The following is a 114,498-nucleotide window of genomic DNA, read 5'->3' on the forward strand; positions in this document are numbered from 1 at the left end:
GTGGGCCCGCGGCGCCCCTCAGTCACCCAGGCCGCGGGCCGCCAGGGCGTCGCCCGTCGTGCGGGCGTGGCCGACCATGCGAACGGCCGCCGGGACGACGACGGCGCGCGGGTCACGGTCCAGCCCGCGGGCGCGGGCGGCGTCGCGCGCCTCGCCCATGACCTGGACCAGTACGGGGACGGTCCGCAGGAACAGCCCGACGGCGAGCACGACCGTCTCGGGAGGCAGTCCGACGTGCCGCAGCGGACGCGCGGCGCGCGCGACGACCGCGAGGAGGTCGTCGGCCCGGGTTGTGGCCGTCACGAGGGCCCCGGCCAGCACGAGCGTGAGGAGGTCGAGCGCGACCTCGGCGCCCAGCGCCGGTCCGCGCACCCACGTCTGGTAGCCACCGAGCACGGCCGCGGTCAGGAGCACGTGCAGCAGCCCACGCGTCGCACGATGCCACGGCACGCGCGCCACCGCTGTCACGAGGACCACGAGACCGAGACCCGCGGCCGCCACCGCCGGACCCGCCGGCAGGACGACGGCGACGCCCGTCACCGCGAGCAGCAGGAGCTTGACCGATGCGGGCAGGCGGTGGACGACGCTGGAGCCGGGATGGTGCAGCCCCAGGGGCCCCGCCCACGGAGCGCGCAGCGGGCGGCCGCGCGTCACGACGCCCCTGCGGCGCCGGGCCTGGCGCCGTGGACGGGAACGGTGGGCGGCGTGGCACCCATGAGCGTGCGGTAGTGCCCGAGGGCCGGTCCGGGGACGTCGTCGGCGACGACCCGGCCGGCGTCGACGACCAGCACCCGGTCCGCCCGCTCCGCCGCCTCGAGGTCGTGCGTCACGGCGACCACCTGCTGGGGGAGCGACGCCAGCAACGCGTCCACGTGCGTGCGCCAGCGCAGGTCGAGCAGCGTCGTGGGCTCGTCGCACACGAGCACGGTCGGCTCCGTCGCGAGGACCGCCGCCAGCGCGAGCAGCTGGCGCTGCCCGCCGGACAGCGCGTGCACGGAGACGTGCGCGCGGTCCGCCAGGCCGTACCGGGACAGCACCTCGAGGGCACGCACCTCGCGCTCGCGGGCGTCCGGCACCGCGCGCCGCAGGGACAGCGCGACGTCCTCGACGGGTGTCGGCATCACGATCTGCGCGTCGGGGTCGGTGAACACGAAGCCGACGTGGCGCCGCACCGCCGCACCGTCGGCGACGGTGTCGAGGCCGTCGACGCGCACGCGCCCCGCCGACGGCAGGACGAGCCCGTTGAGCAGGCGCGCGAGCGTCGACTTGCCGGACCCGTTGGCACCGACGACGGCGACGTGCCGTTCGGTCAGCCGCAGCGACACCGGGCCGAGGAGCCGCACGACGCGGTCGGGGCCGCCGGCCGGGTCGGGGGACCAGGCGGTGACCTCGGCGGCGTCGAGCTCGATCACGGCGGTCAGCGCCGGTCGCGGCGCAGGTCGGGGAACGCGCGGAGCACGGCGAGCGTGACCCCGGCCGCGAGCAGGTTCTTCACGACGTCGCCGGGCCAGTAGACGACGTCGATCGCGAGCGCCTCGCGGGCCGTGACGCCCAGGCGCGCCATGAGCCCGAGGACGCCCGCGGGGTGCGTCACGAGGAACGACGAGCCGAGCCCCGCCGCGACGAGCAGCGGGTAGCGCCACACCGGACGCGCCCGCAGCGCGAGACCGCCGAGCCACCCCGCGGCGGCCGCCGCGAGCGGGAACGCGAGCAGGTAGCCGACGGACGGCTTGCCGAGCACGCCGAGGCCGCCGGTCATCTCGGCGAAGACCGGGACGCCCGCGAGACCGACGACCAGGTACAGCGCGATCGCGAGGAACCCGCGGCGCGCCCCGAGCACGAGGCCCGCGACGACGACGCCGAACGTCTGCAGCGTGATCGGCACGCCGGACCCGGTCGGGATCGCCGGGACCAGTGCGCACGCGGCGACGAACGCCGCGAACGTCGCGACGAGCGCGACGTCCGTGCTGGTGCGCCGCGCGACCCGGGGAGCCGGCGGATGAGCGAGGAGGCCCGGCACCGCCGTGCCGGGTGCTGAGGTGTCCGTCCGGGTGGGGCTGTCGTCCGCGGGACTGGTGGGCATGCGGTGGCTCCCGGTGAGGATGAGGTGGAGGTCGGACGCCCGACCGCTCGCCACGCTAGCGGCTGGGTACGATGGTCGGCGTTTGTGCCGGGGGCCAGAACCCACCCGGTCTTCTCGTAGGAAACCGAGGAACACCCCTGTGATCACCGCTTCGGGCGTGGAGCTGCGCGTCGGCGCCCGCGTCCTGCTGGAACCGACGACCTTCCGGATCGCCTCCGGCGACCGCATCGGTCTCGTCGGCCGCAACGGTGCGGGCAAGACCACCCTGACCAAGACCCTGGCCGGGGAGACCCAGCCGACCGGCGGGACGATCTCGCGCAGCGGCGACGTGGGCTACCTGCCCCAGGACCCGAGCGCGGGCGACCTCACGCAGCTCGCGATGGACCGGGTGCTGGGCGCCCGCGGCCTCGACGCCGTCCTGGCGTCGATGCGCGAGACCGAGGTCGCCATGGCGTCGGCGGACGACGCGACGCGCGACAAGGCGATGGACCGCTACACGCGGCTCGAGGCGCGGTTCACCGCCGCCGGCGGGTACGCGGCCGAGAGCGAGGCGCACCGCATCACGGCAGCGCTCGGGCTCGACGACCGCGTCCTCGGGCAGAACCTCGGCACGCTGTCCGGTGGTCAGCGCCGCCGGGTCGAGCTCGCGCGCATCCTGTTCTCGGGAGCGGACACGCTGCTGCTCGACGAGCCGACCAACCACCTCGACGCCGACTCCATCGTGTGGCTGCGCGAGTACCTCAAGAGCTACCCGGGCGGGTTCGTCGTCATCAGCCACGACGTCGAGCTGCTGCGCGCGACCGTCAACAAGGTGTTCTACCTCGACGCGAACCGCTCGCAGCTCGACCTGTACAACCTGGGCTGGGACGCGTACATCCTGCAGCGCGAGACGGACGAGAAGCGCCGGCGCCGCGAGCGGGCCAACGCCGAGAAGAAGGCCGCGACGCTCATGGCGCAGGCCGACAAGATGCGCGCCAAGGCCACCAAGGCGGTCGCCGCGCAGAACATGGCCCGCCGTGCCGAGCGCATGCTGTCGGGCCTCGACGCGGTCCGCGCGTCGGACAAGGTGGCCCGGCTCCGGTTCCCCGACCCGGCACCGTGCGGGCGCACCCCCCTGACGGCGGAGGGGCTGTCGAAGTCGTACGGCTCGCAGGAGGTCTTCACGGACGTCTCGCTCGCGATCGACCGGGGGAGCAAGGTCGTCGTCCTGGGCCTCAACGGTGCCGGCAAGACGACGCTGCTGCGCATGCTCGGCGGTCTGCAGGAGCCCGACACCGGTGAGGTCAAGCCGGGTCACGGCCTCAAGCTCGGGTACTACGCGCAGGAGCACGAGACGCTCGACCTGGGCCGCACCGTCCTGGAGAACCTGCGCACCGCGGCACCCGACCTCACCGACACCCAGGTGCGGTCCGTCCTGGGCTCGTTCCTGTTCTCGGGGGACGACGCCGACAAGCCGGCGCGCGTGCTCTCGGGCGGTGAGAAGACCCGCCTTGCCCTGGCGACGCTCGTCGTGTCGAGCGCCAACGTGCTGCTGCTCGACGAGCCGACGAACAACCTCGACCCGGCCTCGCGCGAGGAGATCCTCGCCGCGCTGCGCGGCTACCAGGGCGCCGTCGTGCTCGTCAGCCACGACGAGGGCGCGGTCGCGGCCCTCGAGCCCGAGCGGGTCCTGCTGCTGCCGGACGGCGACGAGGACCTGTGGAGCGCCGACTACCTGGACCTCATCGCGCTGGCCTGAGCGGTGACGTCGCGCGCCTCGTGCGCGGCGATCTCGGCGTCCTCGTCGAGCTCGTCGCGCCCGCGCGCGCGGCGCGGCCGTGGCGGCCGCAGCGTGTCCGGCCCGTCGCCCACCCTGACCACGGACGTCCACTCGCGCCGCGCGGCCACGCCGAAGGCCGCGAGGGCACCGAGGGCGAAGACCCACCACTGGAACGCGTACGACAGGTGCGAGCCGGGGTCGGTGCTCGGGGCGGCCAGCGCGCCGAGCGGCTCGGCGGCGGCCGGCTGCTCGCGCACGAGCGCGCCGTAGGCCGCGTAGGGCTCGCCCTCGACGCCGCCCGCGGTGAGCACCTGGGCGGGCGCGATGGCCTGCACCTGCCGGGCCGGGGCGTCACGGCTGCTCGTGGCCTCGCCCGGGCGCAGCCGGACGGTGACCGTCACGTCGCCGCGCGGCGGCGCCGGCACGTCGACGTCGACGGACCCGTCCGCACCCGTGGGCACCCAGCCGCGGTCGACGACGAGCACACGTCCCGCGGCGACCGGGTCGCCGGCGTCGCGCGGCGCGGCGTCCGTCACCAGCAACGGCACGAGGGCGTGGTAGGCGGGGGTGCCGTCGACGGGCCGGTTGCGCAGCAGCACGGTCGCGTCGTCGAGGTACCGGCCGCTGACCTCGACCGAGCGCCACGCGTCGGTGTCGGGCAGCACGGCGTCGGGATCCGGGACGACGTCCGCGAGGTCGACGGGCGCCGCCGCGTAGTTCGCCTCGACGACGGCGATGGCGGCGTCGCGGTCGACGTGCCGCTGCCACTGCCACCGCCCGAGGAAGGTGCACGTCACCGCGACGACGACGGCCACGAGCACCAGCCCGACGGCCTGCCGCCGGGCCGCGGCGCGCAGGTCGGCGGCCGCGGGTCCTGCGGTGCTCACGGCTCGGCCCGGACCAGCTCGTCGACCCGGACCACGTCGCGCAGGAAGTCACGCACGCGCAGGTACTCCGACAGGTGCTCACGGTGCGCGTCGCACGCGAGCCAGACCTTGCGCCGCTCGGGGGTGTGCAGCTTCGGGTTGTTCCACAGGACGCCCCAGCCGGGGACGGCCCGGCAGCTGCGGGCGCTGCAGACGAGCTCGCCCACGGTGTCGGGGGTCGCGTCCGGGCCCGGGGTCGCGGCGGTCACCGGCCGTCCTCCAGCCCGTCGTGACGCGGGGCGGGGCCGATCTCGCGCGCCTCGAAGAACACGTCGGACGTGTCGCGCCGCTCGCGGCCGGCGTTGGCCAGCAGCACCGCGACGTAGGGCAGCACGGCGGCGGCGGTGATGAGCGTGAGCGACACGGCCACCGGGACGTGCGACCACAGCAGGCCCGCCGCGACGAAGCACACGACACGCACGCCCATCTGCCACAGGTAGCGGTGCTGACGGCGCGCGAGATCGTCTGCCAGGGGCTCGGGGGCCGACGTGATGCGGTGCACCTCCGGCTCGGCCCGCGCGGCGCGACGACGTGTGCTCACTCCCCGATGGTAGGCGCCGTGCGGGGCGGGGGCTGCTCGACGTGGTCGGACCCACACTTTGTGGGCCTCCCACAACGGGGGCGCCGCAACTCAGGACGGCGGGCACCCCGGTGCGACGCCCGGCCGTCGGCTAGCGTCGTGTCCCGTGCCTGCGACGACACCCGAGACCACGCCCGCCGACCCGACCGCCCGCGCCCCCCGGAGCGTGCTGGTGACCGGTGCCAACCGCGGCATCGGTCGTGCCATCGCGGAGCGCTTCGTCGCCGCGGGCGACCGCGTCGCCACGATCGTCCGGTCCGGCGGCGCCCCCGACGGCGTCCTCGAGGTCATCGGCGACGTGCGCGACACCGCCTCCGTCGACGCCGCGTTCACCCAGGTCGAGGCCGCGCACGGGCCGGTCGAGGTGCTGGTCGCGAACGCGGGCGTCACGCGCGACGGCCTGCTCATGCGCATGACGGACGAGGACTTCGCCGACGTCGTCGACGTGAACCTCACGGGTGCCTTCCGCGTGGTGCGGCGCGCGAGCAAGGGGATGATCCGGCTGCGACGCGGCCGCATCGTCCTCATCTCCTCCGTCGTCGGCATGTACGGCTCGCCCGGGCAGGTCAACTACGCGTCGTCCAAGGCGGCCCTGGTCGGCATGGCCCGCTCGGTGACGCGCGAGCTCGGTGGTCGTGGCATCACCGCGAACGTGGTCGCTCCCGGCTTCATCGACACCGACATGACCAAGGCTCTGCCCGAGGACCGGCAGCAGGCCTACCTCGGCTCCATCCCCGCCGGCCGCTTCGGTCACGCGGACGAGGTGGCCGCCGCCGTGCAGTTCCTCGCCTCCGACGGCGCCGCCTACGTCAGCGGCGCCGTGCTGCCCGTCGACGGCGGCCTCGGCATGGGGCACTGACCCACCCACCCCCCGCGCCGGCGCCCCGCGCCCGGCCCACCCGACCGAGAGGCACCTGGACCATGGCACTGCTCGAGGGCAAGACCCTGCTCGTCACCGGCGTCCTGACGGACAGCTCGATCGCGTTCCACGTCGCACGCCTGGCGCAGGAGCAGGGCGCGACCGTCGTGCTGACGTCCTTCGGACGTCAGCTGCGCCTCACGCAGGCGATCGCGCGGCGCCTGCCGCACGCGGCACCCGTCGTCGAGCTCGACGTCACGTCGGAGGACGACCTGGCGGCGCTCGCCGACCGCGTCCGTGAGCACACGGACCACCTCGACGGGGTCGTCCACTCCATCGGGTTCGCGCCGCAGTCCGTCATGGGGGGCAACTTCCTGGCGGGGCAGTGGGAGGACGTCGCGACCGCCGTCCACGTCAGCGCGTACTCGCTCAAGGCGCTCGCGGTGGCGTCCCAGCCGCTGCTCACGCGCGGCTCGAGCCTCGTCGGCCTCACGTTCGACGCACGCTACGCGTGGCCCGTCTACGACTGGATGGGCGTCGCGAAGGCGGCGTTCGAGTCCACCGCGCGGTATCTCGCGCGCGACCTCGGGCCGCAGGGGATCCGCGTCAACCTGGTCTCGGCCGGCCCGATCCGCACCACGGCGGCCAAGTCGATCCCCGGCTTCGAGGCCATGGAGGGCGGGTGGCCGGACCGCGCGCCGCTCGGGTGGGACGTGAGCGACCCCGAGCCGACGGCGCGCGCCGTCGCGGCCCTGCTGTCCGACTGGTTCCCCGCGACGACGGGCGAGATCGTCCACGTCGACGGCGGCGTGCACGCGATGGGTCTGTGACGCCCGTCGCGGCACGCGGGCGCGGCGCCCCGCCGGCGGACGTCGCGTTCGTCACGTCCGCCGGGGCCGTCGGGTGTACCTCGGCGGCGGTGCCGGGTGGCACCCTGGTGCGGTGACCCTGCACCGCCTCGTCCTCCTGCGGCACGCGAAGGCCGAGCCGGCCGGCGTGGTCGTCGACCACGAGCGCCCGCTCGCGCTGGTGGGCCGCCGACAGGCCTCGGCCGTCGGCGCCGCGCTCGCCGCAGCCGGTCTGGCACCCACGCACGTGCTCTGCTCCTCGGCGCTGCGCACGCGTCAGACGTGGGAGATCGCGCGGACGGCCCTCGTCGCCGCGGGCGCGACGGCCCCGGTCGTGTCCGTGACCGACGACCTGTACGACGCGTCGACGGGCGACCTCGCCGCGATCCTGCAGTCGCTGCCCGAGGAGGCCTCCACGGTCCTGGTCGTGGGGCACGAGCCGACGATGTCGCAGGCAGCCGGCGCGCTGGCGGGGGACGCGTCCGACGAGGCCGTGCTCGCGCGCGTGCGAGGCGGGGTGCCGACGGCGGCCTGGACCGTGCTGGAGGGCGACGGTGCCTGGGACCTCGTCGCTCCGGGCGCCCTGCGGCTCGTCCGCCTCGAGGTCCCGGCCTGAGGTCCCGCGGCCGGGCGACCGCCCGGCCGCAGCGCCGCCGAGCGGGCTGTGACGGTCAGTCGGCGAAGGGTGCGAGCGCCAGCACGGCGTCGAGCCGCCCCGCCACCGCGACGTCCGCGGCCTGCGCGACGACCGGCTTGGCGTTGAACGCGATCCCGGTGTCCGCCGCGGCGAGCATATCGAGGTCGTTGGCGCCGTCGCCGATCGCGACCGTCCGGCTCATGGGCAGCCCGAGCTCGAGCGCCCAGGCCGTGAGCGTGGCAGCCTTCGCGGCGCGGTCCACGACCGGGCCGTCGACACGCCCCGTCAGGTGCCCGTCGCGGACCTCCAGCCGGTTGGCGTGCACGCGCGTGATGCCGAGCCGCGCGGCCAGCGGGCGGGCGACCTCGACGAAGCCGCCGGACACCAGCCCCACGGGCCAGCCGCGGCCCTGCAGCTCGGCGACGAGCTCGACGGCACCGGGGGTCAGCTCCACCTCCGCGAGCACGTCCTCGAACACCGAGACGGGCAGGCCCGCGAGCGTCGCGACGCGCTCGCGCAGCGACTGCGCGAAGTCGATCTCGCCGCGCATCGCGCGCTCGGTGATCTGCGCGACGAGGGGGCGCGAGCCGGCGTGCCCCGCGAGCATCTCGACGACCTCGCCCGTGATGAGCGTCGAGTCGACGTCCATGACGACGAGCCGGGCAGCGGCCGTACGGGTGTCCACGCCCGCAGGCTAGCGGGCGTGGACGCGGGTCACGGCCGGTGTCCGCATGGCGTCCGGGCGCCACGGGACCGCCTCGCCCTGGCCGGACTGCGGCGTCCCGCCGTCAGTCGGTGATGATCGTGCCCTTCGGCACGACCGTGATGCCGCTGTCCGTCACGGTGAACCCGCGTGCACGGTCGTGATCGTGGTCCAGGCCGATACGGGCGCGCTCGGGGACGATGACGTTCTTGTCGAGGATCGCGTGGTGGATCTGCGCGTAGCGCTCGACCTGCACGCCGTCCATGAGCACGGAGTCCGTCACCTGCGCCCACGAGTGCAGCCGGATGCCCGGGGACAGGATCGACCCGGAGACGGTCGCGCCCGACACGACGACGCCCGGGGACACGATGGAGTCGGCCGCGTGTCCCAGGCGCCCGGCACCGGCGTGGACGAACTTGGCCGGCGGCAGGCCGGTGTACCCGGTGTGCAGGGGCCAGTCGTCGTTGTACAGGTTGAACACGGGCTCGATCGAGATCAGGTCCTGGTTCGCGTCGAAGTACGAGTCGAGCGTCCCCACGTCGCGCCAGTAGTCGCGGTCGCGGTCGGTGGATCCGGGCACGTCGTTGCGGATGAAGTCGTACACCCCCGCGGTGCCCCGCTCGACGAACCACGGCACGATGTCGCCGCCCATGTCGTGCCGGGAGTTGACGTCCTCGGCGTCGACGGTCACCGCCTTGACCAGCGCGTCGGCGTTCGCGACGTAGTTGCCCATCGACGCGAGGATCTCGAAGGGGGACCCCGGCACGGGCGTCGGGTCCGTCGGCTTCTCGCGGAACGCCGCGATGCGTGTCGGGTCGCCCGGCACGGTCTCGATGACACCGAACTGGTCGGCCATGTCGATCGGCTGCCGGATGCCGGCCACCGTCAGCTCGGCGCCCGACTCGATGTGCGAGTCCACCATCTGGGAGAAGTCCATGCGGTACACGTGGTCGGCGCCGACCACGACGACGATGTCGGGCCGCTCGTCGTCGATGATGTTGAGGCACTGGTAGATCGCGTCCGCGCTGCCCAGGTACCAGTGCTTGCCGACACGCTGCTGCGCGGGCACGGCCGCCACGTAGTTGCCCAGCAGCGCCGACATGCGCCACGTCTTCGACACGTGGCGGTCCAGCGAGTGGGACTTGTACTGGGTCAGCACGATCACGTGCAGGTAGTGCGAGTTGATGACGTTCGACAGGGCGAAGTCGACGAGCCGGTAGATGCCGCCGAAGGGCACGGCAGGCTTCGCACGGTGCGCGGTGAGCGGCATGAGGCGCTTGCCCTCCCCTCCGGCGAGGACGATGGCGAGGACACGCGGCGCTGGCATGGATCCAACCTAGGCCCGCGCAGGGCTCTCAGCGAGGCGCACGCGCGTCCGGGCGCTAGCGTGTCGCCAGACGACCGGCGGTGGGCCGGTCACGACTGGAGGTACCGGTGCGCGTCGACCTGCTGACCCGCGAGTACCCGCCGCACGTGTACGGCGGCGCGGGCGTCCACGTCGCCGGCCTGACGGCCGTGCTGCGCGAGCTCATCGACGTGCGCGTGCACAGCTTCGACGAGCCGGTCGCGGAGCCGGGCACCCACGGCTACGCCGTCCCCGGCGGCCTGAGCGGGGCCAACGCCGCGCTCGCCACCATGGGCGTCGACCTCGCCATCGTCGACGGCATCGGGCGCGACACGGCCGACGGCGGCACCGACCTCGTGCACTCGCACACGTGGTACGCGAACCTCGCGGGCCACCTCGCGTCGCTCCTGTACGGCGTGCCGCACGTGCTCACCGCGCACAGCCTGGAGCCGCTGCGCCCGTGGAAGGCCGAGCAGCTCGGCGGCGGGTACGCGCTGTCGTCGTGGGTCGAGCGCACGGCGTACGAGGCGGCCGACGCCGTCATCGCGGTCAGCGGCGGCATGCGCGCCGACATCCTGCGGTCCTACCCGGCCGTGGACCCCGCGAAGGTGCACGTCGTGCACAACGGCATCGACCTCGACGGCTGGCAGCGGCCCACGTCGCAGGAGGGCACGGCCCGGGCGCGTGCCGTCGTGCAGGAGCTCGGCATCGACCCCGACCGGCCGTCCGTGGTGTTCGTCGGCCGGATCACGCGGCAGAAGGGTCTGCCCTACCTGCTGCGCGCCGTCGAGGCGCTCCCCACCGACGTGCAGGTCGTGCTGTGCGCCGGTGCCCCGGACACCCCGGAGATCCTCGCGGAGGTGAACGCGCTGGTGGCGGACCTGCGCACGCGCCGCTCGGGCGTCGTGTGGATCGACCGCATGCTGCCGCGCGCCGAGCTCGTCGCGGTGCTCGCGCACGGCACCGTCTTCGCGTGCCCGTCCGTCTACGAGCCGCTCGGCATCGTCAACCTCGAGGCCATGGCCGTCGGCCTGCCCGTGGTCGGTACGGCGACGGGCGGCATCCCCGAGGTCGTCGACGACGGCGTCACGGGCGTGCTCGTGCCGATCGACCAGGTGCAGGACGGCACCGGCACGCCCGTCGACCCGGACGCGTTCGTCGCCGACCTGGGGGCGGCGCTCGCGGACGCCGTCAGCGACACCGAGCGCGCCGCGCGGTGGGGAGCGGCAGCGCGGCGGCGCGTCGAGGACCACTTCTCGTGGCACGCGATCGGCGAGCGCACGCTCGAGGTGTACCGGGGGGTCCTGGACCGGTGACGAGGACCTGAGGACCGGTGCCCCGGCGCCGGTCGTCAGGCGCGCGTCAGGTAGGTGGCGGCCGCCGCCATGGCGCGACGGGCCACGCGGTCGACCTCGCGCAGCGCGGTCGACCGCTGGTCGGCCTGCCACGTGTTGACGGCCCCGCCGTCGTCCTGCGTGGCCAGCGCGACGATCCCGCGCAGGCGCGCCGCGCTCGAGAGCACCCGCAGCCGCTGCGCGTCGACGCCCCGGGGGAGGCGACGCTCGGGCAGGGCGCCGTCGCGGACGTCGGAGATCGCGTCGGCCGCGTCGGGGCGCCACCGCTCGACCCCGAGCGACACCAGGGCCTCGGTCGCGGTCAGCAGCCCACGGCGCAGGTCGCGCTCGGCGTCCTCGAGCGTGCCGACCTGCGCCCACACGGCCGTGCGCCAGTCCGGGACGGTCACGGCGCGCCACGTCACCAGGTGTCCGGGCTCGAGCTGCGACCCGAACTGCTCGACGTGCGGGACGGCGGCGACCGTCCGGGTGCCGGCGCGCAGCAGCACGCACTCGCCGGCGAGGACGGCGTCGTGCGACACCGCAGCGGGCGCCGCGACCGGCTCACCGGGGACCGGCAGGACGGCCGCGACCTCGTCGACGGGCGCGCCCAGCCACGTCAGCCAGTCACGCAGCGTCGAGGCCTCACCCTCGGTGTCGACCGTGTGCGGCTCGTCGTCGGCCTGCACGGCGGCGACGGCGCGCTCGCGCTCGCCGGGCGCCGTGAGCCACAGCGCGAGCAGGACGGACCGGGGCAGGTCGAGTGCGGCAGCCACGGCACCACGGTAGGCGCTGGCGTCGTACGGTCCCGCACGCGGTGCGTCAGCCGATCGCGTGGACCGGCGCGTCGAGCGGTGCCCCGGAGCCGTCGCGACGCTCGTCGACGGGCGGCAGGTCGACCGGCTGACCGCCCGAACCCGTGGCGCGCGCCGGCGCGGGCCCGACGTGGGCGAGGATCAGCGCGTCCTCGCCCTTGAGGAACCGGTGGGAGCGCACGCCACCCGTCGCGCGCCCCTTGCCGGGGTAGGCGGCGAACGGTGTGACCTTCACCGAGCCGGTCTGCGTGCCGGGGAGGGCCGCCGACGACCCGGAGACCGTCACGACGACGGCGTCCTCGTCCGGCCGCACGACCCCGAAGCCCACGACCTGCGCGCCGGCGGCCAGCTTGATCCCCGTCATGCCGCCGGCCGCGCGCCCCTGCGGGCGCACCTGCGAGCCCGGGAAGTGCAGCAACGACGCGTCGGAGGACACCAGGACGAGCTCGTCGTCGTCGCCGGCGAGGGCGGCACCCACGACCGCGTCACCGTCCTTGAGGCTGATCGCCTCCCACGCGTCGCGGTTGTTCGGTACGTCACCCGGCGCGACACGCTTGACGACGCCCTGAGCGGTCGCGAGCGCCAGCGGGGGGGCGTCGTCGCCCAGCGGGACGAGCGCGACGACGCGTTCGTCCTTCTCGAGCGTCACCGCCTCGCCGACCGGCAGCCCGCCCGACAGCGACGGCGGCCCGTCGGTCGGCGGCAGCGCGGGCAGCTCGAGGACCGACAGCCGCACGACGCGGCCGCTCGTCGTCAGCGCACCGATGTCCGCGCGGGCGGTCGTGGCCACCGCGGAGGCGACCACGTCGTGCCGGCTGCGCGTGGACCCGTCGCCGCGCACGGGCTCCACGTCCTCGCCGGTGCGCGCGACCAGGCCCGTGGCCGACAGCAGCGCCCAGCACGGCGTGTCGGGGATCTCCAGCGGCGCGGCGCTGCGGGACGACGTCGGTGCGCCCGCGGAACCCGCGAGGCTCGCGCCGCCCGCGTGCTCGAGCAGGACCGTGCGCCGCGGCGTGCCGTACGTCGCGGCGACCTCCGCCATCTCGTCGGACGTGACCGTGCGCAGCAGGGCGTCGTCACCGAGGATCGCCTGCAGCCGCGCGATCTCGTCGATGAGCTCGTCGCGCTCGCGCTCCAGCTCGATGCGTGAGAACCGGGTCAGACGCCGCAGCCGCAGCTCGAGGATGTACTCGGCCTGCGGCTCGGAGAGGTCGAAGACCGTGCGCAGGCGCGTGCGCGCGGCGTCGGCGTCGTCCGACGCCCGGATGACCTGGATGACCTCGTCGATGTCGACGATCGCGATGAGCAGGCCCTCGACGAGGTGCAGCCGCTCCTGCCGCTTCGTGAGCCGGTAGGACGTGCGACGGCGCACGACCTCGAGCCGGTGCTCGACCCACACGCGCAGCAGCTCGACCAGGCCCAGCGTGCGCGGCTGCCCGTCGACGAGGGCGACGTTGTTGATGGAGAACGAGTCCTCCAGCGGCGTGTACCGGTACAGGTCCTCGAGGACCCGTTCGGGGTTGAACCCCGTCTTGACCTCGATCACCAGCCGCAGGCCGTGCGAGCGGTCCGTCAGGTCCACGGCGTCGGCGATCCCGGAGAGCTTCTTGGACTGCACGCCCTCCTTGATCTTCTCGATGACCTTCTCCGGGCCCACCGTGTACGGCAGCTCGGTGATGACGATGCCCTTGCGCTTGGGCGTGACGTTCTCGATCCTCGCGGTCGCCCGGGTGCGGAAGGCGCCGCGGCCCGTCCGGTACGCGTCGCGCACGCCGTCGAGGCCGACGATCTTGCCGCCCGTGGGCAGGTCCGGGCCCGGGACGAACCGCATGAGGTCCTCGAGCGTGGCACCCGGGTGCTTCACGAGGTGGCGGGCGGCCGCGACGACCTCGACGAGGTTGTGCGGCGCCATGTTGGTCGCCATACCCACCGCGATGCCGGTCGCGCCGTTGACCAGGAGGTTCGGGATCGCCGCCGGGAGCACCGCCGGCTGCTTGAGCTTGTTGTCGTAGTTGGGGACGAAGTCGACGACGTCCTCGTCGAGGCCGTGCGTCATCGCGACCGCCGCGGGCGCCATGCGCGCCTCGGTGTAGCGGGACGCAGCCGGCCCGTCGTCGAGCGAGCCGAAGTTGCCGTGCCCGTCGACCAGGGGCAGCCGCAGCGAGAACGGCTGCGCCAGGCGCACCATCGCGTCGTAGATCGCCGAGTCGCCGTGCGGGTGGAGCTTGCCCATGACCTCCCCGACGACGCGCGCCGACTTCACGTACGGTCGCTCGGGGCGCAGGCCCATGTCGGCCATCTGGTAGATGATCCGCCGCTGCACGGGCTTGAGACCGTCGCGCGCGTCCGGCAGGGCGCGCGAGTAGATGACGGAGTACGCGTACTCGAGGAACGACCCCTCCATCTCCGTCGTCACGTCGACGTCGACGATCCGCTCGACGAGGTCCTCGGGCGGCAGGTCGGGGCTCGCGGGGCGACGCGCCATGGGGTGGTGTGCTCCTCGGGTGCAACGGTGTCTCGGGGCGTGCGGAGGGCGGTGGGGCCGCGCGGGGACCATTGTCGCCGCCCGCCGGGCCTCGTCGGTGCAGCCGCGCCGCTAGCCTGGCGGCATGGCCGACGTCGTCCCCGGAGACGGGCATCCCGGTCCGGTGCCTGCACCGGCACCCGCCGCCGCACCCTACCCGGCGGGCTGGGAGGCGGACGTCGTGCTCACGGACGGCTCCACCACGCGCCTGCGACCCATCCGGCGCGACGACGCCGACGCGCTGCAGGCCTTCCACGTCGCGCAGTCCGAGCGGTCGACGTACCTGCGGTTCTTCGCGTCGCTCGAGCGGCTGCCCGAGCGCGACCTGGAGCGGCTCGTCACCGTCGACCACATGTCGCGCGTCGCGCTCGTGGCCGTCAGCAGCTCGCCGGACGCAGGCGAGGACGAGCGCATCATCGGCGTCGCGCGCTACGACCTGGTCGAGCCCGAGACCGCCGAGGTGGCGTTCAACATCTCCGACGCTCACCAGGGCAAGGGCCTGGCCTCGGTGCTGCTCGAGCACCTCGCCGCGGCGGCGCGCGAGCGCGGCGTGCGGCGGTTCGTCGCCGAGGTGCTCCCGCAGAACGGGCGCATGCTCGCGGTGTTCAAGGAGGCCGGCTACGTGGTGCGCCAGCGCACCGAGGACGGAGTCGTGCAGGTCCGCTTCGACATCGACCCCACGGACCGGTCGCTCGCGGTCGCGGCCGACCGCGAGCACCGTGCCGAGGCGCGCTCGATGCGGGCGCTGCTGACCGCGCGTTCGGTCGTCGTCGTCGGGCCCGGCACCGGGAGCGGCCCGGGCCGGACCCTGCCGGCACGCCAGGCGGCGCGCGTCCTCGAGGGCCTCGTACCCGAGGCGCGCACCGGACGGGTCGTGGTGCACGCGGTCGGCGTCGGCGACGGTGCCGGGCTCGACGCGAACGGCGTGTCGCACCACCTGCGCATCGACGACGTGCCCGGGCCCGTCGAGCTCGCGGTCGTCGCGCTGCCGGCCCAGCTCGTGCCCGACGCCGCGCGCCGGCTCGGCGCGCTCGGTGCGCGTGGTCTCGTGGTCGTCTCCGGTGGCTTCGCGGAGGCCGGTCCCGAGGGGCTCGCCCGTCAGCGGCTGCTGCTGGGCGTCGCGCACGGCGCCGGCATGCGGGTCGTCGGCCCGTCGTCGTTCGGGCTGCTCGCGACCCACGACGGCACCACGCTCGACGCGTCCCTCGCGGCGCGTCCGCCCCGCCCGGGACGTGTCGGTCTGTTCTGCCAGTCGGCCCCGCTCGCGGTCACGCTGCTCGCGGCCGTCGAGCGCCGCGGGCTCGGGCTCGCGCAGCTCGTCTCCGCCGGGCACCGCGCCGACGTGTCGGGCAACGACCTCATGCAGTTCTGGGGCGAGGACGACGACACGGACGTCGTCGCCCTCTACCTCGAGTCCATCGGCAACCCCCGCAAGTTCTCGCGCGTGGCCCGCCGGCTCGCGGCGCACAAGCCGGTCGTCGTGCTCACCGCGGGCCGCTCCGGGCACGTCGTGCCGCCCGGCCACGCCGTGCGGCCCACCCAGGCGCCGCGCCGCACGCTCGAGGAGGTGCTGCGGCGCTCGGGCGTCATCCGCGTCGAGAACGTGCACCAGATGCTCGACGTCGTCCAGGTGCTCGCCCACCAGGCCCTGCCGACGGGTCGGCGCACGGCCGTGCTCGCCAGCTCGACCGGGGTCGCCGCACTGGTCGCCGAGGCGGCCGCCGCGGCGGGTCTGGTCGTCACCGGGTGCGTCGAGCTGCTCGCGGAGGACGCGGGCGCCGACGAGGTGCGTGCCGCCGTCGACCGCGTGTACGCCGACCCCGGCGTCGACGTCGTCGTCGTGGTGCGGATCCCCACGCTCGGCGTGCAGGACACCGTCCTGCCGGGCGAGGTCGCGCGGGCCGCCGCGCGCACGGGGCGCACCACCGTCGCGTGCCTGGACGACCTGCACGGCGTGACGGCCTCGCTCACGGCGGCGGACCCGGACGGGCGCGAGCGCACGGTCCCCGCCTACGCGGCGCCGGAGGACGCGGCGCTCGCGCTGGGGCTCGCCGCGCGCTACGCCGCCTGGCGCGCGACCGACCGCGGCCGGCCGGTGCATCCCGAGGGGGTCGACACGCGCGCCGCCGGGTCCCTCGTGGCGCGACTGCTGTCCACGTCCGGCGCGACCGACCGCGCCCCGCTGCCGCTCGACCCCGCGCAGGCCGCCGAGCTGCTGGCGGCGGCGGGCATCCACCTGTGGCCCTCCGTCCGCGTCCACGACGCGCAGGACGCGGTCCGGGCGGCCGACGCGCTCGGCTGGCCCGTGGCCGTCAAGACGACCGTGCCCGCGCTGCGGCACCGCGCCGACCTCGGCGGCGTGCGCCTCGACGTCGCGGACGAGACCGAGCTGCGCGCCGACGTCGCGGGGATCCTCGCGCTCGCGGCCGAGCACGACCCCGGCCCGGGCGTGCCGCCGCTCGAGGTGCAGGCGATGGCGCCGCACGGCGTCGCGTGCGTCGTGCGGGCCGTGGAGGACCCGCTGTTCGGCCCGGTCATCAGCGTCGGGCTCGCGGGCGACGCCTCCGACCTCCTGGGCGACGTCGCGTACGGCGTCCCGCCGCTCACCGACGTCGACGTCGCCGAGCTCGTGCGCACGCCCCGCGCGGCGCCCCGGATGTTCGGCTACCGCGGGCTGCCGGCGCTCGACGTGGCCGCGCTCGAGGACCTCGTGGCGCGCGTGTCCGTCCTCGCCGACGCGCTGCCCGACCTGCGCTCGCTCGAGCTCAACCCCGTCGTGGTATCCCCGCAGGGGCTGGCCGTGCTGGGTGCGTACGGGTCCGTGGCGCCGGCCGACCGGGCCGACGCGGCCCGTCGGCTCGCTCGGCCGTGACGCCGTCCGGGTGGCGCGCGTGGCGCGGCCCCCGCGCGCGGCACCACGACCCGGTCGCGGGATGGGAAGATGGGCGCGTGCCTGCCCTCTCCACCCCGCTGCGTGACGACCTGCGCCGTGCCGGGTACTACCCGGACCTCGTGGGCGAGGTCCTCGAGGTCGCCCTGGCCGGCGAGGACGCGGTCGCCCACCTGGTCCATCCCGAGACGACGTTCGACGGCGCCGAGGTGCGCCGCCACGTGACCGTGCTCGCGCTGACCGCGACCCGGTTCGTCGTCGCCCACGTCGACGACCACCCGGCCGACTCCGAGCACCCGTCCGCCAGCGCCCAGGCCACGACGGAGGCCGTCCCGCTGCGCGAGCTGCGCTCGGTCGCGTTCACGCACGTCGTCAACGACCCGCAGGACCACCGCGCCGGTGACGGCGCGTCGGAGCTCACGCTGGCGATCGGCTGGGGCGCCGTCTCGCGCGTGGACCTCGAGCCGGCCACGTGCGGCGACCCGCAGTGCGACGCGGACCACGGCATGTCGGGGTCGATCACGCCCGACGACGTGGTCGTGCGCGTCAGCGCCGCGGCCGAGGGCCGCGAGGCCGTGCTGGCGGCGGTCAGGTTCGGCCGCACCCTGTCGGCGGCGACGTCGCAGCGGTGAGCACGCCCACGACCCGTGACCGGGCGGCATGGTCCAGCGCGGACCCCGACGCGCTCGTGGTGCCCCGCGCGGGCGCGCCGTCGCTGAGCCACGTCCTGCCGGCTGCCGCGGCGGCGCTCGACGTCGACCTGGACGGGGGAGCGGACGCCCGTGCGCTCCTGGGGCTGCCGGCGGCGCGCCGCGTGTGCGTGGTCCTCGTCGACGGGCTCGGCCACCTCAACCTCGCCGAGCGGGGCGGTCACGCGCCGTTCCTGCGCTCGCTGCTCGCGTCGTCGCAGCCGCTGCTCAGCACGTTCCCCTCGACGACCGCGACCGCGGTGGCCGCCTTCGGGACGGGCCGCGGTCCCGGTGCCACGGGCATGCTCGGCTACACGGTCCGGGTGCCGGCGACCGGACTGCTCGGCAACCTCGTCTCGTGGACGGACATGCCGCCGCCCGAGGAGTGGCAGCCGCACCCCACGGTCTTCGAGCGGCTGGTCGCCGACGGCGTCCGGGTGACGAGCGTCGGGCCGGCGCGGTTCGACGGCTCGGGGCTCACGGGAGCGGCCCTGCGGGGCGCCGCGTACGCGCCCGCCGAGTCCCTGGGCCATCGCGTGGACGCGGTCGTGCGGGCCCTGCGCGAGCCGGGCCTGACCTACCTGTACTGGCACGACGTGGACAAGACCGGGCACCACCACGGCTGGGGCTCGTGGCAGTGGGGCGAGGCGCTCAGCGAGCTCGACTCGGAGCTCGGGCGCCTGGCGCGCTCGCTGCCGCGCGACACGCTGCTCGTCGTCACCGCGGACCACGGCATGGTCGACGTCGACCCGGCCCGCCGCCGCGACGTCGGCACCGACCCCGTGCTGGGCGCCCAGGTCGCGACCACCGGCGGCGAGCCGCGCGCGCTGCACCTGCACGTCGAGCCGGGCGCGGACCCGCAGGTCGTCGCGGCGCGGTGGCGCGGCGAGCTGGGCGACGACGCGGTCGTGCGCACGCGCGACGAGGCGGTCGACGAGGGCTGGTTCGGGCCCGTCGAGCCGCGCGTGCTGCCCGTGGTGGGAGACGTGGTGGTGGCGATGACGGGGGCCGCGACCGTCGTGGACTCGCGCACGCAGACGCCCGCGTCGATCGCGCTGCGCGGCGTGCACGGGTCGCTCACGGCCCGCGAGATGCTCGTACCGCTGCTGGTGCTCGCATGAGCGCCCGAGCGGTGCGCGGGAGGGTCTGAGCGCGTGGCCGAGCTGGTGTTCTTCTCCGGGACCATGGACTGCGGCAAGTCGACGCTCGCGCTGCAGATGCACCACAACCACGCCGCGCGCGGCCGCGACGGCGTGCTGTTCACGCGGCAGGACCGCGCGGGCAACGCGGTCATCTCCTCCCGGCTCGGGCTGCAGCGGCGCGCCGACGAGGTCGACGACACGACGGACTTCTGGGCGGAGGTCGTCACGCGCCGCACGCGCGGGCGCCCCGTCGACTACCTGGTGGCGGACGAGGCGCAGTTCTACACCGCGGCCCAGGTCGAGCAGCTCGCGCGCGTGGTCGACGAGCTGTCGGCCGACGTCTTCGCGTTCGGCATCACGACGGACTTCCGGGCCCGGCTGTTCCCCGGGTCGGCGCGCCTCGTGGAGCTGGCCGACCGCGTCGAGGTGCTCCAGGTGCGAGCCCTGTGCTGGTGCGGCTCGCGCGCGACCCACAACGCGCGCACGGTCGACGGCATCATGGTCGTCGAGGGCGACCAGGTCGTCGTGGGTGACGTCGCCGCGACGGCCGGGGAGGCCGCCTACGAGGTGCTGTGCCGCCGCCACCACGTGCGCCGCATGACCGCCCGCGTCGCCCGGGCCACGGGGCCGTCGGCCCAGACCCTGCTGTTCGACGACGGGGACGACGCACCGTCCGGCGGTGCCGCGCGCTGACCGCGCGTCACTCGGGCTTGGCGCCGAAGACGATCTCGTCCCAGCTCGGGACCTTCGCGCGCGCCCGTCGCGGCCGGCGCTCGGCCGGTGCCGGGCGGGCGTCGTCCTCCGGCGCGGCGCCGCGCTCCCCGTCGTCGGGCGCCGCGGGCGACGTCCCGGCGCCCGCGGGCGTCGTGGTCGCACGCTCCGGGCGGGCCGGAGGGTGCGCACGCTCGGCACGCTTCGACCCGGCCGCGCGCTCGCCGCGCGGCGGCGTCAGCACGACGGCCTCGCGCGCGGGGTCGGCGTCCACCGGGTGCGCGCCCGGTGCGCTCGCCTCGTCGACGGGCGTGCCGGCGTCCGTGCCGGCGCTGCCGCCCGGCGCGAAGTCGAAGGCGTGCTGCGGCCCGAACCCCTCGAACTCCTCGTCGTCGCCCTCGAGGTCGAGCGGCTGGCGCACGCCGCGACGTGTCCGCAGCTCGTCCAGCAGGGCGTGCGTCGGCTCCGGCGCGTCGGCAGCCGCGTCCGCGAGGGCGTCGACCGCCTCGAGGTCGAAGACGACGTCGCGCACCGCGGCCAGGTGCCGGCGGGACACGGGCTCGTCGAGCTCGGTCTCCGAGAGCCAGCGCGCCTCGTCCTCGTCGGCGACGACCGTGCGGCGCACGGGGTCGTAGTTCCACCGTGCCAGGGACGGCTCGTCGCCGACGACGAACCGCGCCAGCACCGTCCAGGGGCCTGCGCCCTCACGCGCGGCGTCCCACGCCAGGGACCCGACGTCCACGCCGCGCGCGGCCAGCCGGTCGGTCACGAGCTCACCGAGCAGCGGCGCCCCCGAGTCACGCCCGACGCGGGTGCCGCGCGCCTGCTCGGCGATGTACTCGCGCTCGGCCAGGACCGGACCCTCGTAGCGGCGGACCGCCTCGACGGGGACGCCCGCGGCGTCGGCGACCTCCTGCGCGGTGGCACCGGCGCGGATCCGCGACTGGATCTCGCGCGGGCTCAGCGCGCTCGCCTGCTCCGCGCGCAGCTGCTCCAGCTGCGGACGGTCACGGCGCACGGCGGCCCGCAGCGGGTCGTCGATACGCAGGCGGAAGCGCTGCCCGTCGGGCGCGACGACGACGAGGTGCTCCCCGTCCTCGTGCAGACCGACCAGCTCCAGCTCACCCATACGACCTCCCGCGGCTCCACCGGCGAGCCTGCCACCTCTCGGGCCGGAACGCGCGCACCTGCGTCGGTGCGCCGCCGCACGGGACCGGTCCGACCCGGGGTCGGGGCGGCGTCCGGGACGTGCGGCGACGTCCCCCCGGGCTGCGGCAGGATGGCCGCGTGACCGCCTCCCACGACCCGTCGCCCCCCACCCACCCGCCGGTGGCCGAGCTCGTCGCCGTCGCCGAGCAGGTCGCGCGCGCGGCCGGGCGCCTGGTGCACGACGGCAGGCCGCACACCGTCGGCGTCGCGGCGACCAAGTCCAGCGCCGTCGACGTCGTGACCGCGATGGACCTCGCGTCCGAGGACCTCGTGCGTCGCACGCTGGCGCGGCTGCGGCCCGACGACGCCGTCCTCGGGGAGGAGGGCGGCCACCGGGTCGGGACGTCCGGCGTGACGTGGGTGGTCGACCCGATCGACGGCACCGTCAACTACCTCTACGGCCTGCCCGCGTACGCCGTGAGCGTCGCGGCGGTCGTGGGGGAGCCGACGCCCGCGACGTGGACCGTGGTCGCCGCGTGCGTCCACGCGCCGGCGACGCGGGAGACGTGGACCGCCGGCCGCGGGCTCGGCGCGTACCTGGACGGGCGTCGGCTGTCGGTGCTGCCCGCGCCGTCCCTGGACCGCTGCCTGCTCGGCACCGGTTTCGGGTACGTCGCCGAGCGGCGCCGCGCGCAGGCCCGGGTGCTCGCGTCCCTGCTGCCCCGGGTCCGCGACGTGCGCCGCATGGGGGCCGCGGCGATCGACCTCTGCCAGGTCGCCACGGGTCGGCTCGACCTCTACTACGAGCGGGGGCTGCAGCCGTGGGACCTGGCGGCGGGCGCGCTCGTGGTGGCCGAGGCGGGCGGTGTCGTGACGGGCCTGCGAGGGGCGTCGGCGGGTGAGGGGATGACCGTCGCCGGGGCCGCGCAACGCGTCGCCGAGCTCGTGCGGATCCTCGAGGAGGAGCACGCCGACGCACCCGAGGGACCCGCGCCCGGCACCGGGTGAACCGGGCGCCGGGCGGTTCGGGCAGTCCGGTCCTGACCAGGGCAAATGCCCCTCCGGGGGGTGTCGCTGGTCACGTCGGGGCACATGGTCACGCGTCCGTGTTCGCATCCGTGCCCGCGGTGATGCAGAATCCGACGGCGCGGGGAACAAAACGCTGGCGTGGCGCATTTACCCCGCGTACCACGACACTGCTGCAGAAGACGGAGTGTGACGCTCACACATGGCAACCGACTACGACGCCCCGCGCAAGACCGAGGAGGACCTGAGCGAGGACTCGCTCCAGGAGCTCCAGGCTCGGCGCTCCGACAAGAACTCGGGCGTGGTGGACGAGGACGAGACGGAGGCCGCCGAGGGCTTCGAGCTCCCCGGCGCCGACCTGTCCGGCGAGGAGCTCTCCGTCCGCGTCCTTCCCCGCCAGGCCGACGAGTTCACGTGCTCCAAGTGCTTCCTGGTGCACCACCGCAGCCAGCTCGCCTACGAGCGTGAGGGCAGCCCCGTGTGCTCGGAGTGCGCGGCCTGACCGCACCGCACCACCCGACGGCCGGTCACCCTGCGGGGTGGTCGGCCGTCGTCGTGCCGGGCCTCTCGGCCGGCGTCCCGCCGAGCGCCGCGACGAGCTCGTCCGGCCGCCGCGTCGAGACGATCCAGTACGGCGTCGGGTCCTGCGGGTCGCGGACCTCGACGCGGACCGCGGTCCCGATCCACGACCGCAGGCACGCGAACGCGCGGGCGTCGAGCGTCGGCCCGAGCGCGGTGCGCAGCGCCGCCCGGTCCAGCACGCGGGGCGCCGCGAGCAGGCGGACGGGGATCTGTGCCGTGCCGGCGCGCAGCGTCCCGCGCTCGACCTCCACGCGGGGGGTCGTCAGGACGGCCCCCGCGAGGCCTCCCAGCAGCGCGAGCACGCCGACGACGAGCGCGAGCAGCGTGTCGACCGGCACGAACGCCGCGCCCAGCACGGCGGCGAAGCCCACGACGCCGCACCAGCCCAGCGGACCGGGCCACAGCCGCTCGCGGAACCCCGGTCGGGCCGTGGGCGCTGACGACGGCGACGGCCGGTCGTACGACGGTGCGGGCTCGGGTGTCGTGGTCATGTCCTCAGGATCTCATCGCCCCGGACGTCCCGGTGCCGTGCCGGACGCCCGGGGCGGTAGGGTCGGCCCCCGTGACAGCGACCAGCCACCGTGGCCCCGACGACGCCGACGAGGGTGTGCAGGTGCTGCTGCGCCGGCTCGACCCGGACCTGCCCGCGCCGGCGTACGCCCACCCCGGTGACGCCGGCGCCGACCTCGTGGCGCGCGAGGACGTGACGCTGGACCCCGGAGCGCGGGCCACGGTCCCGACGGGTGTCGCGATCGCCCTGCCGCCGGGGTACGCGGCCTTCGTCCACCCGCGGTCGGGGCTGGCGTCGCGGCACGGTCTCACGGTGGTCAACGCCCCGGGGACGGTCGACGCCGGCTACCGCGGCGAGATCGCGGTGACGCTGCTCAACACGGACGGGGAGCACGCGATCGTGCTGCGTCGCGGCGACCGCATCGCGCAGCTCGTGGTGCAGCGCGTCGAGCACGCGCGGTTCGTCGAGGTCGACGCGCTGCCGGACTCGGTCCGCGGCGCCGGCGGTTTCGGCTCCAGCGGAGGATGGGCGGCGGCGGGAGCGTCCACGGCGTGACCGTGGCGCGGCCGTGGGTCGGTTGCGGAACTACTGTCGTCGTGAGTGACGTTGTAGGTCGTGAGGACGTTGGTGCAGGGCGAGGGCGCGTGAGCGCCGGTCGGAGGAAGTGAACGTGGGTCTGTTCCGTCGTGGCCCGAAGGAGGGCGGCGCGTCCGACACGCCGGCCGACGTCCCGCAAGACGAGGAGGCGGCGGTCGCGCCCGGTGAGGAGCTCGCCACCGGCGGCGAGCCCGGCGCCGACGCGCGCGGTCCCTGGGACGCGGACGGGCCGTTCCCGGCGGCGCCGCGCGTCGACCTGGGTGCGATCCAGCTGCCGTCCCTCGAGGGCATGGAGGTGCGCCTCGAGGTCGACAAGGCCACCAACGTCGTCTCGGCGGTCGCGGTGCTGCTGGAGGGCTCGTCGCTGCAGCTCCAGGCCTTCGCCGCCCCTCGCAGCGAGGGCATCTGGGACGAGATCCGCGACGAGATCGCGGCGTCCATCACGCAGCAGGGCGGCACGGTGGACGACCTGCCGGGACCGTTCGGCCGCGAGCTCCTCGCCCGGCTGCCCGTCCGGACGCCCGAGGGGCGCACGGGTCATCGGCCGGCACGGTTCATCGGCAGCGACGGGCCCCGCTGGTTCCTGCGCGGCGTCCTGACCGGCCGTGCCGCGGTGGAGCCCGATGCCGCCGGCACGCTGGAGGACCTCTTCAGCCAGGTCGTGGTGGTCCGCGGGAGCGACGCCCGCCCCCCGCGCGACCTCCTGCCCCTGCAGCTGCCCGGCGGCGCGACCCCGCCGCCGCCGCCCGCGGACCCGCGGCTCGCGCCCCCCGAGCGCGGGCCGGAGATCACGGAGATCGGATGACCCTCACCGAGCGCGTGCGCAAGGTGCTCGCCTCGCAGGCCGAGATCGAGGCCGACGAGGAGCGCGCCGACGCCCTGCGCGTCCCCGGCTGCTGCCCGGTCGCGGCGCTGCCGCACCGCGAGCGCGCCAGCGTGTCCGGCGTGCTCCGCTCGGTGACCCTGCGCCCCCGCGAGGGCGTGCCCGCGATCGAGGCCGAGCTCTACGACGGGTCCGGCTCGCTGAACCTCGTGTGGCTCGGGCGCCGTCAGATCGTGGGCATCGAGCCGGGGCGGCGCCTGAAGGTCGACGGGATGGTCAGCCTGGTCGACGGGCGGCGTACCGTCTTCAACCCGCGCTACGAGCTGCGCGCCCGACCGGGGGAGTGAACCCGATGAACGATCCGAGGGACGCCCGACCCGGCACGCCGCGCGACGACGAGCCGGTCGTGCTCGACGCCGTCGACGACGTGGTCCCCCCGGAGGAGGGCGGCGCGCGCGGGCTGCGGTCCCTGGCGGCCGACGAGTTCTCGGCCGCCGATGCGGTCGGTGGGGTGCGCGGCATCGTCGAGGCGGTCGCCCCCGGGCTGCTCTTCGTGGTCGTGTACATCGCCACCGGTCAGCAGCTGCGGCCCGCGCTCATCGCCGCGTCCGCCGCCGCCGTCCTCGCCGTCGTCGCCCGGCTGGTGCAGCGCACGCCCGTCACGCAGGCGTTCTCCGGCGTGCTGGGCGTCGGCATCGGCGTGGTGTGGGCGTGGCGCACGGGCGACGCGAGCGACTACTTCGCGTACGGGCTGCTCATCAACGTGACGTACCTCGTCGGCACGCTCGTGTCGATCCTCGCCGGGTGGCCCGTGGTCGGGCTGCTCATGGGCATGTTCAGCGCCCGGGGCCCGCTCGGTGGCGGGCCCTGGTCGGCGGCCGTCGAGTGGCGCCGTGACCCCGTGCTGCGGCGCCGGTACGCGTTGGCCACGTGGCCGTGGGTCGCGATGTTCGCCCTGCGTCTGCTGGTGCAGCTGCCGTTGTTCTACGCCGACGAGGTCGTCTGGCTCGGCACCGCGAAGCTCGCGATGGGTCTGCCGCTCACCGCGGTCGCCCTGTGGGTCAGCTGGATGCTGGTCCGCGGGTCAGCAGCCGCTCGAGAGCCTTCTCGTCCACGTCTCGACCCGTGACGAAGAGCAGCTCGTCGCGTCCCTCGAGGGTGTCGTCCGGGCTCGGGGTCAGCGGGCGCGCGTCGCGCACGATGCAGGCGAGCACGGTGTCGGTCGGCCACGCGACCTGACCGATGCGCACGCCCGCCAGGGGCGAGCCGTCCGGCAGGGTCAGCTCGAGGATGTTCGCCTGCGACTGGTGGAACGTGAAGATGCGCACGAGGTCGCCGACGGCGACGGCCTCCTCGACCATCGCCGTCATGATGCGGGGTGTCGACACCGCCACGTCGACGCCCCACGCCGCGTCGAACATCCACTCGTTCTTGGGGTTGTTGACGCGTGCGACCGTGCGGGGCACGCCGAACTCCGTCTTCGCCAGGAGCGAGATCACCAGGTTGGCCTTGTCGTCGCCCGTGGCGGCGACCATGACGTCGCACTCGTCGGCGCGGACCTCGCGCAGCGTGGGCAGCTCGCACGCGTCGGCCAGCAGCCAGTCCGCGTCGGAGACCTGGGCGACGCGCATCGCCGACGGCTGGCGGTCGATGAGCGTGACCTCGTGGTCGTGGGCCAGCAGCTCGCGCGCGATGGACCGGCCGACGGAGCCTGCCCCGGCGATGACGACCCTCATGCGCCCACCGCCGGGGGAGCGGTCAGGACGCGTTCGACGGCCGGTGCGTCGGCGACGTTCAGGAGCAGGTGCACGACGTCGTTCTCCTGCAGGACCGAGCCCGGAGCGGGCAGCAGGCCGTCGCCGTAGCGCGTGACGTACGCGACGCGCGCGCCGCTGACGTCCTCGAGCGCGCGCAGCGGACGCCCCACCCAGCCCGGGTGGACGTCGACCTGCGCGAGCTGGATCTTGCCGGAGGAGTCGCGGTGCTCGTCGGTCATGCCCATCGGCAGCATGCGTCGCAGCACCTGGTCGGCGGTCCACCGGACGGTCGCCACGGTGGGGATCCCGAGCCGCTGGTAGATCTCCGCGCGGTGCGGGTCGTAGATGCGCGCCACGACGTTCTCGACACCGAACGTCTCCCGGACGACGCGCGCCGCGAGGATGTTCGAGTTGTCGCCGTCGGACACGGCGGCGAACGCGTACGTGTCGTCGATGCCGGCGGTCCGCAACGTGTCGCGGTCGAAGCCGAGCCCGGTGACCTTGTTGCCCGAGAACCCGGCGTCGAGCCGCCGGAAGGCGTCCGGGTTCTGGTCGATCACGGCGACCGAGTGGCCGCGGGACTCCAGGGACTGCGCCAGGGTCGCCCCGACACGTCCGCATCCCATGATGACGAAGTGCACAGCCGGTCACGCTATACCCCGGTCGCCCGCGCGCGCAGCGCGGCGACCTGGGGTCAGGTCGTCCCACCGACGCGTGTGTGCCGGGCACCCGGCGGGCATACGATCGCTGATCGTGTCGGACCTCGCAGATGCCGCCAAGCGGCTCGTGCTCGGCCGACCGGTCCGCAGCGACCGGCTCGGCCACACCCTGCTCCCCAAACGCGTCGCCCTTCCCGTCTTCGCGTCCGACGCGCTCTCCTCGGTCGCGTACGCCCCTGACGAGATCCTGCTCACGCTCTCGCTCGCCGGGCTGACGGCCCTGACGATCTCGCCGTGGGTGGGGCTGGCCGTCGCGATCGTGCTGCTCACCGTCGTGGCGTCGTACCGGCAGAACGTCCACGCGTACCCGTCGGGCGGTGGCGACTACGAGGTCGCGTCCGTCAACCTCGGCCCCCGCGCGGGTGTCACGGTCGCGAGCGCGCTGCTCGTCGACTACGTGCTGACGGTCGCGGTGTCGATCTCCTCGGGCGCGCAGTACGCCGCGACCGCGGTGCCCGCGCTGCGGGGCCACGAGACGTCGTTCGCGATCGTGCTGGTCGTGCTGCTGACGCTCGCGAACCTGCGCGGGGTCAAGGAGTCCGGCACCGCGTTCGCGATCCCCGTGTACCTCTTCATGGGGGCGATCGGGTCGCTCGCCCTGGTCGGCGCGGTCCGGTACTTCACCGGCACGCTGCCCGCCGCTGAGAGCGCCGGCCTCGGGGTCGCGTCGCAACCGGGCTTCGACCAGGGCCTGGCCGGTCTGGCGGGCGGGTTCCTCGTGCTGCGCGCGTTCGCCTCGGGCTGTGCCGCGCTGACGGGCGTCGAGGCGATCAGCAACGGCGTCCCGGCGTTCCGCAAGCCCAAGTCGCGCAACGCCGCGACGACCCTCGCGCTGCTCGGCTCGATCTCGGTCGTCATGGTCATGTCGATCCTGCTGCTCGCGCAGGCGACGGGTGTGAAGTTCGTCGACGACCCCGCGACGCAGCTGCTGCGCGACGGCGTGCCCGTCGGCGAGGGCTACGAGCAGCACCCGGTGATCAGCCAGCTCGCGGGCTCGGTCTTCTCGGGCGTGCACGTGCTGTTCGTCGTCGTGTCGGTCGTGACGGGACTGATCCTCGTGCTCGCGGCGAACACGGCGTTCAACGGCTTCCCCGTGCTGGGCTCGATCCTCGCGCGCGACGGCTACCTGCCGCGCCAGCTGCACACCCGCGGCGACCGGCTCGCGTTCTCCAACGGCATCGTCAGCCTCGCCGCGGCCGCGATCGCGCTCATCTGGATGTTCGACGCGCAGGTCACGCGCCTCATCCAGCTCTACATCGTGGGTGTCTTCGTCTCCTTCACGCTGTCGCAGCTGGGCATGGTGCGGCACTGGACGCGCGGTCTGCGGACCGAGCCCGACCCCGCCGTGCGGCGGCGGATGCGCCGCTCGCGGGTCATCAACACCATCGGGCTGGGCATGACGGCCACCGTGCTGGTGATCGCCCTGGTCACCAAGTTCGTGCACGGTGCGTGGCTCGCGATCGTGGCGATGGTCCTGGTGTACGTCGCGATGCAGGGCGTGCACCGGCACTACGTGCGGGTGCGCGCCGAGCTCGCGCTGGACGAGGACCTGCAGGCCGCCCGTGCGCTGCCCAGCCGCGTGCACGCGGTCGTGCTGGTCTCGCACCTGCACCGCCCCACGATGCGCGCGCTGGCGTACGCCCGGGCGTCGCGGCCCAGCGTGCTCGAGGCGGTGACCGTGGGCGTCGACGCCGACGAGGTGGCGGCGCTGCGGGCGCAGTGGGACGCCGCGGACCTGCCCGTCCCGCTCAAGGTCCTCGACTCGCCGTTCCGGGAGATCACGCGACCGGTCCTGACGTACGTGCGCTCGATCCGCCGCGACAGCCCCCGCGACCTCGTGGTCGTCTACATCCCCGAGTACGTGGTGGGGCACTGGTGGGAGCAGCTCCTGCACAACCAGAGCGCGCTGCGGCTCAAGAGCCGGCTGCTCTTCACGCCGGGCGTCGTCGTGGCGTCGGTCCCGTGGCAGCTGGCCTCGACCGCCGGGCAGACGGGGCTGGAGGACACGGTCCGGGGTACGGTGCCGCGTGGCTACTGACTCCCTGCGCACCGGTACGACCGTCGAGCTCGAGATCGGCCCGGTCGCCCATGGCGGCCACTGCGTGGCCCGTCACGACGGACGTGTCGTGTTCGTCCGGCACACGCTGCCGGGCGAGCGGGTGCGCGCGCGGCTGACCGACGCGGGCCCCGAGGCGAAGTTCTGGCGCGCCGACGCGATCGAGGTGCTCGACGCGTCGCCGGACCGCGTGCCGTCGGCGTGGCCCGCCGCCGGACCGGGCGGGGTCGGCGGGGGAGAGCTCGCGCACGTCGCACTGCCCGCGCAGCGGGTCTGGAAGGAGACGGTGCTGGCCGAGCAGCTGCACCGCCTGGCGCGGCTCGACCTCGCGCCGCGCGTCGAGGCGGCGCCGGGTGACGACGAGCGCGGTGGACTTGCGTACCGCACCCGGATCGACCTGCACGTCGACGCCGAGGGACGCGCGGGGATGCGTGCGTACCGGTCGCACGACGTCGTCCCGCTCACCGACATGCCGCTGGCGACCGAGGACGTCGCGGCGCTGGGCCTGTTCGACCGGCGCTGGCCGGCGGGCTCCCGGATCGAGGCCGTGGCGCCGGCCGACGGGTCGCCGTCGCTCGTGCTGCTCGACGGTGCGCCGTTCGACCTGCACTCCAACCGTCGTGACCTGAGGCCCAACGCGCGGGCGGCCGTGCGCGAGCACGTGCGGGTCGGCGGGACCGACTACACCTACCGTGTCGCCGCCGCAGGGTTCTGGCAGGTGCACCGGGAGGCGCCGGGGCTGCTGGCCGCGCGCGTGCTGGAGGCGGTCGGCGACGTCGCGGGCGCGACCGTGCTCGACCTGTACTCCGGCGCCGGGCTGTTCTCGTCGCCGCTGGCCGACGCCGTCGGTCCGGACGGGCGGCTCGTCGCCGTCGAGGGTGACGAGCGCGCCGTCAAGGACGCGCGTCGCAACGCGCACGACCGTCCGCAGGTCGAGCTGCACGCGGGTGACGTCGCCGACGTGCTGACCGGCCGGCGCGGTGCCGTCGCGCCGGTCGGTGCGGCGGACGTGGTGGTGCTGGACCCGCCTCGGACGGGTGCCGGCCGCCGCGTCGTGGACGCCGTCGCGGCACTGCGCCCGCGCCGCATCGTGTACGTCGCGTGCGACCCGGCCGCACTGGCCCGCGACATCGCGCTGCTCGGCGAGCGGGGCTGGTCGGACGTGACCGTCACGGGGCACGACCTGTTCCCGATGACGCACCACCTCGAGGCCGTCGCCGTCCTGGACCGCTGAGACGCCCGCGCGGCCCGGCGCCGCCGCGACGCGCGGGCCGGGCGTGCCGGGCCTAGCGTGGTGGCGGGCCCGCGTGCCGGGCCCCGACGGGACGACGGGCCCCGTCGAGGACCGACGACAGGAGCGCACGATGACCGCGTCGCAGGACCCCGCCGGGCGCCTCGCCGAGGCGCGTCGCATCGCGACCCAGGAGCTGCACAAGCAGGGCACGCCCGAGTACGACCGACGCGCGCACGAGCGCGCCGTCGAGGCGGAGCGCAAGGCCGCCGAGGCGCTGCGCGCCAGCCAGGAGCCCGACGCGGGCTGACGGTCCGCGCGGGTCGGGCGGGGGCCGCCACGGGCGGCCCTCGCCCCAGCGCGCCGGAGCGGCGCGGCGTGCGCGCAGCGGGCCGGACGCTGTACGATGTATCTCGACATCAAGATACTCGTCCAGAGGCACGTCCGGACGCCTTGTCGCCGTCGTCGCACCGCCTGCAGCGGGCGCCTCCGGGTGCCCCGCCGGTGCGCGACGCGGGGCCGTTCGTGACACGGCCGCGGCGACCCGGCCTAGGCTGGGCCGCAGGCCACCCCGGACACGCCGGGCCTCGCAACGCCCGGACACCGCCAGCGAAGGAGCACCCGTGAGCAGCGTCGACAGCTTCGGATCGAAGGGAACTCTCGAGGTCGGTGACGCCTCGTACGAGGTCTACCGGCTCGCGGCCGTTCCCGGCGTGGAGCGACTGCCCTACAGCCTGAAGATCCTTGCCGAGAACCTGCTGCGCACCGAGGACGGCGCCAACATCACCGCGGACCACGTGCGCGCGCTCGCCGCGTGGGACCCGCAGGCGCAGCCCGACACGGAGATCCAGTTCACGCCGGCGCGCGTCATCATGCAGGACTTCACGGGCGTGCCCTGCGTGGTGGACCTCGCGACGATGCGTGAGGCGGTCGCGGACCTGGGCGGGGACCCTGAGCGGATCAACCCGCTCGCGCCGGCCGAGCTCGTCATCGACCACTCCGTGCAGATCGACGTCGCCGGTCGTCGCGACGCGTTCGCGCGCAACGTCGAGCTCGAGTACGAGCGCAACTTCGAGCGCTACCAGTTCCTGCGCTGGGGCCAGACGGCGTTCGACGACTTCAAGGTCGTCCCGCCGGGCACCGGCATCGTGCACCAGGTCAACATCGAGTACCTGGCACGCGTCGTCATGGTGCGTGACGGCAAGGCGTACCCCGACACGTGCGTCGGCACCGACTCGCACACGACGATGGTCAACGGCCTGGGCGTGCTCGGCTGGGGCGTCGGCGGCATCGAGGCCGAGGCGGCCATGCTCGGCCAGCCCGTCTCGATGCTGATCCCGCGGGTCGTCGGCTTCAAGCTGACCGGCGCCATCCCGTCCGGCGTGACCGCGACCGACGTCGTCCTGACGATCACCCAGCAGCTGCGCCAGCACGGCGTGGTCGGCAAGTTCGTCGAGTTCTACGGCGACGGCGTCGCGTCGGTGCCGCTGGCGAACCGCGCCACCATCGGCAACATGAGCCCGGAGTTCGGCTCCACGGCCGCGATCTTCCCGATCGACGGCGTGACGATGGACTACCTGCGGCTCACCGCCCGCTCGGAGGAGCAGCTCGCGCTCGTCGAGGCGTACGCCAAGGAGCAGGGCCTGTGGCACGACCCGCAGTCGGCCGGCTACGTCGAGCCCGTGTACTCGGAGTACCTCGAGCTCGACCTGTCCAGCGTGGTCCCGTCGATCGCCGGACCCAAGCGTCCCCAGGACCGCATCGAGCTCACGGCGGCCAAGGAGTCCTTCGCGACGTCGATCCTCGACTACGTCGACCCGCACGACGCCGCACCGTTCAGCGCTCTCGACGAGTCCGTCGCCGAGACGTTCCCGGCGTCCGACCCCATCGCGGCCGGTGAGCACGAGGACGCGTCCGACAAGCCCTCGCAGGTGGCGGCCGGCGACTCCGTCCGGCGCCCGCACAAGCGCGTGCCGGTCACGCTGGCCGACGGGACGAGCACCGAGCTCGACCACGGCCACGTCGTCATCGCGTCGATCACGAGCTGCACCAACACGTCGAACCCCTCGGTCATGCTCGCCGCGGCGCTCGTCGCCAGGAACGCGGTCGAGAAGGGCCTGACGGCCAAGCCGTGGGTCAAGACGTCGATGGCGCCCGGCTCGCAGGTCGTGACGAACTACTACGAGAAGGCGGGCCTCTGGCCGGCGCTCGAGAAGCTCGGCTTCCACCTGGTCGGCTACGGCTGCGCGACGTGCATCGGCAACTCCGGCCCGCTGGCCGACGAGATCTCGGCGTCCGTCAACGAGCACGACCTGTCCGTCGTGTCGGTGCTCTCGGGCAACCGCAACTTCGAGGGCCGCATCAACCCCGACGTGAAGATGAACTACCTCGCCTCGCCGCCGCTCGTCATCGCCTACGCGCTGGCCGGGACGATGGACTTCGACTTCGAGAACGAGCCGCTGGGTACCACCGAGGCGGGGGAGCCGGTGTTCCTGCGCGACATCTGGCCGACGCCGGAGCAGGTGCAGGCCACGATCGACTCCTCGATCGACCGTCAGATGTTCACGGACGACTACGCCGACGTCTTCGCCGGTGACGAGCGGTGGCGCGCGCTGCCGACGCCCGAGGGCAACGTCTTCGACTGGGACCCCGAGTCCACCTACGTGCGCAAGCCCCCGTACTTCGAGGGCATGGGCGCCACCCCGGACCCCGTCACCGACATCTCGGGTGCCCGTGTGCTCGCCAAGCTGGGTGACTCGGTCACGACCGACCACATCAGCCCTGCCGGCTCGATCAAGGCGGACAGCCCGGCCGGCCTGTACCTGGCCGAGCACGGTGTCGAGCGCCGCGACTTCAACTCCTACGGCTCGCGCCGTGGCAACCACGAGGTCATGATCCGCGGCACGTTCGCCAACATCCGGCTGCGCAACCAGCTGGTCCCCGGCGTCGAGGGCGGCTTCACGGTCAACTGGCTCGACGGCGGCACCGAGCAGACGACGATCTACGACGCGTCGCAGGCCTACCAGGCCGCGGGCGTGCCGCTCGTGATCCTCGGCGGCAAGGAGTACGGCTCGGGGTCGTCCCGCGACTGGGCCGCCAAGGGCACGCGGCTGCTCGGCGTGCGCGCGGTCATCACGGAGAGCTTCGAGCGGATCCACCGCTCCAACCTCATCGGGATGGGTGTGCTGCCGCTGCAGTTCCCCGAGGGCGAGACGGCCGACTCGCTGGGCCTCGACGGCTCCGAGACGTTCGACATCACGGGCGTCACCGCGCTCAACGAGGGCACGACGCCGCGCACGGTCAAGGTGGCCGCGCACCGCGCGGACGGCACGGTCGTCGAGTTCGACGCGGTCGTGCGCATCGACACCCCGGGCGAGGCGGACTACTACCGCAACGGCGGCATCCTGCAGTACGTGCTGCGGCAGGTGGCCGGCGTCGCCTGAGACGACGGCACCGACGAGGTGAGGGGCGTCCCGCTCGGCGGGGCGCCCCTCGCCCCGTTCACGGGCGTGCGTCCCCACGTCGCGTCGTCCTGGCGCTGACCGGCGGGGACGTCGTCGCGGGACGACGGCACGTCACGGCCGCGCGGTCCGGTCCGCGGGTGGGGCGGTGGACTCGCGCCAGACGATGGTGGTGAGCGGGGGGAGACCGTGGGGGGCCGCCTCCTGGCGCAGGGCCGCGACGAGCTGCCGCATCGCGCGCCGTCCGGCCTCGGCGCGGTCGGTGTCGACGGTGGTGAGGGACGGTGTCAGGTAGGGCCCCACGTCGGCGTTGTCCCACCCGGTGACGCTGACGTCCCCGGGGACGGACCAACCGCGCTGCGCGGCACCACGCATCACGCCGACGGCGACGAGGTCGTTGCTCGCGATGACGGCGAGGGGCGGGGCGTCCTCGGGCAGCGACAGGATCGCGTCGAGGCCCGCCTGGCCGGACCAGTCGCCCTCGACCACGCCGAGCGACGTCAGGCCGAGGCGCTCCACGGTCGCCAGGTACGCGATGCGGCGTGCCACGGCGGAGGCGTACTGGGAGGGGCCGGCGACGTGGAGGAAGCGCGCGTGTCCGAGCGCGGCCAGGTGCTCGACGAACGCCACGACCGGTGAGGCGTCGACGAGCTCCCCGGCGGCGTGCATCTCGTCGTCGAACGTCTCGGACACCACGACGGGGACGTCGGTCGGCGCGAGGTCCTCGGCGGCGGGCTGGAGCGGGGTGAAGGAGAGGACCCCCTCGAACTGGCCGGACCGCGCGAGCTCGAGGACGCGCTCGCTGCGGGTCTCGATGCTGCCGTCGACGTGGAGGACGTCCATGAGGTAGCCCGCGCCCTGCGCGGCGGCGGAGGCGCCCGCGAGCATGGCGGCGGGGTTGTAGGTCGGCAGGCCCATGACGGCCGCCACGCGTCCGGTGCGGCGCGTGCGCATCGCGCGGGCAGCGAGGTTCGGCTGGTAGTGCAGCTGCTCGGCGGCCTGCCGGACGCGCTCGCGCGTCTCGGGGGAGATCGACCCCTTGCCCGCGAGCACGTAGGAGACCGTCGACTGCGCCACGCCCGCCAGGCGTGCGACGTCGCGGCTGGTGGCGCGCGGTGCGTGCATGTCGATCCTCCGCTGCGGGTGGGCTCCTGCCGGCAGGGACGCACCCCGGCGACACGCGACGGCGTCGGTTTGACGAACGTACCCGCGACCCGCATCCTATCGTGATACGTATCACTGCCGATACGTATCACGACAAGGAGCTCGGACCATGCTCAACATCGCGGTCGTCGGGACCGGCAGCATCGCTGCGGCGCACCTCGCGGGGTACGCGGCGTTCCCGGAGGAGTGCCGCGTCGTCGCGCTGCACGACGCCGTGGCGTCCCGGGCGCACGACACGAAGGCCGCCTCGGGGCTCGCCGACGCCGACGTGGTCACCTACGACGAGCTCCTGGCTCGTGACGACGTCGACCTGGTGAGCGTCTGCACGCCGCCGTCGTCGCACCGGTCCGTCACCGTGGACCTGCTCCGCTCGGGCAAGAACGTCCTCGTCGAGAAGCCGATGGCACCCTCGGTCGCCGACTGCGACGAGATGCTCGCGGCCGCACGCCAGGCCGGGAAGACGCTCAGCGTGGTCGCGCAGAACCGGTTCCGCAACGACCTCGCCGCGGTGAAGGAGACGATCGACTCGGGACTGCTCGGACCGGTGTCGCACGCGCGTGTCGACTCGGCGTGGTGGCGCGGCACGCCGTACTACGACCTGGACTGGCGGGGCACCTGGCAGTCCGAGGGCGGCGGCCCCACGCTCAACCACGCGATCCACCACGTCGACCTCCTGCTGTGGATGCTCGGCCGGCCCGAGCGCGTCACGGCGGTGATGACGAACGCCTGGCACGACAACTCCGAGGTCGAGGACCTCTCCGTCGCGCTGCTCGAGTGGGAGCAGACGATCGCGACGCTGACGGCGTCCGTCGTCCACCACGGCGAGCAGCAGGCCTTCGCGGTCCAGGGCCGCGACGCCGCCGTCGCCCAGCCGTGGTCGGTGGCGGCGGAGTCCGCCCAGCCCAACGGCTTCCCGGCGCGCGGCGGCAACACCGACCTGGTCGCCCGCATCGAGAAGCTTGCCGCCGACCGCGTACCGCTCGTCCACGAGGGGCACGCGGGCCAGCTCGGTGACGTGGTGAACGCGCTCGTCGCCGGCCGCGCGCCGGCGATCACGGGTGAGGACGGGCGCCGCACGGTCGAGGTGGTCACCGCCATCTACCAGGCCGCGATCGAGCGTCGGCCCGTGGACCTGCCGCTCGATCCCGCGTCCCCGTGGTACACCGGCGAGGCGCTGCTGGCGCAGGCGCCGCGCTACCACGAGAAGACCGGGGCGGTGGCGTCGCAGGAGGGCGTGATCTCCCTCGGCGGCTCGCCCGGCCCGCACGCCTGACCCGACATCGTCACCGGTGGTGCGGGCGCGTCGAGCGCCGCGCCGATCCCAGCCCCGGCCTGCGCGCCCGCCAGGCTCTGACATCCGAGGAGCACGCCCGATGAGCAGGACCGACGGCTCGACCTACGCCCCCGACCCCGTCCCCGCACCCGTCGTGGGACCGGGGGAGTTCACCATCGCCGCGGTCGGCCTGGACCACGGGCACATCTACGGCCAGGTCGGCGGCCTGATCGGTGCGGGCGCCGAGCTGGCCTGGGTCTACGACCCGGACGCGCGCAAGACCGCGGCCTTCGCCGCCCGCCACCCCGGCGTCAGGATCGCGCGCAGCGAGGCCGAGGTGCTCGACGACCCCGCCGTGCACCTCGTCGCCGGCGCCGCTGTCACCTCCGAGCGCTGCGCGCTGGGCATCCGCGTCATGGAGGCGGGCAAGGACTACTTCACCGACAAGGCGCCGCTGACGACGCTCGAGCAGCTCGCGGCCGCGAAGGACGCCGTGGCCCGGACGGGCCGCAAGTACGCGGTGTACTACTCGGAGCGGCTGCACGTGGAGACGGCCGTGTTCGCGTCGCAGCTGATCGCGCAGGGTGCGATCGGGCGCGTCCTGCAGGTCATCGGCACAGGCCCGCACCGGCTCGGCAGGGGGCGCCCGGACTGGTTCTTCGAGAAGGAGCGGTACGGCGGCATCCTGTGCGACATCGGCTCGCACCAGATCGAGCAGATCCTGCACTACACGGGTGCGTCGGACGGCGAGGTCGTCCGGTCGCAGGTCGCCAACTACCACCATCCCGAGCACCCGGAGCTCGACGACTTCGGCGACGCGATGCTCGTCATGGACAACGGCGCCACCGGCTACTTCCGCTGCGACTGGTTCACCCCGGACGGCCTGCAGACCTGGGGCGACGGTCGCTCGATCATCCTGGGCACCGAGGGGTTCATCGAGCAGCGGAAGTACATGCAGCTCGGGGAGCCGCAGTCCACCGGCGGCCACCTCTACCTCGCGAACGGCGAGCAGGAGACCGCCTTCCACCTCACGGGCGAGGTGGGCTACCCGTACTTCGGCGAGCTGGTCCTCGACTGCCTGAACCGCACCGAGAACGCCATGACCCAGCAGCACGCGTTCAAGGCCGCCGAGCTGTCGGTCAAGGCACAGCTCCACGCTGTCGACCTCACCGGTCGCGGCTGAGGGTCCGCGTCGGCGCTGCGTGACGCGCGCGCCGGGTCGGGCCGTCAGCGGCCGACGCGCGTCAGTCGAGCGCGAGCTCGTCCGCCGCGTGCCGCCCGACGGCGGCCATCAACGGGTACTCCTCGGGATGGGCGAGCAGCACGGGCACCATCGCGGCCGCCCACGCGCGCGCCCGCACCCACGTCGCGTCGTCCCACGCGCGCGCGGCCTGCGTGCGGGCGACGAAGGCGGCGCGGCCGGCCGTGTCGAACGTCATCCACGCGGTCGCGAGGTCGCTGGCCGGGTCGCCGGAGCACAGGTCACCGAAGTCGAGGAGCCCCGTGAGGTGCCCGTCCGCGGTGACGAGGTTGCCGGGGTGCGGGTCGCCGTGCACCCAGAGCGCCGGACCGCGCCACGGCGGTGCCGCCACGCCCGCGCGCCACGCGGTGCGCAGCGCGTCCGCGTGCGGCAGGTCGGCGGTGAGTCGGCCGCTGACGACGTCGTCGCGCGTGGCCGGGGCGACACCGCGGTGCAGGCTCACCGGGGCGTCGGCGGGGGCGGGCACGTGCAGCGAGGCCAGCGCGCCGGCGAGCTCGGCCGCCCACGTCGTCCGCGTCGACGGCTCGGTGGCGGCGACGACCTCGCCGCCCAGCCAGGGCACCACGCTCCACACCCACGGGTAGCCGAGCCCCGGAGCACCGTCGCGCACGGGGACCGGCACGGGGACGGGCAGCCGCGGGGCCAGGACGGGCAGCCAGCGCTGCTCGTGCTCGACGAGCAGGGCGGACATCTCCCGGACGGGGAACCGCAGCGCGAGGTGGTCGCCGAGGCGCCACGTGAGGTTGTCCCAGCCGAACGTGCGGCCGTGCAGGCGCAGGTGGGCCAGGTCGGGGTGCTGCTCGGCCAGCAGCGCCCGCGCGAGGTCGGCCGTGACGTCGACCTCGATCTTCGGGTGGCGGGGCGACGGGGCGGTCACGGCGAGACGACCCGCGAGCGGTCCCACGGGACCGACCAGCCCGCGGCGTCGAGCACGCGCGCCAGCACGAGCGCCGTGAACCCCCACACGACGACGCCGCCGTCGAGCTCGAACGCGGGCGTGCGGGCGCGGCCCCGACCCGCGGCGTGCACGACGACGCCGCGGCGGGAGGGGTCGACGAGGTCGGCCACGGGCGCCCGGAAGACGTCCACGGCCTCGCGGTGGTCGACCGCCACGACGGGGGACGGCACCGACCACCAGGCCAGGACGGGTGTGACGAGGTTGTCGCTCACCGGCACCGGGACGTCGGCGAGCGTGCCGAGCACGTCGACCCCGGACGGGTCGAGCCCGGTCTCCTCGACCGTTTCGCGCAGCGCCGCTCCGACCGGTCCGTCGTCCTGCGGGTCGATGCCGCCGCCGGGGAACGCGACCTGCCCCGGGTGGTGGGCCAGGGTCGCGGCCCGCCGGTGCAGCAGCACGTCGAGCTCGGCGGGCACGGGCAGGGTGTCCCCGTGCGCGGGCACCGCGTCCAGCACGCCGAAGAGCACGAGAACCGCCGAACGGCGCGCAGGTGGGGTGCCGTCGTCGCGCCGCGGCGGGACGCCCGGCCAGATGACCCCCTCGCGCGCCACGCGGACCAGGTCGGCGCGCGCGTCCGCGACGCTCCGGGGCGTCATCCGCGTGCCCTGACCTGCTCGGCGAACGCACCGAACGCCCGCGCGGACGCCGGCACCAGCGCGGGCAGGTGGCGTGCCCCGTCGTCGCGGATCGCCGCGACCTCGTCGTCCTCGAGCCCGGCGACCATGTCGGGCGTCGTGAGCCAGAGGTCGAGCATCGCGGCGTCGAGCTCCGGGTGGAACTGGAGGCCGACCGCGCTGCCCGCGCGGAACGCCTGGACGGTCGTGGTCCCGCTCGACGCGAGGAGGGTCGCACCCTCGGGCAGGTCGACCTCGTCGCTGTGCCAGTGCAGGACGGTCGGCGCGGAACCTGCGGCGCCGAGGCCCCCGAGCACGGGGTCGTCCGCGACGACCCGCACGGGGGCGAACCCGACCTCGTGGGCCGTGCGGCGGTGCAGCCGCGCACCGAGCGCGAGGGCGAGCAGCTGGTGCCCGAGGCAGATCCCCAGGACGGGGACGTCGGCGTCGACCGCGGCCGCGAGTAGCCCGCGCTCGGCCGCGAGCCCCGGGTGCCCGGCGACGTCGTCGGCGTCCATGGCCCCGCCCATCACGACGATGCCCGACACGTCGGCCAGCGCGGGCAGCCGCGGCTCCGCGACGTCCAGCACGGTGCGCACGCCGTACGGCACGTCCGCCAGGGCGCGCGCGACCGCGCCCGGCCCCTCGTGCGGGGCGTGCGTGACCACCAGGACGGGACGCACGCGGCTCACCAGCCGTCGGGCAGCGGACGACCCTCGTCGTAGCCGGCGGCGGACTGGATGCCCACGACGGCCCGCTCGTGCAGCTCCGCGAGGTTCGTCGCACCGACGTACGTCGCGGCGGAGCGCACGCCCGACGTGATCTGGTCCAGCAGGTCCTCGACGCCGGGGCGCCGCGGGTCGAGGTACATCCGCGAGTGCGAGATGCCTTCCTCGTACAGGCCCTTGCGGGCCCGCTCGAACGCCGACCCGCCCTGCGTGCGCGCCGCCACCGCACGCGCGGACGCCATGCCGAAGCTCTCCTTGTACAGCCGGCCCTGCGAGTCGGTCCGCATGTCCCCGGGCGACTCGTGCGTCCCGGCGAACCAGGACCCGACCATGACCTGCGAGGCGCCGGCGGCGAGCGCGAGCGCCACGTCGCGGGGGTGGCGCACGCCGCCGTCCGCCCAGACGTGCTTGCCGAGACGACGCGCCTCGGCGGCGCACTCGAGCACGGCGGAGAACTGCGGGCGTCCCACGGCGGTCATCATGCGCGTCGTGCACATGGCGCCGGGACCGACGCCGACCTTCACGATGTCCGCGCCGGCCTCGACGAGGTCCCGGACGCCGGCCGCCGTCACGACGTTGCCCGCCACGACCGGCACCTGCGGGTCGAGCGAGCGGACCGCGGCGAGGGCGTCGAGCATCTTGCGCTGGTGGCCGTGCGCGGTGTCGACGACGAGCACGTCGACGCCCGAGTCGAGCAGGTGCGCGGCCTTGGCGCGGACGTCGCCGTTGATGCCCACGGCGGCCGCGATGCGCAGCCGGCCCTGCGCGTCGAGCGCGGGCGTGTAGATCGACGAGCGCAACGCGCCCACCCGTGTGAGCACGCCGACGAGGCGGCCGTCGGACACGACGGGGGAGAAGCGGCGCCGTGAGCGATGGAGCTGCTCGAACGCGTCCTCGAGGCCGTGCGTGCCGCCCTCCTCGATCACGGCGAGGTCCACGGTCGTCGGGTCGGGCGTCATCACCTGGTCGACCTGCGTGAACAGGTCGACGCCCTGGCAGTCCGCCTCGGTGACGACGCCGACCGGGCGGCCGTCGTCGACGACGACCGCAGCGCCGTGCGAGCGCTTCGCGATCAGGCTCAGCGCGGTGTGGACCGTGTCGTCGCGTGCCACGACGGTCGCGGTCTCCACCACGGGGTGGCGCTGCTTGACGGTCGAGACGACCTTGCGGACGACCGCCTCCGGGGTGTCCTGGGGGAGGACCGCCAGGCCGCCGCGGCGGGCCACGGTCTCGGCCATGCGGCGACCCGCCACGGCCGTCATGTTCGCGACGACCACCGGGATGGTCGTGCCCGTGCCGTCGCCCGTGGCGAGGTCGACGTCGAAGCGTGAGACGACCTCGGAGCGTGAGGGCACGAGGAAGACGTCGCCATAGGTGAGGTCGGACGCGGCCGCGTGGCCGGTGAGGAAGCGCATGGGGGTCCCCTTTCCGCGTCATCCTAACGATCGGGCCGCAGGGGCGGGGCGCCGCTCCACCGCCGCGCCCGCGCCGGTAGTGTCCCGGTCATGCTGGTCGCGCTCACGGGGATCGGCCTGTCGGCCGCGGCAGGCCTCAACGCCTACATCCCGTTCCTGCTGGTCGCGTTGCTCGCGCGCTTCACGGACCTCGTCGCGCTGCCGTCCGGGCTCGCCTGGATGGAGAGCTGGTGGGCGATCGGGATCGGCGCGCTGCTGCTGCTGGCCGACGTCGTGCTCGACAAGGTCCCGGCGGTCGACACGGTCAACGACGCGATCCAGACGTTCATCCGGCCCGCGACCGGGGGCATCGTGTTCGCCGCCACGTCGGCTGCGGAGCAGCTCGAGGGCTCGTCGTGGTTCCAGGAGAACCCGTGGCTGCCGATCGCGGCAGGTGTCGCGGTCGCCGGGCTCGTGCACGCCGGCAAGGCCGCGGCCCGGCCCGTGGTCAACGCGGGCACGGGTGGGCTCGGCGCGCCCGTCGTCTCCACGCTCGAGGACGGTGCGTCGATCGGCCTGAGCCTCATCGCGGTCTTCCTGCCCGTGCTCGTGCTGCTCGTCGTGGCGCTGGCGGTCTGGGCGCTGGTCGTCGCCCGACGCCGGTGGCGCCGGCGCCGTCCGCCGCGGACGCGGCAGGACGGACCGCTGGCCGGGACCTAGAGTGGGATGTCCGCACACCGCCGGACCGCACCGGACCGGCACGACAGGGAGGCCCACGTGGGGCTGCTCGACCGCATCTCTTCGCCGCAGGACGTGCGTCGGCTCTCGACGCGCCAGGTCGGTGAGCTCGCGAGCGAGATCCGTGCGTTCCTCGTCGACCAGGTCTCGCGGACCGGGGGTCACCTCGGGCCCAACCTCGGCGTCGTCGAGCTGTCCATCGCGCTGCACCGCGTGTTCGACTCCCCGCGCGACACGATCGTGTTCGACACCGGCCACCAGGCGTACGTGCACAAGATGCTCACGGGGCGGCAGGACTTCTCCGCGCTGCGACGTCGCGGCGGCATGTCGGGCTACCCGAGCCGTGCCGAGTCCGAGCACGACGTGGTCGAGAACTCGCACGCGTCGACGGCCCTGTCGTGGGCCGACGGCATCGCCAAGGCGCGCCAGCTGCGCGGCGAGAGCGACCGCCACACCGTCGCGGTCATCGGCGACGGCGCACTCACCGGTGGCATGGCCTGGGAGGCGCTCAACAACATCGCCGCCGGCGTGGACCGCCGGCTCGTCGTCGTGGTGAACGACAACGGCCGGTCCTACGCGCCGACGATCGGCGGGTTCGCCCAGCACCTCGACACGCTGCGCACGACGCAGGGCTACGAGTCCGTGCTGACGTGGGGCAAGACGACGCTGCGCCGATCCGGGCCGCCCGGACGGCTGGCCTACGACGCGCTGCACGGCCTGAAGAAGGGCATCAAGGACGTCGTCGCGCCGCAGGGCATGTTCGAGGACCTGGGCCTGAAGTACATCGGCCCGGTCGACGGGCACGACGAGCAGGCCGTCGAGCGTGCGCTGCGCCGGGCGCGGGCGTTCGGCGGGCCGGTGATCGTGCACGTCATCACCGAGAAGGGCCGCGGGTACACCCCGGCCGAGCAGGACGTCGCGGACCGGTTCCACGCGGTCGGCAAGATCCACCCCGAGACGGGTCTGCCGCTCGCGCCCTCGCGCTTCGGCTGGACCAGCGTCTTCGCCGACGAGATCGTGCGCATCGGTCGCCGCCGCCCCGACGTCGTCGCGATCACCGCGGCGATGCTGCAGCCCGTGGGCCTGGCGCCGTTCGCCGCCGAGTTCCCCGAGCGCGTGTTCGACGTCGGGATCGCCGAGCAGCACGCGGCGACCTCCGCCGCAGGCATGGCCTTCGCGGGGCTGCACCCGGTCCTCGCCGTGTACGCCACGTTCCTCAACCGCGCCTTCGACCAGGTCCTCATGGACGTCGCGCTGCACCGCGCGGGCGTCACGTTCGTCCTCGACCGGGCCGGCATCACGGGTGACGACGGTGCCAGCCACAACGGCATGTGGGACCTCGCGATGCTCTCGATCGTGCCCGGCCTGAGGCTCGCCGCCCCCCGTGACGAGCCGACGCTGCGCGCCGCGCTGCGTCAGGCGGTCGACGTCGACGACGCACCCACGGTCGTGCGGTACCCCAAGGGCACGATGGGGGACCCGGTGCCCGCCCTCGAGGACGTCGACGGCGTCGACGTCCTCGCGCGGCACCCCGGCGAGAGCACGCGTGTGCTCGTCGTCGGTATCGGCTCCATGGTCGGCACCGCGCTCGCGGTCGGCGAGCTGCTCGCCGCGCACGGCACCGCGGTGACGGTGGTCGACCCGCGCTGGGCCCTGCCGGTCCCGGCGTCGCTCGTCAAGCTCGCGGGGGAGCACGACCACGTCGTCACCCTCGAGGACGGGCTCGTCGACGGCGGCATCGGGGCGCTGCTGGGTCAGCGGGCCCGGGAGGCGGACGTGCGCACGCCCGTGCAGTCGTTCGGCGTGCCGGCGGTCTTCCTGCAGCACGCGTCGCGCGACGAGATCGTCGACGAGCTGCGGCTCGGCCCGCACGACGTCGCGGGCGACGTGCTGGCGGCGCTGCGCGCGCGGTGACGCCCGGCCCGACGACCGGGGTGTGCTCGGCGTCACGGGCGGTGTGACCGGGCGGGGACGGAGGTCCCAAGACATCCCATCATTTGGTCCGTAGCGTCGGAGACATCGACCCGGACCCCAGGGAGACCCAGATGTCCATCACAGCCGTACCCAGCGACCGCAGCGACATTGCCGTGCCGGAGGCCTGGGAAGGATTCGTCACCGGGCCGTGGACCGACCAGGTCGACGTCCGCGACTTCATCCAGCGCAACTACACGCCCTACGAGGGCGACGCCGGCTTCCTCGCCGGCCCCACCGCCCGCACCACGGGCATCTGGGCCACGCTCTCGGAGATGTTCCCCGAGGAGCGCGAGAAGGGCGTCTACGACGTCGACGCGACGAAGCCCTCGACCATCACGTCGCACGCACCCGGCTACATCGACGAGACCAACGAGGTCATCGTCGGCCTGCAGACCGACGCCCCGCTGAAGCGCGCGATCATGCCCAACGGCGGCTGGCGGATGGTGCAGACCTCGCTCGAGACCTACGGGTACGAGGCGCCGCAGGAGATCGTCGACATCTACACCAAGTACCGCAAGACCCACAACGACGGGGTCTTCGACGTGTACCCCCCGAACGTCCGCGCCGCGCGCTCGTCCCACATCATCACGGGCCTGCCCGACGCCTACGGCCGCGGCCGGATCATCGGCGACTACCGCCGCGTCGCGCTGTACGGCGTCGACCAGCTCGTCGCCGCCAAGAAGCTCGAGAAGGCCTCGCTCGACATGGAGCGGTCCGTCGAGGACGTCATCCGTGACCGCGAGGAGCTCTCGGAGCAGATCCGCGCACTGGGCGAGCTCAAGGCCATGGCCGCCTCCTACGGCTACGACATCTCCCGGCCCGCGACGAACGCCCGCGAGGCCGTGCAGTGGCTGTACTTCGGCTACCTCGCAGCCGTGAAGGAGCAGAACGGCGCCGCGATGTCGCTGGGCCGCACGTCGACGTTCCTCGACGTGTACCTGCAGCGGGACATCGAGGCCGGTCTCCTCACCGAGGAGCAGGCGCAGGAGATCATCGACGACTTCGTCATCAAGCTGCGCATCGTGCGGTTCCTGCGCACGCCGGAGTACGACCAGCTCTTCTCGGGCGACCCCACGTGGGTGACCGAGTCGATCGGCGGCATCGGCGAGGACGGGCGCCCGCTCGTCACGCGCACGTCGTTCCGCTTCCTGCAGACCCTGTACAACCTGGGTCCCGCGCCCGAGCCGAACATGACCGTGCTGTGGAGCGAGCGGCTCCCCGACGGCTTCAAGCGGTTCTGCGCGCAGGTGTCCATCGACACCTCGGCGATCCAGTACGAGTCCGACGAGCTCATCCGCGACTCGTGGGGCGACGACGCGGCGATCGCGTGCTGCGTGTCCCCGATGCGGGTCGGCAAGCAGATGCAGTTCTTCGGTGCGCGCGTCAACATCGCCAAGGCGCTGCTGTACGCGATCAACGGGGGTCGCGACGAGATCACGGGCAAGCAGGTGGCCCCCGTCAGCGCACCCGTCGAGGGCGACGTGCTCGACTACGACGACGTGCTCGCCAAGTTCGACCGGACGCTGGACTGGCTGGCCGAGACGTACGTGGACGCGCTGAACTGCGTGCACTACATGCACGACAAGTACGCCTACGAGCGCATCGAGATGGCCCTGCACGACCGCACGGTCCTGCGGACGCTGGCCTGCGGCATCGCCGGCCTGTCGGTGGTCGCGGACTCGCTGTCGGCGATCAAGTACGCGACGGTGCGGCCGCTGCGCACCGCCGACGGGCTCATCACCGAGTACACGGTCGAGGGCGACTTCCCGTCGTACGGGAACGACGACGACCGGGCCGACGACATCGCCGTGTGGCTCGTGCGGCGGTTCATGGAGAAGATCCGCGCCGTGCCGACCTACCGCAACGCGCTGCACACGCAGTCGGTGCTGACGATCACGTCGAACGTCGTGTACGGCAAGAACACCGGGTCCACGCCGGACGGGCGCAGGCTGGGCGAGCCCTTCGCCCCGGGCGCCAACCCCATGAACGGCCGGGACACCCACGGCATGCTCGCCTCGGCGCTGTCGGTCGCGAAGCTCCCGTACTCGGAGGCGCAGGACGGGATCTCGCTGACGTCGACGATCGTGCCCTCCGGGCTGGGACGCACGCAGGACGAGCAGGTGACCAACCTCGTCGGCCTGCTGGACGCGTACGTGCTGTCGGCCGGCTACCACATGAACATCAACGTGCTGAACCGCGAGACCCTCCTGGACGCCATGGAGCACCCGGAGAACTACCCGCAGCTGACGATCCGTGTCTCGGGCTACGCCGTGAACTTCGTGCGGCTCACGCGTGAGCAGCAGCTCGACGTGCTGTCCCGCACCTTCCACGGCGGGGTCTGACCCGTTCCCCGGCCCGGCGGTCTCCCCCCACCGCCGGGCCGGGCCCCCTCCCGGCACCACCGACCTGTGCGAGGCCACGATGACCACCACCACCGAGCCGACCGGCGCACCGGTCGTGCCGCTCGGCATGCCGCTCGTCGGCGGGTCGCACACGCGCACGCAGGGGCACGGCACCGCCGGGCTGGAGACGGCCGAGGCCGAGCGGAGCGAGCGCCTTGCCGCCGTCCGCGAAGGGCGCCTCGGGTCGGTGCACTCGTGGGAGCTCGTCACGGCGGTCGACGGCCCCGGCACGCGTCTGACGATCTTCCTGTCCGGGTGCCCGCTGCGGTGCCTGTACTGCCACAACCCCGACACGATGCAGATGCGGCGGGGGACCGACGTCGCCGCCGACGAGCTCCTCGCGCGCATCGCCCGCTACCGCGGGGTGTTCCGCGCGACGGGCGGCGGCGTCACGATCTCGGGCGGCGAGCCGCTCATGCAGCCGGCCTTCGTGCGCCGGCTGGTGCGCGGCGCGGCTGCCATGGACGTGCCGGTCGCGCTCGACACGTCGGGCTTCCTCGGCGCCCAGGCGACCGACGAGATGCTCGACGACGTGTCACTCGTCCTGCTCGACGTGAAGTCCGGCCTCCCCGAGACGTACCAGCGGGTCACCGGGCGCGAGCTGGCGCCCACGCTCGACTTCGGTCGACGGCTGGCCGCGCGCGGCAACCGCATGTGGGTCCGGTTCGTGCTGGTCCCCGGGCTCACCGACGCCCCGGAGAACGTCGAGGCGGTCGCGGACTACGTCGCGTCCCTCGGCGAGGCCGTCGAGCGCGTCGAGGTGCTGCCGTTCCACCAGATGGGCCGCGACAAGTGGGCCGACCTGGGCATGCGCTACGAGCTCGAGGACACCGAGCCCCCGTCGCGCGAGGCCACCGAGGCGGTCCGCGACGTCTTCCGCGCCCGAGGCCTGACCACCTTCTAGCCCCCCACCCCCCCACCCCCCCTCTCGCCGAGAGAGCAATCCAGTCACGCTGACGTGACCCGGGCGCGGCACCCGACCCCTTCAAAGGGGGCCCGAGAGAGCTTTCCCGTCGGAGGTGGCACGCGCTCCTGCGGGTCCCACCCCCGCCCGGTGGCGAGAGAGCGATCGAGTCGTGTGCCGCAGGAGCGTCGCACTGTCGTCCGCGGGGTCGCGGACGAGGCGCGACGGCTCACCACTCCTGGCGCGCCAGCAGGACGCCGGTGTGGCCGATGAGGCCGGCCACCGTGCGCTCGAGATCGTTCCTGCGGCCGAGCACGTCGCCCCGGTGCACGCCGATGACGTGCCATCCGAACCGTCGGTGGAGGTCGGCCCGGCGGTGCTCGTCCACCGTCTGCTGGGCTGCCGTCATGTGGTGGTGGGCCTCGCCGTCGTACTCGACGGCGACCCGTGCCTCCCGGTAACCCATGTCGAGCCGGTAGACCTCCCGCCCGCCGTCGCGGATGCTGATTTGCGCCTCCGGACGGGGCAGGCCCGCCTCGAACAGGCGCAGGCGCAGCCACGACTCACCCGCCGACTCGGCCGCGGGATCGCACAGCTCCAGGACGAGCCGTGCGCGCGCGATGTTGCGCGCACCCGACAGCTCGCGTGCCCGTCGGACGAGGTGCCCGAGCTCGACGAGCTGGCGGGTGTACGCGTCGACCGCCGCGAGGCCCAGGTACCGGGGCGCGTACCGCGCGAGGTCGAGGGCGGTCCGCACGGGCGTCGTCGCGGGCACGCCGCCGATGTCCCGCACGTCCTCGTCCGTCAGCGCCGCGAGCCAGCACTGCAGGCCTGGACGACGGACCCGTGCCGTGCCGGGCGGGACGACGCACTGCAGACGGGGCGGGCGCAGGTGCAGGCCGGGCGCGCGCACGTCGATGCCGTGCAGCCACGCAGCGGTGTCACGGCAGACGGCCCCGCCGGGTGGCAGCACCGCGCGGACGGCCGCGGCCCGCACCTCGGGATCGTCGAGCAGCGCACGACGAACCAGCACGCTGCGGAACACCGGCACGTACGCGCCCGACGCGATCAGGCGCTGCACCTGCGCCCACGTCACACCGTCGGCCCGCAGTCGCCGCATGTCGAGAACCGGTGCAGGAGTCATGCGTCGATGCTCGGCGGGTGGGCCGTTCGCCGGTCCGCGGGACGCAGATCGGGGGACTCACGGTGCTACGGCGGGGCCTGTGGTCGGCTCACGATCCGGTGGTGAGAGAGCGTTCCGGCCGCCGCGGGCGTGACTGGATTGCTCTCTCGCGCGCTGGGTGGGGGGTCTTCTTGGGGGCGCGGGAGCGATCCGGTGGCCGCGGGCGTGACTGGATTGCTCTCTCGCGCGCTGGGTGGGGGGTTGGGGGTGAGAGAGCGATCCGGTTGCCCGTGGCGTGACCGGATCGCTCTCTCACCACCTGGTCAGGGGGTGGGGACGTTGGCGAGACCGTCGAGGAGGAGCCGGCGGCCCAGGAGGCGCTCGCTGTAGCCGCGCCGGTCGAGGTACGGCGTGATGCCGCCGAGGTGGAAGCCCCAGCCCGCGCCCAGGATCATGCAGAGGTCGATCTGCTGGGGGGTCGTCACGACGCCCTCGTCGAGCATGTGGCCGATCTCGACGGTGAGCGCCGTCAGGACGGCGTGGAGCACGCCGGCCTCGTCGAGCGGGGCGTCGGCGCCCGTCTCCCGGGCGGCGTCGAACACGTCCTGGACGGCCGGGTCGACACGCTTCGGCAGGCCCTTGGCCGGCGCCGGCGTCACCACCGTGGTGCCGTCGGCGACGAGCTTCTCGAGGCCGGGGGAGCGCGGGAACCGCTCGCCCAGGTCCTCGCGCAACGAGGTCAGGACGTGCAGCCCGACGGCCGGCCCGACGAGGTCGAACAGCTCGAACGGCGGCATCGGCAGGCCGAGCGGGTCCAGCGCACGGTCGGCGACCTCGACCGGCGTGCCGTGCTCCACGGCGTCGACGATGATGCCGAGCAGCAGCACGAGCAGCCGGTTGACGACGAAGCCGGGCCGGTCCTTCACGAGGACGGCGGTCTTGCGCAGCTTCGCGACGACCGCGAACGCTGTCGCCAGCGCCTCGTCCGACGTGTGCTCCGCCTGCACGACCTCCACCAGCGGCATCGCCGCGACCGGGTTGAAGAAGTGCAGGCCGACGACCCGCTCGGGATGCTGCAGGTCCGCTGCCATGCGCGTGACCGACAGCGCCGAGGTGTTGGTGGCGAGGACCGTGTCGGGAGCGACGACGCCCTCGAGCTCGGCGAGCACGCGCTTCTTGAGGCCGAGCACCTCGGTGACCGCCTCGATGACGAGGTCGCAGGCGGCGAAGACGCCGATGTCGGTCGACCCGGTGACCTGCGCGACGACGCGGGCGCCCGCGTCGGACGTCATGCGGCCCGAGGAGACGAGCCGCTCGACCGTCGAGCGCACGTTGCCCAGGCCCTGCGCGACGCGGTCCTCGTCGAGGTCCCGCATGACGACGGGCACCCCGAGCCGCTGTGCGAACAGCAGGGCGATCTGCGCGGCCATGAGCCCCGCACCGACCACCCCGACGCGCGTGACCGGTCGCGCGAGCGACGCGTCCGGCGCACCGGTCGGCCTCTTGCCGCCCTGCACGAGGCCGAACGCGTAGACGCTCGCACGCATCTCGTCGCTCATGATGAGGTCGGCCAGCGCCTCGTCCTCGGCGGCGAAGGCGGCGTCCCTGTCGGCGTCGCGGGCGGCCGCCACGAGGTCGAGCGCGCGGCCGGGTGCGGGTCGTGAGCCGTGCACCACCGCGTCGAGGCGCGCACGCGCGGCCGCCACGGCGGCGTCCCACGTGCCGGCGTCGTCGAGCGGGCGCCGTTCGACGCTCACCTCGCCCGACAGGACGCGTGCCGCCCACCGCACGGACTCCTCGAGGAAGTCGGCCGGCTCCAGCACCACGTCGACGAGCCCGATCTCGGCGGCCTGCCGCGCGGTGTACGGCTTGTTGGCGGCGGGGCGCGTCAGGACGACCTCGAGCGCCTTCTCGATGCCGACGAGCCGCGGCACGATGTACGCACCTCCCCAGCCGGGTACGAGGCCCAGACCGGTCTCGGGCAGGGCCAGGGCCCGCACGTCGGCCGCAGCCGTGCGGTAGTCGCAGTTGAGCGCGACCTCGAGGCCGCCGCCGAGGGCGACGCCGTTGACGAACGCGAAGGTGGGGACGCCGAGCTCGCCGAGCAGCCGGTACGCCTCGTGGCCGCCGCGGCCGAGCGTGAGGGCCTCCTCGCGCGACGCGACCGTCGCGACCTGGGTCAGGTCGGCGCCCGCCGCCAGGTAGTACGGCTTGCCGGTCACGGCCAGCGCGGCGATCTCGCCCGCCGCCGCGCGCACCTGCTGGGCGCGCAGCACGGCGGTGAGCTCGGCGATGCCCTGCGGCCCGAGCGTCGTCGGCTTGGTGTGGTCCAGGCCGTTGTCGAGCGTGACGAGCGCGAGCGTGCCCAGCCCACCGGGCAGGGGCACGTCGCGGACGAGGGCGTGGGTGACGCGCTCGGGGCGCCGTGCGGACGTGCTCATCGGGCTGCCTCCTCGGCGTCGTAGGCGGGGTTCTCCCAGATGACGGTGCCGCCCTGGCCGAGCCCGACGCACATGGTCGTGATGCCGTACCGCACCTCGGGGTGCTCCTCGAACTGGCGCGCGAGCTGCGTCATCAGCCGCACCCCGGACGACGCGAGCGGGTGGCCCACCGCGATCGCGCCGCCGTACGGGTTGACGCGCGGGTCGTCGTCGGCGATGCCGAAGGCGTCGAGGAAGGAGAGCACCTGCACGGCGAAGGCCTCGTTGATCTCGAACAGGCCGATGTCGTCGATCGACAGGCCGGCGCGCTCGAGCGCCTTGTGCGTCGCGGGGACCGGGCCCAGGCCCATGACCTCGGGCTCGACGCCCGCATAGGCGAAGGAGACCATGCGCATGCGCACGGGCAGCCCGAGCTCGAGGGCGACGTCCTCGGCGGCGAGGAGGCACGAGGCCGCACCGTCCGTCAGGGGTGCCGACGTGCCGGCGGTGACGCGACCGCCCGCGCGGAACGGCGTGGGCAGGCCCGCTATCGCCGCCACGGTCGTGCCGGGGCGCGGCGGCTCGTCGGCCGTCGCCAGGCCCCAGCCGTGCTCCGGGTCGCGCAGCGCGACGGGCACCAGGTCGGGCTCGATGCGCCCCGACGCGAGCGCCGCGGCGTACTTCTCCTGGCTCGCGACGCCGTACGCGTCGGCGCGCTCGCGGGTCAGGGCGGGGAACCGGTCGTGCAGGTTCTCGGCGGTCACGCCCATGTTGAGGGCGTCGGCCGCCACGATCCGCTCGGCGAGGAAGCGGGGGTTGGGGTCGGCGTCGAAGCCCATCGGGTGGTGGCCCATGTGCTCGACACCCCCGGCGACGGTCACGTCCTGCGCACCGAACCCGATCGCGGCCGCCGTGGTCGTCACGGCCGTCATGGCACCGGCGCACATGCGGTCGATCGCGAATCCGGGGACGGTGGCCGGCAGGCCCGCGAGCATCGCGACGGTGCGTCCGAGGGTCAGGCCCTGGTCGCCCTGCTGCGTGGTCGCGGCCAGGGCGACGTCGTCGACGCGCTCGGGCGGCAGCTGGGGATGGCGGCGCAGCAGCTCGCGGACGGTCCGCACGGCCAGGTCGTCGGCGCGGGTGTGGGCGTACAGGCCGTCCTTGCGGGCGCGGCCGAACGGGGTGCGCACCCCGTCGACGAACACGACGCGGCGGGCGGCGGGCACCCGTGCGTCGGCGGGGCGGGACGTGCTCGGCATCAGTCCTCCTGGGGGACGGCGGTGTCCGGGAGCCCGCGCGGGGCGCGGCCGTGCGTGATCGGGACCATGGTCCCTGGACGCACGAAGTTACTCAAGAGTAACAGCGGCGTCCCGACGATCTCGGGGCCCCGCGAGCGCCGCTCAGGCGCCGTCGAGCTCCGTCGCCAGCCGCTCCGCGAGGAGCTCCACCTGCCAGGCGCGTGCGCCACCCGCGGTCATCGCCGCCGCGACGCCCGCCTCGTCCAGCGGCACCGGCGGCGACCAGCAGAGCCGGCGCAGCAGGTCGGGCTGCACGAGGTTCTCCACCGGCACGCTGTGCTCCTGCGAGAGCTCGGTCACGACCGCCCGCGCCGCGGCCAGCCGTCGCGCGGCGGCGGGGTCGCGGTCGGCCCACACCCTCGCCGGTGGCGGGCCGTCGGTCGCCGGGCCCCGCGTCGCCGGCAGCTCGTCGTCGGGCAGCGCGACGGCACGGTCGATCGCCGACTGCCACAGCGCCGCACGCCGGCGCGTCCCCTTGCCGGCGAACGCGGGCAGCGCGACGAGCTGCCCGACCGTGCGGGGCAGGGCCTGCGCAGCGGCGACGATGGCGGCGTCGGGCAGCACGCGGCCGGGGGAGATGTCGCGCTCGCGGGCGTTGCGGTCGCGCGTGGCGTAGAGCTCGCGGACCACCGCCAGGCGACGCGCGTCGCGGACGTTGTGCAGGCCGGAGACGCGCCGCCACGGCTCGACGCGCGGCGCCGGGGGTGGTGCCGTCCGTACCGCCTCGAACTCCTGGAGCGCCCATCCCGCCTTGCCCGACACCGCGAGACGCTCGGCCAGGACCTGACGGACCTCGATCAGCACCTCGACGTCCAGCGCGGCGTACCGCAGCCACTCCGGCGGCAACGGTCGGGTCGACCAGTCGACGGCTGAGTGCTCCTTGGCCAGCCCCAGCCCGAGCGTGTCCGCGACGACCGCGGCGAGGCCCACGCGGTCCATGCCCAGGAGCCGGGCCGCGAGCTCGGTGTCGAAGACCCGGGACGGGTGCATGCCCTGCTCGGCGAGCCCCGGCAGGTCCTGCGACGCTGCGTGCAGGACCCACTCGACACCGACGAGCGCGTCGGACAGGGCCGACAGGTCGGGCAGCGCGATGGGGTCGATGAGCGCCGTGCCGGCGTTCTCGCGTCGCAGCTGGACCAGGTAGGTGCGCTGGCCGTAGCGGTAGCCGGACGCGCGCTCGGCGTCCACCGCGACCGGCCCGGTCCCCGCGGCGAACGCCGCGACCGTCGCCGCGAGGGCCGCCGGGGTGGCGACCACCTCCGGGACGCCGTCGGCGGGCTCCAGCAGGGGGACGACGACGGGCGCCGTCACCTCCGAGCCATCGTCCGTGCCCGGGGTGTCCTGCGACGCCTCCGCCTTCATGTCGACCACCGTAGGCGACGCGGGCAGCACGTCCGTGCAGGGGGCGCGCGCGTCGTGCGTGGCGCGACGTCCGGGCGGGCGGGTTCCGACGTGCTCACCGCTCCCGGAAGGTGCCACCTGCAGGGTCGTCCGGAGCGGTCAGTCGATCATCCGGTTGCGGATGGCGATGGCCACGAGCTCCGCCCGGTCGCCCGTGCCGAGCTTGCGGGAGATGCGTGCGAGGTGGCTCTTGACCGTCAGCGCGGACAGACCCAGCTCCTCGCCGATGAGGCGGTTGGTGCGGCCCTCGGCGACGCGGGCGAGCACGGACAGCTCACGCGCGCTGAGCTCGGCGGTCGGCTGGACCGGAGGGGGCGCCACGCGGACCGGCGCGGTGGAGACCTCGGTCGTGCTGGCGACCCCGCCGCGCAGCCCGCCGGCCAGCAGCGTGCGCAGCTCCTCGCGACCCGCGCGGCGGGCGAGCACGACGACGCGGTGGGCGCCCCGGCGCTGCAGGGCGCGCACGAGGGTGCTGCCCTCGCCGTCGCCGATCTGCGTGACGACCACGCACATCGGGTGCCGTGCGGGCGCGGCAGCGGGCGTACGCCGGGACGTGGGCAGGCCCGTGACGCCGGGCGCACGACGGGCCGGGAGGTCGCGGACGTCGCGGACGTCGCGGCGGAGAGGCTCGATGGTCACGTCCGGTGCATCGGCAGCGGCAGCGACGGACTTGAGCGGGGGCACCCGGCGGCCGTCAGCGGCGCGGCAGGGGGACGACGCCCTCGGGGAGCGGTGGCAGCCCCGCGGCCGTGCACAGCAGCGTGGACCACGCCGTCAGGTGCGGGCCGAGCTGCTCGTCCCAGGACGTCCACGACGCGCGGATCTCCAGCTCGGTCTGCTCCTCGCGGCGGTCGAGCGCGCCGAAGCTCTGCGACAGCACGCGCGTCACGGTGCCGCCCGCCGCGTGCGGGTCGACACCCGCCGACCCCAGGGCGTCGTGGAACCAGGACCAGGCCACCTCCGCGAGCATGGGGTCGTTGCCGACCTCGGCCTCCAGGCTCGCGCGCACGAGCGTGACGAGCCGGAACGAGCCCTCCCACGCCTCCTGGCCCTGCGGGTCGTACAGCACGACGAACCGCCCGGACGCGAGGTCCTCCGCGGCCACCGAGCGGCGGGCCGTGCGGACCTCGGCGGTGAGGGCGGCGGAGAAGGGCGCGATGCGGGCGGGACCGGGGACCTCGTCGAGCACGACCTCGGGCCGTACGGGCACACCGCGCAGGGAACGCAGCGCGCGGACGAACTCGGCGGGGACGTCCTCGGGTCCGGCAGGGTTCACGCGGCGAGCGTACGGGCGGCCCGTGCGTCTCGGTCCCCGGCACGCCGACGGCGTGCGGGCGCGTGCCGGACTAGGCTCGACGACGCATCCGCACACGCCCCACGTGCCGGTGCCGGCCGCTCGGGTACGGCACCTTCCGGTGGTGGCGCGTGCCCACCCGGCATGAAGGAGCGCTCAGTGATGTCTGTCCCGTCGTCGGCCGTCGGAACCGCGCAGATCGGGGTCACCGGGCTCGCCGTCATGGGCCGCAACCTGGCGCGGAACTTCGCGCGGCACGGCTACACGGTCGCGCTCCACAACCGCACCTTCGCCCGCACCCAGTCGCTGGTGGCGGACCACGCGTCCGACGGCACGTTCGTGCCCTCGGAGTCGATGGCCGACTTCGTCGCATCGCTCGCGCGGCCGCGCAAGATCGTGATCATGGTGCAGGCCGGCGCGGCCACCGACGCCGTGATCGACGAGCTCGTGCCGCTGCTGGAGGAGGGCGACATCGTCGTCGACGCCGGCAACGCGCACTTCCCGGACACGATCCGCCGCGAGACGGCACTGCGAGCGCGCGGGCTGCACTTCGTGGGCACGGGCGTCTCCGGCGGTGAGGAGGGCGCGCTGAACGGCCCCTCGATCATGCCCGGCGGCACGAAGGAGTCCTACGCGTCGCTCGGCCCGATCCTCGAGGCGATCTCGGCCAAGGTCGACGGCGTCCCGTGCTGCACGCACGTGGGCCCCGACGGCGCCGGCCACTTCGTCAAGATGGTCCACAACGGCATCGAGTACGCCGACATGCAGCTCATCGCCGAGGCGTACGACCTCCTGCGGCACGGGCTGGGTGCCTCCGCACCGGAGATCGGCGAGGTCTTCGCCGCGTGGAACACCGGGGACCTCGAGTCCTACCTCATCGAGGTGACGGCCGAGGTGCTCGCGCACACCGACGCGGCCACCGGTGCCCCCTTCGTCGACATCGTGGCCGACGCCGCCGAGCAGAAGGGCACCGGACGCTGGACGGTGCAGAACGGCCTGGACCTGGGTGTGCCGATCACGGGCATCGCCGAGGCGACGTTCGCCCGTGCGCTGTCCGGCTCGGCGCCGCAGCGCGCGGCGGCCCGTGGCGTGCTGCCCGCCGACACCCTCGAGTGGAACGTGCCCGAGCCGGGGGCGTTCATCGAGGACGTCCGGCTCGCGCTGTACGCGTCGAAGGTCGTCGCGTACTCGCAGGGGTTCGACCAGATCGCGGCCGCCAGCGTGCAGTACGGCTGGGACATCGACCGGGGCGCGATGGCGCGGATCTGGCGTGGCGGCTGCATCATCCGCGCCAAGTTCCTCGACCGCATCACGCAGGCCTACGAGCGGGACGCGAACCTGCCGCTGCTGCTCGCCGACCCGTACTTCACGGCGGCGGTCGCCAACGGCGTCGCCGCGTGGCGGCGCATCGTGGCCGCCGCCGCGGTGCACGGCGTCCCGACGCCCGCGTTCTCCTCGTCCCTCGCGTACTACGACGGCGTGCGTGCCGACCGGCTGCCCGCCAACCTCATCCAGGCGCAGCGCGACTTCTTCGGTGCGCACACGTACCGCCGCACGGACCGCGACGGGACCTTCCACACGGACTGGTCCGGCGACCGCGCCGAGCAGACCTGGTGACGCGCCGCACCGGGGCGCAGGTCCCCGCGCCGCGGCTGCAGCCGGTGGTGCTCGGGGGCGACGTGGGGGCGTACTCGCTCGCCCGCACCTTCCACGAGGCGTACGGCGTGCGGTCGGTCGTCGTCTCGTCGGTGTCCACCGGTCTCGTCCGGCACTCCCGCATCCTCGAGAACGTCGTGGAGCCGGGCATCGACGACGGCCCGACCGTCGTGCGGCGGCTGCGCGCGATCGCCGAGCAGCACCCCGGGACCGACCGGGTGCTGCTCGGCAGCGCCGACTGGCTCGTGCGCACGATCGTCGAGAACCGGGCGCAGCTCGAGGACCTCTACACGATCCCGTACGTGGACGTGGCGACCCTCGACAAGGTCACGGACAAGGTCCTGTTCGGTGAGCTGTGCGCCGAGCTGGGCATCGACCACCCGGCCACGGTCGTGCACGACGTGCAGGCGGGCGGCACGCCGGACACCTCGGCGCTGCGCTTCCCCGTGATCGCCAAGGCCGCCGACACCGCGGCGTACCACCTGGTCGAGTTCGCGGGGAAGAAGAAGGTCTTCACGGTCGACACGCCGGCCGAGCTGGCCGACCTGCTCGCGCGCGTCCAGGCCTCGGGGTACCAGGGCCGGTTCGTCGTGCAGGACCTCATCCCGGGTGACGACTCGGGCATGCGGATCCTCACGTGCTACAGCGACGCCGAGGGCCGTGTCCGGTTCTCGGGGTTCGGCCACGTCCTGCTCGAGGAGCACACGCCCGGGGCGCTGGGCAACCCGGCCGGGATCGTGACGGGCCACGACGAGCAGATCGTCGCGCAGGCGGTCCGGCTGCTGGAGCACCTCGGGTGGACGGGCTACGCGAACTTCGACCTCAAGTTCGACCCGCGTGACGGCCGGACCGTGTTCTTCGAGCTCAACCCGCGCCTGGGGCGGTCGAACTTCTACCTGACCGCGGGTGGGCGCAACACCGCCGAGCTGTACGTGCGCGAGCACGTGCAGGGCCTGCCGCCGCTGCCCGAGGGCGCACCGGACCACCTCACGGAGCCGCACCTGTACACGGTGCTGCCGCGGTGGCTGCTGCGCCGCTACGTCGCCGACCCGGCGCTGCGCGCCCGCACGCGTGCGCTGGGGCGCGCCCACCGCGCGACCAACCCCCTGTGGTACCGCGCCGAGGTGGACCCCCGGCGCCTGGCCTACCTCGCGGTCGCGCAGGCCAACCAGGTCCGCAAGTACCGGCGGTACTACCCGCGAGGCGGAGCGTGAGCGACCACCCGGTCGCGCGGGCCGAGGTCGGCGTCATCGGTGGCGTCGGCCCGGCCGCGACCGTGTGCTTCCTCGACCTCGTCGTGCGGCACACAGCCGCCGACCGCGACCAGGACCACGTCGACCTGGTGGTCCTGCAGCACGCGACGATCCCGGACCGCACCGCGTACATCCTGGGCCGGTCGCAGGACGACCCGGGTCCGGTGATGGCGGCCGACGCCCGGCGTCTCGAGCGGCTCGGTGTCGGCTTCGTCGTCGTACCGTGCAACACGGCGCACCACTTCACGGACGAGGTCGCGGCCGCGGTCGACGTGCCGGTGCTGAGCATCGTCGACGAGACGGTGGACGAGGTCGTCGCGCGGCCGGGTGTGGCCCGTGTCGGCGTGCTCGCGACGAGCGGCACGCTCGCGGCGCACGTCTACCAGCGGGCCTTCGAGGCGCGCGGCGTGCAGGTGCTCGTCCCGGACGCCGCCGACCAGGACCTGGTCATGGGGATCATCTACGACCAGGTCAAGGCCGGCCTCCCGGCCGACGTCACGACGATGCACGCCGTGGCCGACCGGCTGCGGGAGCGCGGCGCCGACGTCGTCGTGCTCGGGTGCACCGAGCTGTCGGTCGTCGCGGCCGCCCACGACCTGCTGGCGGACGACCGGTACGTCGACTCCCTGGACGTGCTGGCGCGGCGCACCGTCGAGCGCGCGGGCTACCCGCTGCGCTGACGGGCGTCCGCCCGCCGACGCCCGCCCGCCGACGCCCTCCTGCCGGTCAGCCGAGCTCGCTGGTCCCCGCGTACAGGTGGAGCACGGGCACGTGCAGCTCCTCGCGCGCCCGCGACGCCCAGTCGGTGTGGAACGTGTCCTCGACCATGTGCGGGTAGGTCACCACGACGACCTCGCGGACGTCCCCCCGGGCGACGGCGTTGCGCAGCGCCGGCAGGGGGTCGTCGTCGGTGACCTCGCCCGTCGCGGTGCGGCCCGCGGCCTCGAACGCCGCCACGCTGCCCGCGATCTGCTCGGCCGCGGTCTGGCGCGCCTCCGTGCGGTCCGGCTCGTGGCCGGTCGCCCGGTCCCAGGCCTCGCGCAGCTCACCCATGCTGAGCGCGTCGATGATCCAGGGGACGAGCGGGCGCTCGGTGTCGGCGGGCACGAGGACCCGGTAGGTCGGCGCCTCGTCGGGGTGCAGACCCACGATGTGGCGGACGTCGGACTGGGCGAGGGTGTCCTCGGTCAGGACGAGGATGGTGTCGGTCACGACCCCGAGCCTACGGGTGCACGCAGGTCCCAGCAGGCCAGGAGGGTGCCGTCGGCAGCGTGCAGCAGGTGACGCAGGTGCGCACGACGTGCGGGGTCGAGGGCGGCGGCGCCGGCCGCGGGGCGCGGGGCGTCGCCCGCGACCAGCAGCGGGCTGGTCGTCAGGCACAGCTCGTCGACGACGCCCGCGGCGAGCAGGGCGGCCAGCAGCCGTGGCCCGCCCTCGGCCAGGACGTGGCGCAGGCCGCGTGCCGCCAGCGCGTGCACGCCCGCCCGCAGGTCGGGGGAGTCGGCCTCGTGCGCACCGGGCACGACGACAGCGCGGTCGGCACCCACCGCGGCACGCGCACGGTCGGCGCCCGCAGCCCCGGTGACGACGAACGGGAGCTGCGGTCCCGCCAGGAGGTCGGCGGGCACCTCACCGCGGCGCGTCACGACCGCCAGCGCGATCCGTGACGGCAGACCGGCCGCGGCACGCGCCGACCGGAGGTGCTCCGCGACGGGCAGCTCGCGGTACCCCTCCGCACGGACCGTCCCGGCACCGACGAGCACGACGTCGGCGAGCGCCCGGAGGACCGCGAACACGCGCCGGTCGGCCGGCGTGCCGAGCGAGGCGGAACGCCCGTCGCCGCCGGTGGCGGCACCGTCGACGCTCGCGACCATGTTCGCGCGGACCCGGGCGCACGTCCGGTCCCGCGCGAAGAGGCGCAGGAGGTCCGTGTCGTCGGGTGCGGCGGCCAGGCGACGGTCGTCCGGTACGGGCACGAGGAGATCGAGGTCGGAGGGGGCGGGCACGCGCTCAGGCTAGGGCGCGCGACCACCCGCAGCACGCCCGGCCGGCGGCCGGTGCCCCGCGCGACTCCCGGCCGTTCGTCAGGAGCGGTCGGGGCCCAGGGTCGCCGCGAGCGAGGCGACCGCGCCGACGACGATCACGGCAGGGTTGCGCACACCGACGTCGCGCGCGCGGACCGCGATGTCCGCGACCGTCCCGAGCGTCGTGCGCTGGGTCGCCAGCGTGCCGTCCTCGACGACGGCGACCGGCGTCGCGGGGTCGAGCCCGTGCGACGCGAGCAGGCTCATGTGCTCGCCGATCCGACCGACGCCCATGAGCAGCACCAGCGTGCCGCGCAGCCGGGCGAGCGTCTCCCAGTCGGTGCCGGTGTCGTGGGCCGAGACGATCGTCACCTGGCGCGCCAGGTCCCGGTGCGTGACAGGCACGCCGGCTGCCCCTGGCACGGCGATGGCGCTCGTGACGCCCGGCACGACCTCGACGTCGACACCCGCGGCGAGGCACGCCGCGAGCTCCTCGCCGCCCCGGCCGAGGACGAACGGGTCGCCGCCCTTGAGCCGCACGACCCGCTGCCCGGCACGTGCGCGCTCGACGAGCAGGACGTTGATCTCGGTCTGCGTGAGCGTGTGCGCGTGCGGGGCCTTGCCGGCCTCGACGACCTCGACGTCCGGCTCCAGCTCGTCGAGCAGCGCACGCGGTGCCAGCCGGTCGACGACCACGACGTCCGCCTCGGCGAGCGCGCGTCGTCCGCGCGTGGTGATGAGGCCGGGGTCGCCGGGGCCGCCGCCGACCAGGGTCACGTGCCCGGGGCCGGGCCTCCGCCGGCGCAGCGGCAGCGCGCCGGTGTCGAGCTGCACCTGCAGCGCCGCGCGCAGCGCGACCGCACGCCGCGGGTCGCCGCCCGCACCGACCGCGACCGTGACGTCGCCCGCCCGGGCCACGGCGGGGGTCCAGGCCGTCGACACGGCGGCGTCGTCGGCACGCACGCACCACGTCCGCGCGGCCTGCGCCTCGGCCGCCACCGCGTCGTCCGTGCGGCGCTCACCCGTCGCGGTGTGGACGAGCCAGGCGCCCGCGAGGTCGCCGTGGGCGTACTCCCGCGGGTGCCACGTCAGCGCGCCGGCCGTGGCCAGGTCCGCCAGGTCCTCGCACAGAGCCGGGGCCACGACGTGCACGTCGGCACCGTCCGCGAGGACGCCGCGTGCCCGGCGCGCGGCCACCGGCCCCCCGCCGACGACGACGACGCGACGACCGGCCAGGTCCAGCAGCAGCGCGTGCCGCGAGGTCATATGCCGGCCCCGGCCATCCAGTCGTCGTCGCGCTCGTCCGGCCGCACGGGCGCGAGCCGGTCGAGCAGCGTCGGGCCGAGCATGCCCGCAGCGAGCGTGCTGCCGTCGGCCGGGTCGACCACGAGGAACCCGCCCGTGCGCCGGTGCGACGCGTAGTCGTCGAGCACGACGGGCTCGGCCAGGCGCAGCCGGACCCGACCGATCGCGTTGAGGCCGAGCGAGCGCGGGGCGGCGTCCGTGGACGTGTCCGTCGCGTCGATCGTGTGCTGCGTGTCGACGGCGTCCCACTGCTCGACGGTGAGGGTGTCCACGTCGAGGCGGGCGTCGACCTCCCGCAGCAGCCCGCGGACCGTGCGGGTGCCGATGCGCACCAGGACGCGCGCACCGGGCACCGAGCGGCGCTCGGTCAACCAGCAGACGGTCCCCACGAGGTCCTGCCCGGTCGTGACGCGCTCGTCCGCCGGCACGAGGACGTCGCCCCGGGCGACGTCGACGTCGTCGGCCAGCCGCACGGTGACCGAGCGCGGCGCGTCGGCCGCGTCGAGCGGGCCGTCGAACGTGTCCAGGCCCACCACACGGCTCGTGCGTCCCGACGGCAGCACGCGCACCTCGTCACCGACGCGCACGACGCCCGAGGCCAGCTTGCCGGCGTACCCGCGGTAGTCCGGGTGCTCAGGGGTCCGGGGGCGGATGACGTACTGCACCGGCAGGCGCAGGGGCTCGGTGGACGCGTCGCGGGCGACCGGCACGCGCTCGAGCAGCTCGAGGAGCGTCGGCCCGTCGTACCAGGGAGCGCGGGCGGAGCGGTCGACGACGTTGTCGCCGTCGAGCGCGGACAGCGGCACCGCCTGCACGGCCGGCAGGCCGAGCACCTGCGCGTAGTCGGCGAACTCGCGCGCGATCGACCGGAAGGTGGCCTCGTCGAAGCCGACGAGGTCCATCTTGTTGACGGCGAGCACGACGTGGGGCACGCCGAGCAGCGCGGTGAGGGCGGCGTGCCGCCGCGTCTGCTCGAGCACGCCCTTGCGGGCGTCGACCAGGACGATCGCGAGCTCGGCGGTCGAGGCCCCGGTGACCATGTTCCGCGTGTACTGCACGTGCCCCGGCGTGTCGGCCAGGACGAACGCGCGCCGCGCGGTCGAGAAGTAGCGGTACGCGACGTCGATCGTGATGCCCTGCTCGCGCTCGGCCCGCAGGCCGTCGGTGAGCAGCGCCAGGTCCACGCCGCCGACCTCGCCGCCGCGGGCCGCCGTGGCGCGCTCGACGGCGGAGAGCTGGTCGGCCAGGACCGACTTCGTGTCGTACAGCAGGCGGCCGATGAGCGTGCTCTTGCCGTCGTCGACCGACCCCGCGGTCGCCAGGCGCAGGAGGTCGCGCTGCGCGTGGTCGCCGGCGATCGCGGGGGTCGGTGCGGGCCGTGCCAGGCCGACCGGTGCGTGCGTGCCCATCAGAAGTACCCCTCGCGCTTGCGGTCCTCCATGGCGGCCTCGGAGGCCCGGTCGTCGGCACGGGTCGCACCGCGCTCGGTGAGCCGGCTGGCGGCCACCTCGGCGATGACGTCCGCGACGTCGGCGGCCGTCGAGTCGACGGCGCCGGTGCAGCTCATGTCGCCGACCGTCCGGTAGCGCACACGGCGCCGCTCGACGTGCTCGTCGGGGCGCGGTCCGCCCCAGGAGCCCGCCGTGAGCCACATGCCGTCGCGCGCGAACACGTCGCGCTCGTGGGTGAAGTAGATGTCCGGCAGCTCGATCCGCTCGCGCTCGATGTACCGCCACACGTCGAGCTCGGTCCAGTTCGACAGCGGGAACACGCGCACGTGCTCACCCGGCTTGTGCCGACCGTTGTACAGGTCCCACAGCTCCGGGCGCTGCCGGCGCGGGTCCCACTGCCCGAACTCGTCCCGCAGGGAGAACATGCGCTCCTTGGCGCGGGCCTTCTCCTCGTCGCGGCGGCCGCCGCCGAACACGGCGTCGAAGCGGTGCGCCGTGATGGCGTCGAGCAGCGGCACGGTCTGCAGCGGGTTGCGCGACCCGCCGGGGCGCTCGACCACGCGACCGTCGTCGATCGCGTCCTGCACGCTCGCCACGACGAGCCGGAGCCCGAGCCCGGCGACCGTGCGGTCCCGGTACGCGATGACCTCGGGGAAGTTGTGACCGGTGTCGACGTGCATGACGGGGAACGGCACGGGCGCCGGCCAGAAGGCCTTGCGCGCCAGGTGCAGCATGACGATCGAGTCCTTGCCGCCGGAGAACAGCAGCACGGGACGCTCGAACTCGCCGGCGACCTCGCGCATCACGTGGATGCCCTCGGACTCCAGCGCGTCGAGCTGCGTCAGCCGCGGGGTGGCGGAGGGCCCGACCGCGGTGGGGGTGTCGGTGGAGGTCGTCGTCATGTGTGCAGCCCGCATTCCGTCTTGTTCGTGCCTGCCCAGCGTCCGGCCCGGGGGTCCTCGCCCGGTGCGACCGCGCGCGTGCACGGCGCGCAGCCGATCGAGGCGTACCCCAGCTCGCGCAGGGGGTTCAGCACCACGTGGTGCTCGGCGACGTACGCGTTCACGTCGTCCCAGGTCCACGCCGCCAGGGGGTTGAGCTTGACCTTGGACCGCCGGGCGTCCCACCCGACGACCGTGATGTCCGTGCGCGTCGGGGCGTCCTCGCGGCGCATGCCGGTGACCCACGCGGTGTAGGGGGCGAGGCCGCGCTCGAGCGGCTCGACCTTGCGCAGCGCGCAGCACAGGTTCGGGTCGCGCTCGTGCAGGCGCGGACCGTGCTCGGCGTCCTGCTCCGCGACCGTGCGCAGCGGCAGGACGGTGCGCAGGCTCACGTCCGTGAAGTCGGCGTAGTAGTCGCGCGTGCCGATCGTCTCGGCGAAGTGGTACCCGGTGTCCAGGAAGATGACGTCGATCCCGGGCGCGGCCTTCGCCGCGATGTCGACGAGCACCTCGTCGCCCATCGACGACGCGAGCACGAGGTCGGTGCCGAACACGGCGCGCGCCCAGCGCAGGACGTCCGCCGGGTGCGCGCCCTCCAGGTCGCGGCCCGCCAGCTCCGCCAGCGCGCGCAGCTCGTCCGGGCTCAGGTCGGTCGCGGGACGCGTCGCGGCGCTCATCGCGCACCCACCAGACCGAGGAACCGCAGCGCGAACGCGCGCGCGCACGAGCGGCACTCCCACTGGCCGTGCGTCTCGCCGGCCGGCCACAGGTCCTCGCCCGCGCAGAAGGGGCAGTAGTACGGCACGGCGCGCTGGCCGGCGTCCGGCTCGCTCATCGCAGGTCCTCCTCGCCGGCGCGGTGCGCCCACTGCGCGAAGAGCTCACCGGGCTGCCGCTGCTCGTCGAACCGGCGCGTGACGCGCTCGACGTAGTCGGGCAGCTCCGAGGACGGCACGCGCAGGCCGCGCAGCGTCCGGCCGAGCCCGCTCGTCAGGCCCAGGCCGCCACCGAGGTGCACCTGGTAGCCCTCCTCCTCGCCGGCGAGGACGCCCTTGAGACCGATGTCGGCGGTCTGGATGCGGGCGCACGAGTTGGGGCAGCCGTTGACGTTGATCGTGATCGGCTGGTCGAACGTCGGCAGACGGCGCTCGAGCTCGCCGACCAGCGCCGTCGCCCGGCCCTTGGTCTCCACGATCGCGAGCTTGCAGAACTCGATGCCCGTGCAGGCCATGGTGCCGCGACGGAAGGTCGAGGCGGTGCGCACCGCCAGCCCGAGGGACTCGAGCCCGTCGGCGAGGGCGTCGACCCGCGCGGCCTCGACGTCCAGCACCACGAGCTTCTGCTCGGTCGTCAGCTGGACGCGATCGGAGCCGGCCTCCTCCACGAGGTCGGCCAGGGCGGTGAGCACGGGACCCGAGACGCGACCCACGGCGGGCGCGGCTCCGACGTAGAACCGGCCGTCCTTCTGGGGGTGGACGCCGACGTGGTCGCGCCTGCCGGTCGGCGGGGGCGGGGGCTCGGGGCCGTCGGGCAGCGTGCGGCCGAGGTACTCGGTCTCGAGCACCCGGCGGAAGACCTCGGTGCCCCAGTCCGCGAGCAGGAACTTCAGGCGGGCGCGCGTGCGCAGCCGGCGGTAGCCGTAGTCGCGGAAGATCCCCACGACGCCGCACCACACCTCGGGCACCTGCTCGAGCGTGACGAACGCACCCAGCCGCTTGCCGAGCATCGGGTTGGTCGACAGCGCGCCGCCCACCCACAGGTCGAAGCCCGGGCCGAGCTCGGGGTGCACGACCCCGACGAACGCCACGTCGTTGATCTCGTGCGCGACGTCCTGGTGCGGGGACCCGCTGATGGCGGTCTTGAACTTGCGCGGCAGGTTCGAGTACGCGGGGTCGCCGATGTAGCGGTCCCGGATGGCCTCGATGGCCGGGGTGCCGTCGATGATCTCGTCGGCCGCGACACCCGCGACGGGTGAGCCGATGATGACGCGCGGCACGTCGCCGCACGCCTCCTGGGTCGACAGCCCCACGGACTCCAGCCGGCGCCAGATCTCCGGGACGTCCTCGATGCGGATCCAGTGCAGCTGGATGTTCTGCCGGTCGGTGATGTCGGCGGTGCCGCGCCCGAACTCCTGCGAGACACCGGCGATCGTGCGCAGCTGGCGCAGGTTCAGCGTGCCGCCGTCGCAGCGCACGCGGAGCATGAAGTACTCGTCCTCGAGCTCGTGCGGCTCGAGCGTCGCGGTGCGCCCGCCGTCGATGCCGGGGCGGCGCTGGGTGTACAGGCCCCACCAGCGCATGCGGCCGCGCAGGTCGTCGCCGGGGATCGACGCGAAGCCCTGCTGGGCGTACACCGTCTCGATGCGCTCGCGGACGTTGAGGCCGTCGTCCTCCTGCTTGAGCTGCTCGTTCGCGTTCAGCGGCTCGCGCTGGTCGAAGGCCCACTGGCCCTCGGGCCGCTTGGCGGGAGGGGCGATGGGGGTGCGGGACGTGGTCTGCGCCATGGGCGCCACCTCCGGTGCTGGGGGGCGTGCTCGCACGTCCGTGCACGACGGGAGGTCGTGGCTACGGGCGCGGACCGCACGCCCGTGGGGGGAACGGGGCGGGTCAGCGGTTCCGCGGACAGCAGGCGCACGGGACCGCGGCGGCGCGACAGCACCGACACAGGCAGCAGGTCCCGGGGAGGTTCACGTGACGAGGGTGACACGCGGGCGGGTGAACCGGGAGAAGGGGTCCGGATCGCGAGACAGGTGTTCGAGGCGTGGACAACCGTCCAGGACCCGCGCGACGGTCCCGGCGACGGGCGCCCGACGACGGCTCGCGGGCGCGGTCGTCAGGACGTGGGACGTATCGTCGGTCCGTGACCGCCGTCGACCCCGCCACCGCGTCCAACGTCGACCCGGCAGCGCCCGCCGCCGGCGGGCTCCCCGGGCTCGCGTCGCTCACCGCGCGCCACCCCCGCGTGCCGGCGGCGCGCCTGCTGGCCGAGCTCGTGCCGCCCCGGCACTTCGCGCAGGAGTCCTTCGAGACCTACCTGCCCGATCCCGCGCACCCTTCGCAGCAGGGTGCCGTCGACCGCCTGCGCGAGGTCGCCGCCGCGCTCGCGGCGCCCGCGCGCGCCGGAGGCTCGTGGTGGCGACGCCGTGCGGCCGCGCAGGCTCCGGCCGTCTACCTCGACGGCGGCTTCGGTGTCGGCAAGACCCACCTGCTCGCCTCGCTCGCGCACGCGGTGGGTCTCGAGCGCACGACGTACGGCACGTTCGTCGAGCTCACCCACCTCGTGGGCGCGCTCGGGTTCGCCGCCACGGTCGACGCGCTGGGGGAGCGGCGGCTGCTGTGCATCGACGAGTTCGAGCTCGACGACCCCGGCGACACCGTCATGATGTCCCGCCTGCTGCGTGAGCTCGCCGACCGCGGCGTCGCGATCGCGGCGACCTCCAACACGCTGCCCGGCTCGCTCGGCGAGGGCAGGTTCGCGGCCGAGGACTTCCTGCGCGAGATCCAGGCGCTGGCGGCGCGGTTCGACGTGCTGCGCGTCGACGGCGAGGACCACCGGCACCGTGGCGTGACCACGAGCGCCGCGGTGCTCGACGCCGGGTCCGTGCGCGCGGCCGTCGGCGCGCACCCCGCCGCGACGCTCGACGACTTCGACGCGGTCCTCGCGCACCTGTCGGATGTCCACCCCAGCCGCTATGGAGCCCTCCTCGACGGCGTCGACCTGGTGGGGCTGACCGGTGTGCACCAGGTCGACCGCCAGGACGTCGCCCTGCGCCTGGTGGTCCTCGTGGACCGGCTGTACGACCGTGACGTGCCCGTGGTGCTGTCCGGCGACGGCGAGGACCTGTTCACCGCCGAGATGCTCACGGGCGGCTACCGCAAGAAGTACTACCGCGCGCTGTCCCGGTGGAGCGCGCTGGCCGCAGCCGGCTCCCAGGGCGCGGCGGCGCGCGGGGGGCAGCGGGGCTGACCTGCAGCGCGTCGCCCACGCGGTAGCCGAGGAACGCCGGAACGCCGATGCCGTTCGCCACGGATTCCGTAGATGCGCGTGCCATGGCGGCGGAGGCATTTCTCCGGAGCCGGAGGAGGACGCGGCCGGCGCGGCAGACTTCGGCCACGCCACGCAATTGGTGCCGCATTTCGGACGCATGTACCGGACGCACGTTCAGGACCTTTGTGCAGGACCGGTGTGTCAGACGAGTGTGCAGGTCACGCGTGCCAGACGCACGTGCAGGACGAATGTCCACCGCGCGCTGTCGTACCGCTTTTCGTGGCCTGATCAGGCGCTCCGCCCCTCCACTTGTCACCTGACGGCCAGAAGGTAATGTGCAAGTTGTTCAGGAAAAGTGGACTCGTTTCGCTGTCGAGAGGCACCACGATGGATCTGACGCCGCGTGAGATCGACAAGCCGTACGTGTACCAGGTCGCCGAGCGCCCCCGGCGTCGTCGTCAGCGTGGCACCCCGCTGAACGTGAGCGAGGCCCGGGCCCCGAGGACGGAGGCCGTCCTCGAGGCTGCTCGGGACGGCAGGTCCGTCCCCGAGTGCATGGAGATCGGCAAGACCGTCGTGTTCGAGGGCGACCGCCTGCCGGGCGTCCGCCAGCGCGTCGCGCTGCTGCAGGTCGAGGCGACGTTCCCCGACGGGACCCGGTGCTGGGCACGGTCATCACGGCGGCCGTGACCCTCGCGCTGAACGACGCGACCGACGCCCCGCACGACACGTGGCCGTACATCCTGACGACGTGGGTGCTGCTCGTCGTCGCGGCCGCGGTGCCCGCCCTGCGGCGGCCGGCACAGCCGGGTGCGTCGTGAGCGAGCAGGAGGCGCCCGACGCGCCCGCCGCGGACGCCGAGCGGCCGCCCGGCGTCCGGCGCGCCGTGGCGACGGCGCCGCCCGCCCAGCCGGCCCGGAGGTCCGGTCGCCGACACCACGGGGCGGACGTCGACCGGCCGGCCGACCTGTCGACGTCCAGCCCGCTGCGGCTGACGGTGCGCGACCTGCACGTCGTCGGGCGCAGGGCGCCCATGCTGCACCTCGAGTCCCTGGCCCTCGCGACGGGGGAGTGCGTCCTGGTGGCCGGCGAACCGGGGCAGGGGCACACCGCTCTCGCGCTCGTCGCCACGGGGCGGTTGGCTCCCTACGAGGGCAGCGTCGTGCTCACGGCGGCCGACGGCACGGTCTCGACCGCTCGCGACGTGCTGCGCAGGCTCTCGGGTGTCGTCGACCTGCCGGGCATCTCCGAGCCCGACGACACGCTCACCGTCGCCACCGTCGTGGCCGAGGAGCTGTCGCTCGCGCGTGCGGGCTCGCGGCGCTCGCACGTACGCCGCTGGCTCGCGGACCACGAGCTGGCGAGGTTCCGGGACGTCCGGATGGACGACCTGCCCGGTCCGGTCCGCACCGCCCTCCTGACGTCCCTGACCGCCGAGCGGCCGGGCGTCCGCTTCCTCGTGATCAGCCTGCCCGACCGCCACGGCGGCGAGCCGGGCGGGTGGTGGTCGATCGCGCAGGCGTTCGCCGCGCGCGGCTACGGGGTCCTGGTCCAGTGCTCGCGCTCGTCGGCGCGGGACCTGGGAGCCGCCCTCGAGCCGGCCCGGGGCGACGCGTCGCAGCGCGCCACCCCCGTGGAGTCCCTGCGCACGGGGGTCGACCAGATGGCGGCGCCGCTGGACGTCCCCGAGCTCACGGTCGACCTCGACGAGCGGCCGTCCGCAGCCCAGGACACGCCGTGATCGTCCTGCGGCTCGCCGGATCCGAGCTGCGCCGCCTCGCCGCGGGTCTGCTGCCGCGCCTGGCGCTGCTCGCGCTCGTCGTCATCCCGTCGCTCTACTCCGGCCTCTACCTGTTCGCCAACGAGGACCCGTACGGGCGGCTCCACGAGGTGCCGGCGGCCCTCGTCGTCGAGGACCGGGGAACCACCACCACGGACGCGGACGGCGGGTCGACACGCCGCGTGGACTACGGCGACCAGGTCGCGGACCGCCTGCTCGACGGCGACGCCGGCTTCGACTGGGTGCGGACCACGCAGCGGGACGCCGAGCTCGGCGTGCGCTCGGGCCGGTTCGACGCCGCCCTCATCGTCGGCCGGTCGTTCTCCGCGGACCTGGTCTCGTCCGCCGAGTACCGGCCGCAGCGGGCCAGCCTGACGCTCGTGACCAACGACGCGAACAACTACCTGGCGACCACCATCGCCGACACGATCGTCGGGGACGTGCGTGACGCCATCGCGACGCAGGTGGGCACGCAGGCGGCGGACATGTTCCTGCAGGGGTTCGGCTCGATCCACACCGAGCTGGGCGCCGCCGTCGAGGGGGCGACGCAGCTGGTGGACGGCGCGGACCGCCTGGTGTCGGGCACGGGGCAGCTGGTCGACGGCACCGGCCGCCTGGCCGCGGGCGCCTCGCAGGCCGCCGCGGGCGCGTCCGAGCTCGCATCCGGTGCGTCGGCGCTGCCGTCCGCGGCGGATCGCCTCGCCTCGGGGGCGTCGGCCCTGTCGGGCGGCCTCGACACGCTGCGCGACGGGACGCGCGCGCTGCCCGACCAGACGCGCGAGCTGGCCACGGGTGCCCAGCAGGTCGCCGGCGGCGTCGGTGAGGTGGCGACCGTGGCACGTGACGCGGCGTCCGCAGTGGCCGGGCTGAGCGCCGACCTGCAGGCCGGGCAGGCCCCGCTGGCGGGACGGCTCGCGGATCTGGTCGCCGAGCAGCGCCTCACGCAGCAGGAGGCCGACGAGATCCTGGCGCTCGCGGGCGACGCCACCGGCGCGGTCGACGAGCTGAGCGCGGCCCTGGGGCAGGCGGCAGGACGGGTCGACGAGCTCAGCGCGGGAGCCGGCGAGGTGGCGGCAGGTGCGACACGACTCGCCGACGCGGCGCCCGCGCTGAGCGGCGGCATCGCCTCCGCCGCGGCCGGCGGGGAGCGTCTGGCCGCCGGCACCGCGCAGCTCGACTCCGCCGCGTCCACGCTCGTCGGCGACCTGCGGGCGCTGGAGCAGGGGACCGCCGAGGTCTCCTCCGGCGCCGCCGAGCTGGCGACGGCGAGCGACGCCCTGGACCAGGGGGCCACCGAGCTCGGGTCCGGCGTGACGGAGCTGCGCGACCGGCTCCAGCAGGGTCTCGGGGCCATCCCGGACCTGGACGCGGAGACGGAGCGGGCGACGGCCGAGACGATCGGCAACCCGGTCCAGGTCGCCAAGGACGAGCTGGCCCGCGCGGGCAGCTACGGTGCCGGCCTGGCGCCGTTCTTCATGTCGCTGGCCACCTGGATCGGCGGCTACGTGATGTTCCTCCTGGTCGTGCCGCTGTCCAGCCGGGCGCTGGCGGCCGGCGGCCCGGCCTGGCAGACGGTGCTGGGCGGCTGGCTGCCCGGCGCGCTCCTCGGTGTCGGGCAGGTCGTCCTGATGTACCTGCTGGTGACCTACGCGCTCGACATCACACCGGTCCACGGCGGCGCGACCCTGGCGCTCCTCCTCATCGCGTCGGCGACCTTCATCGCGGTCCTGCAGGCGCTCAACGTGTGGTTCGGCGCCGTCGGGGAGTTCCTCGGGCTGGTGCTCATGCTCGTGCAGCTCGTCACCGCCGGGGGCACCTTCCCGTGGCAGACGATCCCCGAGCCGCTGCTCTCGCTGCACCGTGTGCTGCCCATGTCGTACACGGTCGAGGGGCTGCGCCAGACGCTGTACGGCGGCGACCTCGGCACCGCCGCGCGCTACGCGGGGATCCTGCTCGCGGTCTTCGTGCTCGCGCTCGCCGCGACGGCGTGGGCGGCTCGCCGCAAGCGCGTCTGGACACCCACCAGCCTGCAGCCGGAGCTGGTGCTCTGACGCGGAGGGTGCACCGCGCCGGCACGACGACGACGGGGAGGAGGGTGACGTGGACACGATCTGGTGGGTGCTCGGTGCGGTGGTGCTCGTGGCCACGCTCCTCGACATCGTCCTGGCGGCGCTGAACTACGACGAGGACTGGGACGGGCTGCGTACCGCCACGGCGGAGAGCACGACGGCACTGCTGGCGGCCCTCGAGCACCGCCCGGTCCCGACCGTCCGCGAGGGCCGGCTCCCGGTCCGGCCGGCCGGCCCGGCGGACCAGGGCGACCCGGGGCACCGGCAGGTCGCGGTCCTGCGGCGGGTGGTCCGGATCAACCAGACGCTCGTCCTGCTGGTCGGCCGGCTGGCGCCGGACGCCGTCGACCGGGTGGACGACGACGTGCCCTCCGGCACCTGAACCGCCGGAAACGAGGGGAGTGCGCATGACGACGACGTCGACGACGGCGCGGGGCACCGCGTGGCGCACGAGCGTGCCGCCGGCCGCCCGGACCGTGGAGCGCCCACGCGCGCGCGCCGCGTTGCACGCAGCGGTCGAGCTGCACCCGGTCGTGGTCGTCACCGCGCCGGCTGGGTTCGGCAAGACCACGCTGCTGGCGCAGTGGGCGGCGGCGGCCGCCGTTCCCGTCGCGTGGGCGTCCCTCGACGCGTTCGACGACGAGCCCGGACGGCTCCTGCGGGCGGTCGGCGACGCCGTCGCGCGCACGTCGCCGGGCGCGGCGGCCGCGCTCGCGGCCGGTCGCGGGACACCCTCGCCCACGCCCGGCGACCTCCTCGACACGCTGCGCGGCGTCCTCGGGGCACTCGACGAGGGGACGGTCGTCGTGCTGGACGACATCCACCGGATCTCCTCACCCGCCGCCCGGCACGCCGTCTCGGCCCTGCTGCAGACCCCCGGCCCACGGTTCGTCCTGGCCGGTCGGCACGTGCCGGACCTCGCGCTCGGCGCGCGGCGCATCGAGGGGGCGGTGGGCGACCTGGGCGTCCGCACGCTCGCGCTGACGCCGCGCGAGACGGAGCTGCTGGTCGGGTCGTGGGGGCCGGCGCCTGCACCGGGTGTCGTCGCGGAGCTGTGGCGCGTCACGGGCGGGTGGCCGACCGCGGTGCGGGCTGCGTGGCGCGCAGGGCTGCTGCACCGGGGCCACCCGCAGCGACCGCTGCGGCACGAGGACGTGCCGGTGGCCGACTACGTGCGCGAGGAGGTGCTCGGCGACCTCGGCGCGGAGCTGGACGCGTTCGTGCGCCGCGCGTGCGTCGGACGGGTGGTCGAGCCGGCGCTGGCCGAGGCCATGGTGCCCGGCGGTGCGGCACTGCTCGACGAGTGCGTCGCGCGCGGGCTGCTCGGCCGCCGGGACGAGGACACCGGGGCGGGGGGTCTACCGGCCTGGCACGTCCTGCTCGCCGCCCACGTGCGCGGGATCGTGGCCCGGACGCAGCCGCGCACGGTGCGGGCCGTGCACCAGGCCCTGGCACGGCACCTCGCGGGGCCCGACCCCGCCGCCGCCGTGCGGCACGCCGTGGACGGTCACGCGCCCGACCTGGCGGCGGAGCTGCTCGTCGAGCGCTGGCCCGAGCTCCTCGCGCGCGGGCAGCTCGGGGCGACCGAGCGGAGGTGCGTGGCCATGGGCGTCGTCGACGGGGCCGCGACCGTGTCCCTGGTCGGCCGCACCGTCCGTGCGCAGCCCGGACCCGAGGAGGGCGACGCCGCAGCGGCCGCGGTCGTCCGCGCCCTGCGGGCGACGTCCCCGGCACCCGCGGGCGCAGGGCGCGAGCAGACCGCTCGGGGCGCGACGGCGGGGCCGGCCGGCACCGTCCTGGCCTACCTCACGGCGCGGGCCGCGCTGCACGCGCCCGACGTGCCGGCCGCCGGGATCCCCGGCGAGCGGTGCGGACCGCCCGCGTCGATCGCGGACGTCGTCGACGCGCTCGCGGACGCCGCCGACGACGCGGCCGTGCACGGCTGGCCCGTGCTCGCACTGGCCTGCCGGGCCGAGCACGCCCTGGCGTGCGCACGCGCGGGACGGGTCGCAGAGGCGCGCGCGGGTGCACGCGGCGTCCTCGTGGACGGCGCGGCGCACGGCTGGGACCGCTCGCACGTCACCGCACCGGCGCACCTCGCGGCGGGGCTGGCCGCCTACTGGTGCGACGAGCCGGCGACCGCGCGCCACGAGCTGACCGCCGCGGTCGAGGCCGGCGCGTCCCGCCCGGGCCTCGTGGCGCGGGCGGCGTGCGTCCTGCTGCACCTGAGCCTCGCCGACGGTGACCCCGCCGGTGTGACGAGGGCGCTGGCCGTCGTCGAGGACGCGCGCGCCGTGACCGGGGAGCCGTCGCCGCCCGGGGTGTCGCGCGGCTACCTGGAGGCCGTCTCGCGCGTCGCGCAGGGCGGCGGACGCGATGCGCTCGCGCTCGCCGACCCCGCCGACCCCGCGTGGTCGTCGCCCGCGGGGTCGAGCTGGCGCAGCGACGTCCACCGGCGTGCCGGTGACCGCGGCGCGGCGCTGCGCGCGCTGGGGGACGCGGACGTCGAGCCGTCGTGGCACGTCGCCGACCGTGTGGCGGCCCACGCCGCGCGCGCGCTGCTGCACGTCGACGCGGCGCAGGCGCACCGGTCGCTCGAGCGCGCGCGCTCGACGACGCGGCCACGGACGGCGTCGTGCGGCCCCTGCGGGACCGGGCCGCGGCGCTGCGGCCCCTCCTGGCGGCGCACCTGGGCCGGGGCAGCGCCCACGAGGCGCTCGTGACGCGGCTGCTGGTCGCGGAGCAGGACGCTCCCGCGCCGCGTCCGTCGGCCTGGGCGCTCACCGAGCGGGAGCTGCAGGTGCTCGCGTGCCTGCCGTCGCACATGACCGTCGAGGAGATCGGGGGCGCGCTGTTCGTCTCGGTGAACACCGTCAAGACCCACCTGCGGGCCGTCTACCGCAAGCTCGACGTCTCGACGCGTCGCGACGCCGTCCACGTGGCCGTGCAGCGCGGTCTGCTCTGACCGGCGCCGCACGACCACGCGGCTGCGGGCACGAGGGTCAGACGTTCTCCTCGAACGCCTCGCGCAGCTTGTCCTCGTCCTCCTGCGACAGGTTCGTCTGGATGAGCTCGCCGTGGATCCCGCGCTCCTTGAGGCCGGCCACGACGCGGTCCGGCACGTCGCTCTGCGCGAGCAGGAACAACGCCGACGTCCCCGGCGTGACCTTGCTGCGGACCTCCTTGATGAAGTCGTCGTCGATGCCCACGTCCGTCAGGGCCCCGCCGATGGCGCCCGCTGCGGCTCCCACGATCACGCCCACGAGCGGCATGAAGAAGAGCAGACCGAACAGCAGGCCCCAGAACGTGCCGCCCAGCGCACCGATCGCGGTCAGGCTGTTGGCCTGCCGCGTCCTGGGCTTCTTCTTGTCCGGCTGCCAGGAGACCGTCGCGGCGTCCTGCACGTCGATGAGGTGCTGCTTCTGCAGCTCGAGCACCGCGGCCTCCGCCTGCTCGGCCCCTTCGGGCGTCTCGAACTTCCACACGCTGAGAGTGGCCACCGTCGTCTCCTCGTCCGCGACGACCTCCTGCTACCCGGGCACGTCCCGGGGGGCCGTCGCCCCTCCAGCGTCACGTGGTGCTGGTCACGGCGCCTCACCCTGTGCGGGTGATCCGGTGTGCGGGCGTGCGCGTCGGTCCGGTCGTGCCGCCGTGGGCGACGTCAGGCCAGGACGACGACCGCGCGTGCCGGCACCTCGACGACCAGCGGCTCGCCCGCGCCGCCGGGGGGCCGGACGACTCCTCCCGCCCAGTCCGCGACGACCTCGACCGGACGCCGCACGGGCACCGGCACCGCCGCGGGGGTGTGCGCGAGGTTGACCACCACGCGCGCGTCGCCGCGGTGCAGGACCAGCGCGCCGTGCCAGGGGCCGTCCCCGCCGTCCGGGACGGGGTGCACGTCGAGCGACGTGCGGCTGCGGTCGCCCGAGCCGAGGTCCGGGACCGCACGACGCAGCGCCACCAGGACGCGGTACCACTCCAGCAGCCGCGCGTGCCCGGGCCGCGCGGGTTCGTCCCAGTCCAGGACGCTCGCCGCGAAGGTGGCCGGGTCCTGCGGGTCGGGCACCTCGACGTCGTGCCCGTACAGGTCGGCCCAGCCGTGGCCGCCGAACTCCCGCGTGCGCCCCTCGCGCACCGCGGCGGCCAGCTCGGGCTCCGGGTGGTCGGTGAAGTACAGCCAGGGCGTGGTGGCGCCCCACTCCTCGCCCATGAACAGCAGGGGCGAGAACGGCGAGAGCAGGACGAGCGCGGCCTGCGCGGCCTGCCCGCCCGGGTCGAGGCGGGAGGAGGGCCGGTCGCCCAGCGCGCGGTTGCCGACCTGGTCGTGGTTGGCGTCGAAGGCCACGAACCGGTGGCCGTCCACGTCGTCGGGCACGGGGGCGCCCCACGGCTCGCCGCGGAACGTCGACATCGAGCCGTCGTGCACGAACACCCGCGTGAGCGCCGTGCGCAGCGTCTCGGGCGAGCCGAAGTCGACGTAGTAGCCGTGGCGCTCGCCCGTGACCAGCGCGTGGATCGCGTGGTGCACGTCGTCCGCCCACTGGCCGGTCATGCCCCAGCCGCCGTCGTCCGTGGTGGCCAGGCTCACGACGTCGTTGAGGTCGGACTCCGCGACCAGCCCGATCGGGTGGCCCAGCGCGGCCGCGAGCTCACCGACCTCGTCGCTCAGCTGCGCGAGCAGGTGGCGGGGGGAGTCGTCGCGCAGCGCGTGCACGGCGTCGAGGCGGAAGGCGTCGACGTGGAAGTCGCGCGCCCAGCGCAGCACCGAGTCGCAGATCCACCGGCGCACGTGCTCCGAGCCGGGCCCGTCGAGGTTGATCGCGTCGCCCCACGGCGTGCTGTGGGCGTCCGTGAAGTACGGCCCGAGCTCGTTCAGGTAGTTGCCGGAGGGGCCCAGGTGGTTGTGCACGACGTCCAGGCAGACGGCGAGCCCGTGGGCGTGCGCGGCGTCGACGAACGCCTGGAGCGCCGCCGGGCCGCCGTACGGCTCGTGGACCGCGTACAGCGCGACGCCGTCGTAGCCCCACCCGTGGCGGCCGTTGAACGCCGCGACGGGCAGCAGCTCGACCACGTCCACGCCGAGCTGCACGAGGTGCTCGAGGCGTTCGGCGGCGGCGGCGAGCGTGCCCTGAGGCGTGAACGTGCCGACGTGCAGCTCGTACGTCACCGCACCGCGCACGTCGACGCCGCTCCACCCGTCGTCCGTCCACGTGAAGCGGTCGGTGTCGAAGACGCGGGCCGGGCCGTGGACGCCGTCCGGCAGCCACGCCGCCCGGGGGTCCGGGCGCGGGTCGCCACCGTCGAGGGAGAAGGTGTAGTCGGTGCCGTGGGCGAGGGGCGTGTCGGACGTCCACCACCCGTCCTGCTCGGGACGCAGAGGCGTGCGGGTGCCCTCGGCGGGCAGCACCAGGTCGACGCCGCGGGCGAACGGTGCCCACAGGCGGGGTGCCAGTGGCATGTCAGGCTCCTTCCCGCACGAGCAGCGCGACCGGCAGCCGCTCGAGGACGTCGGCGACGCGCTGGACGCCGCCCCGCACCACCCGGTCGGTCAGGACGTCGTGCCACGTGCCCTCGGGAAGGGCGACGGTGTGGTCCGCCCACCCGCCGAGCCGCTCGACCGCCGCGGCCAGCCGGGTCGCGACCACCGCGACGCGCGGCTCCCCGGCGACGGTCCGCGCGTACGTCAGCGAGTACCCGGACGAGTGCGGCAGCGGCACGAACCCGGCGTCCGGCCCGACGAAGGCGTCCGCGACGTCGCGCCGCACGCGCAGCGCCCGGGACGTGACCAGCATCTTCTCGTCGGCCAGGCCGCGCGGGCCGGCACCCTCGTCGAGGCGGGCCAGCCGCGCGGCGAGCGCGTCGGCGTCGACCCACCGGCGGTTGTCGGGGTCGACCAGCACGGGGTCGGGCACCTCGGTGCCCTGGTACACGTCCGCGACGCCCGGCAGCGTCAGCTGCACGAGCTTCGTGCCCAGGGTGGCGGCGCGCACGGCCTCGCGCGTGCGCACGTCCCAGTCGCCCAGCAGGCCGAGCACCACCGGGTCCGTGCGGGCCTGCCGCGCCGCGGACAGGACGGACGCCTCGTACGCCTCGTCGGGCGCGGTCCAGGACGTGTGCGACTTGGCCTCGCGGACCGCCTTCGTGAGGTACTCGACGAGCCGGTCCTCCGCGATCGGGCCGTCGTCCGTCCACGTGCCGGCGAGCGTCTGCCACAGCAGGTACTCGGTGCGCCCGTCGAGCAGCGCACCCCGGTACGACGCGGACGCGCGCCGCAGGTCGTCGACCAGCACGGACCACTCGCGCGGCAGCTCGGACAGCACGCCCAGCCGCGCGCGCGTGTCCTCGCCGCGCTTCGTGTCGTGCGTCGACAGCGTGGTCATCCCCAGGGGGGCCGACGCCTGCGCCCGCGTGGCCCACGCGGCCAGGTCGGTCGGCGTCGTCGCGAACCGTGCCGGCTCCCCGCCGACCTCGCAGAGCGCCACGAGGTGCGTCCAGCGGTAGAAGGCGGTGTCCTCGACGCCCTTGGCCATGACGGCCCCGCACGTCTGCTGGAACCGGACGACGAGCTCGTCGCGCCGCGGGTCGCGCGTGCGGCCCGCGGACCCGGCCTCCCGGCCGAGGAGCAGGTCGACGAGCACGTCCATCGTCGCATCGCGCTCGGTGCCGAGCCGCCGGCGCGCGCGCTGCGCGGCGGCGGTCATGACGGTGACGGAGGTCGTCGGCGCCGGCACGCCCGGCACCACGTACGCGCGGTAGCGGTCGAACGCGACGAGCAGCTCGACGAGGCACTCCTCGAGCGCGCGCCACGTGTGGTCGCGCAGGCGCAGGTCGTCGTGGCAGATCTCCGCCGCGAGGTTGGTCAGCCGGTGGACCTCGGCGTACAGGGGGCCGTCGACCACCTCCCGCTTGGCGGTCTCCTCGACGTCGTCGAACGCGTCGGACACGTCACCGGTCAGCCGGTGCATCACCGAGCCGAGGACCCCCGCGCCCCCGGGGTCGACGAACGCCTGCTGCACGCGCCACAGCGCCTCGTAGCCGGTGCTGCCCGCGGTCGCCCAGTCGTCGGGCAGCTCCTCGGTGCCGGCGAGGATCTTCTCGACGACGACCCAGGCACCGTCGGTCGCCTCCCGCAGCCGCGCGAGGTACCCCGCGGGGTCCGCCAGGCCGTCGGGGTGGTCGATGCGCAGACCGTCGACCACGCCGTCGCGCAGCAGCCGCAGCACGAGCGCGTGCGTCGCGTCGAACACCTCGGGATCCTCGACCCGCACGGCCACCAGCGTGCCGACGTCGAAGAACCGCCGGTAGTTGAGCTCCTCGTCGGCGACCTTCCAGTACGCGAGGCGGTAGTGCTGGCGCTCGACGAGTTCGGCGAGCGGCAGCTGCTCGGTGCCCGACCGCACGGGGAACACGTGGTCGTGGTAGCGCAGGACCGTGCACGTGCCGACGCCCGGCACGTCGAGCTCCTCGAGCTGCAGCTCGCCGCGCGCGAGCACGGCACCGATCCGGTCGCCGAGCACGGGCATGAGCAGCGCGCCGTCGCCGGCCGACCAGTCGACGTCGAACCACGCCGCGAACGGCGAGTCCGAGCCGTCGGCCAGCACGGACCACAGCGCGCGGTTGTGCCACACGGGCGTCGGCACGGCCATGTGGTTGGGCACGATGTCGAGCACGAGACCGAGCCCGGCGTCGTGCGCGACGTCGGCCAGGCGCCGCAGGCCCCCCTCGCCGCCCAGGACGGGGGAGACCCGGTCGTGGTCGACCACGTCGTACCCGTGGGTCGAGCCGGGCGCCGCCGCGAGGACCGGCGACAGGTACACGTGGGTCACGCCGAGGCTCGCGTAGTACGGGACGCGCGCCGCGACGTCGTCGAACGTCAGGTCGGCGCCCAGCTGCACGCGGTAGGTGGAGACGGGCACCGGGTGCCCGGCCCGCACCGACCGGCGCTCGGGCACCGACCGCTCGGTGGCGGCCTCGCTCATACCCGGCCCTCCCGCATCGCGCGGCTGGCCTCGCGCGAGGCGACCGCGGCGGACCCGCTGCCGGACGCCGACGGCAGGTCCTGCTCGGGCGGGCGGGTGAGCAGCACCATCGAGCGCGGCGCGAGCGTGACGCGTCCGCGCGAGCGGATCTCCCGCCCGGGCCGCACCTGCGCGTCGGTGTCGAGCACGGCGGTCCACACGTCGCCGTACTCGGCGCCCGGCAGCTGGAACTGCCGCTTCTCCCAGTGCCCGTTGAAGAGCAGCAGGAACGAGTCGTCGACGACCTCCTGCCCGCGGAGGTCGGGCTCGCTGATCGCCTCGCCGTTGAGGAACACCATGACCGCGAACGCGTGCTCCGAGCTCCACGCCTCGTCGGACATCTGCCCGCCCGTGGGCGTCATCCACGCGATGTCCCGCAGGTCCGACTGGCCGCCGTGCTCGGCGGCGCCCGCGAAGAACCGGCGCCGCCGGAAGACCGGGTGGTCGCGGCGCAGGTGGATGACGCGCCGCGCGAACTCGAGCAGCGACTGACGTTCGTCGTCCAGGTCCCAGTCGACCCACGTGATCTCGTCGTCCTGGCAATAGCCGTTGTTGTTGCCGCCCTGCGTCCGGCCGATCTCGTCGCCGTGCGCGATCATCGGCACGCCCTGCGACAGCAGCAGCGTCGCGAGGAAGTTGCGCTGCTGGCGGGCACGCAGGGCCAGGACCGCGGGGTCGTCCGTCGGCCCCTCGACGCCGCAGTTCCACGACCGGTTGTGGCTCTCGCCGTCCCGGTTGTCCTCGCCGTTGGCCTCGTTGTGCTTGTCGTTGTACGACACCAGGTCGCGCAGCGTGAACCCGTCGTGCGCGGTCACGAAGTTGATGCTCGCGATCGGCCGGCGACCGGTGTGCTCGTACAGGTCCGAGGAGCCGGTCAGCCGGCTCGCGAACTCGCCGAGGGTCGAGGGCTCGCCGCGCCAGAAGTCGCGCACGGTGTCGCGGTACTGGCCGTTCCACTCGGTCCACAGCGGCGGGAAGCCGCCGACCTGGTAGCCGCCCTCGCCGAGGTCCCACGGCTCGGCGATGAGCTTGACCTGCGAGATGACCGGGTCCTGGTGGACGAGGTCGAAGAACGCCGACAGGCGGTCGACCTCGTGGAACTGGCGGGCCAGCGTCGCGGCGAGGTCGAAGCGGAAGCCGTCGACGTGCATCTCGGTCACCCAGTACCGCAGCGAGTCCATGATGAGCTGCAGCACCGCCGGGGAGCGCATGAGCAGGGAGTTGCCCGTGCCGGTGGTGTCGAAGTAGTGCGACTGGTCCTCGTCGACGAGGCGGTAGTAGCTCGCGTTGTCGATGCCGCGGAAGCTCAGCGTCGGGCCCATGTGGTTGCCCTCGGCCGTGTGGTTGTAGACCACGTCGAGGATGACCTCGATGTTCGCGGCGTGAAGCGCCTTGACCATCGACTTGAACTCCTGGACCTGCTGCCCGCTGCCCGCCATCGAGGCGAAGCCGTTGTGGGGAGCGAAGAACCCGATCGTGTTGTAGCCCCAGTAGTTCGACAGACCCTTCTCCTGCAGCGAGGGGTCGTTGACGAACTGGTGCACCGGCATGAGCTCGATCGCGGTGATCCCGAGCCCCGACAGGTGCTCGACGACCGCCGGGTGGCCGAGCGCCGCGTACGTGCCGCGCATCTCCTCGGGCACGGCCGGGTGCAGCCGCGTCAGCCCCTTGACGTGGGCCTCGTAGATGACCGACTCGTGGTACTCGTGCTCCGGCGGCCGGTCGTGCCCCCAGTCGAAGAACGGGTTGACGACGACCGAGGTCATGGTGTGGCCCGCGGAGTCCGACTCGTTGCGGCTCTTCGGGTCGCCGAACGTGTAGGAGTACAGCGACGGGTCGCCGTCGATCTGCCCGTCGATCGCCTTGGCGTACGGGTCGAGCAGGAGCTTCGACGGGTCGCACCGGTGCCCGGCCGCCGGGTCGTAGGGGCCGTGCACGCGGTAGCCGTACTTCTGCCCGGGCGCGATCGCGGGCAGGTAGCCGTGCCACACGAACGCGTCGACCTCGGGCAGGTCCACCCGGGTCTCGGTGCCGTCGGCGTCGATGAGGCACAGCTCGATGCGTTCGGCGACACCGGAGAACAGGGCGAAGTTGGTCCCCGTGCCGTCGTAGGTGGCGCCGAGGGGGTAGGGACGTCCGGGCCAGATCTGCATGGCCACAGCGTGCCAGGGACATGGGATGTCGGCTCCTCGAGCGGGTGTGCTCGACGTCACGTCCGTCCCTCACCGGCCGGTGAGGTGCCGGCTCAGCCGAGGGAGACCAGGTCGCGGACGTCGTCGTCGGGAAGCACGTCGACGACGGCGGTCACGACCAGCTCGCGCAGGGTCGCGGTGCCGCGGTGCACCGAGAGGAACGCGGTGTCCGAGGCGTCCCGGCCGGTGGCGATCCGCACGAGCGTCGAGCGCGGTGCGAGCGTCGTGGCGTCCACGACGCGCCACCGGCCGTCGACGTAGGCCTCGGCGACCGCGTGGAAGTCCATGGGGTCCAGCCCGGGCGCGTACACGGCGACGACGCGCGCCGGGACGTCCAGCCCGCGCAGCAGGGCGACGACGAGGTGCGCGAAGTCCCGGCAGACGCCCCGGCGCGCCAGCAGCGTGCGGACGGCGCCGTCCGTGGGCAGGCTCGCGCCGGGCACGTACGCCACCCGCGTGCCGACCCACGAGCTGACGGCGGCGAGCAGGTCGACACCCGCCAGCCCCCGGAACTCCGAGCGCGCGGTCGGCGCGAGCTCGTCGGACTCGCAGTACCGGCTGGGGCGCAGGTAGACCAGCTCGTCCGACGGGGCGGCGGGCACCTGCTCGGCGCGGCCGGTCACCGTCGCGCGGTAGTCGACCGTCAGGAGGCCGGGCTCCACGTCGAGGACGTGCAGCCGCGTCCCGTGCGGGTCGTTCACCTCGCGCGGCACGACCGGGCGTCCGGCCGAGGTCACGGTCAGCTGCTCGCTCGGGTCGTGGACGTCGGCCACGGCGATCTCGAGGACCAGGCGGGCGGGGGAGGTGACGTCCACGGTCAGGTGGGCGGTCGCGTCGCGCTTCACGTGCGTCATGGTCGCAGAGTCCGGGTGACTCCGCGCGGGGGAGATGCGGTAGTTCGTCACGCTTGGGCGAAGCGTTTAGGGACGCTGGTCCTTTCGGCGTCGACCGTCCTGTCGGCTAACGTGTCAGGACCCTCACCAGAGTCGGCGCGGGTCGGCGGAGAGCGAAGCGAGGCACCCATGACCGCAACGCCCGGGCGGACGGAGGCGCGCGTCACCGTCATCGTGCCGACGTTCAACGAGGCCCCGAACGTCGCGGAGCTGGTCCGCCGCGTCGGCGCGGTGACCCAGGGGCTCGGGGTCGAGCTGCTGTTCGTCGACGACTCGTCGGACGGCACCCCCGACGTGGTGCGGGCCGTCGCCCCCACCGCCGACCTCCCGGTGCGCGTGATCCACCGCGACGAGCCCGTGGGGGGACTCGGGGGCGCGGTCCTCGAGGGCGTGCGTGCGTCCACGACCCCGTACTTCCTCGTCATGGACGGCGACCTGCAGCATCCGCCCGAGCTCATCCCCAGCCTCGTCAAGCGGGTCCAGGAGCCCGACGTCGACGTCGTCGTGGCGTCGCGCTACATCGGCGACGGGTCGAGCGCGGGGCTCTCGGGTGTCGTGCGGCAGGCCGTGTCCTCGACCTCCACGGCGGTCACCCGAGCGATGTTCCCGGTGCGGCTGCGGGACTGCTCCGACCCCATGACCGGGTTCTTCGCCGTGCGGAAGGCCGCCGTCGACCTCGACGCGCTGCGCCCCCGGGGCTTCAAGATCCTGCTGGAGATCCTCGCGCGCCACCCCATGCGCGTCGTCGAGGTCCCCTTCGTGTTCGGGTCCCGGTTCGCCGGCGAGTCCAAGGCGAACCTCGCGCAGGGCGTGCACTTCATGTGGCAGCTCGCGGGCCTGCGCTTCGGGCGCATGTCGCGGTTCGCCATCATCGGCGGCATGGGTGCCGTCGCCAACATCGCGATCGTCGCGCTGCTGACGACGCTGGGCGCACCGTGGCTCCTGGCGGCGCTCGTGGCCGCCGAGCTCACGATCGTCGGCAACTTCCTGCTGCAGGAGCGCTTCGTGTTCCGCGACCTGCGGCACGAGGGCAAGGGCGCGTGGGCGCGGTTCGGCCAGTCGTTCACGTTCAACAACGTGGAGACGCTCATCCGGATGCCGATCATGGCGCTGCTGGTCGAGACCATGCACGTCGCGGCCGTGCTCGCCACGGCGATCACCATCGCGGTCGCCTTCGTGGTGCGCTTCACGTTCCACTCGCGCGTCGTCTACCGTCCGCGCGAGTCGAGCCGGCGCGCCGAGATGATCGAGCGCGAGGCGGAGCAGGCGGGCGAGGCTCCGGCTCCCCGCACCGAGAGCGTCTGACCGGTCGGTCCCGGCGTGCGGTCGGGGGCGCGGCACCGCAGGATCAGGTGATGCCGACTCCGGGAGCGCGCCATGACCCAGCAGCCTGACGCCCAGCTCGACCTCACGCTCGTGCGGACGTACATCAACGACCACATCGCCGGCGCCCGCGCGGTCTCGGCACGTGTCGAGCGCATGAGCCGCAACCCGGACGCCGGCGAGGACGCTGCTGCCCTCGCGCAGCTCGCACGCGAGCTGCGTCAGGAGCTCGAGGTGCACGAGGCAACGGCCCGCGACCTCGGGCTGCCGCTGTCGCGGTGGAAGCACGTCGGCGCGGCGGCCGCCGAGCAGCTGGGGCGGCTCAAGCTCAACGGCCGGGTCCTGCGCCGCTCACCGCTGTCCCTGGTCCTCGAGCTCGAGATCCTGCGCTCGGGGCTGGAGGGCAAGCGGCTGGGCTGGACGACGCTGCGGGAGCACGCCGACGCGCTGGGCCTGGACCCCGACCGGCTCGACGCGCTCATCGCGCGGTCGCGTGCGCAGGCGGACCTGGTCGAGGAGATCTCCCGCCACCACCGCGCGGACGCCTTCGCGGCCCCCGGTGCGCACGAGCCGGCCGCCGCCGCAGGCACCGGCGCCTAGGCCCCGGTCGACGGGGACGGCGATGGACCCGCTGCAGGAGTGGACGGAGCTGGTCGCGCCGACGCTGGGCGTCGACCCCGGGCTGGTCGCGGCCACGCAGGACGACGTGCTCGACATGGTGCGCGACGTCGCGCACGGCGTCGTGCGCCCCGCGGCGCCGCTGACGGCCTACGTCGTGGGACTCGCCGCAGGGCGTGCGGGTGGCCGGGGCGAGGACGTGGCCGCGGCCGTCCGTGCCGCCCTGACCCAGGTCGACGAGCTCCTCAGCGCGCGGGGCCCGGCGACGGGCTGAGCCCGCGGGCGAGGCGCCGTGCGACGGTCAGGTCGTCGGGGTCGTCGACGTCGAGCGTGGTCCGCGGGTCGAGCGGCACCCGCACGGTGCGCAGGCCGTCCACCAGCTCCCGCACCGGTCGGTCGTGCACGGCGCCGGTGAGACGCTCGCGCACGGCCGCCATGCGGTAGGCGGCGAGCAGCGGCTGCTCGCGCCCGTCCGGGCCGGTCGCGAGCGCGGCGTCGACGTCGTCGGCGAGCGCACGCCGCAACGCCGGGACGGCCGCGCCCGCGAACGGCTGGTCGCCCGCCAGCAGGACGACCACCTGCGCCTCCGGGTGCGCGGCGAGCCCGGCCGCGACGCCTGCCGCCGCCGCGGCGTACGGGCCGCCGAGCGGCGGGTCCTCCCGAGTCCACAGCACGTCGCGTCCCACGTCGCGCGGAGGGCCGACGACGACGACCGGGAGCGCACCGACGGCGTCCAGCAGGCGTCGCAGGACGGGCCGCCCGTCGACGTCGGCGTCGGTCTTGTCCACACCGCCGAGGCGGCGCGCGGTACCGCCGGTCAGCACGACGACGAACGCGGGAGGGAACGTCACGCGGCCACGCTACGACCCGCGGAGCGGCGCCGTCACGGCTCGGGGTCCCGCCACGCCGCCGCCGCGGCCACCTGCTCGACGTAGGGGGTCGCGGGGGCCGCCGCCACGTGCGCGGGCGCGCCGCGCTGGACCTCGCGGCCGTCCTGCAGGACGAGCAGCTCGTCCGCGAGCTCGAGCGCGTCCCGCAGGTCGTGCGTGACGACGAGCGCGGGCAGGCCGCTCGCCACGGCGCGTCGCACCACGTCGCGGACCTGCGCGCGCGTCGCGGCGTCGAGCGCCCCGAACGGCTCGTCGAGCAGCAGCGCCGACGGCAGCGCGGCGACCGCGCGTGCGACCGCGACGCGCTGGGCCTGCCCGCCCGACAGCCGGTCGGCGCGGGTGCGCGCCTGCGTCGCGAGCCCGACCTCGGCGAGCAGCGCGTCGGCGGTCGCGCGTGCGACGGGCGCCCGCACGCCCTGGGCGCGCGGGCCGAACGCCACGTTCTCGCGCGCCGAGAGGCGGCCGAACAGCAGACCGTCCTGCAGCGCGACGCCCAGGTGGCGCTCGTGCGGGGGCAGGTGCCGTCCGGTCGCGGCGTCCGCGAGCACGAGGTCACCCAGGCGGACGTGCCCGGCCGTCACCGGGACCAGGCCCGCGACCGCCTCGAGGAGCGTGGACTTGCCGCTGCCGTTGGGTCCCATGACGGCGAGCACGCCGCCGGCGGGCACGTGCAGGGCGACGTCGAGGCGGAACGCTCCGCGGTCCACGCGGACGTGCACGTCGAGCGTCATCGCGGACCCCGTCCCGACCGGGCCGCGTGCGCCCCGGGCAGACCACCGAGCCACCGGCCGCGCAGGGCGAGCAGGACCGCGACGGACAGCAGGAGCAGCAGGACCGACATGGCCACGGCCTGCTCGGGAGCGGCGTCCATCGCCAGGTAGACCGCGAGCGGCATCGTGCGCGTGGTGCCGGGGAAGCTGCCGGCGAACGTGACCGTCGCGCCGAACTCGCCGAGCGCGCGTGTGAAGCACAGGGCGGCCCCGGCGGCGACCCCCGGCGCGACCGCGGGCAGCGTGACACGCCGCAGCACGTACGCGGGCGAGGCGCCGAGGGTCTGCGCGGCGAGCGCCCGGCGCCGGTCCGCACCGCGCAACGCGCCCTCGACGGACAGCACCAGGAACGGCAGCGACACGAAGAGCTGGGCGAGCACGACGGCCACCGACGTGAACGGCACCGTGACGCCGAACCACGTGTCCAGCGTGCCACCCAGGAGCCCGCGCCGGCCCAGCAGCAGCAGCAGCGCGACGCCGCCCACCACGGGCGGCAGGACGAGCGGAACCGTCACGAGCGACCGCAGCAGCCAGGCGCCGCGCAGGTCGTCGTGCGCGAGGACCCACGCGAGCGGGACGCCCAGCACCAGCGCCGCGAGGGTCGCGCAGCCCGCGGTCAGCAGGGAGAGCCGCAGTGCCTGCAGCACCTGCGCGTCCGCGACGAGCGTGGGCAGGGCGGTCCAGGGCGTGGCGAGCAGCAGCGCGACGAGGGGGAGGACGAGCACGGCGGTGCCGACGACCGCCAGCGCGACGAGGACGGCCCCGCCCGGGGACCGTGCGAGCCGGGGAGCGCTCACGGCAGCTCGAATCCCGCGTCGAGGAAGGCCCCACGTCCGGCGGGGCCGCGCAGCAGCGCGACGAACGCCGCGGCCGCCTCCGCGTGGGGGGCGTCGGGGATCACGACCGCGGGGTGGTCGGTGGGCACCTGGACGTCGTCCGGCAGCTCGATGCCCTCGACGTCGCCGGCCGCCGCGATGATGTCGGTGCGGTACACGAGCCCGGCGTCGGCCTCGTCGAGCCGCAGGCGCGTGAGCACGCCGCGCACGTCGCGCTCGAGCGTGTCGGGCGCCGCCTGCACGCCCGCGGCGGAAAGCACCTGCGCGCCCACGGCGCCGCACGGCACCTCGGGCGCGCACAGCGCGACCGTGAGGTCGGGATCCGCGAGGTCGGCCAGGGACCGCACACCGCCGGGGTTGCCGACGGGGACGGCCAGCTCCAGCCGGTTGCGCGCGACGACGACGGGCTCACCCCCGACCGCGTCGGTCGCGGTGGTCATCGTCGCGCGGCTCGCGGTCACGAGGACGTCGGCGGGCGCACCGGCGACGACCTGGGCCGCGAGGGTCGAGCTCGCGCCGAACGCCGTCTCGACCTGCAGACCGGGGTGCTCGTGCTCGAGCTCCGCCGCGAGGTCGGTCAGCACGTCCGTGAGGGACGCGGCCGCCAGCACCACGAGCGTGCCCTCGAGCGCAGCGGGCGTCGCGGCCGGGGCGGAGGGCTGCGGCGCGCCGGGCGCCGGTGCCGTGCAGCCGGCCACGACGAGCGCGAGACCGACCGCGGCGGCGCGGCCACGCCGCGTCATCGGCCCTCGACGTGCTCGACCGCGACGTCCGTGGCCTTGACGGACGCGACCGCCACGACCCCGGGCTCGAGGCCCAGCTCGTCGGCCGCCTCGCGGCTGATGAGGGACACGACCCGGTAGGGACCCGCCTGGATCTCGACCTGCGCCATCACGGTGTCGCGCACGACCCGCGTGACGATGCCGCGCAGGCGGTTGCGGGTGGACCGGCGGCTGCTGCCCGGCTCCGGCTCCGTGCCGAGGGCACGCGCGAGCTCCGCGAGCGCGAGCCCGTCGACCTCGTGGTGGCCACCGGGGCCGCGCGTGGACGCGAGGCGGCCGGAGTCGATCCAGCGGCGCACGGTGTCGTCGCTCACCCCGAGCAGCGTCGCGGCGTCCGTCACGCGGTGGCTCGGCATGGACGTCAGACTAGGCGCCGAGGCGCAGATGCGGCAGGTTCCTGCTCCACTGGCCGCACATGCGGGACGGATCGCTGCGCGGCGCACCGTCCTAGGCTGGTCCGGTGACCACCGACGACTCGCGCCTGCACGCCCCCGCCCGCCGCGTCGCGCTCGCGCAGGTCACGACCGACCCCGTCGACGTCGACGCGCTGGCACGTGCCGTGGGGGACGACGCAGCCGGCGCCGTCGTGACCTTCGCCGGTGTCGTGCGGGACCACGACGGCGGGCGCGGTGTCACCGGGCTGGAGTACGTGGCGCACCCCGGTGCGCAGGACGTCGTGCGCCGTGTCGTCGCCGACGTCGCCGCCCGCAGCGACGTCGACGCCGTCGCGTGCGTGCACCGGGTCGGCGTGCTCGCGGTGGGGGAGTGCGCGCTCGGTGTGGCGGTGTCCGCGCCGCACCGGCAGCAGGCCTTCGCGGCCGCGGCGCTGCTCGTCGACGAGATCAAGACGCACCTGCCGGTGTGGAAGCGCCAGGACCTGGCGGCCGGCGGCCACGAGTGGGTGGGCAGCGCCTGACCCGGCCGGCGACGGTCGGGCCCGAGGTCGCCGGCGTCGGCGGTGCCGGGCGCTCAGCCGCCCGCGAAGGGCGGCAGCACGTCGACGCGCACGGCGGAGCCGACGGGCGCGTCGCGGTCGCGGTGCAGCACGCCGTCGACGAGCAGCGCGCAGCGTGCCGCCACCTCGGCCAGCGCTGGGCCGTGCCGCTCGGCGAGGGCGTCGAGCAGGTCTCCGACGGTCGTCCCGGGAGGCAGGTCGACGTGCTCCTCGTGGCGGCCGGCCGCCTCGGCCGCGGCGGCGAAGTACCGCACCTCGACGCGGCCGGTGCGGGCGCCCGTGCCGGTGGTGCCGCCGGCGGGTACGGCCTCGGTGGTCATCGCGTCATCCTCCGATCGCGCTCATGGTCCGTGCGGGCTGCAGGAAGGTCGGGTCGTCGATGCCGTGGCCCGCGGCCTTGCCGAGCATCGCGGAGCGCCACGCGTCGGCGACGGCGGCGTCGTCGGCGCCGCCGCGCAGAAGTCCGCGCAGGTCGTCCTCGTCGCGCGCGAACAGGCAGCTGCGGACCTGCCCGTCGGCCGTCAGCCGCGTCCGGTCGCACGCGCCGCAGAACGGCCGCGTCACCGAGCCGATGACGCCGACCGTGGCGCCCGGGAACCCGCGGACGTGCCAGGTCTCGGCCGGGGCCCCGCCGCGCGCGCCGTCCGGCTCGGCCTCGAGGACGAACGCCGTCGCGAGCGCGTCCAGGATCTCCCGCGCCGTCACGAGGTCCTCACGCCGCCACGAGCCGTGCGGGCCCAGCGGCATCTGCTCGATGAAGCGCAGGTGGTAGCCGTGCTCGAGGGCCCACGTCAGCAGCGGCACGGCCTCGTCGTCGTTGACCCCGCGCACCAGGACGGTGTTGACCTTGACCGGTGCCAGGCCCGCGGCCGACGCGGCCGCCAGCCCCGCGAGCACGTCCGCGTGCCGGTCGCGACGCGTGATGGAGGCGAAGCGCGCGGGGTCCAGGGAGTCCAGGGAGACGTTGACGCGGTCGAGCCCCGCGTCCGCCAGCGCGCGGGCCCGCTTGTCCAGCCCGAGCCCGTTGGTGGTCAGGGCCGTGCGCACGCGTGAGCCGTCCGCGGTGCGCAGCTCCCCGGTCGCCGCGACGATGCCCTCGAGCCCGCGCCGCAGCAGCGGCTCACCGCCCGTGAACCTCACCTCGCGGATGCCGAGCCGCTCGACCCCGATGCGGACCAGGCGCACCATCTCGGCGTCGGTGAGCACGGTGTCGTCCGGTGCCCACGGCAGCCCCTCCGCCGGCATGCAGTAGGTGCAGCGCAGGTTGCAGCGGTCGGTCAGGGACACGCGCAGGTCGGTCGCGACCCGGCCGTACCGGTCGACCAGGCCACCCCCGCGCGGCGCCGCGGCACCCGCGGCGCTCACGGCTCGCATCCTGTGATGATACGGACACCCTTCCCCGTGCGCGCCCGCCCGACGCCGGGGCGGGGGGACGGGTGCGTCGCAGTAGGTTGGGCGCATGGTCGACGCCCCCGCCGGAGCAGCGCTCCCGGTGCGCACGGTCCGCTCGCTCGACGAGCACGCGGCGGCCGTGCTCGCGCTGTCCGGGCCGCTGCCGGCGGTGAGCGTCGCGATCGGCGACGCCCGCGGTCGCGCGCTCGCGTCCGACGTCACCGCCGCGGTCGACCTGCCCCCGTGGGACAGCTCGGCGATGGACGGGTACGCGGTGCGGGCGGCAGACCTGCGGCCGGGGGTGGTCCTGGCGGTCGCCGACGACGTCCCGGCGGGTGACACGCGCACGGTCGAGCTGCCTGCCGGGTCCGCCGTGCGCATCATGACGGGCGCACCCGTGCCGTCCGGTGCGGACGCCGTGCTGCCGGTCGAGCTCACCGACGGCGGCACGAGCCGCGTCCGCGTCGACGGAGGGGTCGCCGCGGGCGCGCACGTCCGGCGTCGCGGCGAGGACGTGCGCGTGGGCGACGTGGTGCTGCGCGCCGGCGACGTGATGGGCGCCGGTGCGGTCGGCCTGCTGGCCGCGACCGGGCACGTGCGCGTCGAGGTGCACGCGCGCCCGCGCGTCGCGGTGCTCTCGACGGGCTCCGAGCTCGTCTCCCCGGGTGAGCCGCTGCGCCACGGGCAGATCCACGAGTCCAACGGCCCGCAGCTGGCTGCCGCGGCCGCTGCGGCCGGCGCCGACGTCGTCGCGGTCGTCGCGGTGCGCGACGACCTGACCGCCGTGCGGGCCGTGCTGGCGGACCTCGCGGCGCGGGCCGACCTGGTCGTCACCACGGGTGGTGTGTCCGTCGGGGCGTACGACGTGGTCCGCGACGCGCTCCTCGCCGACGGCGACGCCGAGCTCGTGCACGTGCGCATGCAGCCCGGCAAGCCGCAGGCGGTCGGTGTGCTGCCGGGCGGCACGCCCGTCCTCGCGCTGCCCGGCAACCCCGTGAGCTCGTTCGTGTCCTTCGAGGTCTTCGTCCGACCGCTGCTGCGTCGCATGCTCGGCGCGCGCGGCGTGCACCGTCGCACGTTCACCGCCACGCTCGCGACGGGGCTCCGGTCGCCGGCGGGGCGTCGCCAGCTGCTGCGCGCACGTCTCGACTGGAGCACGGGCGCTCCCGTCGCCGAGCTCGTCGGCGGCCCCGGCTCGCACCTGCTGGGCGCGCTCGCCCGGGCGGACGCGCTGGTCGACGTCCCCGAGGACGTCACGGACCTGGCGGCGGGGTCCCCCGTGGCCGTCATCGACCTGAGGGAGCACGACGCGTGACCCAGCACGACCGCCTGACCCACGTCGACGCGCACGGCGCGGCCCGCATGGTCGACGTCGCCGACAAGGACGTCACCGTCCGCAGCGCCCGCGCCACCGGCCGGCTCGTGACGACGCCGCAGGTCGTCGCGCTGCTGCGGGGTGAGGGCGTGCCCAAGGGCGACGCGCTCGCGGTCGCGCGCATCGCCGGCATCCAGGCCGCCAAGCGCACGCCCGACCTCGTGCCGCTGTGCCACCCGATCGCGATCCACGGCGTGCGCGTCGACCTCGAGGTCGTCGACGACGGCGTCACGATCGACGCGACCGTGCGCACCGCCGACCGCACCGGGGTCGAGATGGAGGCGCTGACGTGCGTCGCCGCCGCCGGCCTGACGCTGATCGACATGGTCAAGGCGGTCGACCGCGGTGCGTACCTCACCCACCTGCGGGTCGAGGAGAAGTCGGGCGGCCGCAGCGGGACGTGGACGCGTGACTGACGCGACCGACGCGCCCCCGGCACCGCGTGCGGTGGTCGTGACCGCGTCGGACCGCGCCGCGGCGGGGCAGTACGACGACGTGTCCGGGCCGCTGCTCGTCGACGGGCTGCGGGCGCTGGGCATGGACGTCGCCGACGCGGTCGTCGTGCCCGACGGGACGCCGGTGGAGCGCGCGCTGCGCCGCGCGGTCGCCGACGGTGCCGCGCTGGTCGTCACGACGGGCGGCACGGGTCTCGCGTCCCGCGACATGACGCCCGAGGCGACGCTCGCGGTGGTCGACCGGGTCGTCCCCGGCATCGCCGAGGCGCTGCGCGCCGACGCGGTCCGCCGCGGTGTGCCTGCGGGTGTCCTGTCCCGGGGAGTGGCAGGCGTGGCCGGACGGACGCTCGTCGTCAACGTCGCGGGCTCCACGGGCGCCGCGCGGGACGCGCTGGAGGTGCTGGCCGGCGTGCTGCCGCACGCGCTGTCCCAGCTGGCGGGCGGCGACCACCCGGCCTGACCTGCGGCGGCAGCGCGCCGGTCAGCCGTGCGGGCGCGTCGCGACGTTGGTGACGGTGGTGAGCAGCAGGACGCTGTCCTCGATCGCGACGACGGAGTGGCGCTCGTGCGTGAGCTGCCACAGCTCGCCCGCAGCCACCTCCTGCTGCACGGTGTCGTCCACCTCGACGCGCACGTGGCCGCTCAGGGCCTGCAGGCTCGCGGCCGGCGGTGAGGAGTGCTCACCCAGCCGCGCCCCGGCGACGAGCGCGAGGACGGTCTGGCGCAGCTCGCCGTCGTTCACGACGAGCTGGGCGCTGCGGCCGTGCGGGTCGGTGCGGGCGGCGGCGAGCAGCTCGGTGGACAGGGTGCGCAGGTCGGGCATGGGTCGATCCTCCCAGGGTCGGGTCCGGCCGCGGGACAGGTCCGGCGTGCCGGTCCCCAGCCTGCGCCAGGGGGGGCCGGGGCGCCACGTCGCCGGACCGGAGCGCGTCTTCTCACACCCCCCGAGGAGCGCGTGTGCGCTGAACGTTCGCGGCGGGTTACGCGGGCACGTGGTCGGGCGAAACACGCCGTCCCTAGCGTCGGAGGACGACGCCGGCACCTCGCGGCGCCACCCGCCGGGTGACGACCCGGCCCCGACGCCCGCAGACGCGTGCCCGAGCACGCGCCCGACGCCCGGAGGCTCCCGTGACCCAGACCCCGACGACGCCCGCACCCCCCGAGGGAGCGCCCGCGCCGCCCGCGACGACGACCCAGCAGAGTCCCGGCGCCGTGGTGCTGACCCCGGCCGGGACCACGCCCGAGCTCGTGCGTCACCGCGGCCGCTGGCTGCACGGCTGGGACCCGGAGGCGCCCGACCAGTGGCAGTCGGTCGGGCGCGGGGTCGCGCGGCGCAACCTCACGCTGTCGATCTTCGCCGAGTTCCTCGGCTTCGCGGTGTGGGCGCTGTGGAGCATCGTCGTGCCGCAGCTGCCGGAGGCGGGCTTCGCGCTCACGTCCGACCAGATGTTCTGGCTCATCGCCGTCCCCTCGCTCGTCGGGGCGACCCTGCGCATCCCGTACACGTTCGCGGTCCCGCTCTTCGGGGGTCGCAACTGGACGATCGTGTCCGCGCTGCTGCTGCTGGTACCGGCCGGTGCTCTCGCGTGGGCCGTCCAGCGCCCGGACCTGTCGTTCACCGTCCTGCTGGTCGTCGCCGCGCTCGCCGGCGTCGGCGGCGGCAACTTCGCCTCCTCCATGGCGAACATCTCGTTCTTCTACCCCGAGCGGGAAAAGGGGCGCGCGCTGGGCCTCAACGCCGCCGGCGGCAACATCGGCACGGCGGCGGTGCAGCTCGCGGTGCCGCTCGTGATCGTCATCGGCGCGGGCGTGCACCTCGAGCGCGCCGGCCTGATGTTCGTGCCCCTCGCGGTCCTCGCCGCGGTGCTCGCGTGGCGGTACATGGACAACGTCAAGGACGCCGCGGCCGACCCGCGGGCCTACGGCTCGGCGGCCCGCCAGAAGCACACGTGGGTCATCTCGTTCATCTACATCGGCACGTTCGGCTCGTTCATCGGGTTCTCGGGCGCGTTCCCGACGCTCCTGAAGAACGAGTTCCCCGGCATGACGCTGTCGATCGCGTTCCTCGGCGCACTCGTCGGGTCGGTCGCGCGGCCCGCCGGCGGGATCCTCGCCGACCGGCTGGGCGGGGCGCGTGTGACGGTGGTCGCGTTCGCCGTCATGGCCGCCGGGACGGTGTCGGCGATCTTCGCCCTGCGCTCGGGGTCGTTCGGGCTGTTCTTCGGCTCGTTCCTCCTGCTGTTCCTCGCGACGGGCGCGGGCAACGGCTCGGTGTACCGCATGATCCCGGCCGTGTTCCGCCACGGTGCGGGCGACGCGACGGACCGCGCGCGGCGTGCCAAGGTCGCGGCGGGCTGCATCGGCATCGCGGGGGCCGTGGGGGCGGTCGGCGGGTTCCTCATCCCGCGCGGCTTCGCCGTCTCGACCACCGCGACCGGCGGGATCGAGTCCGCACTGTGGGTGATCGTCGCGATGTACGGCGTCATGGCGACCACGACGTGGGTCGTGTACGGCCGCCGCGGCTCGTCGTTCGGCGACGCCCTCATCTGATGACGCTCACGACGACCGCGCAGGACGAGCGCACGGCCGCGACGCGCGTCGCGACCGTGTGCTCGTACTGCGGTGTGGGCTGCGGCATCGTGCTCGACGTCGGCGACGACGGCACGGTGACCCGGGCGAGCGGCGACCGGACGCACCCCGCCAACGCCGGGCGCCTGTGCACCAAGGGCGCGACGAGCGCGACGATGCTCGCCGCCGGCGGGCGGCTCACGACCGCGCTCGTGCGGCCCGAGCGCGGTGCCGCACCCGTGCTAGCCGACGTCGACGCGGCGATCGCGACGGTCGCGCACCGGCTGCGCGAGATCCTCGACCGCGACGGGCCCGACGCGATCGCGCTGTACGTGTCCGGGCAGATGAGCATCGAGGCGCAGTACCTGGCCAACAAGCTCGCGAAGGGCTTCTGGCGCACCAACCAGATCGAGTCCAACTCGCGGCTGTGCATGGCCAGCGCCGGCACGGGGTACAAGCTGTCGCTCGGCTCGGACGGCCCGCCGGGGTCGTACGAGGACCTCGACCACGCCGACGTGTTCCTCCTGGTCGGCGCGAACATGGCCGACTGCCACCCGGTGCTGTTCCTGCGGCTGCTCGACCGGGTCAAGGCGGGCGCGAAGCTGATCGTCGTCGACCCGCGCCGCACCGCGACCGCCGACAAGGCCGACCTGTTCCTGCAGGTGCGGCCCGGGTCGGACCTCGCGCTGCTCAACGGGCTGCTGCACCTGCTGGTCGAGGCGGGCGCGGTCGACGAGGAGTTCGTCGCCGAGCACACCCAGGGCTGGGAGCAGATGCCGGCGTTCCTGGCCGCGTACCCGCCCGACGTCGTCGAGGAGCACACCGGCGTGCCCGCCGCGGACCTGCGCGCCGCGGCCGGGCTCATCGCCGGCGCCCGGGACTGGGTCTCGTGCTGGACGATGGGCCTCAACCAGTCGACGCACGGCACGTGGAACACGAACGCCCTGGTCAACCTGCACCTTGCGACCGGCGCGATCGGGCGCCGGGGCAGCGGGCCGTTCTCGCTGACGGGCCAGCCGAACGCCATGGGCGGGCGGGAGATGGGGTACATGGGCCCCGGCCTGCCCGGGCAGCGCAGCGTCCTCGACGCCGACGACCGGGCCTTCTGCGAGGACCTGTGGGGCGTGCCGCGCGGCACGATCCGCGCCGACGGCGTGGGGACCGGCACGGTCGACATGTTCCGGCGCATGGCCGACGGCGACATCCGCGCGTGCTGGGTGATCTGCACCAACCCCGTCGCGTCCGTCGGCAACCGGCGCACGGTCATCGAGGGGCTCGAGCGCGCCGAGCTCGTCGTCACGCAGGACGTGTTCGCCGACACCGAGACCAACGCGTACGCCGACGTCGTGCTGCCCGCCGCGATGTGGTCCGAGGCCGACGGCGTCATGGTGAACTCCGAGCGGACCATGACGCTGGCCCGCCGCGCGCTGGCCGCGCCCGGGCAGGCGCTGGCCGACTGGGAGCTCATCGCGCGCGTCGCGACCGCGATGGGCTACGACGGGTTCACCTACGGCTCGCCGCAGGAGGTCTTCGACGAGCTGCGCCGGGCGTCCAACCCGCGCACCGGGTACGACCTGCGCGGCGTCACGTACGACCGGCTGCGTCGCGAGCCGGTGCAGTGGCCCTGCGCGTCGCCCGACGCGCCCGCGCGGAACCCCGTGCGCTACCTCAACGACGGCGAGCACCGGCCGGTCCTCACCCACCCCGACGGCACTCGCCCGCGCCTGGCCTTCGCGACGCCCACCGGCCGGGCGGTCTTCCACGCGCGCCCCCACGCCGACCCGGCCGAGATGCCCGACGACGAGCACCCGTTCTGGTTCACGACCGGCCGCGTGCAGCACCAGTGGCACACCATGACCAAGACGGGCAAGGTCCCGGCGCTCAACAGGCTCGAGCCCGGACCGTTCGTCGAGGTCAACCCCGCCGACGCGGCACGCCTGGGCCTGACGGACCGCGCCCCGGTCGAGGTCGCGTCGCGCCGGGGTCGCGCCGTGCTGCCCGTCGTCGTCACGGACCGCGTCCCGGCCGGGACCTGCTTCGCGCCCTTCCACTGGAACGACGTCTTCGGGGAGTACCTCGCCGTGAACGCCGTCACCAACGACGCCGTCGACCCGCTGTCCTTCCAGCCCGAGCTCAAGGCCTGCGCGGTCGCGCTGACGCCCGTGGCGGTCGTCGACCCCGCGCCCGCGCTCGTCGAGCCCTCCGCCGAGCCGATACCCGAGGCCGCGCCGATCGACGGTCCGGCGACGATGCGTGCTCTCGCGGCCGCGCTCGGCGTCGACGACGTGGCACCACCCGCCCTCGGCGACGACGAGCGCCGCTACCTCGCGGGCTTCCTCGCCGGCCTGGGTCGGGGCGCCGCGGGCACGCCCGTGCTGCCGCCGACCGCGCCGCTGCGCGGCGACCACGCGCTGTGGGTCGACGGCGTGCTGGCCGGCATGTTCTCGCGTGCGCCCGCACCGCCGCCGACCGCGGCGCCCACCCGGACCGTGACGGTCCTGTGGGCGTCGCAGACCGGCACGGCCGAGGAGGTCGCCGGCGTCGTCGCGCAGCGTCTCGCGCACGCGGGCCGCACCTCCCGCGTCGTCGCGATGGACGACGCGCTCGACGACCTGCCGCGCCACGGTGACGTGGTCCTGGTGACCAGCACCTTCGGTGACGGCGAGGCACCCGACAACGGCACCGCGCTGTGGGACCTGCTCGCCGACCCGCAGGCGCCGTCGTTCACGGGTGCGCGGTTCGCGGTGCTCGCGCTCGGCGACCCCACCTACGACAGGTTCTGCGGGCACGGGCGCCGCCTCGACCACCGGCTCGCCGAGCTCGGTGGGCAGCGGCTCGTCGACCGCCTCGAGCGTGAGCCCGGGGACGACGAGGCCGTCGAGCGCTGGGTCACCGCGCTCGTGGCCGCGCTGACCGGTGACACCGGGCCGCAGGACGACGGCCCCGGCGGGCCGAGCGGGCGGCGCGCCCCCGCGACGAGCGCACCCCGCGAGCCGGCACCCGGTGTCGTGCCGGCGGTGCGCGCCACGCGGACGACGCCCGGGACCGCACGCCTCGTCGGACGCCGCCGCCTCGGCGAGCCCGGCTCGGCCAAGGAGGTGCGCGAGATCCTGCTCGACACGTCCGGCTCCCCGCTGCCCGTGCCGTACCGCGCAGGTGACGCGCTCGCGGTGCGGCCCGTGACGCCGCTCGCGCTCGTCGAGGAGTGGCTGGCCGCGACGGGCCTGGACGCCGACACGCCCGTCGTCCTCGGTGGTGCGGCACGTCCGCTGCACGAGGCGCTGGCGACCGGGCTCGACCTCGGCCGTCCCGCGCCCGCGCTGCTGCGGTTCGTCGCGGAGCGCGCCACGGGCACGGCGGGCACCGACCTGCGCCGCCTGCTGCGCAGCGAGAACCGGCAGGACCTCGCGGCGTGGACGTGGGACCGCGGGGTCGTCGACGTGGTCGCCGAGCACCGCGTGGCGGCGACCGCCCAGGAGTGGGTCGACGCGCTGCGCCCCCTGCAGCCGCGCGCGTACTCGATCTCCTCGAGCCCGTCCGTCGACCCGCAGCTCGTGCGGCTGACGGTGTCGGTGGTGCGCTGGGCGAGCCCGGCGGGACGTCCACGCGGCGGCACGTGCTCGACGTTCCTGGCCGATGCGGGGCCCGACGCCGAGGTCGCCGTGCACGTGCAGGCGAGCACGCACTTCCACCCGCCCGACGACCCCGCCGCACCGGCCGTGATGATCGGGCCGGGAACGGGTGTGGCGCCCTTCGTCGGCTTCCTCGCCGAGCGCGAGGCGCGCGGGCACACCGGGGACAACTGGCTGGTGTTCGGCGAGCAGCACGCGGCGACCGACTTCTGGTACCGCGACGAGCTCGACGCGTGGCACGAGCGCGGCGTGCTCACCCGGCTCGACACGGCGTTCTCGCGGGACCAGCGGCAGAAGGTCTACGTCCAGGACCGCCTGCGCGAGCACGGCGCCGCGCTGTGGGCCTGGCTCGAGCGGGGGGCGCACGTGTACGTCTGCGGCGACGCCTCGCGCATGGCACCGGACGTGGACGCCGCGCTGCGCGACGTGGTGGCCCGGCACGGCGCCCTGGCCGGGCCGGAGGCGTCCGCGCACGTCAAGCGCCTGGCCGCCGAGCGCCGCTACGCGCGCGACGTGTACTGAGGCGGTCGGCCCGGTGTCAGGCCACGCGGACGAGGAGGGTGTCGTAGCCGCTCGCCCCGTCCGGCACGGCGCCGGCGGGGACACCGGTCTGGGGGCCTTTGGGGTCCCAGGCGCGCACGGCCAGCAGGTGCTCACCGGCCGCGGCGTCCTGCCACGTCCAGCGCCACTGCCGCCACGTGTCGACGCCGGCAGCGGCCGCGAGGTCGGCGTCCTGCCAGGGCCCCTGGTCGACGCGCACCTGGACGCGCTCGACCCCCCGGTGCTGGGCCCACGCGGTGCCCGCGACGACGACGTCGCCGCTCCCGACGGCGTCGCCCGGGCGCGGCACCTCGATGCGCGACTGCGTCTTGACCGGCCCCCGCTCCGACCACCCCCGCGCGGTCCAGTACGCCTCGGCGCGGTCGAACCGGGTGACCTCGAGGTCGGTGACCCACTTGGTCGCCGAGACGTAGCCGTACAGGCCGGGCACGACCATGCGCACCGGGAACCCGTGCTCGGGCGGCAGCGGCTCGCCGTCCATGGCGATCGCGAGGAGCGCGTCCCGGTCGTCGGTCAGGGCCTCGATCGGGGTGGACGCGGTGAACCCGTCGACGCTGCGCGAGAGCACCATGTCGGCGTCCGCCGTCGGGACGGCGCGCGCCAGCAGCTCGCGCACGGGCAGGCCGAGCCAGCGCTGGTTGCCCACGAGGTCCCCGCCCACCGGGTTGGACACGCAGGCGAGCGTCACCCACGCCTCGACGAGGTCGCTCGCGAGCAGCTCGTCCCAGCCGATCTCGACCTCCTGCTCGACCATGCCGTGCACCCGCAGCCGCCAGCGCGCGGGGTCCACCTGCGGCACGACCAGCGCGGTGTCGATGCGGTAGAAGTCGTCGGGGGGCGTCGCCCAGGGCGCCACGCCCTCGACGCCCACGTCGACGGCGCCCGGTGGCACGGGTGCGGGCCGGGCGGGCGCGGGCAGGCGCAGCGAAGCCCGGACGGCCTGCGCGCCGCGTGCGCCCGTCGCGGCGACGCGTCCCACCACCGTGCCCACCACGCCCGCCGCGGCGACCAGGACCGTCGCCTGCAGGAACGTCCGCCGTCCGGACCGGTGCCCCGCGACCTCGTCGCCCGGTGCCGTGGGCGAGGACGCGCTGCCGGGCAGCCGCCGCAGCAGCGTGCGCAGTGCCCACAGGCCGGCACCTGCGCCCACCAGCGCGGGCACCGGTGCGAGCAGACCGGCGTCGGGCCGCGTCGTCGCGGCGAGCGCCGCGAGCCCGCCGAGGGCCACCACCACGACGGCGCCCCACGCCCAGCGCCGTCGCGCGAGCACCCCGGCAGCGGCGGCCAGCACCGCGAGCACGAGCACCTCGCCGACGCCCAGCGCGATCTTGTCCGCCGTGCCGAACGCCACGACCGCCCAGTCCTTGAGCCACCCGGGCGTCGCGTCGACGAACGCAGCACCGACGGCGACCAGGGGGTCGCTCGACGGCCCGGCGAGCACCGCGAGCAGCGCGCCGACGCCCACGGTGACGGCTCCCGCCGCCAGCCCGGCGAGGGCCGCGCGGGCGTCGTCGGGCCGGGCCGGGCCGCCGGCGCGCGCGTCCACCCGCGGGTCCGTCACGAGCGCCACGGTAGGTGGTGGCGTCGTGCCTCGCCAGGTCGGCCTCACATCCGGTGCGCTGCGCGTGAGAGAGAAACGTTCCGGCGCGGAAACGGGTGCGGGTGCCTGCCCGAAACCCCCGGTTCGTAGCGTCGTCGACACGCCCCACCCCGCGCTCGCCGCACGGACGGCGCCGATCTGCACCAGGAGGCCCCATGGACCCCCGTCACCTCGTCGTCGTCGGCGGCGGCATGGTGGCGCAGCGCCTCGTCGAGGCGCTGCGCGACCGCGACACCACCGGCACCTGGCGGGTCACGGTGCTGGCGGAGGAGCCGCGTCGGCCGTACGACCGCGTCGCCCTCACCAGCTACTTCTCGGGCCGGTCGCCGGAGGACCTGTCGCTCGGCGACCCGGCGCTGTGGGACGACCCGCTCGTCACGCTCGTGCGCGGCGACAAGGCCGTCGGGATCGACCGCGACGCCCGCGTGGTCGCGGCGGAGTCGGGGCGGACGTTCACGTACGACCACCTCGTGCTGGCGACGGGGTCGTACGCCTGGGTGCCGCCGATGGAGGGCGCCGACCTCGACGGCGTCTTCGTGTACCGGACCCTCGACGACGTGGCCGCGCTGCGGGGCTACGTCACCGGCCTCGCCGAGGAGCGGACCGTGCGCGGCGTCGTCCTCGGCGGCGGCCTGCTGGGGCTCGAGGCGGCGGGTGCGCTCGACGCGCTCGGCGTGCGGCCCACCGTCCTGCAGGTCGACACGCACCTGATGTCGGCGCAGGTGGACCTCGGGGGTGGCGAGGCGCTCCGGCGCCTGGTCAACCGGCTCGGCATCGGTGTGCGCACGCAGTCCAGGACGACGCGGGTCGTGCCGCACCGGCGCGGCGGCGTGGGCCGCGTGGAGCTGGCCGACGGCACGCGCCTCGACGCGGACGTCGTCGTGGTGGCCGCGGGTGTCCGCCCGCGCGACGAGCTGGGGCGCGGGTCGGGGCTGCCGATCGGGCCGCGCGGTGGTGTGGTCGTCGACGACACCTGCCTGACGTCGGACCCGCACGTGTCGGCCGTGGGCGAGGTCGCCTGCATCCAGGGCGCGTGCATCGGCCTGGTCGCGCCCGGCTACACGATGGCCGAGGTCACGGTCGACCGGCTCCTGGGGGGCGGCGCCGTGTACGCCGGTGCGGACACGGCCACCAAGCTCAAGCTCGCGGGCGTGGACGTCGCGAGCTTCGGCGACGCGTTCGCCCGGACCCCCGGCGCGCTCGAGGTGGTGTGGGCCGACCCGGTGGGCGGCGTGTACAAGAAGCTCGTCATGTCCGACGACGCCCGCACCCTGCTCGGCGGGGTCCTCGTCGGCGACGCCTCGGCGTACGCCAGCCTGCGGCCCATGGTCGGCCGTGAGCTGCCGGGCGACCCCGCCGCGTTCCTCCTCCCCGAGGGGGGCGCCGGGGCGCCGGACCTCGAGCTGCCCGACGACGCGAGCGTGTGCTCCTGCAACAACGTCTCCGCCGGCACGATCCGTCACGCCGTCGGCGAGGACGGCTGCCACGACCTCGGCGCCGTCAAGGCGTGCACGCGCGCCGGGACGAGCTGCGGGTCCTGCCTGCCGCTGGTCAAGAAGCTCATGGCCACCGAGCTCGGCAAGCTGGGGGTCACCGTCAGCAGCGCGCTGTGCGAGCACTTCGCGCTGTCGCGTGCGCAGCTCTACGACGCGGTCCGGGTCGCCGGCCTGCGCACCTTCACCGAGGTCGTCGAGAGGTTCGGCACCCACGGCCGCGGCTGCGACATCTGCCGCCCCGTCGTCGCGTCGATCCTCGCGACCACCGCCCCCGCGCACGTCCTCGACGGTGAGCGCGCCGCGCTGCAGGACACCAACGACCACGTCATGGCGAACCTGCAGAAGGACGGCTCGTACTCGGTCGTGCCGCGCATGGCCGGCGGCGAGGTCACCCCCGAGGGGCTCATCGCCGTCGGCGAGGTCGCCCGCGACTTCGGCCTCTACACCAAGATCACCGGCGGCCAGCGCGTCGACATGTTCGGGGCGCGCATCGACCAGCTGCCGCTGATCTGGCGGCGCCTGGTCGACGCGGGCTTCGAGTCCGGTCACGCGTACGGCAAGTCGCTGCGGACCGTGAAGTCGTGCGTCGGCTCGACGTGGTGCCGGTTCGGCGTGCAGGACTCGGTCGCGCTGGCCGTGATGCTCGAGCTGCGGTACCGCGGCCTGCGCTCGCCGCACAAGATCAAGCTGGGCGTCTCGGGCTGCGCGCGCGAGTGCGCCGAGGCCCGCGGCAAGGACGTCGGCGTCATCGCCACGGACAAGGGCTGGAACGTCTACGTGGGCGGCAACGGCGGCTTCACGCCGCGGCACGCGCGGCTGCTCGCCGAGGACCTGGACACCGACACCCTGGTGCGGACCATCGACCGCTTCCTGCTCTACTACGTGCGCACGGCGGACCGGCTGCAGCGCACGGCGCCCTGGATCGAGGAGGTCGAGGGCGGCCTGGACGGTGTGCGGGCGGTCGTCGTGGACGACGCCCTGGGCATCTGCGCCGACCTCGACGAGCAGATGGCGCGCCACGTCGAGGACTACGAGGACGAGTGGCGCTCGACGCTGGACGACCCCGAGAAGCTGCAGCGGTTCGCGTCGTTCGTCAACGCACCGGACGTACCCGATCCTTCCCTGGCGTACGTCCCCGAGCGCGGCCAGGTCCGCCCCGCGTCCGCCGACGAGCGCGCCGTGCTCGTCGCCGGCACCACCCTGGAGGTGCGCTCGTGACGACCCTCGACGACAGGGCCACGACGTGGCTGACCGTGTGCCGGCTGCGCGACCTCGCGTACGAGCGCGGCGCCGCAGCCCTGGTCCCGGACGAGGTCGCCGGCCGGCCCGTCCTCACGCAGGTCGCGCTGTTCCGTCTGCTCGACGACAGCGTGCTCGCGGTCCAGCAGCACGACCCGTTCTCCGACGCGCACGTCATCGCGCGCGGCATCGTCGGCACCCGCCGCGTGGGGGACGACGACGTCCCGACGGTCGCGTCGCCCATGTACAAGCAGGTGTTCGACCTGCGGACCGGCGTCTGCCTGGACCCGGCCGGCAAGGAGCCGGTCACCGGCCGGGCCCCGGACCTGCGGACCTGGGCCGTCGAGGTCGTCGACGGCGACGTGCGCGTGGCCGTGGGCGGGGGTGCCGGGTGACCGCGCTGCTCGGGGTCGAGCTGGCCGGGCGGCCCGTGCTCGTCGTCGGCGGGGGACCGGTGGCCGCGCGGCGCGCCGAGGCTCTCGCCGACGAGGGCGCGCACGTGCACGTCGTCGCACCGCAGCTGTGCGAGCCGCTCGCCGACCTCGTCGTCGCCGGGCGTGCCCGCTGGTCCGACCGTGAGGTCGTCGAGACCGACCTCGACGACGTGTGGCTCGTGCACACCGCGACGGGGGAGCGGCACACCGACACGTCGGTCGTCGCGTGGGCGTCCGCACGCCACGTGTTCTGCGTGGACGCCGGCGGTCCGCGGCGTCCCGCTGCGGGCACCGCACGCACGCCCGCGGCGACGCGCGTCGGTGACGTGCTCGTCGGTGTCGTGTCGACCACGGGCGCGGACCCGCGACGCAGCGTCCAGGTGCGCGACCGCCTCGCGGCGCTGCTGCGTGCCGGGGACGTCGACCTGCGGCGGCGCAGGGCGGCCCCCGACCGGGGACGGGTCGTGCTCGTCGGCGGAGGGCCGGGGGATGTGGGCCTGCTCACCGTCGCCGGGCGCCGCGCGCTGGCCGAGGCCGACGTCGTGGTCGCAGACCGGCTCGGTCCCACCGACGTGCTCGACGAGCTCCCGGCCGACGTCGAGGTGATCGACGTGGGCAAGTCGCCGGGGCACCACCCGGTGCCGCAGGACGAGATCAACCGGATCCTCGTCGAGCAGGCGCAGCGCGGACGCCTCGTGGTGCGGCTCAAGGGCGGCGACCCGTTCGTCTACGGGCGCGGCGGCGAGGAGGTCGTCGCCTGCCGGGCCGCGGGCGTGGCCGTCACGGTCGTGCCGGGCGTGAGCAGCGCCTTCGCCGCGGCCGCGGCGGCGGGCATCCCGCTGACCCACCGGGGCGTCGTCGGTGCGGTGCACGTCATGAACGGGACGGACGGCTGGTCCGTGGCCGCGCTGACGGGCCTGCGGGACGGCTCGTGCACCGTGGTCGTCCTCATGGGCGTCGCGGCGCTGCCGGGGCTCGTGCGCGACGCGCTCGCCGGCGGTGCGGACCCCGACGTCCCGGTCGCCGTCGTCGAGCGGGCCACGCTCGCCGACCAGCGCGTGACGCGGGCGCCGCTCCACGAGGTCACGGCGCTCTGCGCTGCCCGCGGGGTGCGCTCGCCCGCCGTGGTCGTGCTCGGCGAGGTCACCCGGCCCGGCCTCCTGGACGGCCACCCGGACGCACCGGTGGACGCGGCCGCCGACCCGGCGAGAATGGGCGCGTGACGGGGGAGATGATCGACCAGACGCTGGCCGGCTGCGTCGTGCTCGTCACGGCCGACCGCCGGGCCTCCGAGCTGAGCGCGGCCCTCGAGCGGCGCGGCGCGAGCGTGCGGCACGCGCCCGCGCTCGGCATGGTGCCGCACACCGACGACGCGCTGCTGCTCGAGCGCACGCGCGACCTGATCGCCGACCCGCCCGACACGCTCGTCGTGACCACGGGCATCGGGTTCCGTGGCTGGATCGAGGCCGCCGACGCGGCCGGCGTCGCCGACCGCCTCGTCGAGGTGCTCGGGGCGAGCCGCATCGTCGCGCGCGGCCCCAAGGCGCGCGGTGCCATCCAGGCCGCGGGCCTGAGCGCCGACTGGGTCGCCGAGTCGGAGACCAGCGCGGAGATCGCCGAGACGCTGCTCGACGAGGGCGTTGCCGGCCGCGACATCGTGGTCCAGCACCACGGTGCCGGCGCCGACGGGCTCGACGAGGCGTTCGCAGCCGCCGGCGCACGGGTGCGCAGCGTCGTCGTGTACCGCTGGGGCCCGCCGCCCGACCCCGAGCTGGTCCGCGCGTCCGCCCGCGCGGTCGCCGACGGCGAGATCGACACGGTCGTGTTCACGTCCGCGCCCGGCGCCGCCGCGTGGGTCACGGCCGCCGTCGAGGCGGGCGCCCTCGACGGCGTGCTGCGCCGCCACAGGTCCGGCGGCGTGGTGTTCGCGGCCGTGGGGCCCGTGACCGCCCGGCCGCTGCAGGACGCGGGGATCGAGCCGCTGGTCCCCGACCGCGGACGTCTCGGGTCGCTCGTGCGGGCGGTCGTCACGCACTACGGGGGGCTCGAGGCGCTCGACACGGTCGCCGGACCGCTGCGCGTGCGGCGCGGTGCCGCCGTGCTCGACGGCCGGGTCCTGCCGCTGTCACGCACGGGCCTCGAGGTGCTGCGGCTGCTCGCGCACGCGCGCGGCTCGGTCGTGCCGCGCGAACGGGTGCTGGCCGCGCTGCCGGGGGTATCGTCCGACCCGCACGCGGCCGAGGTCGCGATCGCCCGGCTGCGGGATGCCACCGGCAGCCGCGCGCTCATCCGCACGGTGGTCAAGCGCGGCTACCGGATCGAGCTCCAGGAGCAGACATGACGTCGCACGTCCCGCCCGCTCCCGTGCTCGTCGGCTGCTCGCACGGCACCGACAGCGTGACGGGACGGCAGGCGATCGCGTCGATCCTGGCGGACGTCGTGCTCGCACGCCCCGGTCTGGACGCGCGCGAGGCGTTCGTCGACGTGCAGCAGCCGGAGGTCGACCAGGTGGTCGCCGGCGCGCTGCCGGGCGCGCCGGCCGTCGTGGTCCCGCTGCTGCTGTCGGTCGGGTTCCACGTCAAGGTCGACGTCGCACGTGCCGTCGACCACCCGGGTGCCGCGGCGGCGCGGCCGCTGGGGCCCGACCCGCGGCTCGTCGAGATCCTCGCCGACCGGCTCGCGCAGGCGGGCCTGGAGGACGACGACGCCGTCGTGCTCGCCGCCGCCGGATCCACCGACCCCGCGGCGGCGCAGGCCGTGCGCGAGGTCGTCGCCGCGCTGACGCAGCACCTGGGCCGGCCCGTCACCGTCGGCTACGGCGCCGGCGCGCACCCGCGGGTGCCCGTCGCGGTCGAGGCGGCCCGGACCTCGCTGCTGCCCGGCGGTCGCGTCGTCGTGGCGTCGTACCTGCTGGCGCCCGGGTACTTCCTCGACCGCGTCCGCGAGGCGGGCGCCGACGTCGTCACCGCCGCCCTGGCACCGGACCCCCGCCTCGCCGCGATCGCCCTCGACCGGTACGACGAGGTCGCCGCGCGGGCGGCGGAGACGTGGTCGCCCGCGGTGCCCGCCGGAGCCTAAACACGCCGACGCCCCCGGTATGTCACGGATCGTCCTGCGGTGGTGCGGTTCGACCCGGCGTGGGATCGTCGTCTCGCACCACGCACCTGCGGGCCTGGACCGTGCCGGCGCGCGTGGACGCACACCGCGGAGGCGCGCATGTCGGGCAGCGAGGTCACAGCAGGTCGCGTGGTCGTCACCGGTGGGGCCGGCTTCCTCGGCAGCCACCTGTGCACCGCGCTCGTCGCGCGCGGCGCCCACGTGGTGGCGCTCGACAACTTCCTGACCGGCACCCCGGCCAACGTCGCCCACCTCATGGACTCGCCGCGCTTCCGGCTCCAGCGGTGCGACGTCACGGACTTCGTGCACGTGCCCGGCGACGTCGACCTCGTCCTGCACTTCGCGTCGCCCGCGTCGCCGCTGGACTACCTGCAGCTGCCGATCCACACCCTCAAGGTCGGTGCCATCGGCACCGGGCACGCCCTGGGCCTGGCCAAGGACAAGGGCGCGCGGTTCGTCCTGGCGTCCACGTCCGAGGTGTACGGGGACCCGCTCGTCCACCCCCAGCCCGAGACCTACTGGGGCAACGTCAACCCCGTCGGCCCGCGGGGCGTGTACGACGAGGCCAAGCGCTACGCCGAGGCGATCACCACCGCCTACCGCGCCACGCACGACGTCGACGCGGCGATCGTGCGGATCTTCAACACCTACGGCCCCCGGATGCGTCCCTCCGACGGCCGCGCGATCCCCACCTTCATCCGTCAAGCGCTCGCCGGTGAGCCGCTGACCGTGGCCGGCGACGGCTCCCAGACCCGGTCCGTGTGCTACGTCGACGACCTCGTGCGCGGCATCCTCGCGCTCGCGGACAGCCACCACCCCGGGCCGGTCAACATCGGCAACCCGACGGAGCTCAGCGTGCGGCGCATCGCCGAGGACGTCGTGGCCGCCACGGGGTCCCGGTCGGGCATCACGTTCGTCGACCGGCCCGTCGACGACCCCGAGGTCCGCCGGCCGGACACCGCACTGGCCCGCGAGACCCTCGGGTGGACCCCCGAGGTCGCCTGGGGGGACGGCCTGGCGCGCACCGTGGCGTGGTTCGCTGACGCGCTCGAGCGGACCGCCTGACCCGCGTCAGCCCGATGCGTGCCCGTGCGGGGCCGGTGCCGCCAGGAGCGCGACGGCGGCCTCCAGCACCTCGTCGACGGTGATCGCGGTGAGCGCCGGGTCGACGTCCGTCCCGTGCGGGTCGCCCGGCCGGTGCGGGTCACCGTGCCACAGCACCGCGTGCCGGTCGGAGTCGATCGCCGGCCCCCACCACCGTGGCGGGGTGGGGCCGAACAGCAGGACGGACGGCGTGGCGACGGCGGTCGCCAGGTGCGCGACCCCCGTGTCGCCGCACACCACGAGCCGGGCGCCCGCGACGAGGCCCGCCAGCCCCGGCACGTCGAGGGAGCCGGCGAGCACGCGCGGGTCACGGCCCGAGGCCTCGGCGACGGCCGCGCACAGGTCCACCTCCGCCGGGCCGCCCGTCAGCGTCACGTCCTGGCGCGCGGCGACGAGCGCGCGCGCGACCTCGCCCCAGCGCGCGACCGGCCACCGGCGGGACCCGGAGGCGGCGCCCGGGTGCAGCACGACCGTCCCCGGCGCGGTGGCCCGGTCCGGCGGCACGGGCAGCCGCAGGTCCGACGCGTCGCAGGGGCCGCCCGCGGACGTCACGAGCCGGCACCAGCGGACGACCTCGTGCTCGTCAGCGCGCCACGTCGGCCCCTGCGGGTGCTCGGGCGTCGCGTACGCGACGAGCCGCGACGGCCGCGTCGCCGCCAGCACCCGGTGGCTCTGCGGACCACGGCCGTGCAGGTTGACGGCCACGTGCCCGGTCCCGTCCCACGTGAGCGGTGCCAGTCCCTGGGTGACCAGCAGGTCGTCGACGACGCCGAGGTCGCGCAACCAGGTGCCGGTCGCGGCCGGACCGGCGAGCACGAGGCGCCGGTCCGGCCACGCGCGACGCACGCCCCGCAGCGCGGCCACGCCCGTCAGCGCGTCGCCGAGCCCGAGCGCGCGCAGGACGAGGACGTCGCCCGTCGTCCGCGCACCGCTCACGGCCAGGAGCTCTCCCCGGACGCCATGACGAGCAGCTCCCGGATCTCCGAGCCGACGGGCTGGCGCAGCGCGGTGAGCACGGCTCCGGCCGTCGCGCGCGGGTCGTTCAGGTCGGCGTCGGGGCCGGGCCGGTACTGCTCGGTGCGGCCGTCGAAGAACGGGGTCCGCATGCCGCCGGGGATGAGGCACGTGACGCCGACGCTGCCGGCCAGCTCAGCGGCCAGCGCGTGCGAGAAGCCGCGGACCGCGAACTTCGACGCGCTGTACGCCGTCGCGTCGCTCATGCCGCGCAGCGCGAGCGTCGAGGCGACGGTCACGACGGTGCCGCGCACCTTCTCCAGGTACGGCACGGCGGCCCGGACCACCGCGACCGTGCCGAACAGGTTGACGGCGACGACCTTCTCCCAGGTCGCGGGGTCGATGTCGACCAGCCGCCCGCACGCGTCGGTGCCGGCGGCGGTCACGACGCCCGTCGGCTCCCCGGCCAGCCGCACGAGCTCCTCGACGGCCGCCGCGGCGGCGGCCGAGTCGGACAGGTCCACCTCGACGTGCGGCACGTCCGCAGCCGGTGCGACGCGGTCGAGCACCGCCGCGCTCCCGCCCGATGCGAGCACCGCGTCCACGACGGCGGCCCCGAGGCCGGACGCGCCTCCGGTGACGAACACGGTCCCCAGCTCGCGCGGGGTCAGCAGCGCGGGGGAGTCGGTCGGGTCCAGCACGGTGCTCACACGGTCTCCTTCGTGGTGGTGGTCGCGCGGGCCGTGCCCGAGCGCTCGATGATCGACGTCGTCGAACGGCCGTCGAGGTAGGGGAGCAGGACCACGCGGCCGCCGTGGGCCCGGACGGTCGCGGCCTCGGGCAGCGGTGCGCCGCCGTAGTCACCGCCCTTGGCCCACACGTCGGGACGCAGGCGGTCGAGGGCGGCGCGCGGGTCGTCCTCGTCGAACACGACGACCGCGTCCACGCAGTCGAGGGCCTCGAGGACGCGCGCGCGGTCCGCGGCGGTGACGACGGGCCGGCCCGCACCCTTGAGCCGGCGCACCGAGGCGTCGGAGTTCATGAGCACGACGAGCGCGTCGCCCAGCCGCCGGGCGGCCTGCAGCGTCGCGACGTGACCCGCGTGGACGATGTCGAAGCAGCCGCCCGTCGCGACCAGGGAGCGGCCGTCCCGGCGCAGGCGTGCGGCCAGCGCCGCCACGTCGTCCAGCCCGGACTGACCGGCCGGCGCGGGTGTCCCGGGGTCGTGCACCGTCCCGCTGCCGATTCCGGCGCCCGGGTGGGTGGCGGCCGGTCCGCCGCGCCCCCGGTACGCCTCGGCGCCACCCGCCGCGACCCAGGCGCTCGCGTCGCGGACACCGCGGGCGACCGCCTCGACCGGCAGCGCACCGGCGGCGAGGGCGAGCGCCGCCGATGCGGCGAACCGGTCGCCCGCACCGCACGGGTCACCGCCGGTCACGGCCGGTGCGGGGACGTACTGCGCCTCGCCACCGGCGGCCACGAACGCGCCGTCGGCGCTCACGGTGACGGCCACGGCGCGTGCCCGCCAGAGCTCGCGCAGGCGACGGGCCAGGTCGTCGCCGGGCCCGTCGCCTCCGGCCGCGTCGCGCCGCAGCGCGCCCCGCGCCTCGCCGAGGTTGGGCGTCACGAGGGTGACGCCGGCCACCGGGGGCCCACCGCGCGGGTGCGGGTCCCACACGACGAGTCCCGTGGCGGCCGCGTCGGCGAGCAGCGCCCGCAGGTCCTCGTCGCGCGTGACGCCCGCGCCGTAGTCCGACACCAGCACGACGTCGGCCGCGGCCAGCACCCGGCGGACCGCGTCGACCGGCACGTCACCGGGCGTGCCCGGTCCACCGTCGTCGATCCGGACCAGCGAGTGCGCCGCGCTGCGGACCCGGACCTTGCGGCGCGTCCCGCCGGCGTGCGGCAGCGCCAGCACGTCGACGTCCCGGGCCAGCCGCTCGTGCAGCGCCCGGCCCGCGGCGTCGTCGGCGAGCGGCGCGACCAGTGTCACGCGTGCGTCCTGCGCGGCCAGCAGCGCGGTGAGCCCCGCGCCGCCCGGGCTCTCCCGGACGTGCGTCACGTCGAGCACGGGCGCGGGAGCGTCCGGGCACAGGCGGTCCACCCGGCCCTCGACGTCGCGGTCGAGCACGACGTCGCCGACCACGACGACGTGCGGGCGGCCGCGCACGTCGGCGCTCACGCCCGGACCTCCACGGCCGCGGCCGCCGCGGGGCGTCCTGCCGCACGCGCCGAGCCGGGGGAGCCCGCCGGTCGCAGCGCGAGGTGCTCGTCGAGCACCGCGCACACGGCGTGCACGGCGACCAGGTGCACGGCCTGCACGGCCGCGGTCGTCGGTGCGTCGACGACCAGGACGTCGTCCGACGCCGCTGCCAGCGGGTTCGGGCCCGGGCCCGTCATGGACCACACCTCCACCCCCACCTCGCGCGCCCGCTCCGCGGCGCGCAGCACGTTGGCGCTGCGCCCCGACGTCGACAGGAGCACCAGGACGTCCCCGGGCCGGCCGTGCGCCTCCACCTGGCGGGCGAACATCTCGTCGATGCCGTAGTCGTTGACGATCGCCGTGACGCTCGAGCTCTCCGAGCACAGGCACAGGGCCGACAGGGGACGCCGCTCGTGGAGGAACCGCCCGACCAGCTCGGACGTCAGGTGCTGCGCCTCCGCGGCGCTCCCGCCGTTGCCGGCGGCAAGCAGCCGCGCGCCCTCGGTCAGGCGGCGTGCGAGCGTCGCGCCCCACCGCTCGACCGTGCCCGCCTGCCCGCGCAGGCTGCGCAGCCCCGCGCCCAGCTCGGCGTCGTGCGTCTCGATCCACGCGCGCGCGCTCACACCGCCACCTCCTCGACCCGTGCCGCGCCCCGGGCCCCGAACGTCAGGGACCGGTACACCCGCTCCGTCTGCGCCGCGACGCACCGCCACGAGTAGCGCGCGAGGGCACGACGACGCGCCGCCGCACCGCACGCGCGGCGGCGCACCGGGTCGGCGAGGAGACCGCGCACGGCAGCCGCCAGCGCAGCGGGGTCGCGGGGTGGCACGAGCACGCCCGTCACGCCGTCGACGACGGAGTCCAGCAGGCCGCCCACCGCGCTGCCGACGACCGGCACGCCGCACGCCGCGGCCTCGAGCGGCACGATGCCGAACGGCTCGTACCAGGGCGTCGCGACGACCAGGTCCGCCGACGACACGAGCGCCGGCACGTCGTCGTGGCCGACGCGCCCCAGCAGGTGGACCCGGTCGGCGACCCCGAGGCGCGCGGCGAGCGCGGTCAGCCGGGTCGCCTCCGCGTCCTCGCGCAGCGCCGCGGCGTCGGGGCCGCCGGCGACGAGCAGCTCGGTGCCCGGCAGGTCGACGAGCGCGGCGAGGACCGTGTCGAGCCCCTTGCGCTCGACCAGCCGGCCCAGGCACACCAGGCGGTGCGGCTGGCGCCGCGGCAACGGGCCGGCTGCGCGGCGCACGGGCCGGAAGTGCGCGACGTCGACACCGCACGGCACGACCCGCACGCGCGACGCCGGCACGCCCAGGCGCGCCAGCTCCCGCACCTCGTCCGTGCACGTCGCGACCACCGCGTCGACGCGCCGGCCGATCGCGGCCTCGGCGGTGATCCGGCCCGCCGGGCTGGTGTCCTTGGCGCCCTGGTGACGCCGCTTCACGGAGCCCAGCGCGTGGTAGGTCTGCACCGTCGGCACGCCGTGCACCGCCGCCGCCTGCAGCGCGGCGAGGCCCGACATCCAGAAGTGCGCGTGCACGACGTCCGGCGCCCCGTGCGTCGCCCAGTCGTCGGCGACCCACGAGCCGAGGTCGCGCACCCAGGGCAGCAGCTCGTCCTTCGGCACGGCCGTGGCCGGGCCCGCGGGCACGTGCACGACCTCGACGCCCGGCGTCATCGGAACGCGCTCCGGCAGGTCGGGGTCGTCGCGTCGCGTGTACACGGTCACCTCGTGCCCCTGGTCCGCCAGCGCGCCGGCGAGCGCTGCGACGTGGACGTTCTGGCCGCCCGCGTCGACGCCGCCCAGGACCGCGAGCGGGCTCGCGTGCTCCGACACCATCGCGATCCTCATCGCGTCACCCCTTCGATCACCTCGTGCCAGTCGGACAGGAACCGCTCCAGCCCGAACCGCCGCAGCGCGTGCTCGCGGGCCGCGAGCCCGCGCTCCTTCGCCTCGGCCGGGTCGGCCAGCCAGCGGCGAGCAGCCGCGACCAGGTCGGACGGGTCGCTGCTCACCACGCCCGCGTCCGCGGGCACCGCCTCGGGTGCGGCCGTCGTCGCGAGCGCCAGCACGGGCATGCCGAGCGTCATCGCCTCCACCAGCGACAGCCCGAGGCTGGTCCACCGGTAGGGGTGCAGGTACGCACGAGCACCGGCGAGCTGCTGGTGCATGCGGGCCTGCGGCACGTCGTCGTGCAGGTGCGCCGCGTGCGCGGGCAGGTGGCCGGCGAGCGCCGCCATCCCCATCCCGTACACCTCGACCGGCACGGCGTCGGCGACGCGCAGCAGGACGTCGGTGCCCGCGACCCGCCAGCGCCGCACCGGCTCGTTGACGACCGCGGCGACGCGTGCGCGCTCACCGGTCCACAGGTGCCCGGGGTCGGGCACGCCGTGCTCGACGACCGTGACGGGCGCGCGGCCGTTGTCCCACACCAGCGCGTTGAACGCCGTCACGTGCACCAGCAGGACGTCGTCGCGGCCGGCCAGCAGGTGACGGGTCCCCACGGGGTGCTCCACGGGCGTGTTGTGCTCGACGTACACGGCGGGCACGTCGACGCCCGCGCGCAGCCCGGCCCACCGCTCGAGCAGCTCGAGGTCCCGCGGGCGCTGCAGCAGGACGACGTCGAACCTCTCGTCGCGCAGCCCTGCCAGCGGCACCTCGCGCACGCACACCGGCCAGTCCCACGTGCGGGCGCGCCCCAGGCCGTCGGGGGAGCGCTCGGCGTCCACGGGGACGAGGTACTCGTGCGCGCCCTGGACGAACGACGTCATCCACGAGCCGTGCACGTGCCACGCCAGGATCCTCATGCCACCACCTCCTGCGGTGCGGGGGCCACGCCCGTGCGGGTGCCGGCGAGCGGCTCGCCGGCGGAGCCGGCCGCGAGCGCCAGCGCGTCGACGGCGGCCACGACGCGGGCCGGTGCGACGGACGACAGGCACGGGTGCCCCGGGACCGGGCAGGTGCGCGACCGCGTCCCCGCGCACGGCGCCTCCTGGTCTCCGAGCACGACGCTCGGCACGGCCCACGGCGACCAGCGACCGGCCGGGACGACCGGCGAGAACAACGACACGACGGGCGTGCCGACCGCCGCGGCCAGGTGGGCGGGGCCGGTGTTGCCGACCACGACGACGTCGGCACCGGCGAGCACGGCCGCCAGCCCGGCGAGCGACGTCCGGCCCGCCACGTCCACCGCACCGGCGACGCCCGCGGTGACGTGCGCCGCCAGGTCGCGCTCGCCGCGCCCGCCCGTGACGAGCACGGTGCGGCCCGCGTCGGCCAGGGCCGCGACGATCTCCCGTGCGTGGTCGGGCGACGGGGCGCGGGCCGGTACCGAGGCTCCCGGGTGGACCACGACGTACGAACCGGTCGCACCGCCGGTCGCACGCACGAGCGCGTCGGCGTGCAGGGCCGCGGCGAGCGTCGGCAGCGGGGTGCGCAGGGCCAGGCGTCCGTCGTCCCCGGCGGGGAGCCGCCCGCCCGCGGCCGTGGCCAGGTCGAGCGCGGCCTCCACCTCGTGCAGCCCCTCGGGGCGGCGGTGGCGCAGGTCGAGCAGCGACCCGGGGTAGTCCTCGCTCGTGCCGGCCACGAACGGCACACCGGCGAGCCGCAGCACGAGCGCGACGGGCAGCGGGCTCTGGTGGAAGGACGTGAGGACCACGGCACGGTCGTACCGCCGTGCGGCGAGGTCGGCGACGAGCCCGTGGACGGCCCGGGGGTCGACCGGGGGCGGGGCGTACCCGCTCCACGGCGGGTCGAACACGAGCACGTCGTCGACGCCGGGCAGCAGCCGGGCGGCGTGGGCCCCGGCGGGCGAGGCCAGCACGTCGAGACGCTCGGCGGTGGCGGCGAGCGCGCGCAGCGCGGGCCCGCTCAGCAGGACGTCACCGTCGCTGTCGAGCCGGACCGCCAGGACGCGCGTCAT

At 75.2% G+C, this 114,498-nt stretch carries 106 protein-coding genes (1 of these 106 running past the window's edge); 51 read left to right on the forward strand and 55 right to left on the reverse strand.

Going from position 1 to position 114,498, the window contains the following annotated elements:
- Positions 1-18 precede the first annotated feature (18 nt).
- The 3 genes from KKR89_RS08205 to KKR89_RS08215 are packed head-to-tail and all read right to left on the reverse strand — an operon-like array spanning position 19 to position 2,083.
- Complete coding sequence (locus tag KKR89_RS08205) at positions 19-654, reverse strand: energy-coupling factor transporter transmembrane component T family protein (RefSeq protein ID WP_208194917.1); 636 nt, start codon at positions 652-654, stop codon at positions 19-21.
- Positions 651-1,412, reverse strand: a complete 762-nt coding sequence (locus KKR89_RS08210; protein ID WP_208194918.1) for an energy-coupling factor ABC transporter ATP-binding protein — start codon at positions 1,410-1,412, stop codon at positions 651-653. The genes KKR89_RS08205 and KKR89_RS08210 overlap by 4 nt, the downstream gene beginning before the upstream one ends.
- Positions 1,413-1,417: 5 nt before the next feature.
- Entirely contained in the window at positions 1,418-2,083 is a 666-nt protein-coding gene (locus KKR89_RS08215) for a biotin transporter BioY (RefSeq protein ID WP_208194919.1), read from the reverse strand.
- Positions 2,084-2,222: 139 nt separating this feature from the next.
- On the opposite strand from KKR89_RS08215, the gene abc-f reads away from it, so the two are divergent.
- A complete protein-coding gene (abc-f, locus tag KKR89_RS08220) occupies positions 2,223-3,821 on the forward strand; it encodes a ribosomal protection-like ABC-F family protein (RefSeq protein ID WP_208194920.1) in 1,599 nt (532 codons plus the stop codon).
- Here the strand turns inward: abc-f and KKR89_RS08225 are convergent.
- From KKR89_RS08225 to KKR89_RS08235, 3 genes are read right to left on the reverse strand one after another with little or no spacing between them, the layout of a single operon-like run.
- Complete coding sequence (locus KKR89_RS08225) at positions 3,794-4,729, reverse strand: SURF1 family cytochrome oxidase biogenesis protein (protein ID WP_208194921.1); 936 nt, start codon at positions 4,727-4,729, stop codon at positions 3,794-3,796. The two genes, abc-f and KKR89_RS08225, sit on opposite strands and share 28 nt — an antisense overlap.
- Positions 4,726-4,977, reverse strand: a complete 252-nt coding sequence (locus KKR89_RS08230) for a hypothetical protein (RefSeq protein WP_208194922.1) — start codon at positions 4,975-4,977, stop codon at positions 4,726-4,728. Before KKR89_RS08230 ends, KKR89_RS08225 begins: the two co-directional genes overlap by 4 nt.
- Complete coding sequence (locus KKR89_RS08235) at positions 4,974-5,309, reverse strand: DUF3099 domain-containing protein (protein WP_251141074.1); 336 nt, start codon at positions 5,307-5,309, stop codon at positions 4,974-4,976. Before KKR89_RS08235 ends, KKR89_RS08230 begins: the two co-directional genes overlap by 4 nt.
- A gap of 145 nt (positions 5,310-5,454) precedes the next feature.
- Between KKR89_RS08235 and fabG the strand changes: the two genes are divergently transcribed.
- From fabG to KKR89_RS08250, 3 genes are all read left to right on the forward strand, one after another.
- Complete coding sequence (gene fabG / locus KKR89_RS08240; protein ID WP_208194923.1) at positions 5,455-6,207, forward strand: 3-oxoacyl-ACP reductase FabG; 753 nt, start codon at positions 5,455-5,457, stop codon at positions 6,205-6,207.
- Between the two features lie 62 nt (positions 6,208-6,269).
- Positions 6,270-7,037 (forward strand): enoyl-ACP reductase FabI, encoded by a 768-nt coding sequence (gene fabI, locus KKR89_RS08245; RefSeq protein ID WP_208194924.1) that lies wholly within the window; start codon positions 6,270-6,272, stop codon positions 7,035-7,037.
- A gap of 112 nt (positions 7,038-7,149) precedes the next feature.
- Positions 7,150-7,671: a SixA phosphatase family protein gene (locus KKR89_RS08250; protein ID WP_208194925.1), complete on the forward strand. Its 522-nt coding sequence runs from the start codon at positions 7,150-7,152 to the stop codon at positions 7,669-7,671.
- A 55-nt stretch (positions 7,672-7,726) separates the two neighbouring features.
- Here the strand turns inward: KKR89_RS08250 and serB are convergent, their stop codons facing one another.
- Both serB and KKR89_RS08260 read right to left on the reverse strand, forming a co-directional pair.
- Positions 7,727-8,377, reverse strand: a complete 651-nt coding sequence (gene serB / locus KKR89_RS08255) for a phosphoserine phosphatase SerB (RefSeq protein WP_208194926.1) — start codon at positions 8,375-8,377, stop codon at positions 7,727-7,729.
- Positions 8,378-8,480: 103 nt separating this feature from the next.
- Positions 8,481-9,722, reverse strand: coding sequence for a glucose-1-phosphate adenylyltransferase (locus KKR89_RS08260; protein WP_208194927.1), 1,242 nt, complete (start codon positions 9,720-9,722; stop codon positions 8,481-8,483).
- A gap of 107 nt (positions 9,723-9,829) precedes the next feature.
- Here KKR89_RS08260 and glgA point away from each other — a divergent pair, with 107 nt between their 5' ends.
- Positions 9,830-11,056, forward strand: a complete 1,227-nt coding sequence (glgA, locus tag KKR89_RS08265; RefSeq protein WP_208194928.1) for a glycogen synthase — start codon at positions 9,830-9,832, stop codon at positions 11,054-11,056.
- Positions 11,057-11,091: 35 nt separating this feature from the next.
- On the opposite strand, the gene KKR89_RS08270 is transcribed toward glgA, so the two are convergent.
- Both KKR89_RS08270 and KKR89_RS08275 read right to left on the reverse strand, forming a co-directional pair.
- Entirely contained in the window at positions 11,092-11,850 is a 759-nt protein-coding gene (locus KKR89_RS08270; RefSeq protein ID WP_208194929.1) for a hypothetical protein, read from the reverse strand.
- A 46-nt stretch (positions 11,851-11,896) separates the two neighbouring features.
- Positions 11,897-14,374, reverse strand: a complete 2,478-nt coding sequence (locus KKR89_RS08275) for a DNA gyrase/topoisomerase IV subunit A (RefSeq protein ID WP_208194930.1) — start codon at positions 14,372-14,374, stop codon at positions 11,897-11,899.
- A gap of 124 nt (positions 14,375-14,498) precedes the next feature.
- Between KKR89_RS08275 and KKR89_RS08280 the strand changes: the two genes are divergently transcribed.
- The 4 genes from KKR89_RS08280 (at position 14,499) to KKR89_RS08295 (ending at position 19,827) form a co-directional block, all read left to right on the forward strand.
- Positions 14,499-17,285 (forward strand): GNAT family N-acetyltransferase, encoded by a 2,787-nt coding sequence (locus KKR89_RS08280; protein ID WP_208194931.1) that lies wholly within the window; start codon positions 14,499-14,501, stop codon positions 17,283-17,285.
- 77 nt (positions 17,286-17,362) lie between these two features.
- Entirely contained in the window at positions 17,363-17,935 is a 573-nt protein-coding gene (locus tag KKR89_RS08285) for a DUF5998 family protein (RefSeq protein ID WP_208194932.1), read from the forward strand.
- Positions 17,932-19,113 (forward strand): alkaline phosphatase family protein, encoded by a 1,182-nt coding sequence (locus tag KKR89_RS08290; RefSeq protein WP_208194933.1) that lies wholly within the window; start codon positions 17,932-17,934, stop codon positions 19,111-19,113. Before KKR89_RS08285 ends, KKR89_RS08290 begins: the two co-directional genes overlap by 4 nt.
- Positions 19,114-19,146: 33 nt before the next feature.
- Positions 19,147-19,827, forward strand: coding sequence for a thymidine kinase (locus tag KKR89_RS08295; protein WP_208194934.1), 681 nt, complete (start codon positions 19,147-19,149; stop codon positions 19,825-19,827).
- Between the two features lie 7 nt (positions 19,828-19,834).
- Here KKR89_RS08295 and sepH read toward each other — a convergent pair whose 3' ends face one another.
- A complete protein-coding gene (gene sepH, locus KKR89_RS08300; RefSeq protein ID WP_208194935.1) occupies positions 19,835-20,974 on the reverse strand; it encodes a septation protein SepH in 1,140 nt (379 codons plus the stop codon).
- A 158-nt stretch (positions 20,975-21,132) separates the two neighbouring features.
- Between sepH and KKR89_RS08305 the strand changes: the two genes are divergently transcribed.
- Positions 21,133-22,002, forward strand: a complete 870-nt coding sequence (locus KKR89_RS08305; RefSeq protein WP_208194936.1) for an inositol monophosphatase family protein — start codon at positions 21,133-21,135, stop codon at positions 22,000-22,002.
- Positions 22,003-22,222: 220 nt separating this feature from the next.
- Complete coding sequence (locus KKR89_RS08310) at positions 22,223-22,522, forward strand: DUF4193 domain-containing protein (RefSeq protein ID WP_013116932.1); 300 nt, start codon at positions 22,223-22,225, stop codon at positions 22,520-22,522.
- 25 nt (positions 22,523-22,547) lie between these two features.
- Here the strand turns inward: KKR89_RS08310 and KKR89_RS08315 are convergent, their stop codons facing one another.
- The gene (locus KKR89_RS08315; RefSeq protein ID WP_208194937.1) at positions 22,548-23,093 is read right to left on the reverse strand and encodes a DUF3093 domain-containing protein; all 546 of its coding nucleotides are present in this window, start codon (positions 23,091-23,093) and stop codon (positions 22,548-22,550) included.
- A gap of 71 nt (positions 23,094-23,164) precedes the next feature.
- Between KKR89_RS08315 and dut the strand changes: the two genes are divergently transcribed.
- The 4 genes from dut (at position 23,165) to KKR89_RS08335 (ending at position 25,662) form a co-directional block, all read left to right on the forward strand.
- The gene (dut, locus tag KKR89_RS08320) at positions 23,165-23,668 is read left to right on the forward strand and encodes a dUTP diphosphatase (protein ID WP_251141075.1); all 504 of its coding nucleotides are present in this window, start codon (positions 23,165-23,167) and stop codon (positions 23,666-23,668) included.
- Between the two features lie 115 nt (positions 23,669-23,783).
- Positions 23,784-24,515, forward strand: a complete 732-nt coding sequence (locus tag KKR89_RS08325; protein WP_208194939.1) for a DUF3710 domain-containing protein — start codon at positions 23,784-23,786, stop codon at positions 24,513-24,515.
- Positions 24,512-24,880 carry an OB-fold nucleic acid binding domain-containing protein gene (locus tag KKR89_RS08330; RefSeq protein WP_208194940.1) on the forward strand — a complete coding sequence of 123 codons (369 nt, stop codon included), beginning with the start codon at positions 24,512-24,514 and terminating at the stop codon, positions 24,878-24,880. The genes KKR89_RS08325 and KKR89_RS08330 overlap by 4 nt, the downstream gene beginning before the upstream one ends.
- 5 nt (positions 24,881-24,885) lie before the next feature.
- Complete coding sequence (locus KKR89_RS08335; protein WP_208194941.1) at positions 24,886-25,662, forward strand: DUF3159 domain-containing protein; 777 nt, start codon at positions 24,886-24,888, stop codon at positions 25,660-25,662.
- On the opposite strand, the gene KKR89_RS08340 is transcribed toward KKR89_RS08335, so the two are convergent.
- Together KKR89_RS08340 and KKR89_RS08345 are read right to left on the reverse strand one after the other, a co-directional pair.
- A complete protein-coding gene (locus KKR89_RS08340; RefSeq protein WP_208194942.1) occupies positions 25,595-26,269 on the reverse strand; it encodes a potassium channel family protein in 675 nt (224 codons plus the stop codon). The two genes, KKR89_RS08335 and KKR89_RS08340, sit on opposite strands and share 68 nt — an antisense overlap.
- Positions 26,266-26,916: a potassium channel family protein gene (locus KKR89_RS08345; RefSeq protein ID WP_243882203.1), complete on the reverse strand. Its 651-nt coding sequence runs from the start codon at positions 26,914-26,916 to the stop codon at positions 26,266-26,268. Before KKR89_RS08345 ends, KKR89_RS08340 begins: the two co-directional genes overlap by 4 nt.
- Before the next feature lie 127 nt (positions 26,917-27,043).
- Here KKR89_RS08345 and KKR89_RS08350 point away from each other — a divergent pair, with 127 nt between their 5' ends.
- From KKR89_RS08350 to KKR89_RS08365, 4 genes are all read left to right on the forward strand, one after another.
- Positions 27,044-29,047, forward strand: coding sequence for an APC family permease (locus tag KKR89_RS08350; RefSeq protein WP_208194944.1), 2,004 nt, complete (start codon positions 27,044-27,046; stop codon positions 29,045-29,047).
- Entirely contained in the window at positions 29,037-30,299 is a 1,263-nt protein-coding gene (locus KKR89_RS08355; RefSeq protein ID WP_208194945.1) for a class I SAM-dependent RNA methyltransferase, read from the forward strand. The genes KKR89_RS08350 and KKR89_RS08355 overlap by 11 nt, the downstream gene beginning before the upstream one ends.
- Positions 30,300-30,429: 130 nt before the next feature.
- Positions 30,430-30,606, forward strand: coding sequence for a translation initiation factor 2 (locus KKR89_RS08360; RefSeq protein ID WP_208194946.1), 177 nt, complete (start codon positions 30,430-30,432; stop codon positions 30,604-30,606).
- Between the two features lie 313 nt (positions 30,607-30,919).
- Positions 30,920-33,739 carry an aconitate hydratase gene (locus tag KKR89_RS08365; RefSeq protein ID WP_208194947.1) on the forward strand — a complete coding sequence of 940 codons (2,820 nt, stop codon included), beginning with the start codon at positions 30,920-30,922 and terminating at the stop codon, positions 33,737-33,739.
- Between the two features lie 132 nt (positions 33,740-33,871).
- On the opposite strand, the gene KKR89_RS08370 is transcribed toward KKR89_RS08365, so the two are convergent.
- On the reverse strand, positions 33,872-34,882 hold the full coding sequence (locus KKR89_RS08370) for a LacI family DNA-binding transcriptional regulator (protein WP_208194948.1): 1,011 nt from the start codon (positions 34,880-34,882) through the stop codon (positions 33,872-33,874).
- Positions 34,883-35,030: 148 nt separating this feature from the next.
- On the opposite strand from KKR89_RS08370, the gene KKR89_RS08375 reads away from it, so the two are divergent.
- Together KKR89_RS08375 and KKR89_RS08380 are read left to right on the forward strand one after the other, a co-directional pair.
- Positions 35,031-36,194, forward strand: coding sequence for a Gfo/Idh/MocA family protein (locus tag KKR89_RS08375; protein WP_208194949.1), 1,164 nt, complete (start codon positions 35,031-35,033; stop codon positions 36,192-36,194).
- A 100-nt stretch (positions 36,195-36,294) separates the two neighbouring features.
- Positions 36,295-37,377 carry a Gfo/Idh/MocA family protein gene (locus tag KKR89_RS08380; RefSeq protein ID WP_208194950.1) on the forward strand — a complete coding sequence of 361 codons (1,083 nt, stop codon included), beginning with the start codon at positions 36,295-36,297 and terminating at the stop codon, positions 37,375-37,377.
- Positions 37,378-37,438: 61 nt separating this feature from the next.
- Here KKR89_RS08380 and KKR89_RS08385 read toward each other — a convergent pair whose 3' ends face one another.
- From KKR89_RS08385 to KKR89_RS08400, 4 genes are read right to left on the reverse strand one after another with little or no spacing between them, the layout of a single operon-like run.
- On the reverse strand, positions 37,439-38,332 hold the full coding sequence (locus KKR89_RS08385) for an aminoglycoside phosphotransferase family protein (protein ID WP_208194951.1): 894 nt from the start codon (positions 38,330-38,332) through the stop codon (positions 37,439-37,441).
- The gene (locus tag KKR89_RS08390; RefSeq protein WP_208194952.1) at positions 38,329-39,009 is read right to left on the reverse strand and encodes an NUDIX hydrolase; all 681 of its coding nucleotides are present in this window, start codon (positions 39,007-39,009) and stop codon (positions 38,329-38,331) included. The genes KKR89_RS08385 and KKR89_RS08390 overlap by 4 nt, the downstream gene beginning before the upstream one ends.
- Positions 39,006-39,719: a type 1 glutamine amidotransferase gene (locus KKR89_RS08395; RefSeq protein WP_208194953.1), complete on the reverse strand. Its 714-nt coding sequence runs from the start codon at positions 39,717-39,719 to the stop codon at positions 39,006-39,008. The genes KKR89_RS08390 and KKR89_RS08395 overlap by 4 nt, the downstream gene beginning before the upstream one ends.
- On the reverse strand, positions 39,716-41,170 hold the full coding sequence (locus tag KKR89_RS08400) for a GuaB1 family IMP dehydrogenase-related protein (protein ID WP_191779217.1): 1,455 nt from the start codon (positions 41,168-41,170) through the stop codon (positions 39,716-39,718). The genes KKR89_RS08395 and KKR89_RS08400 overlap by 4 nt, the downstream gene beginning before the upstream one ends.
- A gap of 90 nt (positions 41,171-41,260) precedes the next feature.
- Here KKR89_RS08400 and KKR89_RS08405 point away from each other — a divergent pair, with 90 nt between their 5' ends.
- From KKR89_RS08405 to pflA, 4 genes are all read left to right on the forward strand, one after another.
- Positions 41,261-41,869, forward strand: coding sequence for a DUF4126 domain-containing protein (locus KKR89_RS08405; protein WP_208194954.1), 609 nt, complete (start codon positions 41,261-41,263; stop codon positions 41,867-41,869).
- Positions 41,870-41,926: 57 nt separating this feature from the next.
- Entirely contained in the window at positions 41,927-43,801 is a 1,875-nt protein-coding gene (dxs, locus tag KKR89_RS08410) for a 1-deoxy-D-xylulose-5-phosphate synthase (RefSeq protein WP_208194955.1), read from the forward strand.
- 131 nt (positions 43,802-43,932) lie between these two features.
- The gene (gene pflB / locus KKR89_RS08415) at positions 43,933-46,203 is read left to right on the forward strand and encodes a formate C-acetyltransferase (protein ID WP_208194956.1); all 2,271 of its coding nucleotides are present in this window, start codon (positions 43,933-43,935) and stop codon (positions 46,201-46,203) included.
- Between the two features lie 79 nt (positions 46,204-46,282).
- On the forward strand, positions 46,283-47,167 hold the full coding sequence (pflA, locus tag KKR89_RS08420; protein ID WP_208194957.1) for a pyruvate formate-lyase-activating protein: 885 nt from the start codon (positions 46,283-46,285) through the stop codon (positions 47,165-47,167).
- A 229-nt stretch (positions 47,168-47,396) separates the two neighbouring features.
- On the opposite strand, the gene KKR89_RS08425 is transcribed toward pflA, so the two are convergent.
- The 6 genes from KKR89_RS08425 to KKR89_RS08450 form a co-directional block, all read right to left on the reverse strand.
- Positions 47,397-48,311 carry a type IV toxin-antitoxin system AbiEi family antitoxin gene (locus tag KKR89_RS08425; RefSeq protein WP_208194958.1) on the reverse strand — a complete coding sequence of 305 codons (915 nt, stop codon included), beginning with the start codon at positions 48,309-48,311 and terminating at the stop codon, positions 47,397-47,399.
- Between the two features lie 302 nt (positions 48,312-48,613).
- Positions 48,614-50,731 carry a 3-hydroxyacyl-CoA dehydrogenase NAD-binding domain-containing protein gene (locus tag KKR89_RS08430; protein ID WP_208194959.1) on the reverse strand — a complete coding sequence of 706 codons (2,118 nt, stop codon included), beginning with the start codon at positions 50,729-50,731 and terminating at the stop codon, positions 48,614-48,616.
- Positions 50,728-51,969, reverse strand: coding sequence for a thiolase family protein (locus KKR89_RS08435; protein ID WP_208194960.1), 1,242 nt, complete (start codon positions 51,967-51,969; stop codon positions 50,728-50,730). Before KKR89_RS08435 ends, KKR89_RS08430 begins: the two co-directional genes overlap by 4 nt.
- A 141-nt stretch (positions 51,970-52,110) precedes the next feature.
- Positions 52,111-53,370 carry an HRDC domain-containing protein gene (locus KKR89_RS08440; protein WP_208194961.1) on the reverse strand — a complete coding sequence of 420 codons (1,260 nt, stop codon included), beginning with the start codon at positions 53,368-53,370 and terminating at the stop codon, positions 52,111-52,113.
- A gap of 138 nt (positions 53,371-53,508) precedes the next feature.
- Positions 53,509-54,048, reverse strand: a complete 540-nt coding sequence (locus KKR89_RS08445; protein ID WP_251141076.1) for a helix-turn-helix transcriptional regulator — start codon at positions 54,046-54,048, stop codon at positions 53,509-53,511.
- Between the two features lie 55 nt (positions 54,049-54,103).
- Positions 54,104-54,685: a DUF3000 domain-containing protein gene (locus KKR89_RS08450; protein ID WP_208194962.1), complete on the reverse strand. Its 582-nt coding sequence runs from the start codon at positions 54,683-54,685 to the stop codon at positions 54,104-54,106.
- A 180-nt stretch (positions 54,686-54,865) separates the two neighbouring features.
- Between KKR89_RS08450 and gndA the strand changes: the two genes are divergently transcribed.
- From gndA to KKR89_RS08465, 3 genes are read left to right on the forward strand one after another with little or no spacing between them, the layout of a single operon-like run.
- Positions 54,866-56,320 carry an NADP-dependent phosphogluconate dehydrogenase gene (gndA, locus tag KKR89_RS08455; RefSeq protein WP_208195689.1) on the forward strand — a complete coding sequence of 485 codons (1,455 nt, stop codon included), beginning with the start codon at positions 54,866-54,868 and terminating at the stop codon, positions 56,318-56,320.
- Complete coding sequence (locus KKR89_RS08460) at positions 56,317-57,573, forward strand: carboxylate--amine ligase (protein WP_208194963.1); 1,257 nt, start codon at positions 56,317-56,319, stop codon at positions 57,571-57,573. Before gndA ends, KKR89_RS08460 begins: the two co-directional genes overlap by 4 nt.
- Positions 57,570-58,292, forward strand: coding sequence for a cysteate racemase (locus KKR89_RS08465; protein WP_208194964.1), 723 nt, complete (start codon positions 57,570-57,572; stop codon positions 58,290-58,292). Before KKR89_RS08460 ends, KKR89_RS08465 begins: the two co-directional genes overlap by 4 nt.
- 46 nt (positions 58,293-58,338) lie before the next feature.
- Here KKR89_RS08465 and KKR89_RS08470 read toward each other — a convergent pair whose 3' ends face one another.
- The 8 genes from KKR89_RS08470 to KKR89_RS08505 form a co-directional block, all read right to left on the reverse strand.
- Positions 58,339-58,824 carry a hypothetical protein gene (locus tag KKR89_RS08470; protein ID WP_208194965.1) on the reverse strand — a complete coding sequence of 162 codons (486 nt, stop codon included), beginning with the start codon at positions 58,822-58,824 and terminating at the stop codon, positions 58,339-58,341.
- The gene (locus tag KKR89_RS08475) at positions 58,821-59,618 is read right to left on the reverse strand and encodes a dihydrofolate reductase family protein (protein WP_208194966.1); all 798 of its coding nucleotides are present in this window, start codon (positions 59,616-59,618) and stop codon (positions 58,821-58,823) included. The genes KKR89_RS08470 and KKR89_RS08475 overlap by 4 nt, the downstream gene beginning before the upstream one ends.
- A 78-nt stretch (positions 59,619-59,696) precedes the next feature.
- On the reverse strand, positions 59,697-60,902 hold the full coding sequence (cobA, locus tag KKR89_RS08480) for a uroporphyrinogen-III C-methyltransferase (protein WP_208194967.1): 1,206 nt from the start codon (positions 60,900-60,902) through the stop codon (positions 59,697-59,699).
- Positions 60,899-62,350: a sulfate adenylyltransferase subunit 1 gene (locus KKR89_RS08485; RefSeq protein ID WP_243882205.1), complete on the reverse strand. Its 1,452-nt coding sequence runs from the start codon at positions 62,348-62,350 to the stop codon at positions 60,899-60,901. Before KKR89_RS08485 ends, cobA (KKR89_RS08480) begins: the two co-directional genes overlap by 4 nt.
- Positions 62,350-63,294: a sulfate adenylyltransferase subunit CysD gene (gene cysD, locus KKR89_RS08490; protein WP_208194968.1), complete on the reverse strand. Its 945-nt coding sequence runs from the start codon at positions 63,292-63,294 to the stop codon at positions 62,350-62,352. Before cysD ends, KKR89_RS08485 begins: the two co-directional genes overlap by 1 nt.
- Positions 63,291-64,010, reverse strand: a complete 720-nt coding sequence (locus KKR89_RS08495; RefSeq protein ID WP_208194969.1) for a phosphoadenylyl-sulfate reductase — start codon at positions 64,008-64,010, stop codon at positions 63,291-63,293. Before KKR89_RS08495 ends, cysD begins: the two co-directional genes overlap by 4 nt.
- On the reverse strand, positions 64,007-64,168 hold the full coding sequence (locus tag KKR89_RS08500; RefSeq protein ID WP_191779252.1) for a hypothetical protein: 162 nt from the start codon (positions 64,166-64,168) through the stop codon (positions 64,007-64,009). Before KKR89_RS08500 ends, KKR89_RS08495 begins: the two co-directional genes overlap by 4 nt.
- Complete coding sequence (locus KKR89_RS08505; protein ID WP_208194970.1) at positions 64,165-65,835, reverse strand: nitrite/sulfite reductase; 1,671 nt, start codon at positions 65,833-65,835, stop codon at positions 64,165-64,167. Before KKR89_RS08505 ends, KKR89_RS08500 begins: the two co-directional genes overlap by 4 nt.
- Positions 65,836-66,191: 356 nt before the next feature.
- On the opposite strand from KKR89_RS08505, the gene zapE reads away from it, so the two are divergent.
- The 8 genes from zapE (at position 66,192) to KKR89_RS18250 (ending at position 74,133) form a co-directional block, all read left to right on the forward strand.
- Positions 66,192-67,298 (forward strand): cell division protein ZapE, encoded by a 1,107-nt coding sequence (zapE, locus tag KKR89_RS08510; RefSeq protein WP_208194971.1) that lies wholly within the window; start codon positions 66,192-66,194, stop codon positions 67,296-67,298.
- Between the two features lie 408 nt (positions 67,299-67,706).
- Complete coding sequence (locus tag KKR89_RS08515) at positions 67,707-68,009, forward strand: urease subunit gamma (protein ID WP_208194972.1); 303 nt, start codon at positions 67,707-67,709, stop codon at positions 68,007-68,009.
- A complete protein-coding gene (locus KKR89_RS18470) occupies positions 68,006-68,140 on the forward strand; it encodes a hypothetical protein (RefSeq protein WP_256443242.1) in 135 nt (44 codons plus the stop codon). Before KKR89_RS08515 ends, KKR89_RS18470 begins: the two co-directional genes overlap by 4 nt.
- Positions 68,137-69,060: an ATP-binding cassette domain-containing protein gene (locus tag KKR89_RS08520; protein ID WP_208194973.1), complete on the forward strand. Its 924-nt coding sequence runs from the start codon at positions 68,137-68,139 to the stop codon at positions 69,058-69,060. Before KKR89_RS18470 ends, KKR89_RS08520 begins: the two co-directional genes overlap by 4 nt.
- The gene (locus KKR89_RS08525) at positions 69,057-71,150 is read left to right on the forward strand and encodes a YhgE/Pip domain-containing protein (protein WP_208194974.1); all 2,094 of its coding nucleotides are present in this window, start codon (positions 69,057-69,059) and stop codon (positions 71,148-71,150) included. Before KKR89_RS08520 ends, KKR89_RS08525 begins: the two co-directional genes overlap by 4 nt.
- A 49-nt stretch (positions 71,151-71,199) precedes the next feature.
- Positions 71,200-71,550, forward strand: coding sequence for a hypothetical protein (locus KKR89_RS08530; RefSeq protein ID WP_208194975.1), 351 nt, complete (start codon positions 71,200-71,202; stop codon positions 71,548-71,550).
- A 25-nt stretch (positions 71,551-71,575) separates the two neighbouring features.
- Entirely contained in the window at positions 71,576-73,891 is a 2,316-nt protein-coding gene (locus KKR89_RS08535) for an AAA family ATPase (protein ID WP_214765757.1), read from the forward strand.
- On the forward strand, positions 73,888-74,133 hold the full coding sequence (locus KKR89_RS18250; protein ID WP_251141077.1) for a response regulator transcription factor: 246 nt from the start codon (positions 73,888-73,890) through the stop codon (positions 74,131-74,133). The genes KKR89_RS08535 and KKR89_RS18250 overlap by 4 nt, the downstream gene beginning before the upstream one ends.
- Positions 74,134-74,170: 37 nt before the next feature.
- Here KKR89_RS18250 and KKR89_RS08545 read toward each other — a convergent pair whose 3' ends face one another.
- From KKR89_RS08545 to KKR89_RS08565, 5 genes are all read right to left on the reverse strand, one after another.
- Positions 74,171-74,668, reverse strand: a complete 498-nt coding sequence (locus tag KKR89_RS08545; RefSeq protein ID WP_208194977.1) for a DUF1269 domain-containing protein — start codon at positions 74,666-74,668, stop codon at positions 74,171-74,173.
- 161 nt (positions 74,669-74,829) lie between these two features.
- Positions 74,830-76,626: a malto-oligosyltrehalose trehalohydrolase gene (gene treZ, locus KKR89_RS08550; protein WP_208194978.1), complete on the reverse strand. Its 1,797-nt coding sequence runs from the start codon at positions 76,624-76,626 to the stop codon at positions 74,830-74,832.
- 1 nt (position 76,627) lies between these two features.
- A complete protein-coding gene (gene treY / locus KKR89_RS08555; protein ID WP_208194979.1) occupies positions 76,628-79,147 on the reverse strand; it encodes a malto-oligosyltrehalose synthase in 2,520 nt (839 codons plus the stop codon).
- A complete protein-coding gene (glgX, locus tag KKR89_RS08560; protein ID WP_208194980.1) occupies positions 79,144-81,339 on the reverse strand; it encodes a glycogen debranching protein GlgX in 2,196 nt (731 codons plus the stop codon). The genes treY and glgX overlap by 4 nt, the downstream gene beginning before the upstream one ends.
- A gap of 92 nt (positions 81,340-81,431) precedes the next feature.
- Complete coding sequence (locus KKR89_RS08565; protein WP_208195691.1) at positions 81,432-82,223, reverse strand: transglutaminase-like domain-containing protein; 792 nt, start codon at positions 82,221-82,223, stop codon at positions 81,432-81,434.
- A gap of 177 nt (positions 82,224-82,400) precedes the next feature.
- Between KKR89_RS08565 and KKR89_RS08570 the strand changes: the two genes are divergently transcribed.
- The 3 genes from KKR89_RS08570 (at position 82,401) to KKR89_RS08580 (ending at position 84,486) form a co-directional block, all read left to right on the forward strand.
- Positions 82,401-83,576, forward strand: coding sequence for a glycosyltransferase (locus tag KKR89_RS08570; protein WP_208194981.1), 1,176 nt, complete (start codon positions 82,401-82,403; stop codon positions 83,574-83,576).
- 72 nt (positions 83,577-83,648) lie between these two features.
- Entirely contained in the window at positions 83,649-84,194 is a 546-nt protein-coding gene (locus tag KKR89_RS08575) for a hypothetical protein (RefSeq protein ID WP_208194982.1), read from the forward strand.
- A gap of 22 nt (positions 84,195-84,216) precedes the next feature.
- Complete coding sequence (locus tag KKR89_RS08580) at positions 84,217-84,486, forward strand: DUF6457 domain-containing protein (protein ID WP_208194983.1); 270 nt, start codon at positions 84,217-84,219, stop codon at positions 84,484-84,486.
- Here the strand turns inward: KKR89_RS08580 and mobA are convergent.
- Genes mobA through KKR89_RS08605 form a run of 5 tightly spaced genes read right to left on the reverse strand, consistent with a single transcriptional unit; the run spans position 84,458 to position 87,846 of the window.
- The gene (gene mobA, locus KKR89_RS08585; protein ID WP_251141078.1) at positions 84,458-85,063 is read right to left on the reverse strand and encodes a molybdenum cofactor guanylyltransferase; all 606 of its coding nucleotides are present in this window, start codon (positions 85,061-85,063) and stop codon (positions 84,458-84,460) included. The two genes, KKR89_RS08580 and mobA, sit on opposite strands and share 29 nt — an antisense overlap.
- A gap of 32 nt (positions 85,064-85,095) precedes the next feature.
- The gene (locus tag KKR89_RS08590; protein WP_208194984.1) at positions 85,096-85,833 is read right to left on the reverse strand and encodes an ATP-binding cassette domain-containing protein; all 738 of its coding nucleotides are present in this window, start codon (positions 85,831-85,833) and stop codon (positions 85,096-85,098) included.
- Positions 85,830-86,669, reverse strand: a complete 840-nt coding sequence (gene modB, locus KKR89_RS08595) for a molybdate ABC transporter permease subunit (protein ID WP_208194985.1) — start codon at positions 86,667-86,669, stop codon at positions 85,830-85,832. Before modB ends, KKR89_RS08590 begins: the two co-directional genes overlap by 4 nt.
- Positions 86,666-87,451: a molybdate ABC transporter substrate-binding protein gene (modA, locus tag KKR89_RS08600; RefSeq protein ID WP_208194986.1), complete on the reverse strand. Its 786-nt coding sequence runs from the start codon at positions 87,449-87,451 to the stop codon at positions 86,666-86,668. Before modA ends, modB begins: the two co-directional genes overlap by 4 nt.
- On the reverse strand, positions 87,448-87,846 hold the full coding sequence (locus tag KKR89_RS08605) for a TOBE domain-containing protein (protein ID WP_208194987.1): 399 nt from the start codon (positions 87,844-87,846) through the stop codon (positions 87,448-87,450). The genes modA and KKR89_RS08605 overlap by 4 nt, the downstream gene beginning before the upstream one ends.
- A 104-nt stretch (positions 87,847-87,950) precedes the next feature.
- Between KKR89_RS08605 and KKR89_RS08610 the strand changes: the two genes are divergently transcribed.
- Complete coding sequence (locus KKR89_RS08610) at positions 87,951-88,406, forward strand: molybdenum cofactor biosynthesis protein MoaE (protein ID WP_208194988.1); 456 nt, start codon at positions 87,951-87,953, stop codon at positions 88,404-88,406.
- 53 nt (positions 88,407-88,459) lie between these two features.
- Here KKR89_RS08610 and KKR89_RS08615 read toward each other — a convergent pair whose 3' ends face one another.
- Complete coding sequence (locus tag KKR89_RS08615) at positions 88,460-88,765, reverse strand: MoaD/ThiS family protein (protein WP_208194989.1); 306 nt, start codon at positions 88,763-88,765, stop codon at positions 88,460-88,462.
- A gap of 4 nt (positions 88,766-88,769) precedes the next feature.
- On the reverse strand, positions 88,770-89,819 hold the full coding sequence (gene moaA / locus KKR89_RS08620) for a GTP 3',8-cyclase MoaA (protein ID WP_208194990.1): 1,050 nt from the start codon (positions 89,817-89,819) through the stop codon (positions 88,770-88,772).
- A gap of 85 nt (positions 89,820-89,904) precedes the next feature.
- On the opposite strand from moaA, the gene KKR89_RS08625 reads away from it, so the two are divergent.
- Genes KKR89_RS08625 through KKR89_RS08635 form a run of 3 tightly spaced genes read left to right on the forward strand, consistent with a single transcriptional unit; the run spans position 89,905 to position 92,127 of the window.
- Positions 89,905-91,152 carry a molybdopterin molybdotransferase MoeA gene (locus KKR89_RS08625; RefSeq protein WP_208194991.1) on the forward strand — a complete coding sequence of 416 codons (1,248 nt, stop codon included), beginning with the start codon at positions 89,905-89,907 and terminating at the stop codon, positions 91,150-91,152.
- Complete coding sequence (gene moaC / locus KKR89_RS08630) at positions 91,149-91,628, forward strand: cyclic pyranopterin monophosphate synthase MoaC (RefSeq protein ID WP_208194992.1); 480 nt, start codon at positions 91,149-91,151, stop codon at positions 91,626-91,628. Before KKR89_RS08625 ends, moaC begins: the two co-directional genes overlap by 4 nt.
- Complete coding sequence (locus KKR89_RS08635) at positions 91,621-92,127, forward strand: MogA/MoaB family molybdenum cofactor biosynthesis protein (RefSeq protein ID WP_208194993.1); 507 nt, start codon at positions 91,621-91,623, stop codon at positions 92,125-92,127. Before moaC ends, KKR89_RS08635 begins: the two co-directional genes overlap by 8 nt.
- 21 nt (positions 92,128-92,148) lie before the next feature.
- On the opposite strand, the gene KKR89_RS08640 is transcribed toward KKR89_RS08635, so the two are convergent.
- Entirely contained in the window at positions 92,149-92,490 is a 342-nt protein-coding gene (locus tag KKR89_RS08640; protein WP_208194994.1) for a cupin domain-containing protein, read from the reverse strand.
- A 305-nt stretch (positions 92,491-92,795) separates the two neighbouring features.
- On the opposite strand from KKR89_RS08640, the gene KKR89_RS08645 reads away from it, so the two are divergent.
- Both KKR89_RS08645 and KKR89_RS08650 read left to right on the forward strand, forming a co-directional pair.
- Positions 92,796-94,217: an MFS transporter gene (locus tag KKR89_RS08645; RefSeq protein WP_208194995.1), complete on the forward strand. Its 1,422-nt coding sequence runs from the start codon at positions 92,796-92,798 to the stop codon at positions 94,215-94,217.
- The gene (locus KKR89_RS08650; RefSeq protein WP_208194996.1) at positions 94,217-98,389 is read left to right on the forward strand and encodes a bifunctional nitrate reductase/sulfite reductase flavoprotein subunit alpha; all 4,173 of its coding nucleotides are present in this window, start codon (positions 94,217-94,219) and stop codon (positions 98,387-98,389) included. Before KKR89_RS08645 ends, KKR89_RS08650 begins: the two co-directional genes overlap by 1 nt.
- Before the next feature lie 16 nt (positions 98,390-98,405).
- Here KKR89_RS08650 and KKR89_RS08655 read toward each other — a convergent pair whose 3' ends face one another.
- Positions 98,406-99,989 carry a molybdopterin-dependent oxidoreductase gene (locus KKR89_RS08655; protein ID WP_251141079.1) on the reverse strand — a complete coding sequence of 528 codons (1,584 nt, stop codon included), beginning with the start codon at positions 99,987-99,989 and terminating at the stop codon, positions 98,406-98,408.
- A 194-nt stretch (positions 99,990-100,183) separates the two neighbouring features.
- On the opposite strand from KKR89_RS08655, the gene nirB reads away from it, so the two are divergent.
- The 6 genes from nirB (at position 100,184) to KKR89_RS08685 (ending at position 107,379) form a co-directional block, all read left to right on the forward strand.
- Positions 100,184-102,742: a nitrite reductase large subunit NirB gene (gene nirB / locus KKR89_RS08660; RefSeq protein WP_208194997.1), complete on the forward strand. Its 2,559-nt coding sequence runs from the start codon at positions 100,184-100,186 to the stop codon at positions 102,740-102,742.
- Positions 102,739-103,158 (forward strand): nitrite reductase (NAD(P)H) small subunit, encoded by a 420-nt coding sequence (locus tag KKR89_RS08665; protein ID WP_208194998.1) that lies wholly within the window; start codon positions 102,739-102,741, stop codon positions 103,156-103,158. The genes nirB and KKR89_RS08665 overlap by 4 nt, the downstream gene beginning before the upstream one ends.
- Positions 103,155-104,420, forward strand: a complete 1,266-nt coding sequence (cobA, locus tag KKR89_RS08670) for a uroporphyrinogen-III C-methyltransferase (protein WP_208194999.1) — start codon at positions 103,155-103,157, stop codon at positions 104,418-104,420. The genes KKR89_RS08665 and cobA (KKR89_RS08670) overlap by 4 nt, the downstream gene beginning before the upstream one ends.
- An 8-nt stretch (positions 104,421-104,428) precedes the next feature.
- Positions 104,429-105,538, forward strand: a complete 1,110-nt coding sequence (locus KKR89_RS08675) for a uroporphyrinogen-III synthase (protein ID WP_208195694.1) — start codon at positions 104,429-104,431, stop codon at positions 105,536-105,538.
- Positions 105,535-106,275, forward strand: coding sequence for a sirohydrochlorin chelatase (locus KKR89_RS08680; protein WP_208195000.1), 741 nt, complete (start codon positions 105,535-105,537; stop codon positions 106,273-106,275). Before KKR89_RS08675 ends, KKR89_RS08680 begins: the two co-directional genes overlap by 4 nt.
- Before the next feature lie 138 nt (positions 106,276-106,413).
- Positions 106,414-107,379, forward strand: a complete 966-nt coding sequence (locus KKR89_RS08685) for a UDP-glucuronic acid decarboxylase family protein (protein ID WP_208195001.1) — start codon at positions 106,414-106,416, stop codon at positions 107,377-107,379.
- Positions 107,380-107,385: 6 nt separating this feature from the next.
- On the opposite strand, the gene KKR89_RS08690 is transcribed toward KKR89_RS08685, so the two are convergent.
- Positions 107,386-108,354: a glycosyltransferase family 9 protein gene (locus KKR89_RS08690; protein WP_208195002.1), complete on the reverse strand. Its 969-nt coding sequence runs from the start codon at positions 108,352-108,354 to the stop codon at positions 107,386-107,388.
- On the reverse strand, positions 108,351-109,082 hold the full coding sequence (locus tag KKR89_RS08695; RefSeq protein WP_251141080.1) for an SDR family oxidoreductase: 732 nt from the start codon (positions 109,080-109,082) through the stop codon (positions 108,351-108,353). The genes KKR89_RS08690 and KKR89_RS08695 overlap by 4 nt, the downstream gene beginning before the upstream one ends.
- Entirely contained in the window at positions 109,079-110,554 is a 1,476-nt protein-coding gene (locus KKR89_RS08700; RefSeq protein WP_251141081.1) for a PfkB family carbohydrate kinase, read from the reverse strand. The genes KKR89_RS08695 and KKR89_RS08700 overlap by 4 nt, the downstream gene beginning before the upstream one ends.
- Positions 110,551-111,198, reverse strand: a complete 648-nt coding sequence (locus tag KKR89_RS08705; protein WP_214765760.1) for a D-sedoheptulose-7-phosphate isomerase — start codon at positions 111,196-111,198, stop codon at positions 110,551-110,553. Before KKR89_RS08705 ends, KKR89_RS08700 begins: the two co-directional genes overlap by 4 nt.
- Positions 111,195-112,427, reverse strand: a complete 1,233-nt coding sequence (locus KKR89_RS08710) for a glycosyltransferase (protein ID WP_208195003.1) — start codon at positions 112,425-112,427, stop codon at positions 111,195-111,197. Before KKR89_RS08710 ends, KKR89_RS08705 begins: the two co-directional genes overlap by 4 nt.
- The gene (locus tag KKR89_RS08715) at positions 112,424-113,383 is read right to left on the reverse strand and encodes a glycosyltransferase family 4 protein (protein ID WP_208195004.1); all 960 of its coding nucleotides are present in this window, start codon (positions 113,381-113,383) and stop codon (positions 112,424-112,426) included. Before KKR89_RS08715 ends, KKR89_RS08710 begins: the two co-directional genes overlap by 4 nt.
- Positions 113,380-114,498, reverse strand: a complete 1,119-nt coding sequence (locus KKR89_RS08720) for a glycosyltransferase family 9 protein (RefSeq protein WP_208195005.1) — start codon at positions 114,496-114,498, stop codon at positions 113,380-113,382. The genes KKR89_RS08715 and KKR89_RS08720 overlap by 4 nt, the downstream gene beginning before the upstream one ends.
- Positions 114,495-114,498, reverse strand: the end of a protein-coding gene (locus KKR89_RS18570) for an HAD-IIIA family hydrolase (protein ID WP_208195006.1). 1,634 nt of this gene lie beyond the right edge of the window; the window shows 4 of its 1,638 coding nt (coding positions 1,635-1,638); its start codon lies beyond the right edge, outside the window; its stop codon occupies positions 114,495-114,497. The genes KKR89_RS08720 and KKR89_RS18570 overlap by 4 nt, the downstream gene beginning before the upstream one ends.

It is taken from the genome of Cellulomonas dongxiuzhuiae, from assembly GCF_018623035.1.
Classification (GTDB): domain Bacteria; phylum Actinomycetota; class Actinomycetes; order Actinomycetales; family Cellulomonadaceae; genus Cellulomonas; species Cellulomonas dongxiuzhuiae.

Bases quoted from the DNA above. Each gene is read 5' to 3' on its own strand.
- KKR89_RS08215 (WP_208194919.1), bottom strand. From the start codon at position 2,083: ATGCCCACCAGTCCCGCGGACGACAGCCCCACCCGGACGGACACCTCA.
- fabI (WP_208194924.1), top strand. From the start codon at position 6,270: ATGGCACTGCTCGAGGGCAAGACCCTGCTCGTCACCGGCGTCCTGACG.
- KKR89_RS08260 (WP_208194927.1), bottom strand. From the start codon at position 9,722: ATGCCAGCGCCGCGTGTCCTCGCCATCGTCCTCGCCGGAGGGGAGGGC.
- KKR89_RS08275 (WP_208194930.1), bottom strand. From the start codon at position 14,374: ATGGCGCGTCGCCCCGCGAGCCCCGACCTGCCGCCCGAGGACCTCGTC.
- KKR89_RS08280 (WP_208194931.1), top strand. From the start codon at position 14,499: ATGGCCGACGTCGTCCCCGGAGACGGGCATCCCGGTCCGGTGCCTGCA.
- sepH (WP_208194935.1), bottom strand. From the start codon at position 20,974: ATGGGTGAGCTGGAGCTGGTCGGTCTGCACGAGGACGGGGAGCACCTC.
- KKR89_RS08310 (WP_013116932.1), top strand. From the start codon at position 22,223: ATGGCAACCGACTACGACGCCCCGCGCAAGACCGAGGAGGACCTGAGC.
- KKR89_RS08315 (WP_208194937.1), bottom strand. From the start codon at position 23,093: ATGACCACGACACCCGAGCCCGCACCGTCGTACGACCGGCCGTCGCCG.
- KKR89_RS08330 (WP_208194940.1), top strand. From the start codon at position 24,512: ATGACCCTCACCGAGCGCGTGCGCAAGGTGCTCGCCTCGCAGGCCGAG.
- KKR89_RS08335 (WP_208194941.1), top strand. From the start codon at position 24,886: ATGAACGATCCGAGGGACGCCCGACCCGGCACGCCGCGCGACGACGAG.
- KKR89_RS08340 (WP_208194942.1), bottom strand. From the start codon at position 26,269: ATGAGGGTCGTCATCGCCGGGGCAGGCTCCGTCGGCCGGTCCATCGCG.
- KKR89_RS08345 (WP_243882203.1), bottom strand. From the start codon at position 26,916: ATGGGATGCGGACGTGTCGGGGCGACCCTGGCGCAGTCCCTGGAGTCC.
- KKR89_RS08360 (WP_208194946.1), top strand. From the start codon at position 30,430: ATGACCGCGTCGCAGGACCCCGCCGGGCGCCTCGCCGAGGCGCGTCGC.
- KKR89_RS08370 (WP_208194948.1), bottom strand. From the start codon at position 34,882: ATGCACGCACCGCGCGCCACCAGCCGCGACGTCGCACGCCTGGCGGGC.
- KKR89_RS08375 (WP_208194949.1), top strand. From the start codon at position 35,031: ATGCTCAACATCGCGGTCGTCGGGACCGGCAGCATCGCTGCGGCGCAC.
- KKR89_RS08380 (WP_208194950.1), top strand. From the start codon at position 36,295: ATGAGCAGGACCGACGGCTCGACCTACGCCCCCGACCCCGTCCCCGCA.
- KKR89_RS08390 (WP_208194952.1), bottom strand. From the start codon at position 39,009: ATGACGCCCCGGAGCGTCGCGGACGCGCGCGCCGACCTGGTCCGCGTG.
- KKR89_RS08400 (WP_191779217.1), bottom strand. From the start codon at position 41,170: ATGCGCTTCCTCACCGGCCACGCGGCCGCGTCCGACCTCACCTATGGC.
- KKR89_RS08405 (WP_208194954.1), top strand. From the start codon at position 41,261: ATGCTGGTCGCGCTCACGGGGATCGGCCTGTCGGCCGCGGCAGGCCTC.
- pflB (WP_208194956.1), top strand. From the start codon at position 43,933: ATGTCCATCACAGCCGTACCCAGCGACCGCAGCGACATTGCCGTGCCG.
- pflA (WP_208194957.1), top strand. From the start codon at position 46,283: ATGACCACCACCACCGAGCCGACCGGCGCACCGGTCGTGCCGCTCGGC.
- KKR89_RS08425 (WP_208194958.1), bottom strand. From the start codon at position 48,311: ATGACTCCTGCACCGGTTCTCGACATGCGGCGACTGCGGGCCGACGGT.
- KKR89_RS08430 (WP_208194959.1), bottom strand. From the start codon at position 50,731: ATGAGCACGTCCGCACGGCGCCCCGAGCGCGTCACCCACGCCCTCGTC.
- KKR89_RS08435 (WP_208194960.1), bottom strand. From the start codon at position 51,969: ATGCCGAGCACGTCCCGCCCCGCCGACGCACGGGTGCCCGCCGCCCGC.
- KKR89_RS08440 (WP_208194961.1), bottom strand. From the start codon at position 53,370: ATGAAGGCGGAGGCGTCGCAGGACACCCCGGGCACGGACGATGGCTCG.
- gndA (WP_208195689.1), top strand. From the start codon at position 54,866: ATGTCTGTCCCGTCGTCGGCCGTCGGAACCGCGCAGATCGGGGTCACC.
- cobA (WP_208194967.1), bottom strand. From the start codon at position 60,902: ATGACCTCGCGGCACGCGCTGCTGCTGGACCTGGCCGGTCGTCGCGTC.
- KKR89_RS08485 (WP_243882205.1), bottom strand. From the start codon at position 62,350: ATGGGCACGCACGCACCGGTCGGCCTGGCACGGCCCGCACCGACCCCC.
- cysD (WP_208194968.1), bottom strand. From the start codon at position 63,294: ATGACGACGACCTCCACCGACACCCCCACCGCGGTCGGGCCCTCCGCC.
- KKR89_RS08495 (WP_208194969.1), bottom strand. From the start codon at position 64,010: ATGAGCGCCGCGACGCGTCCCGCGACCGACCTGAGCCCGGACGAGCTG.
- KKR89_RS08500 (WP_191779252.1), bottom strand. From the start codon at position 64,168: ATGAGCGAGCCGGACGCCGGCCAGCGCGCCGTGCCGTACTACTGCCCC.
- KKR89_RS08505 (WP_208194970.1), bottom strand. From the start codon at position 65,835: ATGGCGCAGACCACGTCCCGCACCCCCATCGCCCCTCCCGCCAAGCGG.
- KKR89_RS08515 (WP_208194972.1), top strand. From the start codon at position 67,707: ATGGATCTGACGCCGCGTGAGATCGACAAGCCGTACGTGTACCAGGTC.
- KKR89_RS08535 (WP_214765757.1), top strand. From the start codon at position 71,576: ATGACGACGACGTCGACGACGGCGCGGGGCACCGCGTGGCGCACGAGC.
- treZ (WP_208194978.1), bottom strand. From the start codon at position 76,626: ATGCCACTGGCACCCCGCCTGTGGGCACCGTTCGCCCGCGGCGTCGAC.
- treY (WP_208194979.1), bottom strand. From the start codon at position 79,147: ATGAGCGAGGCCGCCACCGAGCGGTCGGTGCCCGAGCGCCGGTCGGTG.
- glgX (WP_208194980.1), bottom strand. From the start codon at position 81,339: ATGCAGATCTGGCCCGGACGTCCCTACCCCCTCGGCGCCACCTACGAC.
- KKR89_RS08570 (WP_208194981.1), top strand. From the start codon at position 82,401: ATGACCGCAACGCCCGGGCGGACGGAGGCGCGCGTCACCGTCATCGTG.
- KKR89_RS08575 (WP_208194982.1), top strand. From the start codon at position 83,649: ATGACCCAGCAGCCTGACGCCCAGCTCGACCTCACGCTCGTGCGGACG.
- KKR89_RS08580 (WP_208194983.1), top strand. From the start codon at position 84,217: ATGGACCCGCTGCAGGAGTGGACGGAGCTGGTCGCGCCGACGCTGGGC.
- KKR89_RS08590 (WP_208194984.1), bottom strand. From the start codon at position 85,833: ATGACGCTCGACGTGCACGTCCGCGTGGACCGCGGAGCGTTCCGCCTC.
- modA (WP_208194986.1), bottom strand. From the start codon at position 87,451: ATGACGCGGCGTGGCCGCGCCGCCGCGGTCGGTCTCGCGCTCGTCGTG.
- KKR89_RS08605 (WP_208194987.1), bottom strand. From the start codon at position 87,846: ATGCCGAGCCACCGCGTGACGGACGCCGCGACGCTGCTCGGGGTGAGC.
- KKR89_RS08615 (WP_208194989.1), bottom strand. From the start codon at position 88,765: ATGACCACCGAGGCCGTACCCGCCGGCGGCACCACCGGCACGGGCGCC.
- moaA (WP_208194990.1), bottom strand. From the start codon at position 89,819: ATGCGAGCCGTGAGCGCCGCGGGTGCCGCGGCGCCGCGCGGGGGTGGC.
- KKR89_RS08625 (WP_208194991.1), top strand. From the start codon at position 89,905: ATGGTCGACGCCCCCGCCGGAGCAGCGCTCCCGGTGCGCACGGTCCGC.
- KKR89_RS08640 (WP_208194994.1), bottom strand. From the start codon at position 92,490: ATGCCCGACCTGCGCACCCTGTCCACCGAGCTGCTCGCCGCCGCCCGC.
- KKR89_RS08650 (WP_208194996.1), top strand. From the start codon at position 94,217: ATGACGCTCACGACGACCGCGCAGGACGAGCGCACGGCCGCGACGCGC.
- nirB (WP_208194997.1), top strand. From the start codon at position 100,184: ATGGACCCCCGTCACCTCGTCGTCGTCGGCGGCGGCATGGTGGCGCAG.
- KKR89_RS08675 (WP_208195694.1), top strand. From the start codon at position 104,429: ATGATCGACCAGACGCTGGCCGGCTGCGTCGTGCTCGTCACGGCCGAC.
- KKR89_RS08680 (WP_208195000.1), top strand. From the start codon at position 105,535: ATGACGTCGCACGTCCCGCCCGCTCCCGTGCTCGTCGGCTGCTCGCAC.
- KKR89_RS08685 (WP_208195001.1), top strand. From the start codon at position 106,414: ATGTCGGGCAGCGAGGTCACAGCAGGTCGCGTGGTCGTCACCGGTGGG.
- KKR89_RS08710 (WP_208195003.1), bottom strand. From the start codon at position 112,427: ATGAGGATCGCGATGGTGTCGGAGCACGCGAGCCCGCTCGCGGTCCTG.
- KKR89_RS08715 (WP_208195004.1), bottom strand. From the start codon at position 113,383: ATGAGGATCCTGGCGTGGCACGTGCACGGCTCGTGGATGACGTCGTTC.
- KKR89_RS08720 (WP_208195005.1), bottom strand. From the start codon at position 114,498: ATGACGCGCGTCCTGGCGGTCCGGCTCGACAGCGACGGTGACGTCCTG.